At 64.0% G+C, this 110,336-nt stretch carries 116 protein-coding genes, 4 pseudogenes and 4 riboswitches (1 of these 124 running past the window's edge); of the genes and pseudogenes, 82 read left to right on the forward strand and 38 right to left on the reverse strand.

Features of this window, described 5'->3' with window-relative positions; all coding sequences use genetic code 11:
* The 32 genes and pseudogenes from AAHM40_RS06045 to AAHM40_RS06200 all read left to right on the forward strand — a co-directional run.
* The coding region (locus AAHM40_RS06045) for an EF-Tu C-terminal domain-related protein (RefSeq protein WP_033985347.1) at positions 1-244 on the forward strand (244 nt) is incomplete at its 5' end.
* Positions 245-401: 157 nt separating this feature from the next.
* A complete protein-coding gene (gene rpsJ / locus AAHM40_RS06050; protein ID WP_003243886.1) occupies positions 402-713 on the forward strand; it encodes a 30S ribosomal protein S10 in 312 nt (103 codons plus the stop codon).
* Positions 714-797: 84 nt separating this feature from the next.
* Complete coding sequence (gene rplC, locus AAHM40_RS06055; RefSeq protein WP_028629289.1) at positions 798-1,433, forward strand: 50S ribosomal protein L3; 636 nt, start codon at positions 798-800, stop codon at positions 1,431-1,433.
* A gap of 14 nt (positions 1,434-1,447) precedes the next feature.
* A complete protein-coding gene (rplD, locus tag AAHM40_RS06060) occupies positions 1,448-2,050 on the forward strand; it encodes a 50S ribosomal protein L4 (RefSeq protein WP_342243861.1) in 603 nt (200 codons plus the stop codon).
* Positions 2,047-2,346 carry a 50S ribosomal protein L23 gene (gene rplW / locus AAHM40_RS06065; protein WP_028629287.1) on the forward strand — a complete coding sequence of 100 codons (300 nt, stop codon included), beginning with the start codon at positions 2,047-2,049 and terminating at the stop codon, positions 2,344-2,346. The genes rplD and rplW overlap by 4 nt, the downstream gene beginning before the upstream one ends.
* 11 nt (positions 2,347-2,357) lie before the next feature.
* The gene (rplB, locus tag AAHM40_RS06070) at positions 2,358-3,179 is read left to right on the forward strand and encodes a 50S ribosomal protein L2 (protein ID WP_016490534.1); all 822 of its coding nucleotides are present in this window, start codon (positions 2,358-2,360) and stop codon (positions 3,177-3,179) included.
* 14 nt (positions 3,180-3,193) lie between these two features.
* Complete coding sequence (rpsS, locus tag AAHM40_RS06075; RefSeq protein ID WP_016490535.1) at positions 3,194-3,469, forward strand: 30S ribosomal protein S19; 276 nt, start codon at positions 3,194-3,196, stop codon at positions 3,467-3,469.
* A gap of 13 nt (positions 3,470-3,482) precedes the next feature.
* Positions 3,483-3,815, forward strand: a complete 333-nt coding sequence (rplV, locus tag AAHM40_RS06080) for a 50S ribosomal protein L22 (protein WP_007161246.1) — start codon at positions 3,483-3,485, stop codon at positions 3,813-3,815.
* A 13-nt stretch (positions 3,816-3,828) separates the two neighbouring features.
* Positions 3,829-4,515 carry a 30S ribosomal protein S3 gene (gene rpsC / locus AAHM40_RS06085; protein ID WP_028629286.1) on the forward strand — a complete coding sequence of 229 codons (687 nt, stop codon included), beginning with the start codon at positions 3,829-3,831 and terminating at the stop codon, positions 4,513-4,515.
* A 12-nt stretch (positions 4,516-4,527) separates the two neighbouring features.
* Positions 4,528-4,941 carry a 50S ribosomal protein L16 gene (gene rplP, locus AAHM40_RS06090; protein ID WP_016490537.1) on the forward strand — a complete coding sequence of 138 codons (414 nt, stop codon included), beginning with the start codon at positions 4,528-4,530 and terminating at the stop codon, positions 4,939-4,941.
* Positions 4,941-5,132, forward strand: a complete 192-nt coding sequence (gene rpmC, locus AAHM40_RS06095; RefSeq protein ID WP_016490538.1) for a 50S ribosomal protein L29 — start codon at positions 4,941-4,943, stop codon at positions 5,130-5,132. Before rplP ends, rpmC begins: the two co-directional genes overlap by 1 nt.
* A gap of 2 nt (positions 5,133-5,134) precedes the next feature.
* The gene (rpsQ, locus tag AAHM40_RS06100; protein ID WP_021219597.1) at positions 5,135-5,401 is read left to right on the forward strand and encodes a 30S ribosomal protein S17; all 267 of its coding nucleotides are present in this window, start codon (positions 5,135-5,137) and stop codon (positions 5,399-5,401) included.
* 22 nt (positions 5,402-5,423) lie between these two features.
* Positions 5,424-5,792, forward strand: coding sequence for a 50S ribosomal protein L14 (gene rplN / locus AAHM40_RS06105; protein WP_003448734.1), 369 nt, complete (start codon positions 5,424-5,426; stop codon positions 5,790-5,792).
* Positions 5,793-5,804: 12 nt separating this feature from the next.
* Positions 5,805-6,119 (forward strand): 50S ribosomal protein L24, encoded by a 315-nt coding sequence (gene rplX / locus AAHM40_RS06110; protein ID WP_028629285.1) that lies wholly within the window; start codon positions 5,805-5,807, stop codon positions 6,117-6,119.
* Between the two features lie 20 nt (positions 6,120-6,139).
* Positions 6,140-6,679 (forward strand): 50S ribosomal protein L5, encoded by a 540-nt coding sequence (gene rplE, locus AAHM40_RS06115; RefSeq protein WP_028629284.1) that lies wholly within the window; start codon positions 6,140-6,142, stop codon positions 6,677-6,679.
* A gap of 13 nt (positions 6,680-6,692) precedes the next feature.
* Positions 6,693-6,998: a 30S ribosomal protein S14 gene (rpsN, locus tag AAHM40_RS06120; RefSeq protein WP_028629283.1), complete on the forward strand. Its 306-nt coding sequence runs from the start codon at positions 6,693-6,695 to the stop codon at positions 6,996-6,998.
* Positions 6,999-7,190: 192 nt separating this feature from the next.
* The gene (gene rpsH, locus AAHM40_RS06125; RefSeq protein WP_028629282.1) at positions 7,191-7,583 is read left to right on the forward strand and encodes a 30S ribosomal protein S8; all 393 of its coding nucleotides are present in this window, start codon (positions 7,191-7,193) and stop codon (positions 7,581-7,583) included.
* A 14-nt stretch (positions 7,584-7,597) separates the two neighbouring features.
* Positions 7,598-8,131, forward strand: coding sequence for a 50S ribosomal protein L6 (gene rplF, locus AAHM40_RS06130; protein WP_028629281.1), 534 nt, complete (start codon positions 7,598-7,600; stop codon positions 8,129-8,131).
* A gap of 10 nt (positions 8,132-8,141) precedes the next feature.
* A complete protein-coding gene (gene rplR / locus AAHM40_RS06135; protein ID WP_028629280.1) occupies positions 8,142-8,492 on the forward strand; it encodes a 50S ribosomal protein L18 in 351 nt (116 codons plus the stop codon).
* A 3-nt stretch (positions 8,493-8,495) separates the two neighbouring features.
* Entirely contained in the window at positions 8,496-8,996 is a 501-nt protein-coding gene (rpsE, locus tag AAHM40_RS06140) for a 30S ribosomal protein S5 (protein WP_028629279.1), read from the forward strand.
* A 2-nt stretch (positions 8,997-8,998) separates the two neighbouring features.
* Positions 8,999-9,175: a 50S ribosomal protein L30 gene (gene rpmD / locus AAHM40_RS06145; protein WP_016490545.1), complete on the forward strand. Its 177-nt coding sequence runs from the start codon at positions 8,999-9,001 to the stop codon at positions 9,173-9,175.
* Between the two features lie 3 nt (positions 9,176-9,178).
* On the forward strand, positions 9,179-9,613 hold the full coding sequence (gene rplO, locus AAHM40_RS06150) for a 50S ribosomal protein L15 (protein WP_151131578.1): 435 nt from the start codon (positions 9,179-9,181) through the stop codon (positions 9,611-9,613).
* Positions 9,614-10,942, forward strand: a complete 1,329-nt coding sequence (secY, locus tag AAHM40_RS06155) for a preprotein translocase subunit SecY (RefSeq protein WP_280283622.1) — start codon at positions 9,614-9,616, stop codon at positions 10,940-10,942.
* Between the two features lie 30 nt (positions 10,943-10,972).
* Positions 10,973-11,089 carry a 50S ribosomal protein L36 gene (rpmJ, locus tag AAHM40_RS06160; RefSeq protein WP_003093693.1) on the forward strand — a complete coding sequence of 39 codons (117 nt, stop codon included), beginning with the start codon at positions 10,973-10,975 and terminating at the stop codon, positions 11,087-11,089.
* A gap of 132 nt (positions 11,090-11,221) precedes the next feature.
* Positions 11,222-11,578, forward strand: coding sequence for a 30S ribosomal protein S13 (rpsM, locus tag AAHM40_RS06165; protein ID WP_028629276.1), 357 nt, complete (start codon positions 11,222-11,224; stop codon positions 11,576-11,578).
* Between the two features lie 30 nt (positions 11,579-11,608).
* Complete coding sequence (rpsK, locus tag AAHM40_RS06170) at positions 11,609-11,998, forward strand: 30S ribosomal protein S11 (RefSeq protein WP_003093689.1); 390 nt, start codon at positions 11,609-11,611, stop codon at positions 11,996-11,998.
* Positions 11,999-12,014: 16 nt separating this feature from the next.
* Positions 12,015-12,635 (forward strand): 30S ribosomal protein S4, encoded by a 621-nt coding sequence (gene rpsD / locus AAHM40_RS06175; protein ID WP_028629275.1) that lies wholly within the window; start codon positions 12,015-12,017, stop codon positions 12,633-12,635.
* Positions 12,636-12,657: 22 nt separating this feature from the next.
* Positions 12,658-13,659 carry a DNA-directed RNA polymerase subunit alpha gene (locus AAHM40_RS06180; RefSeq protein ID WP_069081981.1) on the forward strand — a complete coding sequence of 334 codons (1,002 nt, stop codon included), beginning with the start codon at positions 12,658-12,660 and terminating at the stop codon, positions 13,657-13,659.
* 44 nt (positions 13,660-13,703) lie between these two features.
* A complete protein-coding gene (gene rplQ / locus AAHM40_RS06185; RefSeq protein WP_342243862.1) occupies positions 13,704-14,093 on the forward strand; it encodes a 50S ribosomal protein L17 in 390 nt (129 codons plus the stop codon).
* A gap of 174 nt (positions 14,094-14,267) precedes the next feature.
* Positions 14,268-14,405, forward strand: a complete 138-nt coding sequence (locus tag AAHM40_RS06190; protein ID WP_342243863.1) for a catalase — start codon at positions 14,268-14,270, stop codon at positions 14,403-14,405.
* A 19-nt stretch (positions 14,406-14,424) separates the two neighbouring features.
* Positions 14,425-15,373, forward strand: a pseudogene (locus AAHM40_RS06195) (catalase); the annotation flags it as partial.
* Positions 15,374-15,709 carry a catalase-related domain-containing protein gene (locus AAHM40_RS06200; protein WP_342243975.1) on the forward strand — a complete coding sequence of 112 codons (336 nt, stop codon included), beginning with the start codon at positions 15,374-15,376 and terminating at the stop codon, positions 15,707-15,709.
* A 68-nt stretch (positions 15,710-15,777) separates the two neighbouring features.
* On the opposite strand, the gene uvrA is transcribed toward AAHM40_RS06200, so the two are convergent.
* The gene (uvrA, locus tag AAHM40_RS06205; RefSeq protein ID WP_342243864.1) at positions 15,778-18,612 is read right to left on the reverse strand and encodes an excinuclease ABC subunit UvrA; all 2,835 of its coding nucleotides are present in this window, start codon (positions 18,610-18,612) and stop codon (positions 15,778-15,780) included.
* Between the two features lie 208 nt (positions 18,613-18,820).
* Between uvrA and AAHM40_RS06210 the strand changes: the two genes are divergently transcribed.
* Together AAHM40_RS06210 and AAHM40_RS06215 are read left to right on the forward strand one after the other, a co-directional pair.
* A complete protein-coding gene (locus AAHM40_RS06210; RefSeq protein ID WP_342243865.1) occupies positions 18,821-20,215 on the forward strand; it encodes an MFS transporter in 1,395 nt (464 codons plus the stop codon).
* Positions 20,216-20,224: 9 nt separating this feature from the next.
* Complete coding sequence (locus tag AAHM40_RS06215) at positions 20,225-20,710, forward strand: single-stranded DNA-binding protein (RefSeq protein ID WP_044872677.1); 486 nt, start codon at positions 20,225-20,227, stop codon at positions 20,708-20,710.
* A gap of 214 nt (positions 20,711-20,924) precedes the next feature.
* Here the strand turns inward: AAHM40_RS06215 and AAHM40_RS06220 are convergent, their stop codons facing one another.
* Positions 20,925-22,964 (reverse strand): acyltransferase family protein, encoded by a 2,040-nt coding sequence (locus AAHM40_RS06220; RefSeq protein ID WP_342243866.1) that lies wholly within the window; start codon positions 22,962-22,964, stop codon positions 20,925-20,927.
* A 504-nt stretch (positions 22,965-23,468) separates the two neighbouring features.
* Between AAHM40_RS06220 and AAHM40_RS06225 the strand changes: the two genes are divergently transcribed.
* From AAHM40_RS06225 to AAHM40_RS06255, 7 genes are all read left to right on the forward strand, one after another.
* Entirely contained in the window at positions 23,469-24,218 is a 750-nt protein-coding gene (locus tag AAHM40_RS06225; RefSeq protein WP_342243867.1) for a FadR/GntR family transcriptional regulator, read from the forward strand.
* Between the two features lie 528 nt (positions 24,219-24,746).
* Positions 24,747-25,658: a 5-dehydro-4-deoxyglucarate dehydratase gene (kdgD, locus tag AAHM40_RS06230; protein WP_028629252.1), complete on the forward strand. Its 912-nt coding sequence runs from the start codon at positions 24,747-24,749 to the stop codon at positions 25,656-25,658.
* A gap of 21 nt (positions 25,659-25,679) precedes the next feature.
* Complete coding sequence (locus AAHM40_RS06235; RefSeq protein WP_342243868.1) at positions 25,680-27,122, forward strand: aldehyde dehydrogenase family protein; 1,443 nt, start codon at positions 25,680-25,682, stop codon at positions 27,120-27,122.
* 395 nt (positions 27,123-27,517) lie between these two features.
* Positions 27,518-28,894, forward strand: coding sequence for an MFS transporter (locus AAHM40_RS06240; RefSeq protein WP_342243869.1), 1,377 nt, complete (start codon positions 27,518-27,520; stop codon positions 28,892-28,894).
* An 18-nt stretch (positions 28,895-28,912) separates the two neighbouring features.
* Entirely contained in the window at positions 28,913-30,259 is a 1,347-nt protein-coding gene (gudD, locus tag AAHM40_RS06245; protein ID WP_342243870.1) for a glucarate dehydratase, read from the forward strand.
* A gap of 189 nt (positions 30,260-30,448) precedes the next feature.
* Complete coding sequence (garD, locus tag AAHM40_RS06250) at positions 30,449-32,005, forward strand: galactarate dehydratase (RefSeq protein WP_342243871.1); 1,557 nt, start codon at positions 30,449-30,451, stop codon at positions 32,003-32,005.
* Between the two features lie 28 nt (positions 32,006-32,033).
* Positions 32,034-32,972 carry a 2-hydroxyacid dehydrogenase gene (locus AAHM40_RS06255; RefSeq protein ID WP_342243872.1) on the forward strand — a complete coding sequence of 313 codons (939 nt, stop codon included), beginning with the start codon at positions 32,034-32,036 and terminating at the stop codon, positions 32,970-32,972.
* 279 nt (positions 32,973-33,251) lie between these two features.
* Here AAHM40_RS06255 and AAHM40_RS06260 read toward each other — a convergent pair.
* The 7 genes and pseudogenes from AAHM40_RS06260 to cobG all read right to left on the reverse strand — a co-directional run.
* Positions 33,252-33,344, reverse strand: a pseudogene (locus tag AAHM40_RS06260) (OprD family outer membrane porin); the annotation flags it as partial.
* Between the two features lie 22 nt (positions 33,345-33,366).
* Positions 33,367-33,585 (reverse strand): annotated as a pseudogene (locus tag AAHM40_RS06265) (STN domain-containing protein); the annotation flags it as partial.
* A gap of 225 nt (positions 33,586-33,810) precedes the next feature.
* Positions 33,811-34,149, reverse strand: a pseudogene (locus AAHM40_RS06270) (peptide ABC transporter substrate-binding protein); the annotation flags it as partial.
* 117 nt (positions 34,150-34,266) lie between these two features.
* Positions 34,267-35,922 carry a precorrin-3B C(17)-methyltransferase gene (cobJ, locus tag AAHM40_RS06275; RefSeq protein ID WP_342243873.1) on the reverse strand — a complete coding sequence of 552 codons (1,656 nt, stop codon included), beginning with the start codon at positions 35,920-35,922 and terminating at the stop codon, positions 34,267-34,269.
* Positions 35,922-36,671, reverse strand: coding sequence for a precorrin-2 C(20)-methyltransferase (locus AAHM40_RS06280; RefSeq protein WP_342243874.1), 750 nt, complete (start codon positions 36,669-36,671; stop codon positions 35,922-35,924). Before AAHM40_RS06280 ends, cobJ begins: the two co-directional genes overlap by 1 nt.
* On the reverse strand, positions 36,668-37,294 hold the full coding sequence (locus tag AAHM40_RS06285) for a precorrin-8X methylmutase (protein ID WP_342243875.1): 627 nt from the start codon (positions 37,292-37,294) through the stop codon (positions 36,668-36,670). The genes AAHM40_RS06280 and AAHM40_RS06285 overlap by 4 nt, the downstream gene beginning before the upstream one ends.
* The gene (gene cobG / locus AAHM40_RS06290; RefSeq protein ID WP_342243876.1) at positions 37,291-38,607 is read right to left on the reverse strand and encodes a precorrin-3B synthase; all 1,317 of its coding nucleotides are present in this window, start codon (positions 38,605-38,607) and stop codon (positions 37,291-37,293) included. Before cobG ends, AAHM40_RS06285 begins: the two co-directional genes overlap by 4 nt.
* 87 nt (positions 38,608-38,694) lie before the next feature.
* Positions 38,695-38,889, reverse strand: a riboswitch (cobalamin riboswitch).
* 80 nt (positions 38,890-38,969) lie between these two features.
* Here cobG and cbiE point away from each other — a divergent pair.
* From cbiE to AAHM40_RS06310, 4 genes are read left to right on the forward strand one after another with little or no spacing between them, the layout of a single operon-like run.
* On the forward strand, positions 38,970-40,169 hold the full coding sequence (gene cbiE, locus AAHM40_RS06295) for a precorrin-6y C5,15-methyltransferase (decarboxylating) subunit CbiE (RefSeq protein ID WP_342243877.1): 1,200 nt from the start codon (positions 38,970-38,972) through the stop codon (positions 40,167-40,169).
* Between the two features lie 38 nt (positions 40,170-40,207).
* Positions 40,208-41,305, forward strand: a complete 1,098-nt coding sequence (locus AAHM40_RS06300; RefSeq protein ID WP_342243878.1) for a cobalt-precorrin-5B (C(1))-methyltransferase — start codon at positions 40,208-40,210, stop codon at positions 41,303-41,305.
* Positions 41,302-42,033, forward strand: a complete 732-nt coding sequence (locus tag AAHM40_RS06305; RefSeq protein WP_342243879.1) for a cobalt-precorrin-6A reductase — start codon at positions 41,302-41,304, stop codon at positions 42,031-42,033. Before AAHM40_RS06300 ends, AAHM40_RS06305 begins: the two co-directional genes overlap by 4 nt.
* Entirely contained in the window at positions 42,030-42,737 is a 708-nt protein-coding gene (locus tag AAHM40_RS06310; RefSeq protein WP_342243880.1) for a (2Fe-2S) ferredoxin domain-containing protein, read from the forward strand. Before AAHM40_RS06305 ends, AAHM40_RS06310 begins: the two co-directional genes overlap by 4 nt.
* 104 nt (positions 42,738-42,841) lie before the next feature.
* On the opposite strand, the gene AAHM40_RS06315 is transcribed toward AAHM40_RS06310, so the two are convergent.
* Positions 42,842-43,516 (reverse strand): vWA domain-containing protein, encoded by a 675-nt coding sequence (locus tag AAHM40_RS06315; protein ID WP_342243976.1) that lies wholly within the window; start codon positions 43,514-43,516, stop codon positions 42,842-42,844.
* On the reverse strand, positions 43,498-44,499 hold the full coding sequence (locus AAHM40_RS06320) for an ATP-binding protein (protein ID WP_342243881.1): 1,002 nt from the start codon (positions 44,497-44,499) through the stop codon (positions 43,498-43,500). Before AAHM40_RS06320 ends, AAHM40_RS06315 begins: the two co-directional genes overlap by 19 nt.
* 516 nt (positions 44,500-45,015) lie before the next feature.
* Between AAHM40_RS06320 and AAHM40_RS06325 the strand changes: the two genes are divergently transcribed.
* A complete protein-coding gene (locus AAHM40_RS06325) occupies positions 45,016-46,107 on the forward strand; it encodes a 3-deoxy-7-phosphoheptulonate synthase (RefSeq protein ID WP_342243882.1) in 1,092 nt (363 codons plus the stop codon).
* A 124-nt stretch (positions 46,108-46,231) separates the two neighbouring features.
* On the opposite strand, the gene cobN is transcribed toward AAHM40_RS06325, so the two are convergent.
* Positions 46,232-49,966 carry a cobaltochelatase subunit CobN gene (gene cobN, locus AAHM40_RS06330; protein WP_342243883.1) on the reverse strand — a complete coding sequence of 1,245 codons (3,735 nt, stop codon included), beginning with the start codon at positions 49,964-49,966 and terminating at the stop codon, positions 46,232-46,234.
* Positions 49,967-50,081: 115 nt separating this feature from the next.
* Positions 50,082-51,134, reverse strand: a complete 1,053-nt coding sequence (cobW, locus tag AAHM40_RS06335) for a cobalamin biosynthesis protein CobW (protein ID WP_342243884.1) — start codon at positions 51,132-51,134, stop codon at positions 50,082-50,084.
* Positions 51,135-51,226: 92 nt separating this feature from the next.
* Positions 51,227-51,419: riboswitch (cobalamin riboswitch) on the reverse strand.
* Positions 51,420-51,477: 58 nt separating this feature from the next.
* A riboswitch (cobalamin riboswitch) is annotated at positions 51,478-51,694 on the forward strand.
* 98 nt (positions 51,695-51,792) lie between these two features.
* On the opposite strand from cobW, the gene AAHM40_RS06340 reads away from it, so the two are divergent.
* The 6 genes from AAHM40_RS06340 (at position 51,793) to AAHM40_RS06365 (ending at position 55,787) form a co-directional block, all read left to right on the forward strand.
* Positions 51,793-51,984, forward strand: coding sequence for a CbtB domain-containing protein (locus AAHM40_RS06340; protein WP_342243977.1), 192 nt, complete (start codon positions 51,793-51,795; stop codon positions 51,982-51,984).
* Between the two features lie 11 nt (positions 51,985-51,995).
* Positions 51,996-52,709: a CbtA family protein gene (locus tag AAHM40_RS06345; RefSeq protein ID WP_342243885.1), complete on the forward strand. Its 714-nt coding sequence runs from the start codon at positions 51,996-51,998 to the stop codon at positions 52,707-52,709.
* A complete protein-coding gene (locus AAHM40_RS06350; protein ID WP_342243886.1) occupies positions 52,673-53,107 on the forward strand; it encodes a cobalamin biosynthesis protein in 435 nt (144 codons plus the stop codon). The genes AAHM40_RS06345 and AAHM40_RS06350 overlap by 37 nt, the downstream gene beginning before the upstream one ends.
* 5 nt (positions 53,108-53,112) lie before the next feature.
* A complete protein-coding gene (gene cobM / locus AAHM40_RS06355; protein ID WP_342243887.1) occupies positions 53,113-53,883 on the forward strand; it encodes a precorrin-4 C(11)-methyltransferase in 771 nt (256 codons plus the stop codon).
* Between the two features lie 97 nt (positions 53,884-53,980).
* A complete protein-coding gene (locus AAHM40_RS06360) occupies positions 53,981-54,865 on the forward strand; it encodes a sugar nucleotide-binding protein (protein ID WP_342243888.1) in 885 nt (294 codons plus the stop codon).
* A complete protein-coding gene (locus AAHM40_RS06365) occupies positions 54,858-55,787 on the forward strand; it encodes an NAD-dependent epimerase/dehydratase family protein (RefSeq protein ID WP_342243889.1) in 930 nt (309 codons plus the stop codon). Before AAHM40_RS06360 ends, AAHM40_RS06365 begins: the two co-directional genes overlap by 8 nt.
* Positions 55,788-55,880: 93 nt before the next feature.
* On the opposite strand, the gene AAHM40_RS06370 is transcribed toward AAHM40_RS06365, so the two are convergent.
* The 5 genes from AAHM40_RS06370 to AAHM40_RS06390 form a co-directional block, all read right to left on the reverse strand.
* On the reverse strand, positions 55,881-56,552 hold the full coding sequence (locus AAHM40_RS06370) for an OmpW/AlkL family protein (RefSeq protein WP_342243890.1): 672 nt from the start codon (positions 56,550-56,552) through the stop codon (positions 55,881-55,883).
* Between the two features lie 140 nt (positions 56,553-56,692).
* Entirely contained in the window at positions 56,693-57,211 is a 519-nt protein-coding gene (locus AAHM40_RS06375; protein ID WP_342243891.1) for a DUF3299 domain-containing protein, read from the reverse strand.
* 7 nt (positions 57,212-57,218) lie between these two features.
* On the reverse strand, positions 57,219-58,481 hold the full coding sequence (locus tag AAHM40_RS06380) for an ABC transporter permease (protein WP_342243892.1): 1,263 nt from the start codon (positions 58,479-58,481) through the stop codon (positions 57,219-57,221).
* Between the two features lies 1 nt (position 58,482).
* A complete protein-coding gene (locus tag AAHM40_RS06385) occupies positions 58,483-59,190 on the reverse strand; it encodes an ABC transporter ATP-binding protein (RefSeq protein ID WP_342243893.1) in 708 nt (235 codons plus the stop codon).
* Between the two features lie 46 nt (positions 59,191-59,236).
* Positions 59,237-59,797 (reverse strand): DUF2796 domain-containing protein, encoded by a 561-nt coding sequence (locus AAHM40_RS06390; RefSeq protein ID WP_342243894.1) that lies wholly within the window; start codon positions 59,795-59,797, stop codon positions 59,237-59,239.
* Positions 59,798-59,901: 104 nt separating this feature from the next.
* Here AAHM40_RS06390 and AAHM40_RS06395 point away from each other — a divergent pair, with 104 nt between their 5' ends.
* Positions 59,902-60,249 carry a hypothetical protein gene (locus AAHM40_RS06395; protein WP_342243895.1) on the forward strand — a complete coding sequence of 116 codons (348 nt, stop codon included), beginning with the start codon at positions 59,902-59,904 and terminating at the stop codon, positions 60,247-60,249.
* Positions 60,250-60,301: 52 nt separating this feature from the next.
* On the opposite strand, the gene trxA is transcribed toward AAHM40_RS06395, so the two are convergent.
* From trxA to AAHM40_RS06410, 3 genes are all read right to left on the reverse strand, one after another.
* Positions 60,302-61,171, reverse strand: a complete 870-nt coding sequence (trxA, locus tag AAHM40_RS06400; RefSeq protein WP_342243896.1) for a thioredoxin — start codon at positions 61,169-61,171, stop codon at positions 60,302-60,304.
* Between the two features lie 139 nt (positions 61,172-61,310).
* A complete protein-coding gene (locus AAHM40_RS06405; protein ID WP_342243897.1) occupies positions 61,311-61,964 on the reverse strand; it encodes a class I SAM-dependent methyltransferase in 654 nt (217 codons plus the stop codon).
* Positions 61,961-62,386, reverse strand: coding sequence for a YbaY family lipoprotein (locus AAHM40_RS06410; RefSeq protein WP_342243898.1), 426 nt, complete (start codon positions 62,384-62,386; stop codon positions 61,961-61,963). The genes AAHM40_RS06405 and AAHM40_RS06410 overlap by 4 nt, the downstream gene beginning before the upstream one ends.
* 113 nt (positions 62,387-62,499) lie before the next feature.
* On the opposite strand from AAHM40_RS06410, the gene nrdR reads away from it, so the two are divergent.
* The 13 genes from nrdR to AAHM40_RS06475 all read left to right on the forward strand — a co-directional run bounded on the left by nrdR (position 62,500) and on the right by AAHM40_RS06475 (position 72,180).
* Positions 62,500-62,964 carry a transcriptional regulator NrdR gene (gene nrdR / locus AAHM40_RS06415; protein ID WP_028629209.1) on the forward strand — a complete coding sequence of 155 codons (465 nt, stop codon included), beginning with the start codon at positions 62,500-62,502 and terminating at the stop codon, positions 62,962-62,964.
* Positions 62,964-64,070: a bifunctional diaminohydroxyphosphoribosylaminopyrimidine deaminase/5-amino-6-(5-phosphoribosylamino)uracil reductase RibD gene (gene ribD, locus AAHM40_RS06420; RefSeq protein WP_342243899.1), complete on the forward strand. Its 1,107-nt coding sequence runs from the start codon at positions 62,964-62,966 to the stop codon at positions 64,068-64,070. Before nrdR ends, ribD begins: the two co-directional genes overlap by 1 nt.
* Positions 64,071-64,160: 90 nt before the next feature.
* Positions 64,161-64,307, forward strand: a riboswitch (FMN riboswitch).
* A gap of 219 nt (positions 64,308-64,526) precedes the next feature.
* Positions 64,527-65,189 (forward strand): riboflavin synthase, encoded by a 663-nt coding sequence (locus AAHM40_RS06425; RefSeq protein ID WP_274801819.1) that lies wholly within the window; start codon positions 64,527-64,529, stop codon positions 65,187-65,189.
* 17 nt (positions 65,190-65,206) lie between these two features.
* Positions 65,207-66,301 carry a bifunctional 3,4-dihydroxy-2-butanone-4-phosphate synthase/GTP cyclohydrolase II gene (gene ribBA / locus AAHM40_RS06430; protein ID WP_028629206.1) on the forward strand — a complete coding sequence of 365 codons (1,095 nt, stop codon included), beginning with the start codon at positions 65,207-65,209 and terminating at the stop codon, positions 66,299-66,301.
* Positions 66,302-66,362: 61 nt separating this feature from the next.
* Positions 66,363-66,839, forward strand: a complete 477-nt coding sequence (gene ribH, locus AAHM40_RS06435) for a 6,7-dimethyl-8-ribityllumazine synthase (RefSeq protein WP_028629205.1) — start codon at positions 66,363-66,365, stop codon at positions 66,837-66,839.
* Positions 66,836-67,309, forward strand: a complete 474-nt coding sequence (gene nusB / locus AAHM40_RS06440) for a transcription antitermination factor NusB (RefSeq protein ID WP_028629204.1) — start codon at positions 66,836-66,838, stop codon at positions 67,307-67,309. Before ribH ends, nusB begins: the two co-directional genes overlap by 4 nt.
* A gap of 13 nt (positions 67,310-67,322) precedes the next feature.
* The gene (gene thiL, locus AAHM40_RS06445; protein WP_342243900.1) at positions 67,323-68,291 is read left to right on the forward strand and encodes a thiamine-phosphate kinase; all 969 of its coding nucleotides are present in this window, start codon (positions 67,323-67,325) and stop codon (positions 68,289-68,291) included.
* Positions 68,284-68,784, forward strand: coding sequence for a phosphatidylglycerophosphatase A family protein (locus AAHM40_RS06450; RefSeq protein ID WP_342243901.1), 501 nt, complete (start codon positions 68,284-68,286; stop codon positions 68,782-68,784). Before thiL ends, AAHM40_RS06450 begins: the two co-directional genes overlap by 8 nt.
* 46 nt (positions 68,785-68,830) lie before the next feature.
* Positions 68,831-69,586, forward strand: coding sequence for a substrate-binding periplasmic protein (locus AAHM40_RS06455; RefSeq protein ID WP_342243902.1), 756 nt, complete (start codon positions 68,831-68,833; stop codon positions 69,584-69,586).
* The gene (locus AAHM40_RS06460; RefSeq protein ID WP_342243903.1) at positions 69,573-70,244 is read left to right on the forward strand and encodes a retropepsin-like aspartic protease family protein; all 672 of its coding nucleotides are present in this window, start codon (positions 69,573-69,575) and stop codon (positions 70,242-70,244) included. Before AAHM40_RS06455 ends, AAHM40_RS06460 begins: the two co-directional genes overlap by 14 nt.
* A 108-nt stretch (positions 70,245-70,352) precedes the next feature.
* A complete protein-coding gene (gene ribA / locus AAHM40_RS06465) occupies positions 70,353-70,967 on the forward strand; it encodes a GTP cyclohydrolase II (RefSeq protein ID WP_342243904.1) in 615 nt (204 codons plus the stop codon).
* Positions 70,964-71,383 carry an MFS transporter gene (locus AAHM40_RS06470; protein WP_342243905.1) on the forward strand — a complete coding sequence of 140 codons (420 nt, stop codon included), beginning with the start codon at positions 70,964-70,966 and terminating at the stop codon, positions 71,381-71,383. The genes ribA and AAHM40_RS06470 overlap by 4 nt, the downstream gene beginning before the upstream one ends.
* A complete protein-coding gene (locus AAHM40_RS06475; protein WP_342243906.1) occupies positions 71,383-72,180 on the forward strand; it encodes a cobalamin-binding protein in 798 nt (265 codons plus the stop codon). The genes AAHM40_RS06470 and AAHM40_RS06475 overlap by 1 nt, the downstream gene beginning before the upstream one ends.
* 103 nt (positions 72,181-72,283) lie before the next feature.
* On the opposite strand, the gene dxs is transcribed toward AAHM40_RS06475, so the two are convergent.
* From dxs to AAHM40_RS06490, 3 genes are all read right to left on the reverse strand, one after another.
* Positions 72,284-74,179, reverse strand: coding sequence for a 1-deoxy-D-xylulose-5-phosphate synthase (gene dxs / locus AAHM40_RS06480; RefSeq protein ID WP_342243907.1), 1,896 nt, complete (start codon positions 74,177-74,179; stop codon positions 72,284-72,286).
* 103 nt (positions 74,180-74,282) lie between these two features.
* The gene (locus tag AAHM40_RS06485; protein WP_342243908.1) at positions 74,283-75,236 is read right to left on the reverse strand and encodes an alpha/beta fold hydrolase; all 954 of its coding nucleotides are present in this window, start codon (positions 75,234-75,236) and stop codon (positions 74,283-74,285) included.
* A gap of 16 nt (positions 75,237-75,252) precedes the next feature.
* Positions 75,253-78,522, reverse strand: coding sequence for an acetyl-CoA carboxylase family protein (locus AAHM40_RS06490; RefSeq protein ID WP_342243909.1), 3,270 nt, complete (start codon positions 78,520-78,522; stop codon positions 75,253-75,255).
* Between the two features lie 196 nt (positions 78,523-78,718).
* Between AAHM40_RS06490 and AAHM40_RS06495 the strand changes: the two genes are divergently transcribed.
* Positions 78,719-79,618 (forward strand): phosphatase PAP2 family protein, encoded by a 900-nt coding sequence (locus tag AAHM40_RS06495; RefSeq protein WP_342243910.1) that lies wholly within the window; start codon positions 78,719-78,721, stop codon positions 79,616-79,618.
* 38 nt (positions 79,619-79,656) lie between these two features.
* On the opposite strand, the gene ispA is transcribed toward AAHM40_RS06495, so the two are convergent.
* The 5 genes from ispA to AAHM40_RS06520 all read right to left on the reverse strand — a co-directional run bounded on the left by ispA (position 79,657) and on the right by AAHM40_RS06520 (position 84,215).
* Positions 79,657-80,544 carry a (2E,6E)-farnesyl diphosphate synthase gene (ispA, locus tag AAHM40_RS06500; RefSeq protein WP_342243911.1) on the reverse strand — a complete coding sequence of 296 codons (888 nt, stop codon included), beginning with the start codon at positions 80,542-80,544 and terminating at the stop codon, positions 79,657-79,659.
* Positions 80,541-80,783, reverse strand: coding sequence for an exodeoxyribonuclease VII small subunit (locus tag AAHM40_RS06505; protein ID WP_342243912.1), 243 nt, complete (start codon positions 80,781-80,783; stop codon positions 80,541-80,543). Before AAHM40_RS06505 ends, ispA begins: the two co-directional genes overlap by 4 nt.
* Positions 80,784-80,926: 143 nt before the next feature.
* The gene (locus AAHM40_RS06510; RefSeq protein ID WP_342243913.1) at positions 80,927-81,685 is read right to left on the reverse strand and encodes a sulfite exporter TauE/SafE family protein; all 759 of its coding nucleotides are present in this window, start codon (positions 81,683-81,685) and stop codon (positions 80,927-80,929) included.
* Between the two features lie 300 nt (positions 81,686-81,985).
* On the reverse strand, positions 81,986-82,420 hold the full coding sequence (locus AAHM40_RS06515) for a 3-isopropylmalate dehydratase (protein WP_280282772.1): 435 nt from the start codon (positions 82,418-82,420) through the stop codon (positions 81,986-81,988).
* A gap of 91 nt (positions 82,421-82,511) precedes the next feature.
* Positions 82,512-84,215 (reverse strand): sigma-54-dependent Fis family transcriptional regulator, encoded by a 1,704-nt coding sequence (locus AAHM40_RS06520; protein ID WP_342243914.1) that lies wholly within the window; start codon positions 84,213-84,215, stop codon positions 82,512-82,514.
* 370 nt (positions 84,216-84,585) lie between these two features.
* Between AAHM40_RS06520 and AAHM40_RS06525 the strand changes: the two genes are divergently transcribed.
* The 7 genes from AAHM40_RS06525 to AAHM40_RS06555 all read left to right on the forward strand — a co-directional run bounded on the left by AAHM40_RS06525 (position 84,586) and on the right by AAHM40_RS06555 (position 90,172).
* Positions 84,586-84,843 carry a phenol hydroxylase subunit gene (locus AAHM40_RS06525; RefSeq protein WP_342243915.1) on the forward strand — a complete coding sequence of 86 codons (258 nt, stop codon included), beginning with the start codon at positions 84,586-84,588 and terminating at the stop codon, positions 84,841-84,843.
* Positions 84,844-84,897: 54 nt separating this feature from the next.
* The gene (locus AAHM40_RS06530; protein WP_342243916.1) at positions 84,898-85,893 is read left to right on the forward strand and encodes an aromatic/alkene monooxygenase hydroxylase subunit beta; all 996 of its coding nucleotides are present in this window, start codon (positions 84,898-84,900) and stop codon (positions 85,891-85,893) included.
* Entirely contained in the window at positions 85,890-86,159 is a 270-nt protein-coding gene (locus AAHM40_RS06535) for an MmoB/DmpM family protein (protein ID WP_342243917.1), read from the forward strand. The genes AAHM40_RS06530 and AAHM40_RS06535 overlap by 4 nt, the downstream gene beginning before the upstream one ends.
* Positions 86,160-86,193: 34 nt before the next feature.
* Positions 86,194-87,720 carry an aromatic/alkene/methane monooxygenase hydroxylase/oxygenase subunit alpha gene (locus AAHM40_RS06540; protein WP_342243918.1) on the forward strand — a complete coding sequence of 509 codons (1,527 nt, stop codon included), beginning with the start codon at positions 86,194-86,196 and terminating at the stop codon, positions 87,718-87,720.
* Between the two features lie 57 nt (positions 87,721-87,777).
* Positions 87,778-88,137, forward strand: a complete 360-nt coding sequence (locus AAHM40_RS06545; RefSeq protein ID WP_342243919.1) for a phenol hydroxylase subunit P4 — start codon at positions 87,778-87,780, stop codon at positions 88,135-88,137.
* Between the two features lie 10 nt (positions 88,138-88,147).
* On the forward strand, positions 88,148-89,209 hold the full coding sequence (locus tag AAHM40_RS06550) for an NADH:ubiquinone reductase (Na(+)-transporting) subunit F (RefSeq protein ID WP_342243920.1): 1,062 nt from the start codon (positions 88,148-88,150) through the stop codon (positions 89,207-89,209).
* Between the two features lie 75 nt (positions 89,210-89,284).
* Positions 89,285-90,172, forward strand: coding sequence for a SphA family protein (locus AAHM40_RS06555; RefSeq protein WP_342243921.1), 888 nt, complete (start codon positions 89,285-89,287; stop codon positions 90,170-90,172).
* Between the two features lie 218 nt (positions 90,173-90,390).
* On the opposite strand, the gene AAHM40_RS06560 is transcribed toward AAHM40_RS06555, so the two are convergent.
* The 4 genes from AAHM40_RS06560 to AAHM40_RS06575 form a co-directional block, all read right to left on the reverse strand.
* Positions 90,391-91,329: a class I SAM-dependent methyltransferase gene (locus tag AAHM40_RS06560; RefSeq protein ID WP_342243922.1), complete on the reverse strand. Its 939-nt coding sequence runs from the start codon at positions 91,327-91,329 to the stop codon at positions 90,391-90,393.
* A 313-nt stretch (positions 91,330-91,642) separates the two neighbouring features.
* Positions 91,643-92,170 carry an inorganic diphosphatase gene (gene ppa / locus AAHM40_RS06565; RefSeq protein WP_137820946.1) on the reverse strand — a complete coding sequence of 176 codons (528 nt, stop codon included), beginning with the start codon at positions 92,168-92,170 and terminating at the stop codon, positions 91,643-91,645.
* 78 nt (positions 92,171-92,248) lie between these two features.
* A complete protein-coding gene (locus tag AAHM40_RS06570; RefSeq protein WP_280284377.1) occupies positions 92,249-93,067 on the reverse strand; it encodes a M90 family metallopeptidase in 819 nt (272 codons plus the stop codon).
* Positions 93,068-93,077: 10 nt separating this feature from the next.
* The gene (locus tag AAHM40_RS06575) at positions 93,078-93,737 is read right to left on the reverse strand and encodes a DedA family protein (protein ID WP_342243923.1); all 660 of its coding nucleotides are present in this window, start codon (positions 93,735-93,737) and stop codon (positions 93,078-93,080) included.
* A 152-nt stretch (positions 93,738-93,889) separates the two neighbouring features.
* Here AAHM40_RS06575 and AAHM40_RS06580 point away from each other — a divergent pair, with 152 nt between their 5' ends.
* Complete coding sequence (locus AAHM40_RS06580) at positions 93,890-95,476, forward strand: protein kinase (protein WP_342243924.1); 1,587 nt, start codon at positions 93,890-93,892, stop codon at positions 95,474-95,476.
* A 41-nt stretch (positions 95,477-95,517) separates the two neighbouring features.
* On the opposite strand, the gene AAHM40_RS06585 is transcribed toward AAHM40_RS06580, so the two are convergent.
* From AAHM40_RS06585 to eat, 4 genes are all read right to left on the reverse strand, one after another.
* Positions 95,518-95,976, reverse strand: a complete 459-nt coding sequence (locus AAHM40_RS06585; protein ID WP_342243925.1) for a GNAT family N-acetyltransferase — start codon at positions 95,974-95,976, stop codon at positions 95,518-95,520.
* A 147-nt stretch (positions 95,977-96,123) separates the two neighbouring features.
* Positions 96,124-96,957, reverse strand: a complete 834-nt coding sequence (gene eutC / locus AAHM40_RS06590; protein ID WP_342243926.1) for an ethanolamine ammonia-lyase subunit EutC — start codon at positions 96,955-96,957, stop codon at positions 96,124-96,126.
* Positions 96,958-96,973: 16 nt separating this feature from the next.
* Positions 96,974-98,368 (reverse strand): ethanolamine ammonia-lyase subunit EutB, encoded by a 1,395-nt coding sequence (locus AAHM40_RS06595; protein WP_342243927.1) that lies wholly within the window; start codon positions 98,366-98,368, stop codon positions 96,974-96,976.
* A 132-nt stretch (positions 98,369-98,500) separates the two neighbouring features.
* Positions 98,501-99,868 carry an ethanolamine permease gene (eat, locus tag AAHM40_RS06600; protein WP_342243928.1) on the reverse strand — a complete coding sequence of 456 codons (1,368 nt, stop codon included), beginning with the start codon at positions 99,866-99,868 and terminating at the stop codon, positions 98,501-98,503.
* 296 nt (positions 99,869-100,164) lie between these two features.
* Between eat and qhpR the strand changes: the two genes are divergently transcribed.
* A complete protein-coding gene (qhpR, locus tag AAHM40_RS06605) occupies positions 100,165-101,217 on the forward strand; it encodes an AraC-like transcriptional regulator QhpR (protein ID WP_342243929.1) in 1,053 nt (350 codons plus the stop codon).
* A 239-nt stretch (positions 101,218-101,456) separates the two neighbouring features.
* Here qhpR and exaC read toward each other — a convergent pair whose 3' ends face one another.
* Positions 101,457-102,977 carry an acetaldehyde dehydrogenase ExaC gene (gene exaC, locus AAHM40_RS06610; protein ID WP_342243930.1) on the reverse strand — a complete coding sequence of 507 codons (1,521 nt, stop codon included), beginning with the start codon at positions 102,975-102,977 and terminating at the stop codon, positions 101,457-101,459.
* Between the two features lie 317 nt (positions 102,978-103,294).
* Here exaC and AAHM40_RS06615 point away from each other — a divergent pair, with 317 nt between their 5' ends.
* The 6 genes from AAHM40_RS06615 to AAHM40_RS06640 all read left to right on the forward strand — a co-directional run.
* Entirely contained in the window at positions 103,295-105,196 is a 1,902-nt protein-coding gene (locus tag AAHM40_RS06615; protein ID WP_342243931.1) for a sigma-54-dependent Fis family transcriptional regulator, read from the forward strand.
* Positions 105,197-105,583: 387 nt separating this feature from the next.
* Positions 105,584-106,090 (forward strand): flavin reductase family protein, encoded by a 507-nt coding sequence (locus AAHM40_RS06620; RefSeq protein WP_342243932.1) that lies wholly within the window; start codon positions 105,584-105,586, stop codon positions 106,088-106,090.
* A 9-nt stretch (positions 106,091-106,099) separates the two neighbouring features.
* Positions 106,100-107,776 (forward strand): FAD-binding protein, encoded by a 1,677-nt coding sequence (locus tag AAHM40_RS06625; RefSeq protein WP_342243933.1) that lies wholly within the window; start codon positions 106,100-106,102, stop codon positions 107,774-107,776.
* Positions 107,773-108,531, forward strand: coding sequence for a glucose 1-dehydrogenase (locus tag AAHM40_RS06630; protein ID WP_342243934.1), 759 nt, complete (start codon positions 107,773-107,775; stop codon positions 108,529-108,531). Before AAHM40_RS06625 ends, AAHM40_RS06630 begins: the two co-directional genes overlap by 4 nt.
* A gap of 13 nt (positions 108,532-108,544) precedes the next feature.
* Complete coding sequence (locus AAHM40_RS06635; RefSeq protein ID WP_342243935.1) at positions 108,545-109,603, forward strand: ferredoxin--NADP reductase; 1,059 nt, start codon at positions 108,545-108,547, stop codon at positions 109,601-109,603.
* Positions 109,604-109,914: 311 nt separating this feature from the next.
* A protein-coding gene (locus tag AAHM40_RS06640) for an SDR family NAD(P)-dependent oxidoreductase (protein WP_342243936.1) crosses the window boundary here: on the forward strand, positions 109,915-110,336 show its 5' portion. It continues 352 nt past the right edge of the window; the window shows 422 of its 774 coding nt (coding positions 1-422); the start codon lies at positions 109,915-109,917; its stop codon lies off the right edge, out of view.

Below are 110,336 nucleotides of genomic sequence, written 5' to 3' on the forward strand. Positions count from 1 at the left end.
GGAAGAAGGTGGTCGTCACACCCCGTTCTTCAAGGGCTACCGTCCGCAGTTCTACTTCCGTACCACTGACGTGACCGGTAACTGCGAACTGCCGGAAGGCGTAGAGATGGTAATGCCGGGCGACAACATCAAGATGGTTGTCACCCTGATCGCTCCGATCGCCATGGAAGACGGCCTGCGCTTCGCGATCCGCGAAGGCGGTCGTACCGTAGGCGCCGGTGTTGTGGCCAAGATCATCGAGTAATCGACGATCTCCGCCTCAAAAGGAAGGGCCCCTCGGGGCCCTTTTCTTTTGGTTGGTCAAAAGTTGACACCCTCCCAGCGCATCCGTACAATCACGCCTCCTTTTAACGGGCGTAGTCCGTCCGTTGGGGATAGCAGAGATAGAGTCTGAGGTCAAAATGCAAAACCAACAAATCCGTATTCGGTTGAAGGCTTTTGACCATCGCCTGATCGATCAATCCACCCAGGAAATCGTGGAAACCGCGAAACGTACTGGTGCTCAGGTGCGTGGTCCTATTCCTCTGCCTACTCGCAAAGAGCGGTACACCGTTCTGATCTCCCCGCACGTCAACAAAGACGCGCGTGATCAGTACGAAATTCGTACCCACAAGCGTGTTCTGGACATTGTCCAGCCGACGGATAAAACCGTCGATGCGCTGATGAAGCTCGACCTTGCGGCAGGCGTGGAAGTGCAGATCAGCCTCGGCTAATAACCCTCGGGTTTTAGTCGTGTAACGCTCTGAAATGGGCGGCCATAGCGGGTGAAAGCCCCGTACACTCATGAGGTTTACAACATGACTATTGGTGTAGTCGGTCGTAAGTGCGGCATGACCCGCATTTTCACCGAAGAAGGTGTCTCCATTCCGGTTACGGTCATTGAGATCGAGCCGAATCGTGTGACCCAGTTCAAATCCGAAGAGAGCGATGGCTATCGCGCCGTGCAGGTTACTGTCGGTGAGCGTCGTGCCTCTCGTGTGACCAAGGCGCAAGCCGGTCACTTCGCCAAGGCGAGCGTAGCTGCTGGTCGCGGTGTCTGGGAATTCCGCCTTGAAGAAGGTGAGTACCAGGCTGGCGATCAACTGACTGCTGAGCTTTTCCAGGCTGGCCAGCTGGTAGATGTTACCGGTCAGTCCAAAGGTAAAGGCTATGCCGGTACCATCAAGCGCTGGAATTTCCGTGGTCAAGACAATACCCACGGTAACTCCGTTTCCCACCGCGCCCCGGGTTCTATTGGCCAGTGCCAGACTCCTGGTCGTGTCTTCAAGGGCAAGAAGATGTCCGGTCACCTCGGTGCCGAGCGTGTGACTGTTCAGTCCCTGGAAGTTGTGCGTGTCGATGCAGAACGCAATCTGCTGCTGGTTAAGGGTGCCGTTCCTGGCGCTACCGGCGGTGATGTGGTTGTGCGTCCGGCAGCCAAGGCTCGCGGTTAAGAGGGGAAGCTGAGATGCAACTGAATGTAAATGGCGCTCAGGCTATCGAAGTCTCCGAGCGTACTTTTGGCGGTGAGTTCAACGAAACCCTGGTTCACCAGGCCGTTGTTGCCTACATGGCCGGTGGCCGTCAGGGCACTCGCGCGCAGAAGACCCGCTCCGAAGTTTCCGGTGGCGGTAAAAAGCCGTGGCGTCAGAAGGGCACTGGTCGTGCTCGTGCTGGTACCATTCGCAGCCCCATCTGGCGCTCCGGTGGCACTACCTTTGCTGCCAAGCCTCAGGATCACTCCCAGAAGCTCAACAAGAAGATGTACCGCGCTGCTCTGCGCTCCATCCTCGCTGAGCTGGTTCGTCAGGACCGTCTGATCGTGGTTGAGGACTTTGCTGTTGAGGCCCCGAAAACCAAGGCTCTGCTGGGCAAGCTGAATGGTCTGGGTCTGACCGACGTGCTGATCGTTTCCGAAGCCGTTGATCAGAATCTGTACCTGGCGGCTCGCAACCTGCCGCACGTTGATGTTCGTGACGTTCAGGGTTCCGATCCGGTCAGCCTGATCGCCTACGACAAGGTGCTTATCACCGTGTCCGCCGTGAAGAAATTCGAGGAGCTGCTGGCATGAACCAGGAACGCGTATTCAAGGTGCTGGTTGGCCCGCACGTCTCCGAGAAGGCCACCATGCTGGCAGACAGCAAGGGCCAGTTCGTTTTCAAGGTTGCCACCGATGCAACCAAGCTGGAAATCAAGAAGGCCGTTGAAAGCCTGTTCAGCGTGAAAGTCGCTCGTGTCACCACCCTTAATGTGAAGGGCAAGACCAAGCGTACCGTTCGTGGTCTGGGCAAGCGTAACGACTGGAAGAAGGCGTACATCGCTCTTCAGCCGGGCCAAGATCTCGATTTCGCCAGCAGCGCTGAGTAAAGGGGTGCATCATGGCAATCGTTAAATGCAAGCCGACCTCCGCTGGCCGCCGTTTCGTGGTCAAGGTGGTCAACCAGGAGCTGCACAAAGGCGCTCCGTACGCACCGCTGGTCGAGAAAAAATCGAAGTCCGGTGGTCGTAACAACAACGGCCGCATCACCACTCGCCATATTGGTGGTGGTCACAAGCAGCACTACCGTCTGGTCGACTTCCGTCGCAACAAGGATGGCATTCCTGCCACCGTTGAGCGTATTGAATACGATCCGAACCGTACTGCTCACATCGCTCTGCTGAAGTACGCCGATGGCGAGCGTCGCTACATCATCGCACCGAAAGGTGTGAGTGCTGGTGACCAGTTGATCTCCGGCGTCAATGCACCGATCAAGGCCGGTAACACCCTGCCGCTGCGCAATATTCCGGTTGGTAGCACCGTTCACGGTATCGAACTCAAGCCCGGCAAAGGCGCGCAAATCGCTCGTTCCGCTGGTGCTTCCGTTCAGCTGGTTGCTCGTGAAGGCGCCTACGTAACCCTGCGTCTGCGCTCCGGCGAAATGCGTAAAGTCCTGGCTGAGTGCCGTGCGACCCTGGGCGAAGTCTCGAACTCCGAGCACAGCCTGCGTTCGCTGGGTAAAGCTGGTGCCAAACGCTGGCGTGGTGTTCGCCCGACCGTTCGCGGCGTGGCGATGAACCCGGTAGACCACCCGCATGGTGGTGGTGAAGGTCGTACCTCTGGTGGCCGTCATCCGGTGTCTCCGTGGGGCTTCCCGACCAAGGGTGCGAAGACCCGCGCGAACAAGCGCACCGACAACATGATCGTCCGTCGCCGTAAATAACTGAGGATACGACAGTGCCGCGTTCTCTGAAAAAAGGTCCTTTTATCGATCTTCACCTACTGAAGAAGATCGAAGTGGCGGTGGAAAAGAACGATCGCAAGCCGGTGAAAACCTGGTCGCGTCGTTCCATCGTACTGCCGCAAATGGTCGGCCTGACCATTGCTGTTCATAACGGTCGTCAACACGTCCCGGTTCTCGTGAACGAGGACATGGTCGGCCACAAACTCGGCGAGTTCGCTGCTACCCGCACCTATCGCGGTCATGCTGCAGACAAGAAAGCCAAGCGTTAAGGGGTAAGGAACGATGGAAGTAGCCGCTAAGCTGTCGGGCGCTCGAATCTCCGCCCAGAAAGCCCGCTTGGTCGCCGACCAGATCCGCGGGAAGAAGGTGGGCGAAGCGCTCAACCTGTTGACTTTCAGCAGCAAGAAAGCCGCTGAAATCATGAAGAAAGTGCTGGAGTCGGCCGTGGCCAACGCTGAGCACAACGAAGGCGCAGACGTGGATGACCTGAAGGTTTCCACCGTTTTCGTCAACGAAGGGCGTTCGCTGAAGCGCATCATGCCGCGTGCCAAAGGCCGTGCTGATCGCATCGTCAAGCGGTCTTGCCATATCACTGTCAAGGTTGCGGACAAGTAACGGAGTCGATCAGATGGGTCAGAAAGTACATCCCACTGGCATTCGCCTGGGTATCGTCAAGGAGCACACCTCCGTTTGGTATGCAGATAAGCGCACTTATGCCGATTATCTGTTTGCTGACCTGAAGGTGCGCGAGTACCTCCAAGACAAACTAAAAAGCGCGTCCGTAAGCCGTATCGATATTCATCGTCCGGCTCAAACCGCACGCATCACCATCCACACCGCTCGTCCCGGCATCGTGATCGGCAAGAAAGGTGAAGATGTTGAGAAGCTGCGTCAGGACCTGACCAAGCAAATGGGTGTGCCTGTGCACATCAACATCGAAGAGATCCGCAAGCCGGAGCTCGACGGTATGCTGGTTGCGCAGAGCGTAGCTCAGCAGCTGGAGCGTCGTGTGATGTTCCGTCGCGCCATGAAGCGCGCTGTACAGAACGCCATGCGTATTGGTGCCAAGGGCATCAAGATTCAGGTGAGTGGTCGTCTCGGTGGTGCTGAAATCGCCCGTACCGAGTGGTATCGCGAAGGTCGTGTGCCTCTGCACACCCTGCGCGCCGACATCGACTACGCAACCTATGAAGCGCACACCACCTACGGTGTGATCGGTGTGAAGGTTTGGATCTTCAAGGGTGAGGTCATTGGTGGCCGCCAGGAAGAGCTGAAGCCGGTAGCGCCCGCTCCTCGTAAAAAAGCTGCTAAGTAAGGGGTACGCCAAATGCTGCAACCAAAGCGTACGAAGTTCCGCAAGCAGATGACCGGCCACAACCGTGGTCTGGCTCAGCGCGGTAGCAAGGTCAGCTTCGGCGAGTTCGCGCTGAAGGCTACTGGCCGTGGTCGTCTCACTGCCCGCCAGATCGAGGCTGCACGTCGTGCCCTCACCCGTCACGTGAAGCGTGGCGGCAAGATCTGGATCCGTGTGTTCCCGGATAAACCCGTTACCAAGAAGCCCCTCGAAGTTCGTATGGGTAAAGGTAAGGGTGGCGTCGAGTACTGGGTAGCCCAGATTCAACCGGGCAAGGTCCTGTACGAGATCGAGGGTGTTTCCGAAGAGCTGGCGCGTGAGGCATTCGCCCTGGCTGCTGCAAAGCTGCCGCTCGCCACCTCCTTTGTTAAGCGGACGGTGATGTGATGAAAGCGAATGAACTTCGTGAAAAATCCGTACAGCAGCTGAACGAGCAACTGCTCGGCCTGCTGCGCGACCAGTTCAATCTGCGCATGCAGAAAGCAACTGGCCAGTTGGGGCAGTCTCACCTGCTCTCGCAAGTGAAGCGCGACATCGCTCGCGTGAAAACTGTGCTCAACCAGCAAGCAGGTAAGTAATCATGGCTGAAGCTCAGAAAACCGTCCGTACGCTGACCGGCCGCGTCGTCAGCGACAAGATGGACAAGACCATCACCGTTCTGATCGAGCGCCGCGTAAAGCACCCGATCTACGGTAAATACGTGAAGCGTTCGACCAAGCTGCACGCCCACGACGAAACCAACCAGTGCCGCATCGGCGACAAGGTCACCATTCGTGAGACCCGTCCGCTGGCCAAGACCAAGTCCTGGGCCCTGGTGGAAGTCGTCGAACGTGCCGTGGAAGTCTAAGGACTAAGGGTCGGAGAAAGATATGATTCAGACTCAATCCATGCTCGACGTCGCTGACAACAGCGGTGCTCGTCGCGTTATGTGCATCAAGGTCCTTGGTGGTTCGCACCGTCGCTACGCCGGCATCGGCGACATCATCAAAGTGACCGTGAAGGAAGCGATTCCGCGTGGCAAGGTGAAGAAAGGCCAGGTAATGACCGCTGTTGTGGTTCGTACCAAGCATGGCGTTCGTCGCCCTGACGGCTCGATCATCCGCTTCGACGGCAACGCCGCCGTCCTGCTGAACAACAAGCAGGAGCCGATCGGCACCCGTATCTTCGGGCCCGTGACCCGTGAACTGCGTTCCGAGAAGTTCATGAAGATCGTCTCGCTCGCCCCCGAAGTGCTGTAAGGAGAAGCCGTCATGCAAAAGATTCGTCGTGACGACGAGATCATCGTCATCGCCGGCAAGGACAAGGGCAAGCGTGGCAAGGTGCTGAAGGTTCTCGCCGACAGCCGTGTGCTGGTCAGCGGTGTAAACCTGATCAAGCGCCACACCAAGCCTAACCCCATGGCCGGTGTCCAGGGCGGTATCGTCGAGCGAGAGGCGCCGCTGCACCTCTCCAACGTGGCCATCTTCAATGGCGAAACCAACAAGGCTGATCGCGTTGGTTTCAAGGTTGAAGACGGTAAGAAAATTCGTGTCTTCAAGTCGACCCAAAAACCGGTTGATGCTTGAGAACTGCTAGGTAGATAACCATGGCACGACTGAAAGAGATTTACCGGAAAGAAATCGCGCCGAAGCTGAAGGAACAACTTCAGCTTGCGAACGTGATGGAAATTCCGCGCATCACCAAGATCACTTTGAACATGGGTCTGGGCGAAGCCATCGGTGACAAGAAAATCATCGAGAACGCTGTAGCTGACCTGGAAAAGATCACTGGCCAGAAGGCCGTCGTGACCTACGCCCGTAAGTCCATTGCAGGCTTCAAGGTTCGTGAAGGTTGGCCGATCGGCGTCAAGGTAACCCTTCGCCGTGATCGCATGTACGAGTTCCTGGACCGTCTGCTGTCCATCTCCCTGCCGCGCGTGCGTGACTTCCGCGGCCTGAATGCCAAGTCCTTCGACGGTCGTGGCAACTACAGCATGGGTGTGAAAGAGCAGATCATCTTCCCGGAAATCGATTACGACAAAATCGATGCGCTGCGCGGTCTGGACATCACCCTGACCACCACCGCCCGTACGGATGAAGAAGGTCGTGCCCTGCTGCGCGCCTTCAACTTCCCGTTCCGCAACTGATTGGAGTAGGAATATGGCCAAACAGAGCATGAAAAACCGCGAGCTGAAGCGTCAGCAAACGGTTGCTAAGTACGCCAAGAAGCGCGCTGAGCTGAAAGCTACCATTGCCAACCCGAACTCCACTCCGGAAGCTCGTTGGGAAGCCCAGGTAGCGCTGCAGAAGCAGCCCCGTGACGCCAGTGCCTCGCGTCTGCGCAACCGCTGCCGCATCACCGGTCGTCCGCACGGCGTTTACCGCAAGTTCGGCCTCGGCCGTAACAAGCTGCGTGAAGCTGCTATGCGCGGTGATGTGCCCGGCCTGGTGAAAGCCAGCTGGTAATGATCGTCGGTTAGGTCGGCTTAGGTCGGCCAAAACCAGGTCATGAGAATCAAGCCCCTTTTGGGGCTTGATTCGTTTCTGGAGTGTCTCTAGAATGTCCGGCTCGCCCGAGCCTGGCATCAGTCCGTCCAGTGTTCGCGTGTGGACTCTAGCCGAAAGGCTATTACTTTTTGTATCAGGAGCATCTAGCCCATGAGTATGCAGGACCCGTTAGCGGACATGCTAACTCGTATCCGTAATGCCCAGATGGCTGAAAAGTCTGTCGTAAGCATGCCGTCCTCCAAGCTGAAGGTGGCAGTGGCCAACGTTCTGAAGAGCGAAGGTTACATCACGGGATACCAAGTCAGCAGCGACCTCAAGCCGTTGCTGTCCATCGAGCTGAAGTACTTCGAAGGCCGTCCGGTCATTGAAGAGCTGAAGCGCGTAAGTCGTCCTGGCCTGCGCCAGTACAAGTCCGTCGATCAGCTGCCGAAAGTACGTGGCGGCCTGGGCGTATCGATCGTTTCCACCAACAAGGGTGTGATGACTGATCGTGCTGCTCGCGCTGCTGGTGTTGGTGGCGAAGTGCTTTGCACTGTGTTCTAAGGGGGGTTGAAAGCATGTCTCGCGTTGCTAAGAACCCCGTCAAGCTGCCCGCTGGCGTTGAAGTCAAGATCGCCGGTCAGCAGCTCTCGGTGAAGGGTGCCAAGGGCGCTCTCGAACTGAAAGTGCATCCGTCTGTGGAAGTCCTGGAGGAATCCGGTGAGCTGCGTTTCGCTGCTCGCAACGGTGACCAGCAGAATCGCGCCATGGCCGGCACCACCCGTGCGTTGGTTAACAATATGGTGATCGGCGTCAGCCAAGGCTTCGAGCGCAAGCTCCAGCTGGTCGGCGTTGGTTACAAAGCTCAGGCCAAAGGTCAAACGCTGTCCCTGGCTCTCGGCTTCTCGCATCCGGTGGACTATGAGCTGCCGCAAGGCATTACCGCCGAAACCCCCAGCCAGACCGATATCCTGATCAAGGGCATCGACAAGCAGCTGGTCGGTCAAGTGGCCGCTGAGATCCGCGACTTCCGTCCGCCGGAGCCTTACAAAGGCAAGGGTGTACGTTACGCCGACGAAGTCGTCCGTCGTAAAGAAGCTAAGAAGAAGTAGGGCATAGCAAATGAGCGAAAAGAAAGAAACTCGTCTGCGTCGCGCTCGCAAGGCACGCCTGAAAATGCGCGAGCTGGTTGCCGTACGCCTTTGCGTGTACCGCTCTTCCCAGCACATCTACGCCCAGGTCATTTCGGCCGACGGCGCCACGGTCCTGGCCAGCGCCTCGACCCTGGACAAAGAACTGCGTGACGGCGCCACTGGCAACGTCGACGCGGCCAAGAAGGTTGGTCAGCTGGTTGCCGAGCGCGCGAAAGCCGCTGGCGTCACTCAGGTGGCATTCGATCGTTCTGGCTTCAAGTACCACGGCCGCGTCAAGGCGCTGGCTGATGCTGCTCGTGAAGGCGGGCTGGAGTTCTAAGTTATGGCAAATAACGAGCAAAAGCGCGACGAAGGCTACATCGAGAAGCTGGTTCAAGTTAACCGCGTTGCCAAGACCGTAAAAGGTGGTCGTATCTTCACCTTCACCGCGTTGACCGTGGTCGGTGACGGTAAAGGTCGTGTTGGCTTCGGTCGCGGCAAATCCCGCGAAGTGCCGGCCGCCATCCAGAAAGCGATGGAAGCTGCTCGCCGCAACATGATCCAGGTTGATCTGAACGGCACCACGCTGCAGTACCCGATCAAGTCTGCCCATGGCGCTTCCAAGGTGTTCATGCAGCCGGCTTCCGAAGGTACCGGTATCATCGCCGGCGGCGCCATGCGTGCTGTTCTGGAAGTGGCCGGTGTGCAGAACGTTCTGGCCAAGTGCTACGGCTCCACCAATCCGGTGAACGTGGTTTACGCCACCTTCAAGGGTCTGAAGAACATGCAGTCCCCTGAGTCCGTTGCGGCCAAGCGTGGTAAGAGCGTCGAGGAGATTCTCTAATCATGGCAACTGTTAAAGTGACGCTGATCAAGAGCGTTAACGGCCGTCTGGCTAACCACAAGGCTTGCGTCAAGGGTCTCGGCCTGCGTCGCATTGGTCACACCGTAGAAGTTCAGGACACTCCTGAGAATCGCGGGATGATCAACAAGGCTTACTACCTTCTGCGTGTCGAGGGTTAATCCATGAAACTGAACGATCTGCGTTCCGCGCCGGGTGCCCGTCGCGAAAAGCACCGTCCGGGCCGTGGCATCGGTAGCGGTTTGGGTAAGACTGGTGGCCGCGGTCACAAAGGTCAGACCTCTCGCTCCGGTGGCACCATTGCTCCGGGCTTTGAAGGCGGTCAGCAGCCGCTGCACCGTCGTCTGCCGAAGTTTGGCTTCGTTTCCCTGAAAGCCATGGATCGCGCAGAAGTGCGTACTTCCGAGCTGGCCAAGGTCGAGGGCGATGTCATCACTCTGCAGGCGCTGAAGGATGCCAACGTGATTAACCAGAACGTACAGCGTGTGAAAGTCATGCTGTCCGGCGACGTTACTCGCGCGGTCACCCTGAAAGGTATCGCTGCCACCAAGGGTGCGCGTGCGGCTATCGAAGCAGCTGGCGGTAAGTTCGAGGACTAAATGGCTAAGCAAGGTGCTCTCTCCGCGCTCAGCAATGGCGGGTTGTCCGAGCTCTGGGCTCGACTGCGTTTCCTGTTCCTGGCGATCATCGTCTACCGGATCGGTGCGCACATTCCAGTGCCCGGTATCAACCCTGACCGGCTGGCCGAGCTGTTCCGGCAGAACGAGGGGACCATTCTTAGCCTGTTCAACATGTTTTCCGGCGGCGCGCTGGAGCGCATGAGTATTTTTGCACTGGGGATCATGCCGTACATCTCGGCGTCGATCATCATGCAGCTCATGACCGCGATCAGTCCGCAGCTGGAGCAGTTGAAGAAGGAAGGTGAAGCTGGCCGTCGCAAGATCAGCCAGTACACCCGCTACGGCACTGTAGTCCTGGCGCTGGTCCAAGCCATCGGCATGTCCGTTGGCCTGGCCAGTCAGGGCGTCGCTTTCTCGACTGATTTCGGCTTCTACTTCGTGGCTGTCACCACCTTCGTGGCTGGTGCGATGTTCATGATGTGGCTTGGCGAGCAGATCACTGAGCGCGGTGTTGGCAACGGTATCTCGATGCTGATTTTTGCTGGCATCGTGGCCGGTCTGCCGAGCGCAGTCGGGCAGTCTTTCGAGTCTGCACGTCAGGGTGATATCAACATTTTTGCCCTGGTTGCGATCGGTTTGCTGGCAGTAGCGATCATTGGTTTCGTGGTGTTCATTGAGCGTGGTCAGCGTCGCATTGCGGTGCACTACGCGAAGCGCCAGCAAGGCCGCAAGGTTTTCGCTGCGCAGACCAGCCACCTGCCGCTGAAGGTGAACATGGCCGGCGTCATTCCGGCTATCTTCGCCAGCAGCATCCTGCTTTTCCCGGCCTCGCTGGGAGCCTGGTTCGGTCAGTCTGAAAGCATGGGCTGGCTGCAAGACCTCTCGCAGGCGATCGCTCCTGGTCAGCCGTTGAACATTTTGCTGTTTAGTGCAGGGATTGTTTTCTTCTGCTTCTTCTACACAGCACTGATGTTCAATCCGAAAGACGTGGCGGAGAACCTGAAGAAGTCCGGTGCCTTTATTCCGGGCATCCGTCCGGGTGAGCAGTCGGCGCGCTATATCGATGGCGTACTGACCCGCTTGACCATGTTCGGTGCTCTGTACATGACGGCCGTTTGCCTGCTGCCCCAATTCCTGGTGGTTGCAGCTAATGTACCGTTCTACCTTGGCGGGACCTCGTTGCTGATCGTTGTTGTGGTTGTGATGGACTTTATGGCCCAAGTACAATCCCACCTCGTTTCGCACCAGTACGAATCCCTGATGAAGAAAGCCAACCTGAAGGGCTACGGCAGCGGAATGCTCCGCTGACCCGGTTCCGTAAGGTTCTAGGAGTTACTGATGAAAGTTCGTGCATCGGTGAAAAAGCTGTGCCGCAACTGCAAGATCATCCGCCGCGACGGTATCGTTCGCGTGATCTGCAGCGCGGAACCGCGTCACAAGCAGCGCCAAGGCTGAGTGTGATTCACGCGTTATGAGCCCGGCAGCTAGTGCGCTGCCGGGTTGATTATTTGTTTTTACAGCGCTAATATCTCGCGCCCTTTTCTTGGCTTCCGGGGCGTAGGTAGCTGTCAACTGGAGTTTCACTGAATGGCCCGTATTGCAGGCGTCAACATTCCAGATAACAAGCACACTGTTATCTCGCTGACCTACATCTACGGTGTTGGTCGCACCACTGCGCAGAACATCTGCGCTGTCACCGGCGTTAACCCGGCGGCAAAGATCAAGGATCTCTCTGACGAGCAGATCGAACAGCTGCGTGGCGAAGTCGCGAAGCTCACCACTGAAGGTGATCTGCGTCGCGAAATCAACATGAACATCAAGCGTCTGATGGATCTGGGCTGCTACCGCGGTCTGCGTCATCGTCGCGGTCTGCCTGTTCATGGCCAGCGCACCAAGACCAACGCGCGTACCCGTAAGGGCCCGCGTAAGCCGATCCGCAAGTAATTGCGCCCGCGAATCGACAGGAATTAAGTCATGGCTAAGCCTGCTGCTCGTCCTCGTAAAAAAGTCAAAAAGACAGTGGTGGATGGGATCGCCCATATCCACGCTTCTTTCAACAACACCATCGTGACCATTACCGACCGTCAGGGTAACGCCCTGTCCTGGGCTACCTCCGGTGGTTCCGGTTTCCGCGGTTCCCGTAAGAGCACCCCGTTCGCTGCGCAAGTTGCAGCAGAGCGCGCTGGTCAAGCTGCTCTGGAATACGGCCTGAAGAACCTCGACGTGAACGTCAAGGGCCCGGGTCCGGGTCGCGAATCCGCTGTGCGTGCTCTGAACGCCTGCGGCTACAAGATCGCCAGCATCACCGACGTGACGCCTATCCCGCATAACGGGTGCCGTCCGCCGAAGAAGCGTCGCGTGTAATAGGAGACAGTGAGAAATGGCTCGTTACATTGGTCCCAAGTGCAAACTGTCCCGTCGTGAAGGTACCGACCTCTTCCTGAAGAGTGGTGCTCGCGCGCTCGAATCCAAGTGCAACATCGAATCCGCTCCCGGTCAGCATGGCGCCCGTCGTGGTCGTCTGTCCGACTACGGCACCCAACTGCGTGAAAAGCAGAAAGTGCGCCGTATCTACGGTGTCCTGGAGCGTCAGTTCGGTAACTACTACAAAGAAGCTGCTGCCCGTAAAGGCGCTACCGGCGAGAACCTGCTGCAACTCCTCGAGTGCCGTCTGGACAACGTCGTGTATCGCATGGGCTTCGGCGCTACTCGTTCCGAGTCCCGTCAGCTGGTTTCCCACAAGGCCATCAGCGTAAACGGTCAGACCGTGAACGTTCCGTCCTACCAGGTCAAAGCTGGTGACGTGGTTGCCGTTCGCGAGAAGTCGAAGAACCAACTGCGTATCGTCCAAGCCCTCGAACTGTGCGGCCAGCGCGGCCGTGTGGAGTGGGTTGAGGTCGACGCAGAGAAGAAGTCCGGTGTGTTCAAGAGCGTGCCGGCTCGCAGCGATCTGTCCGCCGACATCAACGAAAACCTGATTGTCGAGCTCTACTCCAAGTAAGGGCTAGAAAATAGGTGCATCCATGCAGAGTTCGGTAAATGAGTTCCTGACCCCCCGCCACATTGATGTGCAGGTGGTCAGTCCGACCCGCGCCAAGATCACGCTCGAGCCTCTCGAGCGTGGTTTCGGCCATACCCTGGGCAACGCGCTGCGTCGCATCCTGTTGTCCTCCATGCCTGGCTGTGCAGTAGTCGAGGCCGAAATCGACGGCGTACTCCATGAGTACAGCGCCATCGAGGGTGTTCAGGAAGATGTCATCGAGATCCTTCTGAACCTCAAAGGTCTGGCTATCAAGCTGCACGGCCGCGACGAAGTAACGCTGAGCCTTTCGAAGAAAGGCTCGGGCGTGGTCACTGCTGCCGATATTCAGCTGGATCATGATGTCGAAATCGTCAACGGCGACCACGTGATCGCCAACCTGGCGGATAACGGCGTCCTGAACATGAAGCTTAAGGTGTCTCGCGGTCGTGGCTATGAGCCTGCCGACGCGCGCCAGAGCGACGAAGACGAGAGCCGCAGCATTGGTCGTCTGCAGCTCGACGCCTCGTTCAGCCCCGTCCGCCGTGTTGCCTACGTGGTTGAAAACGCCCGTGTGGAGCAGCGCACCAACCTGGACAAGCTGGTCATCGATCTGGAAACCAACGGCACCCTGGACCCTGAAGAGGCCATCCGTCGTGCCGCGACCATCCTGCAACACCAACTGGCTGCGTTCGTCGACCTCAAGGGCGACAGCGAGCCGGTAGTGGTCGAGCAGGAAGACGAGATCGATCCGATCCTGCTTCGTCCGGTTGATGACCTCGAGCTGACCGTACGTTCGGCCAACTGCCTGAAGGCGGAGAACATCTACTACATCGGCGACCTGATTCAGCGCACCGAAGTAGAGCTGTTGAAGACTCCGAACCTGGGCAAGAAGTCCCTGACCGAGATCAAGGACGTCCTGGCCTCCCGTGGTCTGTCCCTCGGCATGCGCCTCGACAACTGGCCGCCGGCAAGTCTCAAGAAGGACGACAAGGCGACTGCCTGATCGTCGTAATCACCGAACGTAGAAGTTTGGTAAGGAATTGAACCATGCGTCATCGTAAAAGTGGCCGTCACCTCAGCCGCACCAGCGCACACCGCAAGGCCATGTTCCAGAACATGGCGGTGTCGCTGTTCGAGCACGAACTGATCAAAACCACCCTGCCCAAAGCCAAGGAGCTGCGCCGCGTTGCCGAGCCGCTGATCACCCTGGCCAAGGAAGACAGCGTTGCCAACCGTCGTCTGGCTTTCGACCGTACTCGTTCGAAAGCTATCGTTGGCAAACTGTTCAACGATCTGGGCAAGCGCTACGCCAACCGTCAGGGCGGCTACCTGCGCATCCTCAAGTGCGGTTTCCGCGCTGGCGACAATGCTCCCATGGCTTACGTCGAGCTGGTTGACCGTCCGGTCGCTGGTGAAGCCGAAGCTGCTGCCGAGTAAGTCGGTCGTTGCATGAAAAACCGGGCTCAGTGCCCGGTTTTTTTATGCCTGAACAGTTAGGTGTTTTCTATCGAATCTCTTTCTTTAATAAATTCAACGATTCATTTGGCTGAATTGAAACTCCTTCTTGTCCGGTTGACCCGGTATCAGAAGAGCCCAAGATGGAGATGTAACATGAGCCAGAAGCCTACCCTCACTACGACTGCCGGCAGCCCGGTTGGCGATAATCAGAATTCCCTCAGCGCCGGTTCGCGCGGCCCGTTGTTACTGCAGGACTACCACCTGGTCGAGAAGCTGGCCCACCAACCGTGAGCGCATCCCGCAGCGTGTCGTGCACGCCAAGGGCTGGGGCGCCTATGGCACTCTGACTATCACCAGCGACATCACCCGATACAGCAAGGCTTCGGTTTTCTCCGAGGTCGGAAAGAAAACCCAAGTGCTCGCGCTTCTCAACCGTAGCCGGTGAGCCTGGCGCTGCAGACGCCGAGCACGACGTGCGAGGGTTCGCCCTGAAGTTCTACACGGAGCATGGGAACTGGGACGTTGTCGGGAACAACACGCCCGTGTTCTTCGTCCGCGATCCACTGAAGTTCCCTGATTTCATCGATACCCAGAAGCGCCATCCAAATACCAACCTGCGCTCCAACAGTGCGGCTTGGGATTTCTGGTCGCTGTCGCCGGAGAGCCTGCACCAGGTGACCATCCTGATGCCCGATCGTGGTCTGCCTACCGATGTGCGTCACATTAATGGCTACGGTTCGCATACCTACAGCTTCATCAATGCTGCCAACGAGCGCTTCTGGGTCAAGTTTCACTTCAAGACCCTGCAGGGTCACAAGCACTGGACGCACGCCGAGGCTGTGGACGTGGTCGGCCGTAGCCGCGAGACCACCCAGGAAGATATGTTCTACAGCATTGAGAACGGTGAATTCCCGAAATGGCGCTTCTGCGTTCAGGTCATCACCGAGGAGCAGGCGCGGCACGCCCGCTAAAACCCCTTCGACCTGACCAAGGTCTGGCCGCACGGTGAATTCCCGTTGATCGACGTCGGTATCCTAGAGTTGAATCGCAACCCGGATAGCTACTTCGCCGAGATCGAGCAGGCCGCGTTTTCGCCGTCGAACCTGGTCCCCGGCATCGTGCACTCGCCGGACAAGATGCTCCAGGCTCGTGTATTCAGCTATGCCGATGCGCACCGCTACCGCTTGGGCACTCACTATGAGGCGCTGCCGGTGAATGCGCCGAAGTGCCCGGTGCACCACTACCACAAGGACGGCGCAATGCGCTTCTTCGCCAACAACCCCAAGCCGGATGCCTACTACGAGCCGAATTCCTTCGGTGGTCCAGCTCAGTCGGCGTTGTACGCCGAGCCGCCGCTGGCTATCGACGGCGCTGCCGATCGCTATGACCATCGCGAAGGCAACGACGACTACAGCCAGCCCTGCGCGTTGTTCCTGCTGTTCGACGAAGGCCAGAAGCAGCGGCTGTGCGGCAACATCGCCGGGTCCATGGCTGGGGTTCCGCAGTTCATCATTGACCGTCAGTTAGCGCACTTCGATAAGGTGCACCCGGACTACGGCAACGGTGTGCGTGCCGCGCTGGAAGCTGCCAGATAACTCGCAGCTTCCTGTAAAGAAAAGGCCGGGCAGCAATGCCCGGCCTTTTCTCTTATGCGTCATATGGATCAGGCGCGATCGCGCTCCAGAAGAGGCTTGAGGAATCGCCCGGTGTGCGATTGAGGCATATCCGCGACTTCCTCTGGGGTACCGGTGGCAATGATCTGGCCACCCTTGGAGCCGCCTTCCGGGCCCAAGTCCACTAGCCAGTCCGCAGTCTTGATTACGTCCAGATTGTGTTCGATGACCACTACTGTGTTGCCGTGATCGCGCAGGCGGTGCAGTACGTCCAGCAACTGCTGGATGTCCGCGAAGTGGAGACCCGTTGTGGGCTCGTCGAGAATGTACAGCGTCTTGCCGGTATCACGCTTGGAGAGCTCGCGGGACAGCTTCACTCGCTGTGCCTCGCCGCCCGAGAGGGTCGTCGCCGACTGCCCCAGGCGGATGTAGGACAGGCCCACGTCCATCAAGGTCTGCAGTTTGCGGGCGATGGCGGGAACCGCGTCGAAGAACTCGCGAGCTTCTTCGATGGTCATCTCCAGCACTTCGTGGATGCTCTTGCCCTTGTAGCGGATCTCCAGGGTCTCGCGGTTGTAGCGCTTGCCCTTGCAGACGTCGCAGGGGACGTAGATGTCTGGCAGGAAGTGCATCTCCACCTTGATCACGCCGTCGCCCTGGCAGGCTTCGCAGCGGCCGCCCTTTACGTTGAAGGAGAAGCGCCCCGGGCCATAGCCGCGGGAGCGGGACTCCGGTACACCGGCAAACAGTTCACGGATCGGTGTGAACAGTCCGGTGTAGGTCGCGGGGTTAGAACGCGGCGTGCGACCAATGGGGCTCTGATCGATGTCCACCACCTTGTCGAGGTGCTGCAGGCCGTCGAAGCTCTCGTGGGTCGAGGCCTCCAGCGAGGTAGCGCCATTCAGCGCGGTGGCGGTGATGGGGAACAGGGTGTTGTTGATCAGCGTCGACTTGCCGGAGCCGGATACGCCGGTGACGCAGGTCAGCAGGCCCACAGGGATCTCCAGATTCACCTGCTGCAGATTGTTTCCGCTGGCGCCCTTCAACTTGAGGGACTTCTTCTTGTCCCGAGGCGTCCTCTTGGCCGGCACTTCGATCTTCACCCGGCCGGACAGGTACTTGCCGGTGAGCGAATCGGGATGGGCCATCACTTCGTCCGGTGTGCCTTCGGCGACGATCTGTCCGCCGTGTACGCCGGCCCCCGGACCAATGTCCACTACATAGTCGGCCAGGCGGATCGCGTCTTCGTCGTGTTCGACCACGATCACCGTGTTGCCCAGGTTGCGCAGGTGAGTGAGGGTGGCCAGCAGGCGCTCATTGTCCCGTTGGTGAAGGCCAATGGAAGGTTCGTCGAGGATGTACATCACCCCCACCAGGCCGGCGCCGATCTGGCTGGCCAGGCGGATACGCTGGGCTTCACCGCCTGAGAGGGTGTCGGCGCTGCGGTCCAGGGTCAGGTAGTCGAGGCCGACGTTGACCAGGAATTGCAGGCGCTCGCGGATTTCCTTGAGAATTTTCTCGGCGATCTCGCCGCGCCGACCGGTCAGGCTCAATCCGCCGAAGTAGTCCGCGGCATCGCCCACCGGCAGGCTGGTAACCGCCGGCAGGGTTTTGTCGCCTACCCACACATGGCGCGCCTCGCGGCGCAGGCGGGTACCACGACAGTCGGGGCAGGGCTGGGTGCTGAGGAACTTTGCCAGCTCTTCGCGCACGGTGGCCGATTCGGTTTCGCGGTAGCGGCGCTCCAGGTTGGGGATGATCCCCTCGAAGGGATGGGAACGCTTGACGATGTCGCCACGGTCATTGAGGTAGCGGAAGTCCACATCCTCGCGGCCGCTGCCGAAGAGGATCGCTTTCTGGTGTTCGGCGGAGAGTTCGTCGAAGGGCTTCTCCAGGCTGAACCCATAGTGCGAGGCCAGGGAGCCGAGCATCTGGAAGTAGTAGACGTTGCGACGGTCCCAGCCGCGAATGGCGCCTTCGGCGAGGGTCAGCTCGCCGTTGACCAGGCGCTTGGCGTCGAAGAACTGCTTCACCCCGAGGCCGTCGCAGGTGGGGCAGGCGCCGGCCGGGTTGTTGAAGGAGAACAGCTTGGGCTCGAGCTCGCTGATCGAGTGCCCGCAATGGGGGCAGGCGAAGCGCGCAGAGAAAATGATCTCATCGCCTACTTCATCATCCATGGGCGCCACCAGGGCGATGCCGTCTGCCAGGTTAATGGCCGTCTCGAAGGATTCCGCCAGGCGCTGCTGCAGGTCTTCACGGACCTTGAAGCGGTCCACCACCACATCGATGGAATGCTTCTTCTGCTTGTCCAGCTTGGGTAGCTCATCCAGCTCATAGAGTCGGCCGTTCACCCGAGCACGGACGAAGCCCTGGGCGCGCAGCTCTTCGAACACCGCCAGGTGCTCGCCCTTGCGCTCGCGGATCACCGGTGCCAGCAGCATCAGCTTGCGGCCTTCCGGCAGGGCCAGGACCTGGTCGACCATCTGGCTGACGGTCTGTGCTTCCAGCGGCACGTCGTGGTCCGGGCAGCGTGGCGTGCCGACGCGGGCATAAAGCAGGCGCAGGTAGTCGTAGATTTCGGTAATGGTTCCGACGGTGGAACGGGGGTTGTGGGAGGTGGATTTCTGCTCGATGGAGATGGCCGGAGAGAGACCTTCGATGGTGTCTACATCGGGCTTTTCCATCATCGACAGGAACTGTCGGGCGTATGCCGACAAGGACTCCACATAACGGCGCTGGCCTTCGGCATAGAGCGTGTCGAAAGCCAGCGACGACTTGCCGGAGCCGGACAGGCCGGTAATCACGATCAGCTTGTCGCGGGGCAGGGTGAGGTCGACGTTCTTCAGGTTATGGGTACGTGCCCCACGGATCAGGATCTTGTCCACAACGGCCTCACTTGGCGGTCGGAAACCGCCGATTATACGGCCCGCCAAGGGAGCGCGGCAAAGCGTCACAAGCGTGTCGCAATCCGCGGGGACTGCTAGAATGCGCGGCATTTTTCGGGCTCCGGCGGCAGCCGGGCACCCAGGACCGGGTGGTCAGCCAGGCAGGGGTGCATGACGCAGGCCCCGATCGTTATTCCCTGAGGCACCTATGCACGATTCCCACTCTGAACGTATGAGCGGCAGCGAAACGCGCGCGGCCAGCGGCCTGGCCCTGGTGTTCGCCTTCCGCATGCTCGGCATGTTCATGGTATTGCCGGTGCTGGCCACCTACGGTCAGGACCTCGCCGGCGCCACTCCGGCCCTGATCGGCCTGGCCATCGGTGCCTACGGCCTGACCCAGGCAGTGCTGCAGATACCCTTCGGCGTTATTTCCGACCGTATCGGTCGCCTGCCGGTGATCTATATCGGTCTGCTGATCTTCGCCGCCGGCGCCGTCGTGGCAGCCAATGCCGACTCCATCTGGGGTGTGATCGCCGGACGTGTACTGCAGGGGGCTGGCGCCATCTCCGCGGCGGTCATGGCGCTGCTCTCCGACCTCACCCGCGAACAGCACCGCACCAAAGCGATGGCCATGATCGGCATGAGCATCGGCGTGTCCTTCGCCGTTGCCATGGTGGTCGGTCCGCTGCTGACACGCGCTTTTGGCCTGTCCGGGTTGTTCTGGGCCACGGCCATCATGGCGCTGTTCGGGATCGTGATTGTTGCCACCATGGTTCCGCGTGCCGCGCACCCGTTGCAGCACCGCGAATCCGGCGTGGCGGGCCAGGCATTGCTGCCCACCCTGAAGCATCCTGACCTGCTGCGGCTTGACTTCGGCATCCTCGCTCTGCACGCCATCCTGATGGCCAGCTTCGTTGCCCTGCCGCTGGCGCTGGTTGAAAAGGCCGGCCTGCCCAGGGACGAACACTGGTGGGTCTACCTCACTGCGTTGCTTGTGGGCTTCTTCGGCATGGTGCCTTTCATCATCTATGGCGAGAAGAAGCGCCAGATGAAGAACGTCCTGGTCGGTGCGGTCGCCGTGCTCTGCGCCTGCGAGCTGTTCTTCTGGCAGTTCGGTAACAGCCTGCGCGCCCTGGTCTTTGGCGCCATCGTCTTCTTCACCGCCTTCAACCTGCTGGAAGCGTCGCTGCCGTCGCTGATCAGCAAGGTCGCCCCGGCCGGCGGCAAGGGCACCGCGATGGGCGTCTATTCGACCAGCCAGTTCCTTGGCGCGGCGATCGGCGGCATCCTCGGTGGCTGGTTGTTCCAACATGGCGGGCTGTCGACGGTGTTCGTCGGCTGTGCGGTGGTCTGTGCGATTTGGCTGGCCATTGCTGTTACTATGCGTGAACCTCCGTACGTGACCAGCCTGCGCCTGCCGCTCAGTGCAGCGGCCGTGGCCGATACCGGGCTGGTTGCGCGTTTGCTGGCTCTGCCCGGAGTGGCAGATGCCGTCGTGGTGGCCGAAGAGGCGGCCATTTACATCAAAGTGGATTCTGAAAAACTGGACCGCACGTCCCTGGAGCGCCTGATCGAATCGGCCCCGGAACGTGCTGAAGCCTAGGAGAACGTCATGGCCCGTGGGGTTAACAAAGTCATTCTGGTTGGTAACGTCGGTGGTGATCCGGAAACCCGCTACTTGCCCAACGGCAACGCGGTGACCAACGTCACCCTGGCCACCAGCGAGTCCTGGAAGGACAAGCAGACCGGCCAGCAGCAGGAGCGTACCGAGTGGCACCGCGTGGTGTTCTTCGGCCGTCTCGCCGAGATCGCCGGTGAGTACCTGCGCAAGGGCTCGCAAGTCTACGTCGAAGGTTCCCTGCGCACCCGCGAGTGGGAAAAGGACGGCGTGAAGCGTTACACCACCGAGATCGTGGTCGACATCAACGGCCAGATGCAGTTGCTCGGCGGCCGTCCCGGCAGCGAAGGCGACGCCCCGCGTGCTCCGCGCCCGCAGCGCGAGCCGCAGCAGTCCGCCCCGCAGCAGCGCCCGGCTCCGCAGCCCGCTGCCCAGCCGGCGCCGGACTACGACAGCTTCGACGACGACATCCCGTTCTGACCCTACCCGGGATTTTTTCCTGAGGTTTAGGCTGAAACCCCCGCACTGCGGGGGTTTCGCGTTTCTGCGCACTCAAACCCGTGCTCCGATGATCAGTACCTGGCAACGGTAACTCGGCCGGGCGATCTGTGCAGGGCTGCAGCCAGGTCCTGTGTGCGATGCGTGAATGGGGTATGAGTGTTCAGGAAAGGGCATTGCCCCCATTGATATGACGCTATGAGCCATTGTTCGGAGCGGGAGGCCTTCGTGCCATGTCTTCCGATGGCGGTGCATTCGATGTGAACACCTGCCTGAACATGGGTGTTAACAGCTTGTTGCCATACTCACTCAGGTGGTCATCATCGTAATAAAGTGGACGGCCGTTCTTGCTTCCCTGGCAGCGCCCTTCACTACAGAGGTAGGGTAAAGGGTCCAGGATCTTGACGTCACAGCGCCGGGCAGCCTCGTCTTGAGCACTCCACACAAAGGCGTGCCTTTTGTGATACTCGTCAATGGAGATCGAAACCTCCTCGGGCTTGCCAAATAGCAAAGAGCGAGAAATTGTTTTTGGTACGTTGACCATCATTTCCGGGAATGGGCGCACCAGGTATACAGGGCGTTCCTTTGCAATGCTGCAAGCGGTTTCTATAAGTCGTTCCTTGAATTCGTCAAGATACTCCTTGGTTGGCGTGTCATGGATCTTAGAGAAATAGGCTAGTAGCTTGTTTGTGCGTCGATCGGGGTTGTGGTCGCCAAAGGCGTAGGCCGAAGTCCTGTTTACGATGATAAGTGGGATGTTTTTGCTGTATTTCCTTAGGTTTGAAATCGCCCATTCATTGAAGCCGTGGCAGTCTTCACGGCTGTCGGTGTCCTGGGGGATGATATGAATGCCACTTATTGTTGGGCAGCTGACATAGCTCCAGTCTACGATGCCTTCGTCTTCGTTATACAAGGCCGCCTGAACCGAGGTTGTTATCGCATCCGCATGGCTATCACCCATGACGATGGCCCTTACATGCTTTCCTCCATAGATGCACGATCTTGATTCGACTCCGCCTTTGGTAAGGCATTGATCGCGCCGTGGCTTTACGTTAAGCGATTCGTTTGCTGCGGTTTCAATATTGTTCTGGATGCGACTTTCAAGGTTTTGATAGCGAACGCCGACGGCAATGCATCCGGTTGCAATCACGGATGCTCCAAGTATTGCGATGTTGTTCTTCAGGACGAAGTTGCTTGACCATTTTCGAGTTGGATTTTCAATCCAGTGATAAGAAAGTTCGCCTAGCGCGACGCTGATTAATAATCCGGCTGCGATCCAGTGGCTTTCGTGTTGAACCCCTGCGTAAGTGAAGAGGACCACCACTGGCCAGTGCCATAGATAAATCGAGTAGGAACTGTTGCCCAGCCTTTGGGTGATAACGTTGGTCGTGAATGGCGAGTTACGACGGCTGGCTGCCAGTGTCAGCATTGCACCTATCGCGGGTAACGCAGCATATCCACCGGGCCAGGCGGTTTCTGCATCAAATAGCTCGATGGAGAGTACGATCATGGCCAGGCCAGTGAGTTCCATTGCTTGGGCTTGTCGTGCATGGAAGGTACGTTGACGGGTAACCCACCAGACCATTCCACCGGCCAGCATTTCCCAGGCTCGAGCGGGAAGTAAATAAAAGGCCGCTCCTTGGGCGTGATGCGTGAGATAGATAGAGTATGCGAATGAAATTCCCCCGACACCGAGCATGGCCCACTTGACCCATTGCTTGCCGAATAGGCGCCAGATGATCACTATCGCCAATGGCAGAAGAATATAAAACTGCCATTCGACCGACAGGGACCATGTATGCAGTAGCCATTTGTCATGGGATTCCGAATCAAAATAACCTGATTCACTCCAGAACTTTATATTGGACAGGAAGACAATGGCGGTTGCCGCGTGAGTTCCGAGCTTCCGGTAATCAACCGTCGGAAGCCAAAACCAACCCAGGATCAACAGGGTAATGCAAAGGACCAGCAGGGCAGGAATGATTCGGTTGGCGCGCGCAATGTAGAATTTCCAAATGGAGAAGCTCTGTTTGTCCATGCCGGAAATGATGATCTGCGTCATCAGGAAGCCGGAGATCACAAAGAATACGTCGACGCCAATGAAGCCGCCGGAGAATCCCGGAACGTCGAAGTGGTATAGCAGCACGGCAATTACAGCCCAAGCCCGTAGTCCATTGATATCATTGCGAAATGATTTTTGGGCGGGAATTGGCGAAGTAGTTGGCGTTAAGGGCATGGCAGGTCAAATTTCCTGACAACCAGGTTTAACTGTTGGCCGCGGGTGGCCGATGATTTGTTACTTCAGCCTAGCGCCTATGCGCATGATTTCTTGCTTTATAAGATGTCGTTTGTCGTCTGTAGCTGGTCGTCTGTCGCTCAGCGAGCGACTGCTCAAGGACAGCCAGGTGGGAGTGAACCGATGAATCAGGCATTGGGAGTACGGCCCTGACCTTCTTGGTCGAGGCCTGGTGGCAATGGAGTTCTCGCAAACCCTGAAACCGGCTCGATCAGTACCGGTAAACCCAGAAGCGGCCTCCGGCGGTGCCTTTCCCCTTGCCCGGCGAGGGGATTCCGGTCGCTCATTCGAAGTCGAACGTCAAGGTAGCCCTGGTATCGAAGGGCAGCGCTCAGGGTCCGTCCTTTCACTTCTGGTGGCGACTAGAGATCCTGAGGATGAGTGTCATCGTACAACTCGGTGGGCTATGATGGTCGCTCAGTTCTAGCCGGATCGACCTTCACGATGGACAACCCAAGCCCCCAGCAACGCCCGCGGCGCAAGCACCGCAGCCTGGCGCAGGAGCTGGTGACCGAGCTCTCCCAGCAGATCCAGAATGGTGTGATCAAGCGAGGTGAGAAGCTGCCCACCGAGTCGGCCATCATGGAAGCGCAGGGTGTCAGCCGCACTGTGGTGCGCGAGGCCATTTCACGGCTGCAGGCGGCCGGCCTGGTGGAAACCCGCCACGGCATCGGCACCTTCGTGCTGGATATCCCGAGCCCCAGTGGCTTCCGCATCGACCCGGCGACCATCGTCACTCTGCGCGATGTCATGGCCATTCTCGAGCTGCGCATCAGCCTGGAGGTGGAGTCCGCCGGGCTGGCTGCACAGCGCCGCAGTCCTGAGCAGCTGACCGCCATGCGCGAAGCGCTGGACACCTTCCTCAGCGCAGCCCATGGCACCGATGCGGTGGCCTCGGATTTCCAGTTCCACCTGCAGATCGCCCTGGCCACCGGCAACCGCTACTTCACCGACATCATGACCCACCTGGGCACCAGCATCATTCCGCGCACCCGGCTCAACTCGGCGCGTATCGCCCATGACGATCGGGAGCATTACCTCGCTCGCCTGAGCCGTGAGCACGAGGATATCTATGAGGCCATTGCCCGCCAGGACAGCGACGCGGCCCGGGCAGCCATGCGCCTGCACCTGACCAACAGCCGCGAGCGTCTGCGCCAGGCCCACGAAGAGGCCGAGAAGGCCCGCCACGGCTGAGGCCGGCCCGTACGGGACAAGGGCCGCATCATGCGGCCCTTGTTGTTTGTGCGCTTGGCCGATGATCCCTTCCCGAGTTCGGTGGTGGGCTGAAGCCCGCCCTACGCGGAGCGCCGCCCGGCCCACCCTGCGATTCCCGTTCGTGAGTCCGACGGTCGCGGCGGAGGAGGGCGAATCGCTTTTTCTCATTCCCCCGGTTGTCGATTTCGAGTCTATGTTATATGTTGTCGTACAACTAATTGGATTGTTTCAGCGCACTGCTGGAGCCGCCTGGTCGCAGGACCAGGCACGCAAGGCAGGTTTCTTGCCGCCCTCGAATCCTCTGATGGCGGCCGTTTTAGGGGTTAAGTCCTGATATAGAGCCTTTCCATGGACTGGAAGGATGCCGGCCAACGCCGCGCCTGGAAAGCGGGCGAAGAGCGAACAGAGGGATGAGTGGGGGTTGGCAATCTTTTTAGTTGTACGATAACGTATCTCTCAGGCCGAATTGCCGGCTCCACTCAAACCGCTTCGCAGGGTGCTCGAATAATGAATCCACAAGAACTCAAGTCCATCCTCTCCTCCGGCCTGCTGTCCTTTCCCGTTACGGACTTCGACGCTGCCGGCAACTTCCGCGCCGACACCTATGCCCGTCGCCTGGAATGGCTGGCGCCTTACGGTGCTTCGGCGCTCTTCGCCGCGGGCGGTACCGGTGAGTTCTTCTCCCTTGCGCCGGACGAGTACTCCGCCGTCATCAAGACTGCCGTCGACACCTGCGCCGGCAGCGTGCCGATCCTCGCCGGTGTTGGCGGTCCCACCCGTCAGGCTATCCAGTACGCCCAGGAAGCCGAGCGCCTTGGTGCCAAGGGCCTGCTGCTGTTGCCGCATTACCTGACCGAAGCGAGTCAGGAAGGCGTGGCCGCCCATGTCGAGCAGGTCTGCAAGTCGGTGAACATCGGCGTGGTGGTCTATAACCGCAACGTCTGCCGCCTGACTCCGGCGCTGCTGGAACAACTGGCCGAGCGCTGCCCGAACCTGATTGGCTACAAGGACGGCCTGGGCGACATTGAACTGATGGTCGCCATCCGCCGTCGTCTCGGTGACCGCTTCAGCTACCTGGGCGGCCTGCCTACCGCCGAGGTTTATGCAGCCGCCTACAAGGCACTTGGCGTGCCGGTGTATTCCTCTGCGGTGTTCAACTTCATCCCGAAGACCGCGATGGACTTCTACAACGCCATCGCCCGTGACGACCACGAAACCGTCGGCAAGCTGATCGACGACTTCTTCCTGCCCTACCTGGAAATCCGCAACCGCCGCGCGGGCTATGCCGTCAGCATCGTGAAAGCCGGCGCGCGAATCGCCGGTTATGACGCCGGTCCGGTCCGCGCACCGCTGACCGACTTGCTGCCCGACGAGTACGAGCGTCTCGCCGCGCTGATCGACGCCCAGGGCGCGCAGTAATCCGCAACCAGGAGAAGGCTCGTGACTGAGAAACGCTTCGACAATTACATAGGTGGGGAGTGGGTGGCTGGCAGCGGCTACTCGCGCAACATCAACCCCTCCGACCTCTCCGACTGCCTGGGCGAGTACGCCCAGGCTGACGCCGCCCAGGTGGCCCAGGCCATCGAAGCCGCCCGCGCGGCGTTCCCGGCCTGGTCCGTTTCCGGCATCCAGGCCCGCGCCGACGCGCTTGACAAGGTGGGCAGCGAGATCCTCGCCCGCCGCGAAGAGCTGGGCACCCTGCTGGCGCGGGAAGAGGGCAAGACCCTGCCCGAAGCCATTGGCGAGGTCAGCCGCGCCGGCAACATCTTCAAGTTCTTCGCTGGTGAGTGCCTGCGCCTGTCCGGCGAAGTCGTGCCCTCGGTACGGCCCGGTGTCTCGGTGGAGGTCACCCGCGAACCCCTGGGTGTGATCGGCCTGATCACGCCCTGGAACTTCCCCATCGCCATTCCGGCCTGGAAGATCGCCCCGGCGCTGGCTTACGGCAACTGCGTGGTCTTCAAGCCCGCCGACCTGGTGCCGGGCAGTGCCTGGGCGCTGGCCGAAATCATCTCCCGCGCCGGTTTCCCCGCTGGCGTGTTCAACCTGGTGATGGGCAGTGGCCGCGTAGTCGGTGAGGCGATGGTCAATGACGCACGCGTCGACGGCATCAGCTTTACCGGTTCCGTCGGCGTCGGCCGCAGCATCGCTGCCGCCTGCGTCGCTCGCGGTGCCAAGGTCCAGTTGGAGATGGGCGGCAAGAACCCGCAGGTAATCCTCGATGACGCCGACCTCAAGACCGCCGTCGAGCTCGCCGTGCAGAGTGCTTTCTACTCCACAGGCCAGCGCTGCACCGCCAGCAGCCGCCTGATCGTCACCGCCGGTATCCACGACCGTTTCGTCGAGGCGATGGCCGAGCGCATGCGTGCCATCCGCGTGGGCCACGCTCTGCAGACCGGCATCGATGTCGGCCCTGTGGTGTCCCAGGCGCAACTGGAACAGGACCTGCGCTACATCGACATCGGCCGCGACGAAGGCGCGCGCCTGGTGGCCGGTGGCGAGCGCGTGCGCTGCGACACCGAGGGCTACTTCATGGCGCCTGCACTGTTCGCCGATAGCGAGGCGGGCATGCGCATCAGCCGCGAGGAAATCTTCGGCCCGGTGGCCAACGTCATCCGCGTCGCCAGCTTTGATGAGGCGCTGGCGCTGGCCAACGATACCGAGTTCGGCCTGTCCGCCGGTATCGCCACCACCTCGCTCAAGCACGCCAACCACTTCAAGCGTCACGCCCAGGCCGGAATGGTCATGGTCAACCTGCCCACTGCCGGGGTGGATTACCACGTGCCGTTTGGTGGTCGCAAAGGTTCGTCCTACGGCCCGCGCGAACAAGGTCGCTACGCCCAGGAGTTCTACACCACGGTGAAGACCACCTACATCGGGAGCTGATCCGACGCGTCAGAAAAACGTGGGGCAGGGCCTGCCCCGCGCTTCAACAGGGACTACCGGTACAACAACAAGCACAGGTAGGAAATGCTCGTGAAGATCGAACGAGTCAGAGTCACACCCATCGCCTTGCGCGATGCATCGCTGTCACGTGCCCGTAGCGGTCGCTTTCAGGGCGCGTCCACCCTCCACGTCCTCCTGGCCGGGTGTCACGAGCTGTCACCTTCCATCGAGAGCCGAAGTCGGAATGACGCACGGCAGATGCGCAAGTACGACCCGGCCCGGACAATCCACAAACCGAGGTTCTGAACCCCACCCGCTGCTTGCGGAATGCACTACGACACTCGCGCGAAGATCCGCGTGAGTTCTTCGACAAGAACAATTCAGAGAGAAGAACCATGGGCGAAGCACTCAAACAATCCCGTGTGCGTTACCTGATCCTGTTCATGCTGTTCCTGGTGACCACGATCAATTACGCCGACCGCGCCACCATCTCCATTGCCGGCTCCGCCATCCAGAAGGAGCTCGGCATCGACGCCGTCATGCTCGGCTACATCTTCTCCGCCTTTGGCTGGGCCTACGTGCTCGGCCAGATCCCGGGCGGATGGCTGCTGGACCGCTTCGGCTCCAAGCGTGTCTACGCCTTCAGCATCTTCACCTGGTCGCTGTTCACCCTCTTGCAGGGCTTCGTCGACATGGTGCCGATCGCTTGGTCGGTGGCGACCCTGTTCATGCTGCGCTTTTTGGTGGGCTTCGCCGAGGCGCCGTCCTTCCCGGGCAACGCGCGCATCGTCGCCGCCTGGTTCCCCACCGCCGAGCGCGGCACGGCGTCCGCCATCTTCAATTCCGCGCAGTACTTCGCCACAGTACTTTTCGCCCCGCTGATGGGCTGGATCGTCCACAGCCTGGGCTGGGAACACGTCTTCATCGTCATGGGCACCATCGGCATCCTGTTCTCCGGGGTCTGGCTGAAGTTCATCTACAACCCCAAGGAACACCCGCTGGCCAACCAGGCGGAGATCGACCACATCGCCGCCAACGGCGCCCTGGTGGACATGGACCAGAACCGCAAGCTGCCGGGCAACGGGCCGAAGTGGGAGCACATCAAGCAACTGGTCAGCAACCGCATGATGGCCGGCATCTACCTGGGCCAGTTCTGCATCAACGCGCTCACCTACTTCTTCCTTACCTGGTTCCCGGTGTACCTGGTGCAGGAGCGCGGCATGACCATTCTCAAGGCCGGCATCATCGCCTCCTTGCCGGCCATCTGCGGCTTCATCGGCGGCGTGCTTGGCGGTGTGCTGTCCGACTGGATGCTGCGCCGTGGCCATTCCCTCAGTGTGGCGCGCAAGACTCCGATCGTCTGCGGCATGCTGCTGTCGATGAGCATGATCCTCTGCAACTACGTGGACGCTGACTGGATGGTGGTGGGCTTCATGGCCCTGGCCTTCTTCGGCAAAGGCATCGGGGCCCTCGGCTGGGCGGTGATGTCGGACACTTCACCCAAGCAGATCGCCGGCCTGTCCGGTGGCATCTTCAACACCTGCGGCAACCTGTCTTCGATCACCACCCCCATCGTCATCGGCTACATCATCGCCGCCACCGGCTCCTTCAAGTGGGCCCTGGTGTTCGTTGGCGTCAACGCCTTCATCGCCGCGTTCAGCTACCTGTTCATCGTCGGCGAGATCAAGCGTGTCGAACTCAAGGGCGAAAAGCCTGAAGCCGGCGCCACGGCGACCGCTCCCGAGACAACCGCCGCCAGCCCGGCCCGTTAACCCGAGAAGGACAGCAAGATGACTCAGCACCAACTGCCCAGCAGCACCCCGCGCATCACCGAGCTCACCGTCGTGCCGGTGGCCGGTCAGGACAGCATGCTGCTCAACCTCAGCGGCGCCCACGCTCCGTACTTCACCCGCAACGTGGTGATTCTCAAGGACAACGCCGGCCATGTAGGCGTGGGCGAGGTTCCCGGCGGAGAAGCCATTCGCCAGACCCTGGAGGATGCCCGCGCGTTGCTTGTGGGCCAGTCCATCGGCAACTACCAACGCCTGCTCAACCAGGTGCGCCAGGCATTCGCCGACCGCGACTCCGGTGGCCGTGGCCTGCAAACCTTCGATCTGCGCATCGCCATCCATGCCGTCACGGCCCTGGAGGCGGCCTTGCTCGACCTGCTCGGCCAGCACCTGGAAGTGCCGGTGGCCGCCCTGCTCGGCGAAGGCCAGCAGCGCGACGAAGTGGAAATGCTCGGCTACCTGTTCTATGTCGGCGACCGCAACAAGACCGAGCTCGACTACCGCAGCGAAGTGGACGCCGATGACGCCTGGTTCCGCCTGCGCAACGAAGAGGCGCTGACCCCTGAAACGGTCGTGCGCCTGGCCGAGGCGGCCCATGCCCGCTACGGCTTCAACGACTTCAAGCTCAAGGGCGGCGTCCTGCGCGGCGAAGAGGAAATCGAGGCGGTCACCGCACTGGCCGAACGCTTCCCCGAGGCTCGCATCACCCTCGACCCCAATGGCGCCTGGTCCCTGAAGGACGCCATCAGGCTGTGCCGCGACCAGCACCGTGTGCTGGCCTACGCAGAAGACCCCTGCGGTGCCGAGAACGGCTACTCCGGCCGCGAGGTGATGACCGAGTTCCGCCGCGCCACTGGCCTGCCCACCGCCACCAATATGATCGCCACCGATTGGCGCCAGATGGGCCACGCCATCTCCCTGCAATCGGTGGACATCCCCCTGGCCGACCCGCACTTCTGGACCATGCAAGGCTCGGTGCGCGTCGCGCAGATGTGCAACGACTGGGGCCTGACCTGGGGCTCCCATTCCAACAACCACTTCGACATCTCCCTGGCGATGTTCACCCACGTCGCCGCGGCGGCGCCGGGCAAGATCACCGCCATCGATACCCACTGGATCTGGCAGGACGGCCAGCGCCTGACCAGGGAGCCGCTGCGTATCAAAGGCGGCAAGGTGGCGGTGCCGCAGAAGCCGGGCCTGGGTATCGAATTGGATATGGACGAACTGGCCAAGGCCCACGCGCTGTACAAGTCCAAGGGCCTGGGCGCTCGCGACGACGCCATCGCCATGCAGTACCTGGTGCCGAACTGGTCCTTCAACAACAAGCGTCCCTGCCTGGTGCGTTGAAGCAGACTCGTAGGGTGGACATCGCTCTTCATGTCCACCATTGGCGGGTGATCCCACCTCCGATGGTGGATCGGTGAAGCGTGATCCACCCGGTTAGACGTGCGGACAACAGAACAACAACAGAGTCAGTGCCGTAGGGTGGGCTTCAGCCCACCGTCGATGCCTGAACTCAGAACAACGGAGTCAGCCATGCAGTTGATCCAACACCAGGACTCGCCTCGCCACGTGCGCCTGCACCCGGACGACAACGTCGCCATCGTGGTCAACGAACAGGGCGTCGCCGAAGGCGGCCAGTTTCCCGATGGCCTGGTCACCTGTGAATCCATTCCCCAGAGCCACAAGGTCACCCTGGTGGACATTCCTGCTGGCGGCGCCGTGCTGCGTTACGGCACCGTCATTGGCCATGCCTTGACGCCCATTCCCCGCGGCAGCTGGGTACGCGAGGAACTGCTGAGCATTCCCGAAGCGCCGGGGTTGGAAAACCTGCCCATGGCCACTGCCGTGCCTGCGCCCATGGCGGAGCTTCCCGGCTACACCTTCGAAGGGTTCCGCAATCCGGACGGCAGTGTCGGCACGCGCAATATCCTTGGTGTGACCACCACGGTGCAGTGCGTAACCGGCGTGCTGGATCACTGCGTCGACCGCGTGCGCAAGGAAGTCCTGCCGAAATACCCCAATGTCGATGACGTGGTCGCACTGACCCACAGCTACGGCTGCGGCGTGGCGATCAATGCACCGGATGCGGTGATCCCGATCCGCACCCTGCACAACATCGCACGCAATCCCAACCTTGGCGGCCAGGCGCTGGTGATCGGACTTGGCTGCGAGAAGCTGCAGGCCGAACACCTGATGCCGGGCGATGAGCTCACCGCCGGCCAGGACGAGGAAGCCTGGCTGTTCCGCCTGCAGGATTCCGCCAGCGGCTTCGCCGGCATGGTCGAGCAGATCATGGGCATGATCGAGGACCGCCTGAAGGTCCTCGACCAGCGCCGGCGGGAAACCTGCCCAGCGTCCGAGCTGGTGCTGGGCATGCAGTGTGGCGGCAGCGATGCCTTCTCCGGCGTCACCGCCAACCCCGCCCTGGGTGTGGCCGCTGACCTGCTGGTGCGCGCCGGCGCCACCGTGATGTTTTCGGAAAACACCGAAGTGCGAGACGGCATCCACCTGCTCACCCCGCGCGCCGCGACCCCCGAAGTGGCCCAGGCGCTGGTGCGCGAGATGGACTGGTACGACCGCTACCTGGCCCGAGGCATGGCCGACCGCAGCGCCAACACCACGCCCGGCAACAAGAAGGGCGGGCTGAACAACATCGTCGAAAAGGCCATGGGCTCCATCGCCAAGTCCGGCAACAGCGCCATCGCTGGCGTTGTCGCTCCCGGCGAGCGCGTGCGCGGCAAGGGCCTGCAGTATTGCGCGACCCCGGCCAGCGACTTCGTCTGCGGCACCCTGCAACTGGCCGCCGGCATGAACCTGCATGTATTCACCACCGGACGCGGCACGCCCTACGGCCTGTCCATGGTGCCGGTGATCAAGGTCTCCACGCGCACCCAACTGGCTGAGCGCTGGCCCGACCTGATCGACGTTGACGCCGGACGCATCACCAGCGGACGCATCACACTGGATGAGATGGGCTGGGAGCTGTTCCGCTACTACCTGGACGTGGCCAGCGGTCGTGAGCACACCTGGGCGGAGAAGCACCGGCTGCACAACGACCTGACCCTGTTCAACCCCGCGCCGGTGACCTGAGTTACCGGCGTCGCATCGGAGATTCCGGATGGAGCCCAAGATCCTCCACGTCGGCCCGCTGACCGAGCGCTTCAACCAGCGCCTGGCCAATGAGCATGACGTTGTGCCGCTGTGGCAGCAGGGCGATGCCTTGGCCTTTCTCGATGCGCACGGCACCGCGTTCGAGGTGGTGGTCACCTCGGCGCGTTTCGGCTGCTCCGCCGCCATGCTCGAGCGACTGCCCAAGGTGCGCGCCATCTGCAGTTTCGGTGTCGGCTACGACGCCATCGCCATCGATGCGGCGCGCCAGCGTGGCATCCAGGTCAGCTCCACGCCGGACGTGCTCAACGACTGCGTGGCCGACCTGGCCATGGGCTTGCTGATCGACTGCGCGCGGCATATCAGTGCGGCGGATCGTTTCGTGCGTGCCGGTCTTTGGCCGGCTGGCAACTTCCCCCTGGCGAGCAAGGTCAGCGGCAAGCGGTTGGGCATCGTCGGCCTCGGCCGCATCGGCAAGGATGTCGCGCGCCGAGCGGGGGGCTTCGACATGCTGGTGCGCTACCACAACCGCCGACCGGACGCTGACGCCCCCTACGGTTTCGAGCCGGACCTGCAGGCGCTGGCCCGCTGGGCGGACTTCCTGGTGCTGACCTGCCCCGGGGGCGCTGCCACACATCATCTGATCTCTGCCGCGGTGCTGGAGGCCCTGGGGCCGGAGGGCATTCTCATCAACGTTGCCCGGGGTTCGGTGGTGGACGAGCCGGCGCTTGTTGCCGCCCTGGCCGAAGGCCGTCTGGGCGGTGCCGGGCTGGATGTGTTCGAGTCCGAGCCCCATGTACCCGAGGCACTTTTCGCACTGGACAACGTGGTGCTGGCGCCGCATGTCGGCAGCGGCAGCCGTGATACCCGCTTGCAGATGGAAGAACTGGTGTTCGCCAACCTGCGGGCATTCCTCGACAAGGGCGAGGTGCTGACCCCGGTGGTCTGAACTCGCCCGCTCCCCATAGCGGTGGTCGCGTCGGGCGGCCCCACTATGCGGCCCCGGCCACAAGCCGGACGCCGTTTCCTCCCACGAAATTGAGCTGCAGATTCGCAGTGATGGCGCACCACGAGTGCGCCGATTTTTTCGTCTCCCCAGGTTTTTGTCGGTCAGGTAGAGGAACGAAACCCAGCGATCTCGGGTTTCGTATTGTCCTGTGGGCCCAGCCGCCCTCACCCCAGCCCTCTCCCTGAGGGAGAGGGGGCGATCCGAGTCAGTGCGGATAACTCAGAGAATCGACAGGGGATAGTTGATGATCAGGCGGTTCTCGTCGAACTCGTTGTTGCTGAAGTCGCGGCGAATGCTCGCGGTGCGCCACTGATGTAGCGGTTCATCAGCGTCAGGCCGGCACGTCGCGCAGCACGAAGCTGCCGCCGCCGAGGTTCTCTGCCTGCAGCGAGGTTCCGTCGAGCAATTGCGCCAGGCCGGCTTGCGCCGAGTAGGTGCCATTCAGGCCCTGGGTACTGAGGCCGCGGGTTTGCGCCGGAGTGGCGGAGAGGTTGATGCCGGCTTCGCGGGCGAAGCGGTTCAGCGCCTCATCCAGGGCCCCAGCGGGAATGGCGCAGCTTGAATTCATTCCCTTTGCCATGGCAGGCGGAAAAACCCGCCAGAAAATTCAAAGGTCAATCCTGTAGGGGCGATTTCAATCGCCAAGGGCGGCGCAGTTGCCCCCAAAGGACCTCGACGGGAAGGCCGTCGGCCGCATGGCGAATGAATTGCCTCGGTCTGCATTGCGTATTGTAAGCAGCCGCATTGCCCCTACACAGTGAGTTCTTCGCCAGAACGCTCAGGCCCTGGCCTCCACCGTCACCCACCAACGGGTGCGGTAGTGCAGTTGTACCGGCAGGGTGCGTGGAAGCAGGGCCAGCAGTTTGTCGGTGTCGTCCAGGCGGAACACGCCGGAGAGACGCAGGTCATGGATGCTTTCGGCGCAGGCCAGGTGGCCATGGCGATAGCGCGAGACTTCGGCGAGGAAGTCTGCAAGGCGCATGTCGCGGGTGACGATCAGCCCGTCGACCCAGGCCCCGGCCTCGAAGTCCAGTTGTTGCACCGGGCGGATGCCCTCCCGGGTCAGATCGAAGCTCTGGCCTGCCTCGACTGCTGGGGCTTTTACAACTGCGCCGTGTGCCGGGGCGGCACCACTGTCGGAATGGTTCGCGGGGGAATCGCTGATGGGTTTCGCGAGCGAAGCGAAACCCATCGGGCGGCGTCGATGGGTTTCGCAGGGAGATAACGCAGCCGCTCAGCGATACCAGCGCGGCGTGTACACCCAATCCTCGCCATTGCCCTTCGGCACACGCCGGGTCAGCGAGGAGCCGATGATCACCAGGGTGCGCATGTCGACCTGCTCCGGGGTCAGCTCGCCGAGGCTGGTGAGGGTGAGCTTCTCGGCCGGGCGACCGATGTCGCGACCCAGTACTACCACCGTTTCCGGCCGGCGATGTCGGGAGACGATTTCCAGCGCGCGGCCCAGTTGCCAAGGGCGCGCCCTGGAGATGGGGTTGTAGAAGGCCATGGCCAGGTCGGCGGCGGCGGCGTGGTCGAGACGGTGCTCGATCACTTCCCAGGGCTTGAGGTTGTCCGACAGCGACAGCAAGCAGAAGTCATGGCCCAGGGGCGCTCCCGCCTTGGCGGCAGTGGCCAGCGCCGCGGAGACGCCGGGGAACACCTGCAACTGGACCTGCAACCACTGCGGATCGCGGGATTCGTCCAGGGCCTCCAGCACGGCGGCGGCCATGGCGAAGACGCCCGGGTCACCGGACGACACCACCACCACGCGGCGACCGCTGGCCGCCAGCTCGAAGGCATGGCGGGCCCGCTGCAGTTCTTCGCGGTTGTCGGTGCAGTGCGCCACCTGATCGGGGCGCAATGGGCCGGCCATGCGGATGTAGGTCTCGTAGCCCAGCAGGTCCTCGGCCTCGTCCAGCGCCTGGCGTGCGGCCGGCACCATGAACTCGGCGGCGCCCGGGCCAAGGCCGACCACAGTCAGGCGCCCGCGCGGCTTGCCGATCAGGGCCGGGTCCAGCGGCTCATCAGCCCGATAGAGACGAATGCCGTGAACGTGCAGGTGCAGGGGCGGCAGGGCGGTTTTTTCGATAATGAAGCGCAGCGGCACGCCTAGCTCGGTGGCGGTCGCTGCCAATACGGTGTCAGTCATGCGCTCGCGATCTGCCAGCAGGCAGGCCAGGGACAGCGGCGCCAGGCCTGCATCCATCAGGGCCTGGCGCACGATATCGGCATTTGCCTCGCCATCGATTCGCGCTACCGCCACGCGGGGGTGGATCAGCAGTTCGTGGCGCTCGGGTGGACGTGCTTCGGCGGTGATGTGGATAACCCGTTGCGCCTCATCCGCCAGGGGCAGGCGGACTTCATCGAGCCACGGCGCATCGCCCTGCACGCGCACGGCTTCGCCGCCCAGCAGGTCGGAGACGAAGCGCTTGCCCTGTTCGATGTCGGCCAGGGCGTAGCCCGCTGGCGGGTCCAGCAGGCAGGCGCCGAAACGCAACTCGCCGCTGGTGGTGATGGCCGGCGCCACGTCCAGCGTGGCGGCGATCTCCCGCGCCATGCGGTTGACTCCACCCAGCCCGCCGAGCAGCGGCACCACCGCGCTGCCGTTTTCGGCGACTGCCAGTACCGGCGGCTCGGCGCCTTTGCTCGCCAGCAGTGGCGCCAGGGTGCGGATGACGATGCCAGCGGCGCACAGGGCGATGATCGGCGTATCGCTGCTGTACAGCCCACGCAGGGTGTCGCCGAACTCGGCATAGCCTTCGTCCGCGCCTTCGACGCGGCCATTCAGGCCAAGCACGCGTGCCTGTGGATAAAGTGCCTGGATGCGTCGAGCCGTTGGCAGGCCGCCGTTGCCGAGCAGGATGATGGCCGGGGCGTTGTGCTGCTCCATCAACCTCTCCACTTCTGACCGGGAATGACGATCATCGAGAAGTAGGGCGACGCCATGGGGTCCACCTCATCCAGCGGCACGATGCGCTGGTTGGCCATGGTGGCGCGCTCCACGTAATGGGCACGGCTGGCGATGCCGAGGTCCTGGAGGACACGGCGCACCTTGTCGAAGTTGCGCCCGAGCTTCATCACCACGGCGGCTTCGGCATCGCGCAGGCGGACCTTCAGTTCATCTTCCGGCAGCACGCCGGAGAGCACCGAGAGGCTCTGGTTGCGGTACACCAGGGGCAGGCCGAGCACCGCCGCGCTGCCCAGCATGGAGCAGACGCCGGGCACCACTTCCACCTCGTAGCGCTCGGCCAGGCGATCGTGCAGGTACATGTAGGAGCCGTAGAAGAAGGGGTCGCCTTCGCAGATCACCGCCACGTCGCGGCCGGCGTCCAGGTGCCGGGCTACCTGCTCGGCGGCGGTGTCGTAGAAGTCGCTGATCACCGTCTCGTAGGACAGCGGCGGTTCCAGTTTTTCGGTGGTCACCGGATACACCAGCGGCATGCGCTGCTGGGTTTCGGTCAAATGCTGTTCGATGATGCCGAAGGCGTTGCCGCCCTGGCCCTGGTTGGCCTTTGCCTTGGCCACGAAATAGCCCACCACCGGCGCCGATTGCAGCAGGCGCAGCGCCTTGAGCGTGATCAGTTCCGGGTCGCCGGGGCCTACTCCGAGGCCGATCAGCCGTCCTTTGCCGGTCATCATTCCACCTCCGTGGCCAGGGCGTTGACCGCCGCTGCCGCCATGGCGCTTCCACCGCGGCGGCCCCGCACGATTACATAGGGCACACCACGGCTGTCGGCGGCGAGCATGTCCTTGGACTCCGCCGCGCCGACGAAGCCCACCGGGAAGCCGAGGATCAGCGCCGGTTTCGGTGCACCTGCGTCGAGCATCTCCAGCAGGTAGAAGAGCGCGGTGGGGGCATTGCCGATCACCACCACGCTGCCTTCCAGGTGTTCGCGCCAGCGCTCAAGCGCCACTGCCGAGCGGGTGTTGCCCAACTCGCGCGCCAGCTCTGGTACGCCCGGGTCGTTGAGGGTGCAGATGACCGGGTTGTCCGCCGGCAGGCGGGCGCGGGTGATGCCCTCGGCCACCATGCGCGCATCGCAGAGGATCGGCGCGCCATTGGCAATGGCCGCGCGCCCGGCCGCTCCGGCACCGAGGGAGAAACGCAGGTCTTCCACCACGTCGACCATGCCGCACGCGTGGATTACCCGCACTGCGAGCTTTTCCAGGTCGGCGGGGATTCCGGCGAGGTTGGCTTCGGCGCGGATGATGGAAAAGGAGTTGCGATAGATCTCCTGACCATCGCGGATGTACTCGATCATGGGGTGGAACTCCAGGTGTCAGGAGGGGAGGCCAGGCGTTCGCCGGCGTCCTGAAGGCTGATGTCGCGCGCCAGCAATCGGCCGAAGCCGGTACCGCCGCGCTGATAGAGGTCATAGCGGCCCGGGGCCTTGGCCAGCAGGGTGAAGGGCGCCACATGGGCGGCGGCGCAGGAGCGCGGGCAGCCGCTGAGATGAACCACCGCGTCTGGCGGCAGCAGCGGCGCCAGAGCCAGAGCATCGGCCTTGGTATCGGCCAGGCCTTTGGCGCAACCGGCGGAGCCGGTGCAGGCGATCAGTCGCGCCAGGGGCGCACTCGCATCGGTGGCCATACCGAGCTTTTGCATCGCTCGCAGGGCCGCCTCGGGATCACGGGCGTTGGGCAGCAGCACCGATTGCCAGGGCGTCAGGCGCAGGCTGCCATCGCCCAGGTTGTCGGCGAGATCGGCCAGTGCTTTGAGTTGCGCTGCAGTCAGGCGGCCGAGCGCGGGCGCACCCCCCACGTGGAGGCCATCGCGAATACCGAGATGGGCGAAGGGCTGTGGGGCGGCGCGGCGCCAGTCGCCGGCCGGCAGCAGCGGTACGTCCAGCCGCTGTTGCAGGCGCAACAACAAGTCGCCCTCCGGGTGTTCGGCTAGCAGGTGGCGCATGCGTGTCTGCTCGGGCCGGGCCAGTTCGAGGAACAGTTCCAGCACGGCTTCCACCAGCGCTGGAACCTGATCGCGCGGCACGGCAGCCAGGGCGGGGGCGTCGTCGGCGGCTCGTGGTGGGCAGCCGGCGAGCCCGAAGGCGAACAACGCGTGTTTACTGTCACCCATGGCCGACAGCCAGAGATCGTGGGGATGCTCCAGCATCGCCATGGATTCGCCGCCATCGAGCAACAGGGCGAACTTGGGCGAGAGGGCATGGAAGTGCGCCTTGTCCTGCAGCAGGGCGAGGATTTGCCCGGCAAGCGGCGCGCTATCCATAAGGGCGGAGGCATCCAGGCCGGCCAGCGGGCTGACCATCAGATTGCGCACATCGTCGGCGCCGGGGGAGCCTGCGCCCAGGCCGGCGGCCAGGAGGGCGTCGATCAGCGCCTGCTCGGTGCCGGGCTTCACACCACGAATCTGCAGATTGGAACGGTTGGTGGCCTCGATCACGCCCCCGGCGTGGGCACTCGCGGCCGTCGCGATGGCGCGGGCCTGAACCGAGCTCAGGCGCCCGCAGGGCAGCTTGATCCGGCAGATCCCGCCGTCCTTCGCCTGGACGATACGCAGCAGCCCCGGGCAGGCCGAGGGGCGTATGGATAGCGATGTGGGCCGGGCGTGCTTCACTCAGGTCACCATGGTTGGCGTCGCGGCGACCCGGGCCCCTGAGTCAGGGACAACGTTGCACCGATACACCCCGCTCGATGCGACCACACGCGACTGGTTCCACCGGCAGGTCTCCTGGCTGGCAGGTCATCATCCATTGCGGCCTTCCCGAACGGGGTTCAGTGGCCTGAAATGCATGGACTCGCTGCTTACAGTTGCGGGGGCAGCCACGGCTCGACCGTGTTCCCTCTTAGGCTGGGACTCGTCAGGTGAGCGCCAGCGACCGATGAAGGGCGCTATTATGCCCGCTTTGCCCGGACCTATGAAAAGGCTGCCTGTCGGGAGCCGATCAGCCGTGGCGTTTTCGGAATCGAGGACAGCGAATGCAGCCCTGGCTGACGGTAGTGGGAATAGGTGAGGACGGCTACGCGGGCCTCGGCAAGGCCGCGCGCCGTGCGTTGCTGGGCGCCGCCGAAGTGGTCGGCGGCCCGCGCCAGCTTGACCTGTTGCCGCACTGCATCCGCGCGCGCCGCAGCCCCTGGCCCAGCCCTTTTTCCCTGGCACCGGTACTGGAGCAGCGCGGCACGCCGATCTGCGTGCTGGCCAGCGGCGACCCCATGCTGTTCGGTGTCGGCGCCAGCCTGGCGCGGCAGGTGGCTGCGGAGGAGATGCGGGTGATCCCGGCACCATCGTCCTACTCGCTGGCCGCCGCGCGGCTGGGCTGGCCGTTGCAGGACGTGACCTTGCTCTCGGTCGTCGCCCGTCCCCTGGCTGCGTTGAATGCTCACCTGTACGACGGCGCCCGCCTGCTGGTGCTGAGCAATGACGGCAGCAGCCCGGCGGCCATCGCCGCGTTGTTGACTGAGCGTGGTTTTGGCCCGAGTCGGCTCAGCGTGCTGGAGCACCTGGGGGGCGAACGTGAACGACGCATCGACGGCATCGCCGGCGACTGGTCCCTCACCCAGGCTGCCGCGCTCAATCTGCTGGCGGTCGAAGTCCACCCCGACGAAGGCACTCGCTCGCTGCCGCTGACCACAGGCCTGCCCGACGACGCCTATTGCCACGACGGCCAGCTCACCAAGCGTGATGTCCGCGCCGTCACCCTGGCGCGGCTGGCACCGCGGCCGGGTGAGCTGCTCTGGGATGTCGGCGCCGGTTGTGGCTCCATCGGCATCGAGTGGATGCGCGCGCACCCGGGTTGTCGTGCCATTGCCGTCGAAGCCAACGCAGGCCGCCAGGCACATATCCGCCACAACCGCGATGCCCTTGGCGTGCCCGGCCTGCAACTGGTCGCCGGTCAGGCCCCGATGGCACTGGAGGGCTTGTCTGCGCCGGATGCCATTTTCATCGGCGGCGGTGTCACCGAGCCCGGCGTGCTTGACGCTTGCTGGAGCCAGCTCAAGCCCGGCGGCCGCCTGGTCGCCAACGCCGTGACCCTGCAGAGCGAAGCCATGCTGGTAGCCTTTCGCGAGCTGCACGGCGGCGAACTCACCCGCATCGCCATCGCCCAGGCACAGCCGCTGGGCGGCTTCGATACCTGGCGTTCGGCGTTGCCGATTACCTTGCTTGAAGTGACAAAGTGATCCCTAGGTAAACCCCTTGAGCGGACCCGCCATTCTCCATGCGTGACGAAACCCCCGAACAACCCGGCCCCCTGCGCAGTGGCTACACCACTGGCAGTTGCGCCACGGCCACCAGCCTGGCGGCGGCGCGCCTGCTTTTGGGCGGCGTGGCGGCGGATGCGGTGGAGATCGTCCTGCCCAAGGGCCAGCAGGTGCTGATGCGCCTGGAGTTCTGCCGCTTGATCGAGGGTGGCGCCGAGGCAGGCACCCTGAAGGACGCTGGCGACGACCCGGACGTGACCCATGGTGCCCTGATCTACGCCCAGGTGCGCCTGGCTACCGAGCCGGGGGTGCGCTTCCACGCCGGCCCCGGCGTCGGCACCGTCACCAAACCCGGCCTGACGCTGGCCGTAGGCGAGCCGGCGATCAATCCGGTGCCCCGGCAGATGATGATTGAGCACCTCACTCGACTCGCTTGCGACCACGGTTTTGCCGGCGGCTTCGAAGTGACCCTCTGCGTCGAGGGCGGCGAGGCACTGGCGCTGAAAACCATGAACCCGCGCCTGGGTATTCTCGGCGGCCTTTCCATCCTGGGCACCACCGGCATCGTCCGGCCGTTCTCCTGTTCGGCCTATATCGCATCGATCCATCAGGGCATCGATGTCGCTCGCGCCAATGGCTTCACCCACCTGGCGGCCTGCACCGGCAACGCCAGCGAAGACACCATGCGCCGTCGCTACCACATGAACGACACCGCGCTGATCGAGATGGGCGACTTTGCCGGTGCCGTGCTCAAGCACCTGCGCAAGGCACCCGTGGAAAAACTCAGCCTGTGCGGCGGTTTCGGCAAGATCAGCAAACTCGCCGCCGGCCATATGGACCTGCACAGCCGCAACTCCAGCATCGATCTGCCGCTGTTGGCGCAGTGGGCCGCCGAACTGGGCGCAAGCGCCGAATTGCAGGCGGCCATGTGCGGTGCCAATACCAGCCAGCTGGCGCTGGTCATGGCCCATGACGCCGGCATTCCCCTGGGCAATGCGGTCTGCGCCCGCGCCCTGGCCTTCGCCCGCAAGACGGTGCCGGCCAGCGTGGCGCTGGAAGTCTTCGCCATCGATCGCCAGGGCAATATCGTCGGCGAGGCTGTGGAGCAACGATGAAACGCATCCTTCTGCTGGGCGGCGTCAGCGAAGCCCTGGCGCTGGCGCGCCGCCTCGGCACCGAGCATGTCTACAGCCTCAAGGGCCTCGGCAAGGTGCCGAATGACCTGGCCTGTCAGGTGCGCGTTGGCGGCTTCGGCGGCGCCGAGGGGCTGGCGCGCTTCATCGCGGAGGAGGGCATCGATCTGCTGGTCGATGCCACCCATCCCTATGCTGCACAGATGAGCCGGAACGCCGCAGCGGCGGCCGAACTGGCGGGCATTTCCTGCTGGGCCCTGCGTCGCGCCGGTTGGCAGGCGGGCCCGGATGACGACTGGCAAGAGGTGGTCGATTGGGACGAGCTGATCGAAGCCCTGAAGCGTTTCCGTCGCCCCTTCTTCACCCTCGGCCGCGAACCCTTGGAGCACCTGCACGAGATCCCGGCGCAGCAGTACTGGACAGTGCGCTGCCTGCAGGGGGAAGCGGCGGGTGAACGCTTTGAGGTGATTGGCGCTCGTGGCCCCTTCGATCTGGACGGCGAGCGTGAGTTGTTCGCGCGGCTGCACTGCGATGTGCTGATCAGCAAGAACAGCGGCAGCCAGTCCACCGAACCCAAGCTGCAAGTGGCCCGCGAGCTGGGGCTGCCGGTACTGATCCTCAAGCGCCCGGAGCTGCCGCCCGTGGCCCGTGAATTCGATTCCGTCGAAGGCCTCTGGCAGGCCCTCGCCATCCATCTGGAAACCCCATGACCGCAACACCTTACGCCCGCGTGCTGTTCGCCGGGCCGGACCTTGCCGAAGGCTCTTTCGCCGAACTCTTCCGCCGCCAGCTCGTTGCCTTGCGTGGCGAGGCGGCGCTGGCCGATATAGTCGACACCAGCGGCGGTCACGACCTCCTCTGGCAGCAAGTGCAGGCAAGCGAGCGTCCGCTTTTGGTGATCGATCTCGATCCGCAATCTTCCGCGCAGCATCTGGATTGGCTGCGCAGCGAACTGAGCGGGTTGCAAGCGCCCGAGCAGCTCTTCGCCGCCAGCCTGCTGGGCCAGTACGACGCCGACCCGGCCGGCGCCGCCTGCGCCCTGGTCGAGCGCACCGAACTGCATCTGGCCTGTGTCGATGTACCGCAACTGCCGGAGCACCACTCCTGGTCCTGCATCCCGCCCCACGCCCGCCGCCTGCTGCTGTGCAACGGTCCCCGCTGCACCCGTCGCGGCGCCCTGCCGCTGTGGAAAAGCCTGCGCGAACAACTCAAAGCCGCCGGCAAGCTGGAGTGCGCAGGCGGGGTGCACATCACCCGCACCCAATGCCAGTTTCCTTGCGATGAAGGGCCGACCGCGAGCCTGTATCCAGAGGGGGAGTGGTACCGGATTCGTACCGCCGAAGAGGTCGTGAGGCTGGTGCAGGAGCGTATCGTCGAAGGGCGGCAGGTGCCGGAGTTGTTGATGAAACCGTAGCGGGGGTCGGGCGCGCCCATTCAGCGTAGCGATAGCCGTCGAACGCGGATCGCGTGGTTGGAATGCTTCGTAGGATGGCGTAGAGCGAAGCGAAACCCATCGGATCACAGCTCGGCGATCAGCCGATACTCTGCCCCCAGTTCCTCCGCCAGCTTCTGCGCGCGTCCCAGCCGGATCGGTCCGCCCTCGATATCCACCAGCAGTGCCGAGCATTCCAGCGGGTGCAGCGCCGGCCAGTCCTTCAAACGCCCATCGGTGAGAATTAGCATCCGCTGCGCCTCGGCCGGCTTCTGCCGTTGTCGCCGCGCCAGCCAGTGGGCGGATTGCTGCAAGGCTTCGATCAGCGGCGTGCCGCCACCGGCGCCGAGTTCGGCGAGCCAATGGTGCAGGGCGGGGGAGGCCTTGCTGCCTTGCCAGAGCCACCGCGGCTGGCGGCCGGTGGCGTGGAGCACGGCGAGGCGGGCGCGCTGGCGGTAGGCATTTTCGAAGAGCCCGGCCAGCAGCCCCTTGGCCTGGGACAGCGCGCCATGGCGGCGGGTAGAGGCGGAGGCGTCGACGATCACCAGCCAGAGCTGCTCGGGGTACTGGCTGCGTGGCGCGCGGACGAGATCGGCGGCCTTGCGCGGGCGGCCGCGCAGAAGGGTCGGCAGCCATTGGATGGCGCCCTCTATTCCCGCGTGGCGAGCGCCGCTGCGACCGTTGCCGAGCGTGCCGGGTCTGGGTCGGGCACCCGCCCCTGTGACCGTGCGCGGGCGGATGCTCAGGGCTTTTTTGGCCAGCGCGGCGGGTCGCGCCGTTCTCCGATGGGGACGGCTTGTGCGGGCAATTCGCCCCACTGGCCTTCGCCACCGGACGCCTGCGTACGCGACTGGGCGGGCGGCGACTGCGGAGGCTGTGTGGCGGGCGGCGGGGTGTGAGTGCGACGGTGGGCGAGGGCGAAGTGCTCGACGGCGTCGATATCCGCAGCCTCGATGCGATCAGCGCCGCGCCACGCCGCGTGGGCGCGGGCGGCACGCAGCCAGACCAGATCCGCGCGCAGGCCGTCGACACCGGCGGCGAAGCAGCGTTGGGCGATTTCATCCAGGGCAGCATCGTCCAGTGGGATGGTCGCCAGGCGGGCGCGGGCGTCCCGGCAGCGTTGGGCGAGGGCCTGTTGCGCGCCATTCCATTGGGCGGTGAAGCCTTGCGGATCGGCGTCGAAGGCGAGTCGACGGCGGACGATCTCGGCGCGCTCGGCCGGCTGCGGCTGGCCGCTCTGCAGCACCTTGAGGCCGAAGCGGTCCAGCAGTTGCGGGCGCAGTTCGCCTTCCTCGGGGTTCATGGTGCCGATCAGCACGAAACGGGCGGGGTGGCGATGGGAAATGCCGTCGCGTTCTACCTGGTTCACACCACTGGCGGCCACATCCAGAAGCAGGTCCACCAGGTGGTCGGGCAGCAGGTTCACTTCGTCCACATAGAGCACGCCGCCGTGGGCCTTGGCCAGCACGCCGGGAGAGAACTGAGCGCGACCTTCGCCGAGGGCGGCGTCCAGGTCCAGGGTGCCAACGATGCGCTCCTCGCTGGCGCCCAGTGGCAAGGTGACGAAGAGGGCTTCCGGTAGCAGGTCGGCGATGCCCCGGGCCAGGGTGGACTTGGCCATGCCACGCGGTCCTTCGATCAGCACGCCGCCGATGGCAGGGTCGATGGCGGCGAGGTAGAGCGCCAGCTTCAGTTCATCGGAACCGACGACTGCGCTCAGGGGAAAGTGGGGAAGGTCGGACATGGCGGGTTCCTGAAAACGCATGGCGGGCATGTTAGCGAAAGCCCGAGCGCGCCGATAGAAATCAGTGATTGAACGCCGTGCGGCGATGCAGTAGGTTAGCCAGCATTCGCTTTGGAGATTGTCATGCCGCACCTCGCTTCCACTTCGCTCATCGCTTCCCCGGCTCGCGCCGTGGCGGGTGTGCGTGTGGCCGCTGCGGCCAGCTATTTCTATGGGTATTGGTTTAGCCACGGGCTGACCTGATACCCATCAGGCGGCCCACTCCAGCAGGGTCGCCGCCAAAGCTCCACGAAACCCCCGGTCGGCAACCCGACCGGGGGTTTTTGTTTTCCGGCCCACAAGGCCAAACACATGAAATTCGAGGATCGCACCATGATCAGCTACCGCACCTACCCGACCTATTACCGCAACTCCAACTGGCGATTTAGCCGCTCCCGCACCGTACAGACACCTTTGAATCGAACACCCAGATAGCGCCGCGCGCGGATCGAGCCGCGCCGGCTGAGGACGCCAGTCATGAACTCTTCGGTTTCCGTTCTGCCCACCGCTGTACAGCCGCTCCACGCCATGGCGCTTGAGGCTGCCCTGCCCACGTCGCGCAGCACCCAGCCGCTGCCCACTCCCGCCGAACTACGCCAGCGCCTGCCGCTGAGCCATGCGCTCGCCCGCCAGATCAACGCCCAGCGCGAGGCCGTGCGTGCCGTGCTGGATGGCGAAGATTCGCGCCTGCTGGTGGTGGTTGGCCCCTGCTCCATCCACGATGCGGATTCCGCCCTCGACTACGCCCGCCGCCTGGCCGCCCTGGCGCCGGAAGTCAGCGACCAGCTGCTGCTGGTGATGCGCGCCTACGTCGAGAAGCCGCGTACCACCGTGGGCTGGAAGGGCCTGGTCTACGATCCACACCTGGACGGCAGTGGCGACATGGCGGAAGGCCTGGCCCTGAGCCGCCGACTGATGCTGGAGATGGTCGAGCTGGGCCTGCCGGTCGCGACTGAGCTGCTGCAGCCGCTGGTCGCCGGCTACCTGGACGACCTGCTGAGCTGGGCCGCTATCGGCGCGCGCACCAGCGAGTCGCAGATCCACCGCGAGATGGTCAGCGGCTTGGACCTGCCCGTGGGCTTCAAGAACGGAACCGATGGCAGCCTCGGCATCGCCACCGACGCCATGCGCTCGGCCGCCCATGCCCACCAGCACTTCGGCATTGATGAGCTGGGGCGACCGGCGCTGGTGCAGACGGCAGGCAATGCGGATACCCATCTGGTGCTGCGTGGTGGTCACCAGGGGCCCAACTATGACGCGGCCAGCGTGCAGGCCGCCCGTGCCGGCCTGGAGAAACTCGGCATTGCGCCGCGCATCCTGGTCGATTGCAGCCACGCCAACAGTGGCAAGGACCCGCTGCGCCAGCCGGCCGTGTTGCAGGACGTGATCGACCAGCGCCTGGCAAGCCAGGACGCCCTGCGCGGGGTGATGATCGAGAGCCACCTGTTCGATGGCGCGCAATCGTTGTCCTGTGACCTGCGCTACGGGGTTTCCATCACCGATGGCTGCCTGGGGTGGGCAGGGACGGAGGCGATCCTGCGGGAGGCGGCGGCGCGTTTGAGGGGGTGACTCGCGCCGATGGCGGAGTGCCAAGGCTGAATCACTTGCACGGACAGCACCCTCTCCCCTTGGGAGAGGGTTGGGGTGAGGGCAGCATCATGCCGCTCGGTACATGAGGGACACCCCGTTCCCCTCAATGCTCCTCGATATCCAGCAACAGGTTCTCGATGGCCTCACGGTACCCGCCGGGGTTCTCCCACAGCCCACGCTGCTGGGCCTCCACCAGGCGCTCGGCGATGTCGCGCAAGGCTTCGGGGTTGTGCTGGTGGATGAATTCGCGGGTGTCCGCGTCCAGCAGGTAGGCGTCGGCCAGTAGTTGGTACTGGTGGTCGTCGATCAACTCGCTGGTTGCGTCGAAGGCAAACAGGTAGTCAACCGTTGCCGCCAGTTCGAAGGCGCCCTTGTAGCCGTGGCGCTTCATGCCGGCGATCCACTTCGGGTTGGCGGCACGGGAGCGGACCACGCGAGCCAGTTCTTCCTTCAGCGAGCGGATACGCGGCAGGTCCGGCTGGCTGTGGTCGCCGTGGTAGCTGGCCACTTTCTCGCCACGCAGGGTTTCGGCGGCGGCGAGCATGCCGCCCTGGAACTGGTAGTAATCGTTGGAGTCGAGTATGTCGTGCTCGCGGTTGTCCTGGTTCTGTAGCACGGCTTGCAGCCGCTGTAGCCGCTGGGCGAAGCGTTCCCTGGCCGGGGTGCCGGCATCCTGGGCGCCGTAGGCATAGCCGCCCCAGTTGAGGTAGACCTCAGCCAGCTCGGCGCGGTCCTGCCACTGGCGTTCCTCGATGACGCCCTGCACCCCTGCGCCGTAGGCGCCGGGTTGGGCACCAAACACGCGCCAACCAGCTTGTAGGCGCGCATCCTCGGCGGGCAGGCCCTCGTCGGTGAGGCGTTCGCTTTCTGTTTTCACTCGCGCCGCCAACGGGTTCATATCCTCCGGCTCATCGAGTTCGGCCACGGCCTGCACAGCAGCGTCGAACAGGCGGATGAGGTTGGCGAAGGCATCGCGGAAGAAGCCCGATACGCGCAAGGTCACGTCCACTCGCGGGCGGTCGAGCAGGGACAGCGGCAGGATTTCGAAGTCTTCCACCCGCTGGCTGCCGGCCTGCCACACCGGGCGTACGCCCATCAGCGCCAGTGCCTGGGCGATGTCATCGCCGCCGGTGCGCATGGTGGCGGTGCCCCAGACGGAAATGCCGAGCTGGCGCAGGTGGTCGCCATGGTCCTGCAGGTGGCGTTCCAGCAGCAGGCTGGCGGACTGGAAGCCCAGTCGCCAGGCCGTGGGCGTGGGCAGGTTGCGCACGTCCACGGTGAAGAAGTTGCGCCCGGTAGGCAGCACGTCGAGGCGTCCGCGGCTGGGGGCGCCACTGGGGCCGGGCGGGACGAAGCGACCTTCCAGCGCCGCCAGGACGCCGCCGATCTCGGCATCGCCACAGGCGTCCAGGGTGGGGGCGATGACGGCGCGCAGGTTGTGGATAACCGCATCGCTTGCCGGGCCAATGGAACCGAAGTCAGTGGTTTGGATCAGGCCCAGGGCCAGCAGCTCAAGACGCTCGCGCGTGTCGCCATTGCTGCGCCAGGGCTCATTGCTCACTGCGTCCAGCAATGCTGGGCGGGGGCCTTCCCAGGGTTCGGCCCAATTGAGGTCGAGCGGGTCGCGGCCCAGTTGCAGGTCGCCGGCCAGGGCGCGCAGCAGGCTGGCGTTGGCGCCCTTGCCGTCGCCACGGGGGATGCGCACCAGGGACAGCAGCGTGTCGTCGCGCAAGCGTCCTGCGGGAGATTCGCCGAACACATGGAGGCCGTCGCGGATCTGCGATTCCTTGAGGTCGCAGAGGTAGGCGTCCAGTTGCGGCAACCAGCTCTCCGGGTCGTCGCTGATGACCAGGTTCAGTTCGCGATCCAGCGCCGTCGCCTTCACCAGTTCGAGGATTTCCCCGCGCAGCTGCACGGCGCGGCGCGGGTCGAGCAGGGAGGCGTCGTAGTACTCGTCGGCCAGGCGTTCCAGGTCGCGCAGCGGGCCGTAGTTCTCGGCGCGGGTCAGCGGCGGCATCAGGTGGCCGATGATCACCGCCTGGGCGCGGCGCTTGGCCTGGGCGCCTTCGCCGGGGTCGTTGACGATGAAGGGGTAGAGGTTCGGCAGCGGCCCCATTGCCGCGTCCGGCCAGCATTCGGCGGACAGGCCGACGCCTTTGCCCGGCAGCCATTCCAGGTTGCCGTGCTTGCCGACGTGGATCAGCGCATCAGCGGCGAACACGTTGCGTAGCCAGAAATAGAAGGCGAGGTAGCCGTGGGGCGGCACCAGGTCGGCATCGTGGTAGATGGCCGCTGGGTCGAGTTGGTAGCCGCGCGCCGGTTGGATGCCGACGAAAACGAGGCCGAAGCGCAGGCCGGCCACCATCATGCGACCGCTGCGGAACATTGGGTCCTGCTGCGGCTCCCCCCAGCGTTCGATGACTGCGCGTTGGTTGATCTCTGGCAGGCGGGCGAAGCAGGCGAGGTAGTCGGAAAGGGCCAGGCTCTGGGCGCAGGGGCGCGCATCGAGGCTGTCCAGGTCGTTGCTGACACCGCCGAGCAGACTGTGGATAAGTGCAGTGCCGCTCTCCGGCAGTCCGGCCAGCGGGTAGCCTTCGGCCTCCAGAGCGCGAAGGATGTTGAGCGCGGCGGCCGGGGTATCCAGACCCACACCGTTGCCGATGCGGCCGTCGCGGGTAGGGTAGTTGGCGAGGATCAGCGCCACGCGCTTGTCGGCATTGGCCTTGCGCGCCAGCGTGCACCAGCGTCGTCCCAGTTCAGCGACGAAGTCCATGCGTTCCCGTTGCGGCAGGTAGCAGACCACGTCGCTCTGGCTGCGCTCGCTGCGCCAGGCCAGGCCCTTGAAGCTGATGGGGCGGGTGATGATGCGGCCGTCCAGCTCCGGCAGGGCAATGTGCATGGCCAGGTCGCGCGGACCCAGGCCTTGTGGGTTGTCGCGCCAGAGCGGTTCGTTGTCCAGCGAACAGATGGCTTGCAGCACCGGAATGTCGCGGCGGAACGGGCGCAGGCTGGGGGCGTCCGGGTTCGACTGGGCGAAGCCGGTGGTGTTGATGATCAGCCCGGCACCCGCGGCGTCCAGCCAGTTTTCCACAGCCGCCAGGCACTCCGCTTCCTTGAGGCTGGCGACGGCGATGGGCAGGGGATTCAGCCCCTGGGCGGCGAGGCGCTCGCAGAAAACGTCGATAAAGGCCGTGTTCGCGGCCTGCAAATGGGTGCGATAGAAGAGCAGTGCGGCGACCGGCTGATCGGAGCGCCAGCCGGCTTGCCAGTCTTCCAGCCGCGCCGGGCGTAGGCGCGGGTGGTAGAGGGCGACACGGGGCAGGGCCTGAGGCTCGTTCCAGGGATAATCACGGTCGAACCAGCGGTTGGCCAGGCAGTTGAACAACTGCCGGGCATTGTCCAGGCCGCCCTGGCGCAAGTACTGCCAGAGGCGCTCGGCGTCATTCGCCGGAACCGTGCACAGGTTGGCCAGCTCCGGGTCGGGACGGTCGTCGCCCGGCACCAGGATCAGCTTCGCACCCCGCTCGGCCAGGGCCACCAGTTGCTCGATGCCGTAGCGCCAGTAACCCACGCCGCCATGAACAGAGATCAGGATGACCTTGGCATGCTGCAGCACCTCGTCGACGTAGAGGTCCACCGAGGCGTGGTTCTGCAACTGCATGGGGTTGGCCAGGCGCAGGCTCGGGTAGTCGTCGGGCAATTCGCGGGCGGCTTCGGCCAATAGCGCCAGGTGCGAGTCGCCGCTGCAGAGGATCACCAGTTCGGCGGGCGTCTGGGCGAGGTGGGCGATGCCGTCGTCTGGGACGAAGCCGCCGGGTTGGGTACGCAGGAGGTGCATGATTCTTACCCCCTCTCCCTTTGGGAGAGGGTTGGGGTGAGGGATAGTCCCAGTGCGCGGAGGTAGCCCTCACCCCCGGCCCCTCTCCCGGAGGGAGAGGGGAGTTGAATGCGTTTCATGCGAGAGCCGTGCGCAGCTCATTGGCGATGGCCGCCCGATCCAGCTCCTGACCGATCACCACCAGACGAGTGCTGCGAGTTTCGTCGGTCAGCCACTTGCGGTCGAAGTGCTTGTCGAAACGCTTGCCGACGCCCTGGATCAGCAGACGCATGGGTTTGCCGGGGATTGCGGCGAAGCCCTTGATGCGCAGGATGTCGTGGCGCTCCACCAGTTGGCCGAGGGCATTGATCAGGGCGGCTTCTTCCACTTCTGGCAGGTCGACGTGGAAGGAGTCGAACTCGTCGTGGTCGTGGTCTTCGTGACCTTCGTGGTCATGGTGAGTGAGGCGGCTGTCGATGTGCAGTTCCGCCTCGGCATTCAGGCCCAGCAGCACGCTGAGTGGCAGCTTGCCGGCGCTGGCTTCGACGATCTTCACCGCAGGTGGCAGTTCCTCGGCCACCTCGGCGCGCACGGCGGCCAGGGCTTTGGCGTCGAGCAGGTCGGCCTTGTTGAGGATCACCAGGTCGGCGCTGGCCAACTGGTCTTCGAACAGTTCATGCAGGGGCGACTCGTGGTCGAGGTTCGGGTCCTGCTTGCGCTGCTCGTCCACCTGCTCGGGGTGGGCGGCGAAGGTGCCGGCGGCCACGGCCGGGCTGTCGACTACGGTGATGACGGCGTCGACGGTGCAGGCGTTGCGGATTTCCGGCCACTGGAAGGCTTGTACCAGAGGCTTGGGCAGGGCGAGGCCGGAGGTTTCGATGAGGATCTGGTCAAGGTCGCCGCGGCGCGCTACCAATTCGCGCATAACCGGGAAGAACTCTTCCTGCACGGTGCAGCAGAGGCAGCCGTTGGCCAACTCGAAGACGCGGCCCATGGCCTCTTCCTCGGTGCAGCCGATGGAGCATTGCTTGAGGATTTCGCCGTCGATGCCCAGCTCGCCGAACTCGTTGACGATCACCGCAATACGGCGGCCTTCGGCGTTGTCCAGCATGTGGCGGAGCAGGGTGGTCTTACCGGCGCCGAGGAAGCCGGTAACGATGGTGACGGGGAGTTTGGCCAGGGTTTTCATGCGCGCCTCTGCGTGGTCGGTCGGCGGGCATGACGAACGCAGCGGGGCTCGCCCCGCGCAACGGATTCGCCACCGGATCACCCCGCCCGGTTGTCTGGAATTTCGTCGAGGCAGGTCTCCTGGCTCCCGACCCTGCGCTTAGCGCGGCACCTTCGCCTTCCCGCTTGCGCAGTGGCGTTTCGAAAGGCCTGGGGGCGTTCACAGTTGCGGGGGCAGCCGTGGCCTTGACCACGTTCCCTCTTAGCTCCGGCGTACAACCGGAGAACCTCGAAAGGGCGAAGGCTACGCAGCGCCTGGGCGACGGTCAATCACGGCAGTTGACGCTTGGTCGGACTCGTGATGTTCTAGCACGGTTTTTTCAGGTGCCTTGCGTCGCCGTACGCGAGGTGAAACGGGAAGTCGGTGCGTCCATTTTCGGACTAGTCCGACGCTGCCCCCGCAACGGTAAGCGATCGTAGGGTTAAGTACGCCACTGTGCCGACACGGCATGGGAAGGCATGCCCGTCCAGCCACAGGCTGGCGTCGTGAGCCCGGAGACCGGCCTGATCAGCTTTTTGGCAACCCGCGGTGGGCGGGCGCAAGCCGGAAATCTGGGTGCACTTGCGCCCGCTTCCCTCGCGCGCGTCCCTCTGCCGGTATCGTTAGCAACGCAGAGGGAATCTCCATGTCCAGCCGCACCCTGTCTCATTCCGCCGCTTCCTCCTCGACCCTGGCCCAGCGCCTTGTGCTGGCCATCGGTGCCAGTCTGATCGGCCTGTCCCTGGTGTATTTCGCCGGCTTCTCGCATATCGAGGCCGTGCACAACGCCGCTCACGACACTCGCCACAATGCCGCCTTCCCCTGCCATTGAGTGATTCCCGGATGATCAAGCGCATTGCCCAGACTGCCGGTTTTGCTGGTCTGATCGCAGCCCTGGTGCTGACTCTGTTGCAGAGCCTGTGGGTTACCCCGCTGATTCTCCAGGCGGAAACCTATGAAAGCGCCGAGCCTGCGGTTGTAGAACAGGCCCACGAACATGAACATGGCGCCGCCGCCGTTGCCCACACCCACGAGCACAGCGCCGAAGCCTGGGCGCCGGAAGATGGCTGGCAGCGCACGTTGTCTACTGGAGGCAGCAACCTGGTGGTCGCAGTCGGTTTCGCCTTGATTCTTGCCGGGCTTTTCAGCCTGCGTGGCCCGACCCGTGCCTGGCAGGGCCTGCTCTGGGGGCTGGGTGGTTTCGCCACTTTCGCCCTGGCACCGTCCCTTGGCTTGCCGCCGGAACTGCCGGGCACAGCCGCCGCTGATCTGGCCGATCGTCAGACCTGGTGGGTCGGCACCGCTGCTTCCACTGCCGTGGGCCTTGCGCTCATTGCCTTCGGCCGCCATTGGGCTCTGCGCGTACTGGGCGTCGTACTGCTGGTGATCCCCCATGTAGTAGGTGCGCCGCAGCCCGAAGTCCATTCCAGCCTGGCACCGGAAGCGCTGGAACATGAGTTCATCGCTGCTTCCCTGATCACCAATGCGGCGTTCTGGGCTGTGCTGGGCTGGGCCGCGGCGTGGCTTTACCAGCGCCACGCTTCGCCGTCTGCTTGAAGCTGGTCGCTGGGCTGGGCTGCCGACGCGGCTGCCAGACGGACGAATTGCAAGGCCTGCTGATGCAGTGCCTTGCCGAGGCCGGCGCTTCACTCGATGATCTGGCCGCGCTGGCCAGCAGTGAGGCGAAGGCCGCGGAGCCGGGGCTGATCGCCCTGTCCGAGCGGTTGCGGCTGCCGCTGTACTTCCTGCCTGTGGATATCCTTGCTGCGGAGGACATGCGCCTGAGTCAGCCGTCTGAGCGTGTCCGGGAGGTCATCGGCAGTGCAGGTGTGGCGGAAGCCGCCGCCCTGGTCCAGATCGAAGCCCTGTTCGGCGGTCGCGCCGCCCTGCTCATCGACAAACGCCGCAGCGCTGGTGCTACTTGCGCCCTGGCCTGCATCCAGCACGAGGCTTGACGGCCATGACGGTCTATTTCATCGGCGCCGGCCCCGGCGATCCAGAACTCATTACCGTGAAGGGCCAGCGCCTGATCCGCTCCTGCCCGGTGATTCTCTACGCCGGTTCGCTGGTGCCCGAAGCGGTGCTGGCAGGGCACAGCGCGGAGTTGGTGGTAAACACCGCCGAACTGCATCTGGATGAGATCGTCACGCTGCTGGCCGCAGCCCATGCGAGGGGCCAGGACGTGGCGCGGGTGCATTCGGGTGACCCATCGCTCTACGGCGCCATCGGCGAGCAGATTCGCCATCTGCGCGAACGGGACATCCCCTTCGAGGTGGTGCCGGGGGTAACGGCTACCGCCGCCTGCGCCGCGCTGCTGGGTTGCGAGCTGACCCTGCCGGAGGTTTCCCAGACCCTGATCCTCACCCGTTACGCCAGCAAGACGCGCATGCCTGAAGGGGAAGAACTGGGCGATCTGGCCCGTCACCGCGCGACCATGGCCATTCACCTGGGCGTGAGTCAGCTTGCGAAAATAATCGAAGAACTGCTGCCGCACTACGGCGCCGACTGCCCCATCGCCGTGATCCATCGCGCCAGCTGGCCGGACCAGGAGCAGGTCACCGGTACCCTGGGGGACATCCTGCCCAAGGTGGCGGCACGGGATTTCCGCCGCACGGCGCTGATCCTGGTGGGCGAGGTACTGGCCGCCGATGGCTTTGCCGATTCCTCCCTTTATCGTGCCGATCACACCCATCTCTATCGTCCAGGCAAGACGCAGCCGCCACGCGGCTAGTGACGTACGCCGGTGAAACCCGCAGAATGCGGCTCTTATGCGGCGGGCAATTGGCCCGCACACTCTCTCTAACCGGCTTTAAGCGACCTTTTTCTCTATGCGAATGCGCTTGATGCTGTTGGGTGGCGGCAATTCACTCGGACAGGCGCTGATTCGCCTGGGCGCCGAGGAAGACATAGGTTTTCTCGCTCCGCGTCCGCCTGAACAGGGCTGGGACGCCGCCAGCCTGACCCAGCTGCTCGATGACACCCGGCCTGACGCCGTGGTCAACCTCGCCTACTACTTCGACTGGTTCCAGGCCGACGAAGTCAGTGGCGTCCGCCTGGCAGCCCAGGAGCGGGGCGTGGAACGTCTGGCCGAACTCTGCCAGCACCACAGCATCGTCCTGCTGCAGCCCTCCAGCTACCGGGTATTCGACGGCTCCCGCGCCACAGCCTACAGCGAGAAGGATGAAACCGTCCCGCTCAGTGAGCGCGGTCAGGCCATCTGGCGCATGGAGCAGAGTGTCCGCGCCGTCTGTCCCAAACATGTGCTGCTGCGTTTCGGCTGGTTGCTGGACGACAGCCGCGAGGGTTCCCTGGGGCGTTTCCTCAGTCGTGCGGAGCGGGCCGAAGAAATTTGCCTGGCCGACGACCGCCGCGGTAACCCCACACCGGTCGACGATGCTGCGCGGGTGTTGCTGGCCGTGATCAAACAGCTGGACTGCGCCGCGCCGCTCTGGGGCACCTATCACTACGGTGGCCACGAAGCGACCACGCCCCTGGCGCTGGGCCAGGCCCTGCTCAGTGAGGCCCGTAACCTGCATCCGCTGACGGTGCAGGACATTACGCCCCAGGCCCACGCCGCCCGTCCCGATGCGGCGGACGAGCCGCAGAACGCAGTGCTGGCCTGCAAGAAAATCCTCCATACCTTCGGCATCAAGCCGCGCGCCTGGCGTGCTGCACTGCCGACCCTGCTGGACCGTTACTACCGCCATGGCTGATTCCCCCATCCTCATTACCGGCGGCGCCGGTTTCATCGGCTCGCACCTGGCCGATGCGCTGCTCGCCAAGGGGCAGGCCGTGCGCGTGCTGGACAATCTCTCCACCGGAAGACGTTCCAACCTGGCACTGGAAAACCCGAAGCTGGAGCTGATCGAGGGCGATGTGGCCGACGCGGCCCTGTTGACTCGCGCCATGGCTGGCTGCAAGGCAGTGGCACATCTGGCGGCGGTGGCGTCGGTGCAAGCCTCGGTGGACGATCCGGTGGCGACGCACCGGAGCAATTTCATCGGCACCCTGAATGTCTGCGAGGCCATGCGTGAGCACGGCGTCAAGCGGGTGATCTTCGCGTCCAGCGCGGCGGTCTATGGCCAGAACGGTGAAGGCACTGCGATTGATGAGGACACGCCCAAGGCTCCGTTGACACCCTACGCGGTGGACAAGTTGGCCAGTGAGCAGTACCTGGATTTCTATCGCCGCCAGCATGGGCTGGAACCGGCGGTGTTCCGCTTCTTCAATATCTTCGGTCCGCGCCAGGACCCATCCTCGCCCTATTCCGGGGTGATCAGCATCTTCACCGAGCGCGCTCTGGCCGGGCTGCCGATCACCGTGTTCGGCGATGGCGAGCAGACCCGCGACTTTGTCTATGTCGGCGATCTGGTGCAGGTGCTGGTGCAGGCCCTGGAAGCGGAGTGGCTGGAGGTCGGGCCGGTAAACGTCGGTCTCAATCAGGCCACCAGTCTCAAGCAACTGCTGGCCGCGATCGGCGACGTACTGGGTGGCTTGCCGCCGGTGACCCACGCCGAATCGCGCGCCGGGGATATCCGTCATTCGCGGGCCAACACTGCCCGCCTGCTGTTGCGCTATGACTTCCCGCAACCCACCCCGCTCAAGCTGGGCGTAGCGCGGCTGTTGGGGCGCTGATCCCACCTGGTCTTGCAGTGTCCCTGTAGTTCCCCAACACATGAAAAGGCGCCCGAAGGCGCCTTTTTACTGGGTGGTTGCCAGGGGAGTGGCTTAGAACTTGTAGCCGACGCCCACCATGTAAACCCACGGGTCCACGTCCACATCGACCTTGACTTTGCCCGCGCCGGCCAGGTCGGTTGTGGCCTGGGTGTCGATATCGATGTACCAGACGGCAGCGTTCAGCAGGATGTTGTCAGTCAGCATGTAGTCCATGCCGACCTGAGCAGCCAGGCCCCAGGAGTCGTCCAGGTCCAGGTTGCTGAAGCCCTGGCTCTTGCGCTGGCTGGTCAGGCTTTCATCGAAGAACAGGGTGTAGTTGAGACCGGCGCCGACATAGGGCTGGAAGGCGGAGTTCGGGTCCATCGGGTAGTACTGGAGGCTGAGGGTCGGCGGCAGGTGCTTGATGTCGGCCAGCTTGCCATCCAGGGCGCCGAGGCCCTTCACACCTACTTCGTGCTGGAACGGGGTAGCGGCAAGCAGTTCCAGGCCGACATGATCGGTGAGCATGTAGGTGCCGGTCAGGCCCAGTTGGGTGTCGCTGTCCAGGGTGGCTTTGGTGCCACCGACCTTGCCCCCGGCGATCGACAGGGCGGAGCTGTCTTCGTTCGGGTCTACGGTGGCGGCGCCGGCGCGAATGATCACATCGCCGGCCTTGTGGGCCTGGGCCAGGGGCGACGCGATGGCGAGGGCGAGCAGGGAGGCGGTGAGAAGATGCTTGCGCATGGAAGACTCCAGTTGGTTCTAAGTGTGTTTGGCTGGAGCCAGTTTCAGTAATTAGCAAGCTTTGTATCTTGATCCAGAGCAATATCACCGAGGGTCGATACGAAGAGGCCCGATTTGACCGGGCCTTCATGCATTGGAGGTCAGTTGCTGGGGGATTCGTACGGGTAGATCTTGCTCGCATCCATCTGGTAGCCGGCTTCGGCCAGCTCGCTGCTGCTGGCTTTCACTCGCAACGGGCCTTCGATCCAGAAGGGCTGGTAGAGCGCGTCCATCAGTACACCGAGTTCGCTCGTCACATGGACGATCTGGTTCGACGGCGGTGGCGGCACATGGATGCAGGCACCGAAGTAAGGCACCAGGAGGAACTCGGTGACGCGGCCTTCCTCGGTCACATCCAACGGGACGATGTAGCCCGGCAGCTTCACGTCCTGACCCTCCAGCTCCTTGACCACCGGGGCCGCCGGCGATTGCTGGCTGGCGGCAGGGCCGGCCTCGGCGTTGAGGGCATCGGACAGTTGCGAGAGGTCGTGTATGGGCGCTGGCGGCGCGGGTGGCGGAGCGCCTTCGGGGATCATCTCCGCCCAGGTGAGTTCGCGCACCTCGCCGGCCCAGAGCGGGGAAGAAAGGGTCAGCAACAGGGCCAGCAGGATGCGCGTCATGGAACTCTCACAAGCGAATGGACAGACCGTCGGCCAGCGACTGCCGATAGGCACGCCAGGCTGGCACCACGCCCATCAACAGGGCGGCGGCCAGAATAGCGCCGAGCAGCGTCCACTCATAGGGGCTTGGTAGAGCGAGCGGCAGGTAGAGCCCGTAATTGGCCTGCACGTAGCCCTGGCTGAGGCCGATGCCCAGATACAGCAGGCCCACGCCCAGCACCGCGCCGGCCGCGGCCAGGGTAAAGGCTTCCAGTACCAGCAGACTGCCAATGTGCCAGGGCCGCGCGCCCACCGAGCGCAGGATGGCCATTTCCCGGCGGCGTTCGTTGAGGCTGGTGAGGATGGCGGTGAGCATGCCGATCAGGCCGGTAAGCACCACGAACAGCGAGACGACGAAGAGCGCCTTCTCCGCCGTACCCATCAGGCTCCAGAGCTCCTGCAGGGCCACGCCGGGCAGGATCGCCAGCAGCGGTTCGCCACGGTACTCGTTGATCTGCCGTTGCAAGGCGAAGGTGGCGATCTTGCTGTTCAGGCCAAGCATGAAGGCTGTGATGGCCTTGGGCTGAAGGTCCATGGCTCGCGCCTGATCGGCATTGACCTTGCCGGCGCCGCGCGCGGGTACGCCGTTTTGCCAGTCGACATGCAGCGCTTCCATGCCCGCCAGGGAAATGTGCAAGGTGCGATCAACCGGAGTCCCGGTGCGGGCGAGGATGCCAACCACGGTGAAGGGCTTGTCGTCATGTTGCACCAGGCTGACGGTGCTGACGCCATGGGCGAGTACCAGCTTGTTTCCCAGTTTGTAGTGCAGGGCGTCGGCCACCTCGGCACCCAGGACCACGTCGAACATATCGGCGAAGGGCTTGCCCTCGGCCAACTGAAGCGGCCGGCCACGTCCATAGTGGTAATGCTCGAAGTAGGCGGCGCTGGTACCCATCACCCGGTAGCCACGGTGGGAGTCGCCGAGGGAGATGGGGATGGCCCACTTCACCCGTTTGTCCTGGCTGATGGCTTCGAAACTGTCCCAGCGGATGTTGTTGGTGGCGTTGCCGATGCGGAACACGGAATAGAGCAGCAGGTTCACCGAGCCGGAGCGGGCGCCGACGATCAGGTCGGTGCCGCTGATGGTGCTGGCGAAGCTGGCGCGGGCTTCGGTGCGCACGCGCTCCACGGCCAGCAGCAGGCAGACCGATAGGGCGATGGCGAAAACCGTCAGCAGCGCCGTGAAACGGCGGTTGGAGAGACTGGCCAGGGCCAGGCGCAGCAGATACATCTCAGTTCTCCTCGATGCGCGCGGCGTGGTTCAGGTCCGCCAGCGACAGGCTGCGATCGAATAGCGGCGCCAGGCTCTGGTCATGGCTGACGAACAACAGGCTGGCGCCTGCTTCAGTGCATTCGGCGAACAGCAGCTTGAGAAAAGCTTCGCGGGCGTCCGCGTCCAGGGCCGAGGTGGGTTCGTCGGCGATCACCAGCTCCGGTTGGCCGATCAGGGCACGGGCGGCGGCGACGCGTTGTTGCTGGCCGATGGAGAGGGCGTCGGCGCGGCGTTGCAGCAACTCCTCCTTCAGACCGAGGTGGCGCAGCAGGGTGGCGGCGGCGGCATCGACGCTGCCGTGGCGCTGACGGGCACGCTCGGCGCGCAGGCGCGAAAAGCGGCAGGGCAGTTCGACGTTCTCCCGCACCGAGAGGAAGGGCAACAGGTTGAACTGCTGGAAGATGTAGCCCGTGTGGTCCACGCGAAAGTGGTCGCGGGCGCTCGCGGATAGCTTCGCCAGATCCTGGTCGAGCAAGCGGATGCTGCCGCGACCGGGCTTCTGCACGCCACCGAGCAGTCCGAGCAAGGTGGTCTTGCCGCTGCCGCTGGGGCCCTTGAGGAAGAGGCTTTCACCCCGTTGCAGGCGGAACTCGGGAACATCCAGCAGTTCCGGGTGGCCGGGCCAGGCAAAGCCCAGCCCCTGGAGTTCGATCAGTGTCTGGCTCATGGGAAAACGACCGGGTTGCCCCGGTCGGTTCAGGAGAAGTTAGAAGTTAGAAATTCAGGCTGGTGCTGGACTTGGAGAGTTCCGCGCCTTGCTGGCCGTTCGGACCGATCAGTTGTACCTGAATTTTCTCGGTGACGGGGAAGCGCTTGAACAGCTCTGCAAGGTTCAGGGACTTCAGCGCGTCGGGGGTGGAGCACTCGAGTTGGTAGTGGGCGTGCACTTCGCTGTGTTCGTGTTCATGGCCCTTGGCGTGCCCATCATGATGCTCATCTTGGCCGAAGAGCGGGCTCTCGAGCTCCTGCGAGACGACCTTGCAACCGGCTGCGGCCGGAAGGGCGAAGAGCGCCAGGGGCTTGTCCAGCTCGGCGCGGACGGCGGCGACCTTGGCCTTGTCCGCGTCGCTTCTGGCTGCGTGCTCGAAGCCGACCAGATTCATTGCAGGGCTTTCCAGCTCCAGCTCCAGGGTCTTGCCGTCCAGCGCGGCGTTCAATCGCGCCACGCCGTGCTCGTGGGCGCTGAGGCTTCCGTGCTCATGGTCGTGCTCATGAGCCTGGACGGCGGCCAGGGGCAGCAGGGCGAAAGGCAGGGCAAGCAGCAAGCGGCGCATGGAGGTTCTCCGGGAGGGGGGAAATTTGCGTTACGTTATAACAAATGTAGGCAGCCCGCCAGCGCCGTGGGAGCATTGCGCATTCGCTTCTGAAGGAGTTGGACATGCTGCGTATACGTGGACAGATCGGTGACTGGCCGGTGGACCTGACCGTGGAAATGGATGCCGAAGACTGGGACCAGTTGGCCAGCCGCCTGTCGCCCGAGGTGGTGGTCCAGGCTCCTATGGCGGCGAAGGCTTCGAGCGGCCCGCACAATGACGCCCTCTGGGATACCGCCCAGCAGCTGCTGCGCGAAGCCGGGCAGATGGACGGCCCGCGTCTTCTGGCCGAACTGCAGGCCCTGGCCGGCGGCATGGCGGCCGGCAAGCGCCTGCTGGTGCGCCTGCGCCATAGCGAGCAGGTGCATGTGGACGCGGGGGAGGATGCGCCCGTTTATATCTGGAGGGGCTGATGAAGGAGGCCGGGACGCTGTCCCGGAGGCCCGAAGGGTTGCCGGCTGCGGATCAGTAGATCGCGTTGTAGAGCTTGCGGCGGTAGGTGGTGACCAGCGGGTGGTCGTTGCCCAGCAGGTCGAACACTTGCAGCAACGTCTTGTGGGGCAAGCCTTCGCAATAGCTGCGGTTGCGCACGAAGAGCTTGAGCAGGCTGTCCAGCGCCGGCTCGTACTGCTGGCGGGAGAGCTGCTGGATCGCTAACTGGTAGACCGCCTCGTCGTCGCCGGCATCTTGCGCCAGGCGTGATTTGAGGTCGGCCACTTCCGGCAGGTCGGCGGCCTGGCGGAGGAAGGTCAGCTGGGCACGGGCGCCGGCCAGGGCCTGCTTATGTTCGTCGCTCTTCACCGCGTTGAGCACGGTTTCCGCTTCGCCCAGTTCGCCGCGTTCGGCGAGGCAGCGGGCATAGAGGATCAGGCCGGCGGCATTGGTGTTGTCGTCGGTGAGCAACTGCTTCAGCAGGTTCTCGGCTTCGCTGATGCGGCCTTCGCTGAATGCGGCCTGGGCAGCGTCCAGCAGGTTGCCTTGGGGCGTAGCCGGCAGCTGTACGTGGGGTTCGAGCATGGCGCGGATAGCCGACTCCGGCTGGGCGCCGGCGAAGCCGTCCACCGGCTGGCCGTCCTTGAACAGCACCACGGTCGGCAGGCTGCGGATGCCGAAGCGCATCACGATGTCCTGCTCGATATCGCAATTGACCTTGGCCAGCAGCAGTTCGCCCTGGTAAGACTCGGTGACCTGCGCCAACAGCGGCATCAGGGCTTTGCAGGGCGCGCACCAGTCAGCCCAGAAGTCCACCAGCACGGGCTTGTGGAAGGAGTTCTGGATCACCGCCTGGTCGAAGTCGGCGCCGGTAGTGTCGAAGATGTAGGGAATGTCGCTCATCTGGGTTCTCGAAAGCGCGAAAGGATGGGCGAATCATAAGGCCGCCGACGGGGGTATGAATATGCCTGCACGAGCTCGGCACTTCCCCGGCACTCGGTCTGTTCGCCCCTACAGGAAAAGCGCCCCGCAGCACGGAGACTTACCGAATCGCGTGATACAGGCTCACATTGCGGAATTCCGCTGGCTCGGCCAGGTCTGGCCAGGTGCAGGCGTCCAGAATGGCGAGGCGCGTGTAGAGCGGGTGCTGGAAGTCGCGGACCCGTGAGTCGGCCACCAGGGCCTGGCGGCCACGCGTGAGGAAGTGGTCGAGCAGGGGCAGGTTGGCGCGGTCGTAGAGCACGTCGGCGACGATGATCAGGTCGAAGCGGTCTTCTTCCTGAAAAAAGTCCGCCGAGTAGCTCAGCTCTACTCCGTTGAGCGCGGCGTTGGCGCGACAGGCTTCCAGGGCCAGCGGGTCGAGATCGCAGGCGACCACTTCGGCGGCGCCGGCCTTGGCAGCGGCAATGGCGGCAACGCCCGAGCCTGCGCCGAAATCCAGCACGCGCTTGCCAGCCACCCAGTCGGGTTTCTCGGCCAGCCAGCGTGCCAGGGCCAGGCCGCTGGCCCAGCAGAAGCACCAGTAAGGTGGTTCTTCGAGGATGCGCCGAGTTTCTTCGGGACTGAAGGCGCGGTCCATGTTGTTGGCGTCGATGAGCCAGAGCTTGAGATCGGTGCCGGGCAGGGTTTCCGCACCGAGGCTGGCGTCGCCCAGCAATTGGGTCAGCGCCTGCTGCAGCGACTTCGGGGCGTTCATGGTGCCGGCACCATCTGCAGAGGGCCGAGGGATTGGCTTTCAGGCTGCAGGATGAGGCGCGGATGCATCTTGAGGATCAACTGTCCGGACAGACTGGCACGGCCGCGCAGTTCCACGCGCTCACCACGGGGAAAGGATTCCGGGTTGAACAGCAGGCGGAAGGGCAGGGGGCCGCCATTGCCATTCAACACCAGGCTGCCGAGCAGGCGTCGCGGCCGGTCGCGGGAATCGATCGACATCAGTGCCAGTTCCACCTCGCTGCCGGCGGGCGGCGCCTGTAACACACCGCTGAGTTCGCGCATGTGGGCTGGCGTGGTCTCCACCTTGGGCTGCGGCGCCGGAGTGGACAGTTCCGGGGCGGGTTCTTCACTGGCACATGCCGCTAGCAGGGTGGCCAGGAGTAGGGGAAGGAGTGGACGCATCTGGGCTTCCTGATCTGAATGCGCGGGCCTTATAGCGCAAAGCCGTCGGCTTGTCTTGCCCCGGGGATGCGCTACCATGGACCCCCTTTTCTACCGATGCCCCCACGAACGCCATGCACTGTCCCTTCTGCGGCGCACACGACACCAAGGTCATTGATTCACGGCTGGTAGCCGAGGGCGACCAGGTGCGCCGTCGCCGCGAGTGCCTGAACTGTGAGGAACGTTTCACCACCTTCGAGACTGCCGAACTGGTGATGCCCCGTCTCATCAAGCAGGACGGCAGCCGCCAGCCTTTCGACGAAGACAAGCTGCGAGCCGGCATGCAGCGCGCGCTGGAAAAGCGTCCAGTAAGCGTAGAGCGTCTGGAGGCAGCCATCGCCCATATCAAGCACAAACTGCGCGCCACCGGCGAACGCGAGGTGAAGTCGCGGGTGCTGGGTGAACTGGTGATGCTTGAACTGCAGAAACTCGACGAAGTTGCCTATATCCGCTTCGCCTCGGTCTATCGCCGCTTCCAGGATCTCAACGAGTTCCGCGAGGAAATCGAGCGCTTGGCCCGCGAGCCGTCGAAAGAGTGATGGCCGGTAACGATCAGGCCTATATGGCCCGCGCCCTGGAGCTGGCGCGCAAAGGCATCTACTCCACCCATCCCAACCCGCGCGTCGGCTGCGTCATCGTTCGCGATGGCCAGATCGTCGGCGAAGGCTGGCACGTCCGTGCCGGCGAACCCCACGCCGAAGTCCACGCCTTGCGCCAGGCTGGCGAGCTGGCCCGCGGCGCGACCGCGTATGTCACCCTCGAACCCTGCAGTCACCACGGCCGCACGCCGCCCTGCGCCGATGCGCTGGTAGCTGCCGGAGTCGGGCGCGTGGTGGCGGCCATGCAGGACCCCAATCCCCAGGTGGCCGGCCGTGGTTTGAAACGCTTGGCGGACGCCGGCATCGCGGTCAGCAGCGGTGTACTGGAAACCGAGGCACGGGCATTGAATGCCGGCTTCATCAAGCGCATGGAACAGGGCCTGCCGTTCGTGCGGGTGAAGCTCGCCATGAGCCTGGACGGCCGCACCGCCATGGCCAGTGGCGAAAGCCAGTGGATCACTGGCCCGGCCGCTCGTTCGGCCGTGCAGCGCCTACGCGCCAGCGCCAGTGTGGTGCTGACCGGAGCGGATACTGTGCTTACCGACGCTGCGCGTCTTACCGTGCGTGCCGAAGAGTTGGGCCTCGACCCTGAGCTCACTGCCTTGGCCGTCAGCCGCCCGCCGCTGCGGGTGCTGGTGGATGGGCGTTTGCGGGTGCCGCTGTCGGCGCCCTTTTTTCAGGCGGGTCCGGCGCTGGTGGCCACCGCCGGCGATGTCCTCGAAGTCAGTCCTGGCCACGAACTTCTGGCCCTGCCCGGCGCCGATGGCCATGTCGACCTGCGCCGGTTGCTGAAAGAGCTGGCCAACCGTGGCGTCAACGACGTTCTGGTGGAGGCCGGTCCGCGCCTGGCCGGGGCCTTTGCCCGTGCCGGGCTGGTGGATGAGTACCAGATATTCATCGCCGCCAAGTTCCTCGGCTCCAGCGCCCGCCCGTTGCTGGACTGGCCGTTGGCGCGGATGGCCGAAGCCCAGGAGCTGAACATCGTCGAAATGCGCGCCGTGGGCGACGACTGGCGAGTCATCGCGGTTCCCCGTCCCGCTGCCTGATTTCGCACGCGCCAGCATGGCCAAGACAGCCGATGCAAGTTCGCCACGACTGTGATAAAACGCCTGCCAGCCAGTTTCATTGACTGGCTGAAACGTTCTCAGGGCGGGGTGCAAGTCCCCACCGGCGGTAATTGCGCTGAATGTGCATAGCCCGCGAGCGCCTGCCACTGGCAGGGTCAGCAGACCCGGTGTGATTCCGGGGCCGACGGTAATAGTCCGGATGAAGAGAGGACGGGATAGCCTGCCTGGGCTGGGGTACGTTCGTGCCTGCGCCCGCCAGATCCCTTTCGATCCGATACGCCCTGTTTTTCACGAAACAGGAGTTCCATCGATGTCACATGCAACAGTCCATATCCTTCCGGCGCCGGCGGATCGTCCGCGCGCGGGTGAGGGGCGGGCGCCTATAATGCGTCTTTCGCCGGTTTTCACCGGCCCGCTGCAAGTTCTGGAGGCCCAATGTTCACCGGCATAATCGAAGCCATCGGCACCATCCGTGCGATCACACCCAAAGGCGGCGACGTCCGCGTCCTGGTGGAAACCGGCAAGCTGGATCTCGGTGACGTGAAGCTCGGCGACAGCATTGCGGTCAACGGCGTCTGCCTCACCGCCGTGGAGCTGCCGGGCAATGGCTTCTGGGCCGATGTCAGCCGCGAGACCCTGGCCCGCACCGCCTTCGACGACCTGAAACCCGGTAGCCCGGTCAACCTGGAGAAGGCCCTGACCCCCACCAGCCGCCTCGGTGGCCACCTGGTCAGCGGCCATGTCGACGGTATCGGCGAAGTCGTGGCGCGGGAAGACAACGCCCGCGCCGTGCAATTCCGCATCCGTGCACCGCGCGACCTGGCCAAGTACATTGCCCTCAAGGGTTCGATCACCGTCGACGGCACCAGCCTGACGGTGAATTCGGTTAACGGCGCGGAGTTCGAGCTGACCATCGTCCCGCACACCCTGGCCGAGACCATCATGGTCGACTACCGACCGGGGCGCCGCGTCAACCTGGAGGTCGACCTGCTGGCCCGCTACCTGGAACGCCTGCTGCTGGGCGACAAGGCAGCCGAGCCGCAGTCCTCCGGCCTGACCGAAAGCTTCCTCGCCGAACACGGCTACCTCAAACACTGAATTCATAAGGAGGGCCCATGGCTCTCAACAGCATCGACGAACTGATCGAAGACATCCGCCAGGGCAAGATGGTCATCCTCATGGATGACGAGGATCGCGAGAACGAAGGCGACCTGATCATGGCCTCCGAGTGCGTGCAGGCCGAACACATCAACTTCATGGCCCGGTTCGCCCGTGGCCTGATCTGCATGCCGATGACCCGCGAACGCTGCGAGCTGCTGAAGCTGCCGCTGATGGCACCGCGCAACGGTTCCGGCTTCGGCACCAAGTTCACCGTCTCCATCGAGGCCGCTGAAGGCGTCACCACCGGCATCTCCGCCGCCGACCGTGCGCGCACCGTGCAGGTGGCGGCCGCCAAGGGCGCCAAGGCCGACGACATCGTCAGCCCCGGTCACATCTTCCCGCTCATGGCCCAGCCGGGCGGCGTGCTGGCGCGTGCCGGCCACACCGAAGCGGCCTGTGACCTGTCGCGCATGGCTGGCTTTGAGCCGAGCGGCGTGATCTGCGAAATCATGAATGACGACGGCACCATGTCCCGTCGCCCCGAACTCGAGGCCTTCGCCGCCGAGCACGGGATCAAGATCGGCACCATCGCCGACCTCATCCACTACCGCCTGATCCACGAGCGCACCGTCGAGCGCATCGCCGAGCAGCCGCTGGACAGCGAGCTGGGTCATTTCAACCTGGTGACCTACCGCGACTCCGTGGAAGGCGACGTGCACATGGCGCTGACCCTGGGCAAGATCTGCCCGGAAGAGCCGACCCTGGTGCGGGTGCACAACATGGACCCGCTACGCGATCTGTTCATGGTCAACCAGGCTGGCCGCTGGAGCCTGCGCGCCGCGATGAAGGAAGTGGCTGCCGCCGGCAGCGGCGTCGTGCTGCTGCTCGGCACCCCGCTCACCGGTCCGCAGTTGCTGGCCCATCTCGAGCGCCAAATGGGCGCCGAAACCAAGGTCACCAACCCGACCACTTACAGCACCGTGGGTGCCGGCTCGCAGATACTCCGCGACCTCGGGGTGCGCAAGATGCGCCTGATGAGCTCGCCGATGAAGTTCAACGCGATATCCGGCTTCGACCTGGAAGTTGTAGAATACCTGCCCGCTGAATGACCCGTAGGGCTCTGGCCATCAAGGCCGGGGCCCTCGCTCTTTAATTGACGAGATCTCGCCCATGTCCCTGAAGACCATCGAAGGTACCTTCATCGCCCCCAAAGGCCGCTATGCCCTGGTGGTCGGCCGTTTCAACAGTTTCGTCGTGGAAAGCCTGGTGAGCGGCGCCGTAGACGCGCTGGTACGCCATGGCGTCAGCGAAGACGACATCACCCTCATTCGCGCGCCCGGTGCATTCGAGATCCCGCTGGTGGCCCAGAAGGTCGCCCAGCAAGGCGAGTACTCCGCCATCATCGCCCTCGGCGCGGTCATTCGTGGCGGCACCCCGCACTTCGAATACGTCGCCGGCGAATGCACCAAGGGCCTGGCCCAGGTCTCCATGGAATTCGGCGTACCGGTCGCCTTCGGTGTGCTGACCGTCGACTCCATCGAGCAGGCTATCGAACGCTCCGGCACCAAGGCCGGCAACAAGGGTGCTGAAGCCGCTCTGTCCGCCCTGGAAATGGTCAGCCTGTTGGCTGCCCTGGAGGCCAAGTGAGCAACGCAGACGGTTCGGCGCCCAAGGCACCGAAAGGTAAGATCGCAGCCCGTCGCCAGGCCCGCAGCCTGGCGATGCAGGCGCTCTACTCCTGGCACATTGCGGGTCAGCCGCTCAACGAAATCGAGGCGCAATTCCGCGTCGACAACGATTTCAGCACGGTAGACGGCGCCTACTTCCACGAGATTCTCCACGGCGTACCGCGCCAGAAGACCGAGATCGATGCGGCCTTCCTGCCCTGCCTGGACCGTGCCCTCGAGGAAGTGGACCCGGTTGAGCTGGCGATCCTGCGCCTGTCCACCTACGAGCTGATGAACCGCGTGGATGTGCCGTACCGCGTGGTGATCAACGAAGGTATCGAGCTGGCCAAGGTGTTCGGCGCAACCGACGGGCACAAGTTCGTCAACGGCGTGCTGGACAAGCTGGCGCCGCGCCTGCGCGCCGCCGAAGTCCGCGGCGGCAAGCGCTGATTGCAGCCGTCGCGTGGGTGAGTTCGAGCTGATCCGCCGTTTCTTCGCCTCTGCCGCTTGCGCGGCCGGAGGCGAAGGTATTGCCCTTGGCATCGGTGATGACTGTGCGCTGCTGCAACTGCCGCCTGGCGAGCAGCTGGCGATTTCCACCGACACACTGGTGGCCGGCGTGCACTTTCCGCAAGGTGCCGACCCCTTCCTTCTTGGTCAGCGCGCCCTGGCGGTTTCCGCCAGTGACCTGGCGGCCATGGGCGCCGCGCCCGTGGCCTTCACCCTCGCCCTGACCCTGCCCGACGCCCGTGCCGACTGGCTGGACGGCTTCGCCCGCGGCCTCTGCGCCATGGCGCGGGACTGCCGGCTCGGCCTGGTTGGCGGCGATACCACGCGCGGCCCGCTGAGCCTGACCCTGACCGTGTTCGGCCGCCTGCCCGCTGGCCAGGCGCTGACCCGTTCCGGCGCGCGCCCCGGCGACCTGCTCTGCGTCGGCGGCAGCCTGGGCGATGGCGCCGGCGCCCTGCCGCTGGTGCTGGGCGAGCGGCAGGACGACGGCCCCGACGCGCACTACCTGCTGCAACGCTATTGGGCGCCGCAACCGCAGCTGGCCCTGGGCGAGGCCCTGCGCGGCCGCGCTACGTCGGCGCTGGATATCTCCGATGGCCTCCTGGCCGATTGCGGCCATATCGCCAGGGCCTCTGGTGTGGCGCTGCTGGTGGAGGCCGCACGGTTGCCGCTGTCGCCGGCCCTCGAAGGGCTCTTTCCCAGGGATTTCGCGCTCAATTGTGCGCTGGCCGGTGGCGATGACTACCGCCTGGTCTTTACCCTGCCCGCCAGCGAGCTGGCAGCCATCCAGGCCGGCTGGCCGGAGGTGGCGGTCGTCGGCCGGGTCGAGGCGGGGCAGGGCGTGCATCTACTGGACAAGGCCGGCGCCGAACTGCAACCGCCGGCGCTGGGCTATCAACATTTCGGGAGTCAAGGTGACTGATCACGAGTCGGCCACGCCGCAACCCATCCCCCATTCGGTGTGGAGCAATCCCTGGCACTTCATCGCCTTCGGCTTCGGCTCGGGTACCTTGCCCAAGGCCCCGGGCACCTGGGGTTCGCTGGTAGCGCTGCCCTTCATTCCGCTCTGGCAGATGCTGCCGGACTGGGGTTACTGGTTGATGCTGGGGCTGACCATGCTGTTCGGCTTCTGGCTGTGCGGCAAGGTCGCCCACGATCTGCGCGTGCATGACCATGAAGGCATCGTCTGGGACGAGATGGTCGGCATGTGGATCACCCTCTGGCTGGTGCCCGAGGGCTGGCAATGGTTACTGCTGGGTTTCGTGGTGTTCCGTGTGATGGACATCCTCAAACCCTGGCCAATCCGCTGGATCGACCGCCATGTCCACGGTGGCGTGGGGATCATGCTCGACGATGTGCTGGCCGGGGTCTTCGCCTGGCTGGCGATGCAGCTCATCATCTGGGGTCTGGCCTAGTCTTGGTAGGACCTGCGACGAGGATGGGCGGGTGGAGGGCAGTGTGATGCGGAGCTGGATACTGAAGGTCCTGATCGGTTGCCTGTTGCTGCCCACAGCCTGGGCCGAGCCGTTCCCGGCCAACGAAATCCATCTCGCCAGCGAAGTCTGGCCCGAGCACACCGAGGCCAACGGCACGGGGCTCGGCTGGGACATCCTGCGTCGTGTCTATGAACCCGAAGGTATCCAACTGAAAATCCACTCCATGCCCTATACCCGCTCCATCGGCCTGGTGCAGCGCGGCGAGGCGGATGCCTGGGTCGGCTCCTACCGCAACGAGGTCAAGGACGCCTGGTACCCGCGCTGGCACTATGATGCCGACCAGGTCAGCGCGCTCTCGCTGAAGTCCACTCCGATCCCCACCCTGGCCACCCTCGGGCAGTACCGCCTGGCCTGGATTCGAGGCTACGACTACCAGGACTACCTGCCGAACCTGAAGCACTTCAAGGAGATCCAGCGGCGTAGCGGCATCCTCTCGATGCTCGAGCTGGGTCATGTGGATTTCTACATCGACGCCCGCACCGAGGTGGATGATGTGCTGGAAAGCGCTACCGACAGCGGCCGCTTTCGGATCACCCCGCTGGTGCGCCTGCCGCTCTACCTGGGGTTCGCCAACACAGCGCGCGGCCGTCATCTGGCGGATGTCTTCGACCGACGCATGAGCGCCCTGGTCGCCAGCGGCGAGCTGAAACCGTTGTTCAAACGCTGGAAGCAGCCTTACTCCTTTGACAAGGAACTGGAGAAACCCCATGTCGCGCCCTGATTTGCGATTCGTCACCGTCCTGCTGGCATTCGTTCCGGTACTCGCGGTCGCTACCCAGGTGCAAGTTGTCGGCCTCTTCCCTGGAGCTGCGGTGCTCAATGTCGACGGCCAGCGCAAGCTGGTGAAAGTGGGGCAAACGGGCCCTGGTGGCGTCCAGGTAATCAGTGCCGACAGCAAGGGTGCTGTGCTGCGCGTCGACGGCGTCGAGCGCAGCTACGGCCTTTCCCGCGAGTACAACCAGGCCGGCAGTTCCGCCCCGACCGGCACTCCGGCCGCGCCGCAGAAGGCCCAGCTGAGCATCGCCCGTGGCAACAATGGGCATTATCAGGTGGCTGGTTCCATCGAGGGTCATCCGGTGCAGTTCCTGGTGGACACCGGCGCCACCAGCGTCGCCATGAACGAGAACCAGGCCCGTCGCCTGGGTATCGACTACCGGGTGAAGGGCTTGCCGATGAAGGCCAGCACCGCCGGCGGTACGGTCAATGCCTGGCGGGTGAAGTTCGACAGCATCAAGGTCGGCAGGCTCGAAGTGCTGGGCGTGGAAGGTGCGGTGATCGAGGGCGAGGCGCCGGTGGAAGTGCTGCTGGGCATGAGTTTCCTCAACCGCGTGCGCTGGCGCGAAGAGCAGGGCGTTCTTCTGCTGGAGTCGAAATTCTAAGGGCGCTTCCTTCGAGCCATTCGATACGTATCCCCAACTATTCAATCTGACCTGCCGGTTAATGCTGCTGTTACAATGCCGGCCTTGCTCATTTCCAGGAGTTCTACGGTGTCTGTCGTTTTCGTCGCCGCCTCCCAACTGCCCACTCCTTTCGGCGTGTTCACCATGCACGGCTTTCTCGATGAGGCCAGTGGTAAGGAACACGTTGCTCTGACCTTGGGCGATGTGGCCAGCGGCGAACCCGTTCTGGGCCGCCTGCACTCCGAGTGCCTCACCGGTGACGCCCTGTTCAGCCTGCGTTGCGACTGTGGCTTCCAGCTTGAAGCGGCCCTGAGTGCCATTGCCGAAGCCGGCTGCGGCGTGCTGCTGTACCTGCGTCAGGAAGGTCGTGGCATCGGCTTGCTGAACAAGATCCGCGCCTATGAACTGCAAGACGGCGGCGCCGATACCGTTGAGGCCAACGAACGCTTGGGCTTCGGTGCCGATCAGCGTGATTATGCGATGTGCCAGCCGATGCTGGAGCACCTGGGCGTCAGCGCTATCAAGCTGATGACCAACAACCCGCGCAAGGTCAAGGCGCTGGAGAGCTACGGCCTTAATGTGGCCGAGCGCGTGCCGCTGCAGACAGGCCTGAACAAGCACAACCGCAAGTACCTGGCCACCAAGGCCGGCAAGCTCGGGCACATGCTCGGCAACCTGCATCAGGCGGAAGCCGAGTCGTGACCCGCAAGGACGTCCGTCGCCGGCTCGCCCTGGCCTGGTGGCGCCAGCTGGGCTACACCCTGGTGCCGCTGTGCGTCATGAGTTACCTGTTTGGCGACGGCGAGCCGGTGCTGCCGGTGCTGCAAATGCCGCTGTTCATCGCAGCGCTGGCGTCCATGTTCCTCAGCCTGCCGTTGTTTTCCGCGTACAAACGCGCGCTGGTTGCGACCGAAGCCGCCCTTGGCCGAGCCGAAGAGCCGGGCGCCTGGCAAGAGCTGGCTCACCATCGTGGCAAGGCCTTTCTCGCCGCCGGCTTGCCAGCCTGGATCGCCGCCCTGGCGGTGCTGGTCGGCCTCAACGCGGTGGCGCTGATCCTCCTTGCTTTGAGCAGCCTGGTGCTGCTCTACCTCTACCGTATTCCCCGCCAGCTCGGCTGATGCGCCGGCTGCTCACCTTCCTGCTGTTGTGCCTGGCCCTACCTGCCACGGCACAGCTGCGGGTGGTCAGCCTGGCGCCTTCCCTCACGGAAACTATGCTCGATCTCGGCGCCGGCGACCTGCTGGTGGGTGTGCTTGACGGCGGAGATCGTCCAGCAGCCCTCGCGGGCTTGCCATCGGTGGGGCGTTACGGGCAGCTGCAGGCGGAAAGCCTGCTCAGCCTCAAGCCTGATCTGGTGCTGCTGTGGCCCGACAGCGTCGGCGCCTCCGGGCGCGAACAGCTGAAAAGGCTCTCGATTCCCCAGTTGGTGGTGGAACCCCGGGATCTGGAGCAACTGGCGCAATCGTTCATCGAGATCGGCGAGCGAATCGGCCGAGCCGACCAGGGCCGCCAGTTGGCCGCGCGCTTCAAAACAAGCCTGGCGAAACTGCGCCAGCGCTATCACCGTGATGCGCCGCTGAAGGTCTTCTACCAGGTGTGGGACAAGCCGCTCTACACCCTGGGCGGCAAGCAGATCGTCAGCGATGCCCTGAAGGTCTGCGGTGCGCGAAATGTCTTCGCCGACCTCCCGCTGCCGGCGCCCCAGGTGGGCGTCGAGGCTGTCCTGCAGCGCGATCCGACAGTGATCCTGGTGAGCGAGCCAAGCCAGGCCGGCGACTGGAAAGCCTGGCCGCAATTGGCGGCAGTGAGGACGGGGCAGGTCTGGCCGGTGCCCGACCGAGGGCTGGAGCGGCCGAGTTTCCAGATGCTGGGGGCGACCGAGAAGCTTTGCCGCCTGCTGGCGACTGCAAGGTAGATACACAGGGAGATGATGGGGTTTCGTACCTCTACCCATCCTACTGATTCGCCCTTGCGCTGGGCGTGCCTTTGTAGGATGGGTAGAGCGACGCTTTGAGGGCTCAGACGCCCAGCAGCGCCAGCCGCTTGCGCACCGATGCCTCGATACCGGCAGCGTCAAGCCCGCATTCGGCGAGCATTTCCGCCGGCTTGGCGTGTTCAACGTAGTAGTCCGGCAGGCCCAGGTGCAACACCGGCCTGAGCAGGTTTTCGCGAGCGAGGAACTCGCTGACGGCGGCGCCAGCGCCACCCATCACGCTGTTTTCTTCGATGGTCACCAGCAGCTCATGACTGCCGGCCAGATCGCGGACCAGCGCCTCGTCCAGGGGTTTGACAAAACGCATGTCGACCACGGTGGCGTCCAGGTTTTCCGCCACTTGCAGGGCTTCGGCCAGTTGCACGCCGAATACCAGCATCGCCACGTTCGAACCCGTGCGACGTACCACGCCCTTGCCGATTTCTACCGGCGCCAGGGTCGGGTCGATCGCGGCGTTCGGACCGCTACCGCGCGGGTAGCGCACGGCTGCCGGGCCTTCGAAGTGGTAGCCGGTGGTCAGCAGCAGACGCAGTTCGTTCTCGTCGCTCGGCGTCATCACCAGCATGCCGGGGATGCAGCGCAGGTAGGAGAGATCGAAGCTGCCGGCGTGGGTCGGACCGTCTTCGCCCACCAGGCCGGCACGATCGATGGCGAACAGCACATCGAGGTTCTGCACGGCTACGTCGTGAATCAGCTGGTCGTAGCCGCGCTGGAGGAAGGTGGAATAGATCGCCACCACTGGTTTGGCGCCGTCGCAGGCCATGCCGGCCGCCAGGGTCACGGCGTGCTGCTCGGCGATGGCAACGTCGAAGTAACGATCCGGGAAGCGCTCGCTGAAGGCCACCAGGTCGGAGCCTTCCTTCATTGCCGGGGTGATGCCCACCAGGCGCGGGTCCTGCCCGGCCATGTCGCACAGCCACTGGCCGAACACGCTGGAGTATTTCGGCCCGGAAGGCTTCTTCGGCGCGGCCGGGGGCTTGATCGGCTCCAGCTTGGTGATCGCGTGGTAGCCGATGGGATCGACTTCCGCCGGCGCGAAACCCTTGCCCTTCTTCGTCACCACATGGAGGAACTGCGGGCCCTTGAGGTCGCGCATGTTGCGCAGGGTGGCAACCAGGGTGGGCAGGTCGTGGCCGTCGATGGGGCCGATGTAGTTCCAGCCCAGCTCCTCGAACAGCGTGCCGGGAACCAGCATGCCTTTGGCGTATTCCTCGGTGCGACGGGCGATTTCCCAGGCGCCGGGCAGGCGCGAGAGAACCTTCTTGCTGCCTTCGCGCATGCTGGCGTAGGTGCGGCTGGAGAGGATCTTCGCCAGGTAGTTCGACAGGCCACCGACATTGTGCGAAATCGACATGTCGTTGTCGTTGAGGATCACCAGCATGTCGGCCTGCACGTCCGACGCGTGGTTGAGCGCCTCGAAGGCCATGCCGGCGGTCAGCGCGCCGTCGCCGATCACGGCGATCGACTTGCGGTTGGAACCCTGCATGCGGGCGGCGATGGCCATGCCCAGGGCGGCGCTGATGGAGGTGCTGGAGTGGCCGACGCCGAAGGTGTCGTACTCGCTTTCCACGCGACGCGGGAAGGCGGCGATACCGTCCTTCTGGCGCAGGGTGCCCATCTGCTCGCGGCGCCCGGTGAGGATCTTGTGCGGATAGGCCTGGTGGCCCACGTCCCAGACCAGCCGGTCGTCGGGTGTGTCATAGACGTAGTGCAGGGCGATGGTCAGCTCCACCACACCCAGGCCAGCACCGAAGTGACCGCCGGTCTTACCGACGGTATAGAGCAGGTACTGGCGCAGTTCGTCGGCCAGGGTTTCCAGCTCCGCCTCGCCAAGCCGGCGCAATTGATCCGGCGTCGCCGCGCGGTCGAGCAGGGGCGTGACGGGGCGTTCGCGGGGAATCTCGTGGAACGTCGTGGGCATCAGGCGAATCGTTATAGGTAAAAAAAGATGGGCAAGTTTACCTGATGCGCTCGTCAGTGCCCAAACGTGCTGTCAGTCAGTTCGTAGCACCTTGTGTGATTGATTACGCCGGGTAATGCCGCGCCAGGAAATCCAGCAACCGCTCATTAACCGCGGCCGGGCTCTCGTTCTGCAGCCAGTGGCCGCAATCGGGCAACCGATGCTGTTCCAGGCGTGGCACCAGATCGGCCATGCGCTTGAGCGTATAGGCCTCCAGTCGGGCCACCGGGTCATGGTCGCCGACCATGAACAGCGTGGGTTGCTCGACCTGCCGGCCGGCGAGGTGCTCGGTCTGCTGCCAGTTACGGGTGAAGTTGCGGTACCAATTCAGTGGCCCACGGAAACCGTGTTCGGCCAGGGTGCGCTGGTAGACGGCGAATTCGTCGGCGTCGCACCAACCGGGTAGCGCCGGTGACGCGTCGAGGCCGTCCAGCAGCTGGGCATCGGCGGGTTTGTCGCGCAGCAGGGCGTCACCCAGGTCACTGAGCAGCAGGCGCAGGCTGCGGTCCAGGTCGGCGTCCAGTTCGGCTTCGGCCACCCCCGGTTCCTGGAAGTAGAGGATGTAGTTGAAGCGCCCGGCGTTGGCCTCGCGCATGATTTCGATGGCCGGCCGCTTCGGGCGACCGCCGAAGGGCACCGAAAGGGCGCCCACGGCGCGAATGCGCTGTGGCTCCAGCAGGGCCAGGTGCCAGGCCACGGGGGCGCCCCAGTCATGGCCGACCACGCAGGCGTCTTCCTGCCCAAGGCTGTCCATGGCGGCCTGGATGTCGGCGCAGAGGGTCAGCAAGGCATAGTCCTCGACGGCCACGGGGGCGCTGCTCTGACCGTAGCCGCGCATTTCCGGCACCAGGACGCGGTAGCCGGATGCGACCAGCGGTCCGATCTGCTGGCGCCAGGAGTACCAGCACTCGGGAAACCCATGCAGCAGCCAGACGGGACGGCCATCGCTCGGGCCGGCCATGTAGAGGCTCAGGGTGATGCCGTTGAGCTGCAGCAGGCGGTGTTCGAGAGGGGGCATGACGGGCTCCGGTGGGTTACCAGGTATCGACGAAGGGGCGTTTCTTGCCGTCGCGCCTGGCCGGTCGACCCGCAGCGGTCAGGCCTCGTAGCAACCAGGCGCGGGTTTCTTCTGGATCGATCACGGCGTCGATCTCGAGGAAGCTCCCCATGTTGATCGCCTTACCGTTCTGGTAGGCCTTGGCCACCATCTTGTCGAACAGCTTCTGGCGCTCGGCCGGGTCGTCCACGGCAGCCAGCTCCTTGGCATAGCCCAGGCGCACCGCGCCCTCCAGGCCCATGGCGCCGAATTCGCCGCTGGGCCAGGCGATGGTGAACAGCGGCGAATGGAAGCTGCCTGCCGCCATGGCCTGGGCGCCCAGGCCGTAGCCCTTGCGCAGCACCACGGTGAAGAAGGGGACCGAGAGGCTGGCGGCGGCAACGAACATCCGCGAGACATGGCGCACCGTGGCCTGCTTTTCCGACTCCGGCCCCACCATGAAACCGGGGGTGTCGCAAAGCGAGAGCATGGGGATGTCGAAGGCATCGCAGAGCTGCATGAAGCGCGCAGCCTTGTCGCCGGCCTGGGCGTCGATGGCGCCGCCCAGGTGCATGGGATTGTTGGCCAGCAGGCCGAAGGCCTTGCCTTCGATGCGGATGAAGGCGGTGATCAGCCCCGGTGCGAACTGACGGCGCAGCTCCAGCACCGAGTGCTGGTCGGCCAGGGTTTCGATCAGCGTGCGGATGTCGTAGACCCGCAGGCGGTTCTCCGGGATGGCGTGACGCAGCAGGCGCTGGTCGGCGCACTGCCAATCGGTGAGGTCGCCCTGGAAGTAGGACAGGTAGTTTTGCGCCACCCGCACCGCCTCGGTTTCATCGTCCACCAGCACGTCGATCACGCCGTTGGGGCCCTGGACGCTGGTGGGGCCGACTGCTTCCGGGGCGAAACTGCCCAGGCCGCCGCCCTCGATCATCGCCGGGCCGGCCATGCCGATACTGGCGTTCTTCGTCGCGATGATCACGTCGCAGCAGCCGAGCAGCGCGGCGTTGCCGGCGAAGCAACGACCGGAAACCACCCCCACCAGCGGCACCAGTCCGGAGAGCCGCGCCATGCCGACGAAGGTGTGGCAGTCCAGCCCGGCTACGCCGACGAAATCCGAGTCTCCCGGCCGACCACCGCCGCCCTCGGCGAACAACACCAGCGGCAGGCGCCACTGCTCGGCGAGCCCCAGCATGCGGTCGGTCTTCTTGTGGTTCATCACGCCCTGGGTGCCGGCGAACACGGTGTAGTCGTAGGCGATGGACATGCAGCGTGCGGCGTCGCTGCCGAATTGAGCAGCGTTGACCGTGCCGATTCCGGCTACCAGCCCATCGGCCGGGCTCTGCTCGATCAGCTCATCCAGGGTACGACGCCGGCGCTGGGCGGCCAGGGCCAGGGCGCCGTACTCGATGAAGCTGCCGTCATCCAGCAGCGCATCGAGATTCTCACGGGTGGTGCGCTGGCCGGTCTTGCGGCGCTTGGCCACCGCCTGCGGGCGGCGCTCATCGCGGGTGATGGCGTGGCGTTCGAGCACTTCGGCGAGGTCAGCGCGGATATGCTCGAGGTCATGGCTTTCTTCCGACTGTGCGGTGTCGCCGTTCACCTCGGCCGGTTCCAGGAAAAGCAACGGCGCGCCTTCGAACAGGCTGCCACCGGGCGTCACGGCCAACGCGCGAACGATACCGCCTTGGGTCGCCTTGACCACGAACTCCATTTTCATCGCTTCCAGCACGGCCACCGGCTGGCCGGCGGCGACGGCATCGCCGACCTGCACGTCCAGGCTGACTAGCACACCCTGGCTGGGGGCATTCAGCGGCACGCACCCGGTCGGTGCCTCGATCTGGCCGCCAGGGTAGCCGCCTGCGTTAGTCGCAGCACTGATGAACAGGTGTGGGTGGGCTTCCTGCTGCGGCGCCAGGAGTTGGCCAATCTCTCGCTCGATGAAGCGGGTATCCACGCCACGTGCCAGTTCCGGGCGGCGCAGCAGGTTCTGCAGGAAGTGGATATTGCTCGCCACGCCTTCCAGGCGGAACTCGCAGAGCGCGCGATAGGCACGGCGCAGGGCTCCGGGCAGGTCATCACCCTGGGCGATCAGCTTGGCCAGCAGTGAGTCGTAACTCGGGCTGGTGGGGTAACCGGCATAGCCGTAGCCGTCGACTCGGATACCCGGACCACTGGGCGGTTCGTAGACGCTGATCAGGCCGCCGGCGGGGCGGGCGCTGCCGTCGCTCTGCATGCTTTCCAGGTTGATCCGCAACTGCACGGCGAATCCGCGCGCAGGCACGGGCTCCACCAGGCCCAGGTCGGCCAGGCGGGCGCCGGCGGCGAGGCGGAGTTGTGTCTGGACCAGGTCGATGCCGGTGACCGCTTCGGTGATGCAATGCTCCACTTGCACGCGCGGGTTGGCTTCCATGAACACGAACTCGCCGCGTTCGCGGTCCACCAGAAACTCGAAGGTGCCGATGCCGCGATAGGCAACGGCGGCGGCCAGGGTCAGCGCGGCGTCCAGAATGCGCTGGCGCAGGCTTGCATCCAGGTCGGGTGCCGGGGCGATCTCGATCACCTTCTGGTGGCGCCGTTGCAGGCTGCAATCGCGTTCCCAGAGGTGTATCACCCGTTCGCCATCCCCCAGCACCTGAACCTCGATATGGCGGGCGTTCTCGATCATCCGCTCGACGTACAGCTCGCCGTTGCCGAACGCTGCGCGGGCCTCGGACTGGCAGCGCTCGAAGGCTTGTTCCAGATCGGCTGCGTCGCGTACCGCACGCATGCCGCGCCCGCCCCCACCGGCCAGCGCCTTGAGCATGATGGGGCCACTTTCCAGCAGGGCTCGGGCTTCCTCGAGGGTGGTGGCCTGGTTGCTGCCGGCGGCCAGGGGCAGGCCGCAGCGGGCCGCCAGCTCACGGGCGCGGGCCTTGTCGCCGAATAGCGCCAGGGCCTCGGCCGAAGGGCCGACGAAGCGAATGCCAGCCGCCTCGCACTGGCGTGCGAAGTCGGCGTTTTCGCTGAGGAATCCGTAACCGGGATGCACCGCGTCGCAGCCGTGCTGGCCAGCGATTTCGACCAGTTGCGCAGCGTCCAGGTAGGCCGCGGCGCCCCGACCCATCAGGGGGACCGCGAGGTCGGCCTTGCGCCGGTGCAGAGACAGGCCGTCGTCCTCGGCGTACACCGCGACGCTGCGAATACCCAGTTCGGCGGCGGCGCGGGCGATGCGAATGGCAATCTCGCCACGGTTGGCGATCAACAGAGACTGGATGGCAGTGTTCACGGCGAGGGTCCTTGGCATGCGTTCGATGGATCTTAGGCACTGGCCGCCCACCGCCGCAGCCAACTGTGTCGTGACGAATACCCGCCACTCATGGCGGTTGATGATCCGGTGACATGGATTGTCCGAATCGGCCCTTGTCGCCGCCCCGTGCGCTGAAGTATCTGTGGCGCCCTCATCTCTTCCACAAGGACCGTCCATGAACGAACTGCTGCACAGCCTGGACTGGGTGCTGCCCCTGCGCAGTGATGCGCTGACGCCGGTAATGCGCTTCTTCACCCTGCTGGGCTACGAGAAGTTCATCCTCTTCTTCCTGCCGCTGGGGTACTGGGCTTGGAACCGTGGCGTATTTCTGCGCCTGCTGGTGCTGGTTGCCGTTACAGCGCTGCTCAATGCCTGGCTCAAGGACTACTGGCAGGACCCGCGCCCGGACATCGCCCTGCGCATGGACCATGAGGTGGGCGACAGCTTCGGGCTGCCCAGCGGACATGCGCAGATAGCCGTGGTCATCTGGTTCTGGCTGGCCTTCGAGCTGCGCCGCGCCTGGGCCTGGGTAGTCAGCGGCATGGTGGTGACAGGGATCATCTTCAGCCGTCTCTACCTCGGCGCCCACGATGTGGAAGACGTGGTGGGCGGCTCGCTGCTGGGTATCGCCACGCTGCTGCTATTTGCCCACGTGCGGCACTGGAGCTGGTGGCGCGAGGCCCACGGGCTCTGGCATCTGGGGTTGATCCTGCTGGCGTTCCTGGCAGCTTGGCTGACCTGGCCGGGCGCGGCGCCAAGCTACGTACCCCTGCTGGCGGGGCTGATGCTCGGGGTGCTGTTCGGCTATCGCCAACTGGTGTTTTCCGCCGAAGTCGCGACCTGGCGCCGTCTGCTGGCCGCCGCCATTGGCGCGGGGATGTTCATCCTGTTGCAGAAGGTGCTGAAGCCGGCAGGCGCAGCGTGGCCGCTGGACCCGCAACTCTGGCAGGGGCTGCGTGGGTTGGTCATGGGCCTGTTCGTGGCGGCGGCGATGCCGTGGCTGCTGCTGCGGTTAGGGCTGCTGCAGATCGTCGCTGAGCCGCAGCCAGAAGCGCTTGCCGGCGAAGCAACCTAGGGACCTAGGCGGAAACTGGGACGCGAAGCGGTGCAGTATCAGCTACGCCGCTCGACGATATAGCGTGCCAGGGCGCGCAGCGGTTCGGCCGATTCCCCGAGGTTGGCGATGGCGAGCAGGGCCTGATCGCGCAGTTTCAGCGCGTAGGCCTTGGCTTCGTCCAAGCCGAGCAGGGAGGGGTAGGTGGGCTTGTCGTGGGCCTGGTCCTTGCCCTGGGTCTTGCCCAGGGTCGCGGTATCGCTCTCCACATCGAGGATGTCGTCCTGCACCTGGAAGGCCAGGCCAATGGCGCGGGCGTAGATCCGCAGTGCGGCCAGGGCGGCCGGGTCGGCACGGCCGCTGGCCAGGGCGCCGAGGCGCACGCTGGCTTCGATCAGGGCGCCGGTCTTGTGCCGGTGCATGGTTTCCAGCGCGGTCTGATCAAGCTTGATGCCCACCGAGCCGAGGTCGATGGCCTGGCCGCCGACCATCCCGGCGGGGCCCGCGGCGTGGCCGAGGCTGGCGATCATCGCCAGGCGGGTTTCGGCATCGTGGGGGTTGCGCTGGGCATCGGCCAGCACCTCGAAGGCCAGCGCCTGCAGAGCGTCGCCGGCGAGGATGGCACTGGCTTCGTCGAAGGCGATATGGGTGGTGGGCTGGCCACGACGCAGGTCGTCATCGTCCATGGCCGGCAGGTCGTCGTGGACCAGCGAATAGGCGTGGATCAACTCCACGGCACAGGCTGCGCCATCGGCACGGGCAACGTCGCCCCCCAATGCTTCGCAGGCGGCGTAGACCAGCAGTGGGCGAACCCGCTTGCCACCGTTCACTACGCTGTAGCGCATGGCCTGGTAGAGGCGTTCAAGCGGCGCGAGCGGGGCGATGAACAACGCGTCGAGGGCAGCATCCACCCGCTGCTGGCAGTGCGCCTGGTAGCTGGAAATCATGCCTGCTCGTCCGTGTCGAAGGGCGCCTCTTCCAACTGGCCGTCGCGTTCCAGCAGGATCTGCACTTTCTGCTCTGCCTGATTCAGCGCGGCCTGGCACTCACGGGTCAGGCGGATGCCCTGCTCGAAGGCGCTGAGGGAGTCCTCCAGCGACAGTTCGCCACTCTCCAGGCGTTCCACCAGCGACTGCAGATCGGCGAGGGACTGTTCGAAATCGGGGGAGGCTTTCTTGCGGGCCATGATGCTGTCTCGCGGAGGTCAAATCGGTCGCGACACTAGCAGAGCCGCCCCACGTGGGCAAATGAAGGGGGCGGATGGTTGCTGTGTAAAGAAGGTTCCAGGCGGGGCAGCCTATAACAATTGGCAACCCCGCTTTACCGGTCTCAGGTGGTGACGAAGTAATAGGCGGTCATCCCCGTCCCCACCGCGATCACCAGCCACCGCAGCCAGCGACTCGGCAGGCGTCGGGCCAGGGCGCCGCCGGCATAGCCGCCGCAGCTGGCTGCCGCGAGAAGCACCGCCAGTTCACTCCAGCTCACCCGGCCAGCGACGACGAAGGTGACCACCGCCACGCTATAGATGGTGCTCGACAGCAGGTTCTTCAGGGCATTGGCGCGCAGCAGGGGATGGCCTTCGATGGAGAAAGCGGCCAGTTGCAGGATGCCCATGCCGGCACCGAAGTAGCCGCCGTAAATGGCGACCAGCGTATGGCTCAAGTTGCTGCCCAATCCATGCGGCGGAGGGCTGCTGGCCTCGCGCTGGCGGTTGATCAACGTGCTCAGCCAGGGGCTGGCAGCGAACAGCATCGTGGCGACCAGCAGCAGCCAGGGGATCAGGCGGCGAAAGGCCTCGTCGCCACCCGCAAGCAACAGCAAACCGCCGCCCAGGCCTCCGAGCAGGGACAGCAGCACCAGCGGGACTACGTAGCGTCCCAGAGGGCGCAGCTGATCGCGTGCAGCCCAACTGGCAGCCAGGCTGGCGGGCCATAGGGCTACTGCGTTGGTGGCGTTGGCGGTTACCGGCGGCAGCCCGGTGGCGAGCAGGGCGGGGAAGGAGAAGAAGGTACCGCCGCCAGCAAGGGCGTTCATGCCCCCGGCGGCGAAGCCGGCGAGCAGCAGCAGGAAAACGTCGTGGAGGCTCATGGTCGGGCGCGCAAAAGCCCGCAGGTTACCCTCGGGAATGGGCGGTCGCAAAGACCTCGCGAACGGTAGACCACCCATTTGCATGCCGACCAGTGAGCCGAATCGCCGCCTGAATGGGAACGCGTCGCTCGCCAGTAGCAGTATGCTTTCATCAACTCGTATGGGGCGGGGGCGGTAAAGCGCAGGGAAGCCCACTCCACAGGCCTTTCCAGGCAGTATCCGCGAAAGGTGACAAGGCAAAGAACCACGCGTTAGCGTCAGGCCGGAACCGGGCTCAGCAGTACCTGGTTCCGGCCTCTTTCATTGTGCCTTCGGGTCGTCCGCCAGCAGGGCAAACCCTTCGCGGTTATCGCTGACGATACGGAATTGCTCGCTCTGGCCGGGCTCCACATGCGCAGCCTTTTCGCGGCGCAGGCGGCCCATGGAGCAGAGGGTGTCGTCCGTCTCGTCGATGCCGATGCCGACGATGCGGTCGCCCGGCGGCACCTGGAAGCTTGCAACCTCCCCGATGCCGATGCGTGCCGCCAACTGACGGTCCACGTGCACGGCGATGTAGCAGCCGCTACCCAGTCCCCCCATGTCGCGGTTGACTACGATCTGGCCGCCGCCTTCCACCGGCTCCTGGAACGCCAGCAGGCGATCGGCGGGTACGTGCGTGATTTGCGTCGGGTCGGTTCGATAGGACGAGCAGCCGGCGAGCAGAAGCAGAGAGACAGCAACACAGGTCAGACGCATGGAGCCCTCCTTGGGCGGAGCGAACATCGGGCAATGCTGGAACTCTAGTGGAAGCACCGGGCTTTGCCATGGAAAAGCCCGGGTGAGTGCCTCAGTGCCGGCCGGCGGAATCTTCTGCTGGCAGCTTTTTCAACCGATAGGCCAGGGCGGGGCGGGTCATGCCCAGCAGGCGTGCGGCTTCCGAGACGTTCTGCTGACTGCGCTTCATCGCTCCTTGCATCAACGCTTCTTCCACCGCGTCCAGGCTGAGGCCGCTGTCGATCAGGCGCTCCACCCAGTCAGGCTCGGCGCTGGCCGTGCGGACTACCAGCTCGCCTTCACTGGACAGGCCGATGCTGTCGGCCTCATGCGAGAGATGCGGGAACAGCGCGTCGGCGCTGATACTCTGGTTGGCGTCGGTGATGATTACGCCGCGCTCGATCAGGTTCTCCAGCTCGCGGATGTTGCCCGGCCAGTCGTAGCGCAGGCAGGCTTCCAGTGCGCGGTCGGAAAGCCCGAGGGTGGTCTTGCCGTAGCTGGTGTGAAGGCGCGACAGGAAATGCTCCACCAGCAGTGGAATGTCTTCCCGGCGTTCCCGTAACGAGGGGATGAACACCGGGTAGACGTTGAGCCGGTAGTAAAGGTCGGCGCGAAAGCGCCCCGCCTTTACCGCCTGGGCAAGGTCTTCATGGGTGGCGGCCACCACTCGGACGTCCACTTTGCGGGTTTGCGAGTCGCCGACCCGCTCCAGTTCTTCTTCCTGCAGCACCCGCAGCAGGCTGGCCTGGGCGCGAGGCGTGAGCTCCACCACTTCGTCGAGGAATAGCGTGCCGCCGTTGGCGCGCTCGAAGCGGCCCATGCGCGACTGCTGGGCGCCGGTGTAGGCGCCGCGCTCCACGCCGAACAGCTCGGCTTCGATCAGGTCCGGTGGAATGGCCGCGCAGTTCAGCGCCACGAAAGGCCCGCCAGCCCGCTCGCTGCGCAGGTGCAGGCTGCGCGCCATGACCTCCTTGCCCACCCCGGTCTCACCCAATAGCAGCACCGAGGCCTTGCCCGGCGCGGCTTTGTCGATCAGGGTGCAGGCCTTGCGGTAGAGCGGTGCCTGGCCAATGCCGTAAAACTGTCCAGCGTCGTGCTGCAGGCGCTGGCGCATGTTCGCCACCTGCACTTGCAGGGCCTGGAGTTCGTCGATGATGGGGTCGCTCTGGAAGTAACGGAGAAACTCTTCGGCGTCCTCCCATTCCTCCACTGGTTTGCCGATGATGCGGCAGCGTGAGTCGCCGCAGCCGCGGCAGCTGACCTCCTTGTAGAGCACCTGGCGACCGAGGAAGAAGGACGAATAGCTGATGGCATAGCCGAGCAAGGTCCAGCACACCGGCTGGTCGGCGTGCAGCCCTTCAGCCTGGCAATTTTCCACCTCGTAGGAGTTCTGCCATTCGAGGTCGGCATAGAACTGGCCGTTCTCGATGTCGATGTTCATCTCCAGTGGATGGACCTTGACCATGCCCTTGAGCGAATGCAACTGCGGACCGGTGAGGAACATCTCCACGGCGTCGGCATCCGGACGGAGCTTTCGCGCCAGTTCGGCATCCTTCAGGCCGGACTGGTAACCCAGGCGCAGGAACAGCCCCTTGGCCCGCTCGACGCCGAGCATCTCGATCAATTCGCGACGGAAAGACCCCATGGCCGAGGCCTGTAGCAGGAGCATGCGCTGCTCGTCGAGCCAGATCTTGCCCTCGTTACCGAGGAAGTGAACCTGATCGGTCAGGTCCTTCAGGGTCGGGCTGTGCTCCGACGCCTTGTAGTCAACTTTCATCGTGTTGCACCCCAGATTGTTCTTGTACGGGGAGGTCGGCGAACCACTGCTCAGGCAGACGGTTGCAAGGGTTCGACCGGGCGGCCGGAAGACGCAAGGAAGGGCCGCTCTCTTTTTTCTAAGCGGCCTGAAAGCCGGTGAAAAGTCAATCGCAGCTGTCGATTGGCGATTTGCTCAAAGCGTTCTCGGACGTTGAGCAAATGGTGAAAGCCCCCGGGCCCGACAACGACTCGCAGCGCCCGATGTCCTGGTCTCTTCGCCAAGGAAAGCCCAATAAAAACAATGTCTTGAAAAGAGAATTGGCTGCCCTTGCGAACGCTGGCACAGCCGTTGCTCTACCCCTGGCAACCCGCCCATGGAGTTGCCTTGCATGAGCCAGCCACAGACTCGCTTCGATCAACTGCCGCGTTACGTCCGGGTGCGCAGCGAGCCCGACGCCACCTTCGTCGAGTTCGACTTCGCCATCGGCTATCCCGACCTCTTCGTCGAGCTGGTTCTGCCGCGCGCGGCCTTCGCCAGCTTCTGCGAGCAGAACCGGGTTCAGCACATGGATGCGCAGATGGCCGAAGCCATCGACGCCGACATGGAGAAGTGGCGCTACGGCGAGAGCCGCGATCAGGCCGACTGATGGCCTGACCACGACGCGTCGACTCCCCACAACAACAAGTACAGGACGCCCTGCATGAGCATCGAGATCAAGACGGCAACGGCCGAGCCGATCCGCCAGACCTTCAGCCACACCCGCCGGCGTTTCGGCGACAAGCCTGCCAGCCGCTACCAGGAGGCCAGCTTCGATATCGAGGCCGTCACCAACTTCCATTACCGCCCGCTCTGGCAGCCGGACAAGTTGCTCAACGACCCCACCCGCACCGCCGTCCGCATGGCCGACTGGTACAGCGTCAGCGACCCGCGCCAGTTCTACTACGGCGCCTATGTGCAGACCCGCGCCAGGATGCAGGAGAACGCCGAGCACGATTACGCCTTCTGCGAGAAGCGCAACCTGTTGGCCGGGCTGGATACCGTCAGCTGCGAACAGATCACCCGCCTGCTGTTGCCCCTGCGCCATGCGGAGCTCGGCGCCAACATGAACAACAGCGGCATCGCCGCCGACGGTTTCGGCACCAGCCTGACCCAACTGCACATGTTCCACGCCATGGACCGACTCGGCATTGCCCAGTACCTGTCGCGCATCGGCCTGATGCTCGATGACGGCGGCACCGACCTGCTCGCCGAGGCCAAGCAGCAGTGGCTGCAAGACCCGGCCTGGCAGGGCCTGCGTCGCTACGTGGAAGACACGCTGGTGGTGCGTGACTGGTTCGAGCTGACTCTGGCGCAGAACCTGGTCAGCGACGGCCTGCTGTACCCGCTGCTGTTCCACAAGTTCGATGAGCAGCTCTGCGCCCGGGGCGCCGGCCAGGTGGGGATGCTCACCGAATTCATGCGCCTCTGGTTCGCCGAGACCCAACGCTGGGTCGATGCCCTGGTGAAAACAGTCGCCAGCGAAAGCATTGATAACCGTCAGCTTGTCGAGGGCTGGGTCGCCCAGTGGCAGGCCAGTGCCCTGGACGCCCTGGCGCCGCTAGCCGAAATCGGTCCTGGTGCCGCCGCCCTCGAAATCGTGGCCGGCGAGTTCGCCGTCCGCCTGAAGAAACTCGGCCTTGCAGGAGCCGCGCAATGACTTCCCTCGTCTATATCGCCTTCCAGGACAACGACAACGCTCGCTACATAGTCGAGGCCATCGTCCAGGACAACCCCCACGCCGAGATCCAGCACCAGCCGGCCATGATCCGCATCCAGGCCGAAGGGCGCCTGGAAATCCACCGCGCTACGGTCGAGGAAAAGCTTGGTCGCGAGTGGGACGTGCAGGAAATGCTGATCGACGTCATCACCCTCGGCGGCAACGTCGAGGAAGACGAAGACCTCTTCGCCCTGCACTGGAACTGACCCGCGCACAACGACAAGAATCGGGAGAGCCGCCATGGCTGCCAAACGCCTGAACCAGAAAGACAAGTACCGCTGCCTGACCCGCGACCTGGCCTGGGAGCCGAGCTACCAGAGCAAGGAAGACATCTACCCCTACGAGCGTTTCGAGGGCATCAAGATCACCGATTGGGACAAGTGGGAGGACCCCTTCCGCCTGACCATGGACGCCTACTGGAAATACCAGGCCGAGAAGGAGAAGAAGCTCTACGCCATCTTCGATGCCTTCTCCCAGAACAATGGCCACACCAACCTCTCCGACGCGCGCTACGTCAACGCGCTGAAACTCTTCCTCAGCGGTGTGACACCGCTGGAGTACCAGGCCTACCAGGGCTTCGCCCGTGTCGGCCGGCACTTCGGCGGGGCCGGGGCGCGGGTTGCCTGCCAGATGCAGGCGATCGACGAACTGCGCCACGTACAGACCCAGATCCACGCCATGAGCCACTACAACAAGCACTTCAACGGCCTGCATGACTTTGCCCACATGCATGACCGGGTGTGGTTCCTCTCGGTGCCCAAGTCCTTCTTCGAAGACGCGCGGACCGCCGGGCCGTTCGAGTTCCTCACGGCCATCTCGTTCTCGTTCGAGTACGTGCTGACCAACCTGCTGTTCGTGCCCTTCATGTCCGGTGCGGCCTACAACGGCGACATGGCCACCGTGACATTCGGCTTCTCGGCGCAGTCCGACGAGGCGCGGCACATGACGCTCGGCCTGGAGGTGATCAAGTTCCTGTTGGAGCAGCACGAAGACAACGTGCCGATCATCCAGCGCTGGATCGACAAGTGGTTCTGGCGCGGATACCGCCTGCTGACGCTGGTGGGGATGATGATGGACTACATGCTGCCGAACAAAGTCATGTCCTGGGCCGAGGCCTGGGAGGTGTACTACGAGCAGGCCGGCGGCGCGCTGTTCAAGGACCTGGAGCGCTACGGCATCCGTCCGCCCAAGTACGTCGAGCAGACCACCATCGGCAAGGAACACATCAGCCACCAGGCCTGGTCGATCTTCTACCAGTACAGCCAGGCCACCAACTTCCACACCTGGATACCCACGGACGAAGAGCTGGACTGGCTCTCGGCCAAGTACCCGGACACCTTCGACCGCATCTACCGCCCGCGTTACGAGCACTGGCGCGAGATGCAGGCGCGTGGCGAGCGCTTCTATAACAACACGTTGCCGATGCTCTGCCAGGTCTGCCAGATCCCGCTGGGCTTCACCGAGCCGGACGCGGACACCACCCTCAGCCACCGCAGCGTGGTGCATGGCGGCGAGCGCTTCCATTTCTGCTCCGATGGTTGCTGCGACATCTTCCAGTACGAGCCGGACAAGTACATCCAGGCCTGGCTGCCGGTGCACCAGATTCTCCAGGGCAACTGCGGCGGCGCCGATGTCGAGGCGGTGGTGCGCGACTACTACAACATCGCCTTTGGCCAGGACAACTTCGACTATCAGGATTCACCCGAGCACCAGCGCTGGCGCGAGTGGCAGGGCGACAAGCCCGCCGACCTCGCCAAGACCGGCTGAGCCCCGTGGCGGGTGCTGTGCACCCGCCTTCCACCCCATTACAAGAAGGACAGCGTCATGCCCGTGACTGCCATCGGCGCCTATGCGGCGCAATCCCTGGACCGCCAGGAAAACTTCAACGGCCTGCAACTGGTGTACCTCTGCTGGGAACGCCACCTGATGTTCTGCGCCCCTTTCACCCTGCCGCTGCCGCCGGACATGCCCTTCGGTGACTTCATCGAGAACGTGGTCAAGCCGGCCATTGCACCGCACCCCGATGCCGCGAAGGTGGATTTCAAAAAAGCCCTCTGGCGCCTGGACGATGCTGACCTCCAGCCCGACCTGACGGCGGGGCTGGCCAGCAACGGCATTGGCCACAAGAGCCTGCTGCACCTTTTCACCCCTGGCCTGGATGGCCTCAACGGCAGCTTCAACTGAGGAGGTCGCCATGAGTTACCAGGTCACCATCGAACCTACCGGCGAGCAGATCGAAGTGGAGGAGGGCCAGACCATCCTCCAGGCGGCCTTGCGCCAGGGCGTCTGGCTGCCCTTCGCCTGCGGCCATGGCACGTGCGCCACCTGCAAGCTGCAAGTGCTGGAAGGGGAGGTGGACGTCGGTGCCGCCTCGCCCTTCGCTCTGATGGACATGGAGCGTGACGAGGGCAAAGTGCTGGCCTGTTGCGCCATCCCGCAGAGTGACCTGGTGATCGAGGCCGACATCGATGTCGATCCGGACTTCGCCGGGCACACCGTGCAGGACTTCCACGCGACGGTGGTCGCCCTGGACGACCTCTCGCCCACCATCAAGGGTCTGCGCCTGAAGCTGGACCGTCCCATGGACTTCCAGGCCGGGCAGTACATCAACCTGCAGATACCCGGCATCGAAGGCACCCGCGCCTTTTCCCTGGCCAACCCGCCGAGTCGCGCTGACGAAGTGGAGCTGCACGTGCGCCTGGTGGACGGTGGACAGGCTACCGGTTTCATCCACCGCGAATTGAAGGTGGGGGACGCGCTGGAGGTTTCCGGCCCCTATGGCCAGTTCTTCGTGCGCGGCTCGCAAGCCGGCGACCTGATCTTCATCGCTGGCGGCTCGGGGCTGTCCAGCCCGCAGTCGATGATTCTCGACCTGCTGGAGCAGGGGGACACGCGGCGCATGGTGCTGTTCCAGGGCGCTCGCAATCGCGCCGAGCTCTACAACCGCGAGCTCTTCGAGCGCCTGGCCGAAGAGCACGAGAACTTCACCTACGTGCCGTCCCTCAGCCAGGCGGCGGAAGACACTGAGTGGACCGGCTTCCGCGGCTACGTACATGACGCGGCGAAGCAACACTTCGACGGTCGCTTCACCGGCAACAAGGCCTATCTCTGCGGGCCGCCGCCGATGATCGACGCCGCCATCACTGCCCTGATGCAGGGCCGGCTGTTCGAGCGCGACATCTTCATGGAGCGCTTCCTGACCGCTGCCGATGGCGCCGGCGAGAGCACCCGTTCAGCCCTGTTCAAGCGCATCTGACTCCGCTTCATCCGCCGCTCCGTGCCGCGCGTACGGACGGCGGCTCACGCCCATAAAAACAACAAGGTACTGCTGATGAGCGCCAAACTGCGTGTCCTTTCCTGCTGCATCCTCGCCACCCTCGGCCATGTCGCCCATGCCACCGAAGGCGGCGGCTCCACCTACCCCGTGGGTGCCGAGAACTACATGTCCGGCGCCATGCCGCCACCGGGCTTTTACGGGCAGGTGTTCTCCACTCATTACGAAGCCGACACCCTGCGCGGCAACGACGGCCGCAGCCTGCCCGTGGACTTCCGCGTGCGTGCCAACGTCGTAGCGCCGCGCCTGATATGGGTGAGCGAGCAGCAGCTGTTCGGCGGCAACCTGGCCTTCGCCGCGCTGTTTCCATTCGTCGACCTCAAAGTCGAAGTGAACGGCCAGTCCCAGCACAAGAAGGGACTGGGCGACATCATCTTCGGCCCGGCCCTGGGCTTTCATCACAGCGACAAGCTGCACAGCATCTTCGCCCTGGACTTCATCGCCCCCTCGGGTGAATACGACCGCGGCGACCTGGCCAACATCGGGCGTAACTACTGGACCGTCGAGCCGGTATGGGCGATCTCGTACGTTGACCCCGCTGGCCTTAATGCCAGCGTGAAACTGATGTACGACTTCAACCGGGAAAACCCCGCCACCGACTACCGCTCCGGCCAGGAATTCCACTTCGACTATGCCGTCGGCTGGGGCCTGGGTAATGGCTGGGTGTTGGGCGTGGGCGGCTACTACTACCGCCAGACCACCGACGACCGCCAGGACGGCGAGCGCATCGACGACAACAAAGGCCGCGCCTTCTCCATCGGCCCGTCGATCATGTACAGCAACAAGGACGGCTGGTTCCTCACCGCCAAATGGGAGCAGGAAAGCCAGGTGCGCAACCGCGCGGAAGGCGATGCCTATTGGCTGAAGCTGACGGTGCCGTTCTAGCGTTCCTATTCACGTGGGCAGGCCTGCGGCCTGCTTGGCGAATGCATTCGCCCCTACAGGTTGAACGTTCCGTGGCACGGACAGCCCCCTCTCCCTCCGGGAGAGGGTTGGGGTGAGGCTCCCCCATTCGGTATTGGGCCACGTGCCATGGCAGGACTGCGTCCTGCTTCGCGAATGATTTCGCTCCTACAGGAACGGCAAACCCCTGGCGGCGCGGTTTACCCCCTCTGAAACACCAACGCCTTCAACCCCGCATCCGCATCGATATCCTCGAACTCCGGCGGATTCTCCAGCCGCTCCGCAAACCGCAACTCTGGCGCTTCGGCCTGCATGCCCTGGATGAGGAAATCCGGACCAATAGCCGGATCGTTCACGCAAGCCAGCACCACCCCGTTCTCGGTCAGTAACTCCGGCAGGCGGCGCAAGATCTTCTGATAATCGCGGGTCAGGGCGAAGCTCCCTTTCTGGAAGGACGGCGGATCGATGATCACCAGGTCATAAGGGCCGAGCTTCTTCACCTTGCCCCAGGACTTGAACAATTCGTGGCCAAGGAAACTCACACGGCTGAGGTCATGGCCATTCAGCCGATGGTTTTCCCGGCCTCGGCTCAAGGCCGAGCTGGCCATGTCCAGGTTCACTACGTGCTCCGCACCACCCTCGATGGCCGCCACCGAGAAGCCACAGGTGTAGGCGAACAGATTGAGCACCCGCTTGCCCTGGGCATTGGCCCGGACCCAGTCGCGGCCGTAGCGCATGTCGAGGAACAGGCCGTTGTTCTGCTTCTTTCCCAGGTCCAGCTTGAAGCGCAGGCCGCCTTCGCTGACCACGCACTCATCCACCGCCTTGCCCCAGAGCAACTCCACGGTGCTTTCCAGCAGGTAGCGGTGCTGCAGCAGCAGTGTGCAAGCGCCACTGCGCTGCCACGCTGGCGATTCGGTGAGGCGCAGCAACATGGCCCTCAGCGCAGCAAGTTCGTCTTCACCCACCTCGCGAAACAACGACACCAGCATCACGCCCTGCAGCCAGTCGACCGTCACTTGCTCCAACCCCGCCCACCGCCGTCCGCGGCCGTGGAAGACACGGCGGATCTCGTCCGGCAGATGCTCCAGGGCGGCGATCAGTTGCTGTTCGAGGGTGGCGATGGCGTCGTGGTTCATGGCGGGAGTTCACGGAAAACGGGGCGGCATTCTAACCCGAGCATTCTGGAGGAATGCCGTGGTGTGGCAAGCGGCCATTGGCCGGTATTCGCGCATGCAAGGAAGCGAGGCTGTGATGGAAACTCCCGAAGGGCGACGCGCCCCGACCAGACGCCGCATTAAAGGTCTGTTGCTGCTTACGGCCTGGAATCGGCTTGCAGCCCCCAAGGCTGGTGTGGGTCAGAGTCACGATGATGGACGAATACTCGAAACCAGCGCCCTCCAGGCAATAAAAAAGCCGGCTTGTGGCCGGCTTTTCATGAGAGGTCAGGGCTTACTTTTGGTAAGCCGCAACCGCTTTAGTGATTTCGGCGCGGGCAGCGTCAGCGTTGCCCCAGCCTTCTACTTTCACCCACTTGCCTTTTTCGAGGTCCTTGTAGTTCTCGAAGAAGTGCTTGATCTGCTCCAGCAGCAGGGCCGGCAGGTCGGTGTATTCCTTCACGTCCTTGTAGAGGACGCTCAGTTTGTCGTGGGGTACGGCGATCAGTTTGGCGTCGCCACCGGCTTCGTCGGTCATGTGCAGGACGCCGACCGGACGGGCGCGGATCACGGCGCCCGGAGCAACCGGGTAGGGGGTGACGACCAGCACGTCCAGGGGATCGCCGTCGTCAGCCAGGGTGTTCGGGATGTAGCCGTAGTTGGCCGGATAGAACATCGGGGTGGCCATGAAACGGTCGACGAACAGGCAGTCGCTGTCTTTGTCGATTTCGTATTTGATCGGCGCGTGGTTGGCCGGAATCTCGATCGCGACGTAGATGTCGTTCGGCAGGTCTTTACCGGCCGGGATCTTGCTGTAGCTCATGGTCAACTCCCTGGGGGTGGGCCAAAAAAGTGGGCGCGATTATAGGCATATTCCCAGGCCGATGCCACGCCGTTCTACTTATCCATTGGTCGCGTCGCGATAGTCCGGATGGCCGTCTTGCAACCGTTTCAAGCGGCTCAACGGGTCCTGGCGGTAGAAGGCCTGGAGCTGGCGGTAGACGGCCGGAAAGGCCTGGTCGAGGAGGTCTGGGGCGGTGAAGAAGTACTCGCTGGTGACGGCGAAGAATTCTGCCGGGTCTTCGGCTGCATACGGGTCGATCGGCGTTTCGGCGTCGGGGTCGCGGTCGAGTTGGGCGTTCAATGCGTCGTAGGCGGTCTGCATGGCCAGGGACCAGTCGGATTGGCGCATGTCGCGATGCAGTGGCGGCAGGCCGTTGGGGCTGCCATTGAGCATGTCGAGCTTGTGCGCCAGCTCGTGGATCACCAGGTTGTAGCCATCCCAGCCGCCGCTGGCCTGTACGCCGGGCCAGGCGAGGATGACTGGGCCGAACTGCCAGGATTCGCCGCTGCGTTCGTCCTCGTATTCGTGCTCAACGCCGGCCGCGTCGCGGTGGCGCTGGGGGCTGACGAAGTCGTCGGGGTAGAGCACCAGCTCGTGGAAGCCCTGGTACCAGTTGAGGTCCGGCAGGTGCAGCAGGGGCAGTTGGGCCAAGGCGGCGAGGGTCAGGCGGTCTTCGTGGGAGAGTTGTACGCCGGGCAGGGTGCTGATGTGCTTCTCGTGCAAGAAGAGCACGCTGCGTTCGCGCAGGCGCTGGTCTTCGGCATCGCCCAGGCCGTCGAGGATCGGCAGGCGCTGGCGCACGGTCGTCCACTGCTGCGGGGCGACCGGGTTACGGCTCAGGATGCGCCGACGGCGCCAGCTGCGATAGGACCACATGGTGCGCAGGTCAGCTCGATTGCCTGGCGCTCTTGCCGGCGGGGCGAAAGTGGCCCCGGGCGAAGCCGATCAGCATCGGCAGCAGGGACAGGCCGATGATGAAGACGATCATCAGCGACAGGTTCTGCTTGATGAAGGGCACGTTGCCGAAGAAGAAGCCGAGGGTCACCAGGCCGCCCACCCAGAGGAGGGTGCCCAGTACGCTGAAGGCGAGGAAGCGCGGATAGGGCATGCGGCCCACGCCGGCGACGAAGGGCGCGAAGGTCCGCACGATGGGCAGGAAGCGCGCCAGGGTCACCGTCTTGCCGCCGTGGCGATCATAGAAGTCATGGGTGCGCTGCAGGTAGTCGCGGCGGAAGATCTTCGAGTCCGGGTTGCTGAACAGCCGCTCTCCCGCGGTGCGTCCGATCAGGTAGTTGGTGCTGTCGCCACTGATGGCCGCGATCATCAGCAAGCCGCCGAGCAGCCAAGGGTCCATGCCGCCGGTGGCGCACACGGCGCCTGCGATGAAGAGCAGGGAGTCGCCGGGTAGGAAGGGCATTACCACCAGGCCCGTCTCACAGAAGATGACCAGGAACAGGATGGCGTAGATCCAGGTTCCGTAGTTGGTGACCAGCAGGTTGAGGTATTGGTCCAGGTGGAGAATGAGGTCGATCGGGTTGAAATCCATGAGACGCCTTGTGAAGGACTGCGGCGGGTTAGGGCAGTGATTGACACATTATAGGGGGAAGTCCCTTGGCCACGATGAGCTGTTAGCCGAATGGTGAACGGCATAAAGGCTGCAACTGTTTCGATTGTTTTCCCGGATCAGGATGCCTGCCGATGCCTTTGCAGCTATTGGAACACCCCGCCGTGAGTCTGGCCCAGGGGCACGGTCTGGACCTGCCAAACCAAGCGGCCCGCGCCCGTGCGACTTGGGTCGCTGGGCGCCAGGGGCGTCCGCCGCTGTTGTTGGTGGCCCTGCTCTGGGGACGTTCGTGCACCGGTGTGGTGCAGTTACTTGGCCAATACCTCGACGCCTTGTTCGCCGACTATGCGTGCACCCCCGAGGGGTGGAGCGAGACGCAGGCGGCTCGGCAGGTGCTGGCGGCGCTCAACCTCCAGCTCTTTCGTCGGCGCCAGGCCGGTGAGCGAGTCCCGGAATTGAGTGCCGGCCTGCTGCTGGTGCAGGATGGCGAGGCGCATTTTCTGCAAGCAGGGGCGGTCGGCCTGGTGCACTTTCGGGGCGATCTGACTCAGGGCCTGGTCGGGCGGGATAACCCCTTGGGGGATCAGGCGGAGCTGGCGGTGATTCAACACAGTCTGCCGCTGACGCCGAATCAGCCCCTGCTGCTGGCTCCCCAGCCGCTGTTGGACGTTGCCGATCTGCGCGCCTTGGGTGAAGCCTGCAACAGCTTGCAACCCGGCCATCTGGGAAACCTTCTGGAGCCTCTTCTCAGTGCCCCTGGCGCTGCGGCTCTGGTCCTGCCGGGTGAGCCGCACAGCCTGCCGCCCGTGGCGTCGAGCACTCAGTGGCCTCGATTGGAAACTGCCGCGCCCGGGATGGAGGTGGATGGCTGGACCTTGCTCGCACACTGCGACTATGGCCCGCCAGGACGTCTGTTTCGCGCAGAGGAGGAAGGTCGCGAAGCGTTGCTCTGGTTGGCTGACGAGGATGCCGACGAAGCCTTCTGGCAGCGCGAGTGGGTGCTGCGTCGCAGTCCGGTGGCGACCTTGCCTCAGGTGCTGTCGCCGCGTCAGGGGCGCCAGCATGCCTTCCTGCTGTTCGCCCTGCCGCCGGCCGGCGCGCAGAGTCTGGCGCGCCGGCGAGAGGGCCGCACGCCCCTGGATGCGAAATCCACCCTGGCCATTGTGGTGCAGCTGATCGAGGCGGTTCGCTCGCTACAGCGTCGCGGCATGCAGGGGCTCTGGCTGAATCCCCGGCAAATACTGCTGGATGAACACGGCCGGTTGCTGCTGTTGCCGGAGTTTGCCGCCATCCTTCCTGGGGTCGCCCGGCAACCCGCACCGCCGCAGGCCGTGCCTCTGGCACCGGAGCTGCGCCATGGTCGCGCCCTGGACGGCAGCGCTGACCAGTTCGCCCTGGCGGCGCTGGTGTATTGGCTGCTCAGTGGACAATGGCCAGAGGCGACTCGACCCGAAGGGGGACAGGCCAGCCGCTATGTGCCCCTGGCGGGCCGTGTGCGAGGGGTTCCCGCCGGTTGGGATGGTGTGCTGGCCAAGGCTCTGGCGCCGCAGCCACGGGCACGCTTCGAGGCGTTGTCGGAGTTCCAGTTGGCCCTGGAACGTCTGCTGGATCAGTCGCTCAGGCACAAATCTGCGCCCCGGTTCAACCGAACGCGGCGCGTGGCGCTGGCCGTGCTGGTCGTGCTCCCGGTATTGCTGGGGCTCTGGATGGGGCTGGGCTAGCGGGGAAGAGCCCGGCTCGTTGGCCGGGCTCGTACAGCGGTTCAGTCGCTGTTGATTGGCAGGATGTAGTTCTTGAACTCGGCGTCTTCGTGGAATCCGATGGACTCGTACACCTTGTGCGCCACCTCGTTGCTCACGCTGGTGGACACGCGCATGCGCACGGCGTTGGTTTCTCGCGCCATCTTCTTCGCGGTCTGCAGCAGGCGGTCGGCCACCAGTTGGCGGCGGGCGTCTTCGGCGACGTAGATGTCGTTGAGGATCCACACGCGCTTCAGCGACAACGAGGAGAAGCTCGGGTAGAGCTGGCAAAAGCCCAGCAGACGAGTGTCGTCGTCATCCGGAAAGGCCAGATAGATCACCGATTCCTTGCGGCTCAGGCGTTTCTCCAGGAACTTTCTCGAGGACTCCGGGAAGGGCAGCTCACCATAGAACTCACGGTACTTCACGAACAGCGGAGAAAGCAGGTCCAGGTGCTCCAGGGTGGCTTGGACGATGCGCATGATGGGCCTCGGTATCTGTGGATGGACGTGATTGGCGATGCAGATGCTGTGCCAGCCAAGGGTGTCGATGCTGCACCAGAAATTGTGGAAAGCGCAATCCAAGCAAGCGTTTGACTGGTAGATCCGCGCCCCTGGGGAGGCGCGGGTTCAGTGGTGGTCGGTGGCCAGCAGGAAGTTGCCGGCCAGGGTGCGGTCCGGCTCGCCGGAAAGGCTGGGTACTTCAGCCTCGTCCTTCAGGTTGACCCCGGATAGCTGGCGGCGGCAGGCCTCGCGCATCAGGTAGAGCAGGCGGTGGGCGGCCATGCCATAGCTGAGGCCCTCCAGGCGCACGTTGGAGATGCAGTTGCGGTAGGCATCGGTCAGGCCGACCCGTGGTGCCCAGGTGAAGTACAGGCCGAGGCTGTCCGGTGAGCTGAGACCGGGGCGCTCGCCGATGAGGATCACCACCATCTTCGCCCTCAGCAGTTCGCCCACTTCATCGGCCACCGCCACCCGGCCCTGCTGTACGAGGACGACGGGCGAGAGCGACCAGCCTTCGGCCGAGGCCTGTTCCTCCATGCGTTCGAGGAAGGGCAGGCTGTGGCGTTGTACGGCCAGGGCGGAGAGACCGTCGGCCACCACCACGGCCAGGTCGTAGCCTCCGGGGTTGGCCTGGGCCTGCTGCAGCAGTTTTTCCCGCGAGGCGGCATCCAGGCGCCGGCCAAGGTCCGGGCGCTGCAGGTAGGTGTCGCGGTCCGCCGCGGCGCTGTGCAGCAGGAGCGTCTCGCGGCCACGTTCGGCCAACGAAGCGGCAAGTCCTGCATGGTCGAACGGCAGGTGCACGGCGTCCCGCGCCTGGGCGTGGGCGTACTGGAAGTTCAGCTGGGCATGGGTGGGCAGGCTGATGCCGGCGCGTCCCAGGGCGATGCGCGCCGGGGTCAGGCGGCGCAGTTCTTCCCAGGGGTTGGCGGTGTGGCCGGAGGTGGGGCGTGGAGTCTTCATCCGTCTCTCCTCGGGTTCAGGCCAGTCGTGCGATGGCCTGGCGGAAGGCCGGCGGAAGCTGGTCGCCGAGCACGACCCGGCCGTCGTTCTGCACCAGGATACCCATGCGCTCCAGCCAGAGCTCGAACTCTGGCGCTGGTTTCAGGCCCAGGCTCTGGCGGGCGTAGAGCGCGTCATGGAAGGAGGTGGTCTGGTAGTTGAGCATCACGTCGTCTGAGCCGGGGATGCCCATGATGAAGTTGATACCGGCCACGCCAAGCAGGGTCAGCAGGGTGTCCATGTCGTCCTGGTCGGCTTCGGCGTGGTTGGTGTAGCAGATGTCGCAGCCCATGGGCACGCCGAGCAGCTTGGCGCAGAAGTGGTCTTCCAGGCCGGCGCGGATGATCTGCTTGCCGTTGTAGAGGTACTCCGGGCCGATGAACCCGACCACCGTATTCACCAGGAAGGGGTTGAAGTGCCGGGCCACGGCGTAGGCGCGGGTTTCGCAGGTTTGCTGGTCGACACCGTGGTGGGCGTTGGCCGAGAGCGCGCTGCCCTGGCCAGTCTCGAAGTACATGAGGTTGTTGCCCAGGGTGCCGCGCTTCTGCGACAGGCCGGCCTCGTAGCCTTCCTGAAGGATTTTCAGACTGATGCCGAAACTGGCGTTGGCCGCTTCCGTGCCGGCGATGGACTGGAACACCAGGTCCAGCGGCACGCCGCGCTCGATGGCGGCGATGGAGGTGGTGACGTGGGTCAGCACGCAGGCCTGGGTGGGAATCTCGTATCGCTGGATGATGGCGTCGAGCATTTCCAGCATCGCGCAGATCGAAGAAATACTGTCGGTGGCCGGGTTGATGCCGAGCATGGCATCCCCGTTACCGTAGAGCAGTCCATCGAGGATGCTCGCGGCAATGCCGGCGGGCTCGTCCGTGGGATGGTTGGGCTGCAGGCGGGTAGAGAGCCGGCCGCGCAGGCCCATGGTGTTGCGGAAGCGGGTGATGACGCGGATTTTCTGCGCCACCAGCACCAGGTCCTGCACGCGCATGATCTTCGATACGGCAGCGGCCATTTCCGGCGTCAGGCCCTTGGCCAGGGCGCGCAGGCTGGCTTCGTCGGTGTGTTCGCTGAGCAGCCAGTCACGGAAGCCGCCCACGGTCAGGTGGCTGACCGGGTCGAAGGCCGCACGGTCGTGGCTGTCGATGATCAGGCGGGTGACTTCGTCTTCTTCGTAGGGAATCAGCGCCTCGTCGAGGAAATGCTTGAGGGGGATATCTGCCAGGGCCATCTGCGCGGCGACACGTTCGCCATCGCTGGCGGCGGCGACCCCGGCCAGGTAGTCGCCGGAGCGCGCCGGGCTGGCCTTGGCCATCACCTCCTTGAGGCTGTCGAAACGCCAGGTCTCGCCGCCGACGCTGTGGGAAAAACTGGCCATCTGTGCCTCCGTCCTTCTGGTGAACGTGGATCGGCGATCAGGTTAGCCCGGATGCAATCCGGGGAATTCAACGTTCCCGGATTTCATCCGGGATACGAACACCCCACCGCCTGGCGGTGGGGTGGGGAGGCCTCAGGCCCCGTTCAGCAGGGCATCGGCCGGTGCGCTGGCGCGATGATGCGCGGTGAGCTGGAAGTAGATGTACCCGACAATCATGAAGGCAAGAAAGATGCCGCCGATCAGCGTATTGAACCAGGCCATCGCCAACAGGCAAACCACCGCCAGCACCAGGGCAATCGCCGGCACCACCGGGTAGCCCGGGGCGCGGAAGGTGCGCTCCAGGTGCGGCTCGGTTCTGCGCAGTTTGAACAGGCTGAGCATGCTGATGATGTACATGACGATAGCGCCGAACACGCTCATGGTGATCATCGCTGCGGTCAGGGTCATGCCCTGCAGGTTTACCAGGCCGTCGCTGTAAATGGCGGCGATGCCGATCACGCCGCCGGCGAGGATGGCGCGATGAGGCGTCTGGAAGCGCGACAGCTTGGCCAGGCCGCGCGGCAGGTAGCCAGCGCGGGCCAGCGCGAAGAACTGCCGCGAGTAGCCGAGGATGATGCCGTGGAAGCTGGCCACCAGGCCGAACAGGCCGATCCACACCAGCATGTGCATCCAGGTGGAGTCATTGCCTACCACCGCCTTCATGGCCTGCGGCAGCGGATCGTTGATGTTCGACAGCTCGCGCCAGTCACCCACGCCGCCAGCCATGATCATCACGCCGATGGCGAGGAACACCAGGGTCAGGATGCCGGCGATATAAGCGCGCGGGATGGTGCGTTTCGGGTCCTTGGCTTCCTCCGCCGCCATGGCCGCGCCCTCGATGGCGAGGAAGAACCAGATGGCAAAGGGGATGGCGGCGAAGATGCCGGAGATGGCATGGCTGCCGAACTCATTGGTGCCCGCCCAGCCGTTGACCACGAAGTTGCTGAAGCTGAAGCCCGGTGCGACGACGCCCATGAACACCAGCAGCTCAGCCACGGCCAGCACGGTGACCACCAGTTCGAAGGTGGCGGCGATGCTGACACCGAGGATGTTCAGGGTCATGAAGATGAGGTACGCCCCAACTGCAGCGTGCTTCGGGTCGAGCTCGGGGTACTGCACGTTGAGGTAGGCGCCGATGGCCATGGCGATGGCCGGCGGGGCGAAGACGAACTCGATCAGTGTGGCGATGCCCGCGATCAATCCACCTTTCTCGCCGAACGCGCGGCGGCTGTAGGCAAAGGGACCGCCCGCGTGGGGAATGGCGGTGGTCAGCTCGGTGAAACTGAAGATGAAGCAGGTGTACATGGTGGCCACCAGCAGCGCGGTGATCAGGAACCCGAGGGTGCCCGCCGCGCCCCAGCCATAGCTCCAGCCGAAGTATTCGCCGGAGATCACCAGGCCGACGGCGATGCCCCAGAGGTGCAAGGTGCCGAGCGTTGGTTTTAGTTGTGTTGTGCTCATTGGGACTCCTCGCCCCAGGGGGCGGTGTTGGTGGATGACCTGACGCGATCTTATCCAGCGACCCTGCCCAGGACTTGACCGTGGAAGGCCGTGTGCCGCCTGTGCGGTCAAGTCGTGCAGCACTGTTACCCATCGCCCCACGGGGCGTGCCCCGGCACGGGGCAATCGCGTAAGTGATGCCCGCAAATGGCCCGTAAAGGCCGCGCTGGAGGGCCTGTATTGGCCATGGCTGGAACCTTGGGCAAGGGCATGGGTTTTGCTTGTTTGTCCGTTCAAAAAAGAATCGGTGGACCGCGATGAATCCATCCCTGTTTTCCAGTGCCAGCCTGCAGGCACCCGCCGCGAGCAACGTCGGTGTGCTTTCGGCTGCCGCCAGCGGTCTCGACCGCTTCATCACCGGGCAGGGCGGTGATCTGGACCGTATCTTCGGCCGTGCCGGCATCGACCCCGAGCAACTGTTGCACCCGACCCTCAGCCTGGCGCTGACCAATTATTGCCAGGTGCTGGAAGTGGCTGCGCGACAGTCCGGCTGCGACAACTTCGGGCTGCGTTATGGCCAGCAGTTCCAGCCCCGCGACCTGGGGCTGCTGGGCTATGTCGGGCTGTTCTCGAACACCCTGGAAGAGGCGCTGAAGAACTTTGCCGCGGCTTTTCCCTATCACCAGCACAGCACCCTGATCCGCCTGGTGGATTGCGGCGAGTGCTATCGCTTCGATTACCAGGTGCGCCATGGCGCGATCCTCGATCGCCGCCAGGATGCCGAGCTGACCATGGGCATGGCGCTCAACCTGGTCCGCCATGCACTGGGCCGCGACTGGGCACCGCGCGCCGTGGCTTTCGAGCATGCCCGGCCGGAGGGCTGGCAGGAACACAGCCAGGCATTCGGTGCACCGGTGCAGTTCGGCCGGCCCTGCAACTTCCTGCTGGTGCCCAAGGGTGATGTGCAGGGCAAGCTCATGCCCGAGCGCGATCCCAACCTGCTGTTCCTGTTCCAGGATGTGATCCGCAGGCTGGGTGAGCAGGGCGTGGGGCCGAACCTGCTGGAGGAGGCGGGTACCCAGATTCGACTGGCGCTGGCGCTGGGAGAGCCTTGTCTGGAACAGATCGCAGAGCGCCTCGAACTGACTCCGGCGGGCTTGCAGCGGCGTCTGCGCGAAGAGGGGCTGAGCTTCAGTCAACTGGTGGAACAGACCCGTCGCGAGCTGGCGCTGCATTACCTGCGTCAACGTCAGCGGCCGATCTCCGAGCTGGCGCCTTTGCTCGGTTACTCTGAAACCAGCGCATTCTCCCGTGCCTTCCGCCGCTGGTTCGGTGTGAGCCCAAGGCAGTGGCGGGGGGAAGAATGCTAAAGGTGCTCGCTCTTTTTGTAGGGGCGATTTCAATCGCTATGTCTGCGTTGTAGGAGCTGGCTTGCCAGCGAAACGCCGCCATTCGCTGGCAAGCCATCTCTTACGGGCAATGCGGCTGCCTGCAACACGTGATGCAGACATAGCCAATGAATTCGCCCCGACAGGAATAGTGCCCGGAATGTGGGAGCAGCCATAAAAAAACGCGGCCGAGGCCGCGTTTTTTCATGGGGTGCCGGGGATCAGAAGAAGCCCAGCGGGTTGATGTCGTAGCTCACCAGCAGGTTCTTGGTCTGCTGGTAGTGGTCGAGCATCATCTTGTGGGTTTCACGGCCGACGCCGGACTTCTTGTAGCCACCGAACGCGGCGTGGGCCGGGTACAGGTGGTAGCAGTTGGTCCATACACGGCCGGCCTTGATGCCGCGGCCCATGCGGTAGGCGCGGTTGATGTCGCGGGTCCAGAGGCCGGCGCCCAGGCCGAACTCGGTGTCGTTGGCAATCGCCAAGGCTTCGGCTTCGTCCTTGAAGGTGGTGACACCCACCACCGGGCCGAAGATTTCTTCCTGGAACACACGCATCTTGTTGTTGCCTTTCAGCAGCGTCGGCTGGATGTAGTAGCCGGTGGACAGGTTGCCTTCCAGCTTCTCCACGGCACCGCCGGTGAGCACTTCAGCGCCTTCCTGCTGGGCGATGTCGAGGTAGGAGAGGATCTTCTCGAACTGCTGCTGGGACGCTTGGGCGCCAACCATGGTGTCGGTGTCCAGCGGGTCGCCGCGCTTGATGGCGTTGACCTTCTTCATCACCTCGGCCATGAACGCCGGGTAGATGGACTCCTGCACCAGGGCGCGGGACGGGCAGGTGCAGACTTCGCCCTGGTTGAAGAAGGCCAGTACCAGACCTTCGGCCGCCTTCTCGATGAAGGCCGGTTCGGCCTGCATGATGTCTTCGAAGTAGATGTTCGGGCTCTTGCCGCCCAGCTCTACGGTGGACGGAATGATGTTCTCCGCCGCGCACTTGAGGATGTGCGAACCCACCGGGGTGGAGCCGGTGAAGGCGATCTTGGCGATGCGTTTGCTGGTGGCCAGGGCTTCGCCCGCTTCCTTGCCGAAGCCTTGCACCACGTTGAGCACGCCGGCCGGCAGCAGGTCGCCGATGAGTTCCATCAGTACGGAAATGCCCAGCGGCGTCTGCTCGGCAGGTTTGAGCACCACGCAGTTGCCGGCGGCCAGTGCTGGGGCCAGTTTCCAGGCGGCCATCAGCAGCGGGAAGTTCCAGGGGATGATCTGCCCGACCACGCCCAGCGGCTCGTGGATGTGATAGGCAACGGTATTTTCGTTGATCTCGGCGGCGCCGCCTTCCTGGGCGCGGATGCAGCCGGCGAAGTAGCGGAAGTGGTCGACGGCGAGCGGGATGTCGGCGTTCAGGGTTTCACGGACCGGCTTGCCGTTGTCCCAGGTCTCGGTCACGGCCAGGACTTCCAGGTTCTGCTCGATGCGGTCGGCGATCTTCAGCAGGACGTTCGAGCGGTCTTGCACTGACGTGCGACCCCAGGCATCGGCGGCAGCGTGGGCGGCGTCCAGGGCTTTTTCGATGTCTTCGGCAGTGGAACGAGGGAATTCGGCGATCGGCTGGCCATTCACCGGCGAGGTATTGGTGAAGTACTGGCCTTTGACCGGGGCGACGAACTCGCCACCGATGAAGTTGCCGTAGCGGGACTTGAAGGAAACGACAGCGCCGGGGGTACCGGGTTGGGCGTAACGCATGGTGTTTCTCCTGTCTCTTGTTGTAGTGGCTAAGACGCGGTTGGCGTTTGTCTCTACTGGAGCAAGGGCTGGGCCAGAGTGCTGGAAGTGCCACTCCAGAGCGGTTTGTGTGTGGGTCGATGCAGGCGCGAAGACGCGGATGTGGCAGGACCGGTACAACTGAGAGTGACACTTTGTCACGCATCTGGCACAGCAGGTGACCAACGGGTCAGGGGGCCATTGCAATGGCTTCTACGCTGGGGGATGCTGCGTCGACGCGGGTGCCGTTCCACGGCCAGGGCTGCCTCCCGGGAAGCTCGCACTGGAGAAGAACAACAATGCAGAATCCTCTCAGTCGTCACGCCCAACAGGTGATGACCTTGGCACAGGGGAAGGCGCAGGCCAGCGGGCCGGCCGCCGACCCTTCGATTGCTCGCTCCTGGCTGCGCTGCCTGGAGGACTATCACCTCGACCCGGCGCAGCCGGTCGCGCCCACAGTGCTTGAGCACGGGCGCATGCTGGAGTGCCGCGAGCGCATGCAGCAGGTGCTGGAGGTGGCCAATGGCGAGATGAACAACCTCTACCGGCAGCTCTCTGGTGCCGGCCATGCGGTGCTGCTCACCGATGCCCGCGGGGTGATCCTCAACTGCGTCACCGCCCATGCCGAACGGCCCAGCTTCGAGCGCGCCGGGCTCTGGCTCGGCGCCGACTGGAGTGAAGCCAGCGAAGGCACCAACGGCATCGGCACCTGCGTAGTGGAACGCCAGGCGCTGACCATCCACCAGGACGAGCATTTCCGCAGCCGCCATACCGGCCTCACCTGTTCCGCCAGCCCGGTGTTCGACCCCCAGGGCGACCTGATGGCGGTACTCGATGTGTCATCCGCGCGACACGATGTCTCGCGCCAGAGCCAGTTCCACACCATGGCGCTGGTCAACCTCTCGGCGAAGATGATCGAGAGCTGCTATTTCCTGCGCCGCTTCGAAGGCGAATGGTTGCTGCGCTTCCACCTTCAGGCAGAGTACGTCGGCCTGTTCAGCGAAGGCCTGCTGGCCTTCGATGGGGCAGGGCGGATCAGTGCGGTGAACCAGAGCGCGATCAACCTGCTGGGTTCCCCGCGCGAGCGCCTGATCGGCCAGTCCGTAGAAGCCTTCTTCGATTGCCGTCTCGACGACCTGCTCGGCCGCGCTACACCGCAGCCAGCCACAAGTTGGCCGCTGCGTGCGCGCAACGGCCGTGCCCTGTTCGCCGCCCTGCGTGGCCAGCCGCGCAGTGTTCCGCAACCCGTTTCACTGGAGCAGCCAAAGACGGCGCGGCCGGGCATCTGCCTGGGCGATGCGGCGCTGCAGAACGACTTCCGCCGTGCATTGCGCGTTTACGAGCGCGATGTGCCGCTGCTGATCAATGGCGAAACCGGTTCCGGCAAGGAGGCCTTCGCCCGAGCCCTTCACCAGGCCAGCTCTCGTGCCGAACGACCCTTTGTGGCGCTGAACTGTGCGGCCATCCCGGAAACCCTGATCGAGAGTGAGCTGTTCGGCTATCGCGGCGGCAGTTTCACCGGCGCGCGCAAGGAAGGCATGCGCGGCAAGCTGCAGCAGGCCGATGGCGGCACCCTGTTCCTCGACGAGATCGGCGACATGCCGCTGGCCCTGCAGACCCGTCTGCTGCGGGTGCTGGAAGAGCGCTTGGTGGTGCCCATCGGCGGCGAACCTCAGGCCGTAGATGTGCGCATCATCAGCGCCACCCACCGCGAGCTGGAGGCACGGGTGCAGAGTGGCAGTTTCCGCGAAGACCTGTTCTATCGCCTCAATGGCCTGGTTCTCGACCTGCCGCCCCTGCGTGAACGCAGCGACAAGCCGGAACTGCTGCATTACCTGCTGGCGGAAGAGGCGCGCGGCATGCGCGTCGTGCTCACTGATGACGCACGTCAGACCCTGCTCGACTACCACTGGCCGGGCAACGTGCGGCAGATGCGCAATGTGCTGCGTACCCTGGCGGCGCTTTGCGAGGACGGCATCATCCGCCAGGGCGATTTGCCTCGCGAGGTGGTGCATGCCGCAGTGGCGCCGACGACGCCAGAGCCTGTGGCCAACCCGCTAGACGACGCTGAGCGCACCGCCTTGCTCAATGCCCTGGACAGCCAGCGCTGGCACATGACCCGCACCGCCGAACAGCTCGGCATCAGCCGCAACACCCTCTATCGCAAGCTGCGCAAGCACGCCATCGCGACGCGGGGGTAGGACGGGGCGAAGCTACGTCTCCCGTGAAGGGGCGAATTCATTGGCTATGTCTGCGTTACGTGTTGTAGGCAGCCGCAGTGCCCGTAGGAGCTGGCTTGCCAGCGAATGGCGGCGTTTCGCTGGAAAGCCAGCTCCTACAAGGCTCTTGGCCGGATGGGAAATCTCTTGCAGCAGCTAACGCAGACATAGCCAATTCATTCGCCAAGCAGGCCGAAGGTCTGCCTCGCGAGGCCTCATGGGGGCAGCTGTGCTGCCCTTGGCGAATGAATTGGCCCCTACAGGAAAAGCCGCTTCGCACGGCAATCCGACTAGTCCCCTCGGACGATGTTGCCCGGCCGGGGCTGGCGAAAAATCGGCAGCACTTGAGCACAACAAGAGGGCAGTGCGATGAGCCAGGCCGATCTGAAAGCCGCGATGCTCCAGGCGATGCGTCGTCTGGCCAAGTCCGTGACCATCATCACCACCAGCAACGGCCAGGAGCGCTTCGCGATGTCTGCCACGGCGGTGGATTCGCTTTCCACCGAGCCGCCGTCGCTGCTGATCTGCGTGAACCAGAGCGCGTCGCTGCACGGGGTGCTGGATGCCGGTGCGGACTTCTGCGTGAACATCCTCGGGCTGGAGCAGGAGGAGCTGTCGCACCTGTGCAGCGGCCCGGTGAAGGGCGAGGCGCGTTTCCAGCGGGGCGACTGGCGCAGCAGCGAAGGCGGCATTCCGTACCTGGGCGACGCCCAGTCGGCGATTCTCTGCCGGCAGGACGGCAAGTTCAGCTACGGCACCCACAGCATCTTCATCGGCCGGATTGTGGCGATCCACAACAGCGTGGAGATCAGCCCGCTGGTCTACCTCGACGGCGCCTACACCACCACTGCACCGGCCTTGGCCGCTGCTTGCTGAGGACGCCGCATGACCGTGATGGAGCAGAGCCCGGAAGTCCCGTTGCAGGTGGTTGACGCTGCGCAGCTCAATTGGGATGACAGTGCCGACCTGCTGGTGGTCGGTTTTGGCGGTGCTGGTGTCTGCGCTGCTCTGGAGGCGCGCGGCCAGGGAGCTTCTGTGTTGGCGTTGGATCGCTTCGCTGGCGGTGGTGCGACGGCGCGCAGCGGTGGCGTGGTCTATGCCGGCGGTGGAACTCCGCAACAGGCCGAGGCGGGGGTCAACGACTCGTCCGAGGCGATGTTCGATTACCTGTGTCAGGAAGTGGGCGACGCGGTGTCCGCCGAGACGCTACAGGACTTTTGCGAGCGCAGTAGAGACAACCTGGCCTGGCTGGAGCGGCAAGGCGCCGGCTTCCAGGGCAGCGTGCCGCCGATGAAAACCTCCTACCCGAGCGATCAGTACTTCCTCTATTACTCCGGCAACGAAGCCGTTCCGAGCTATGCCGCCACGGCCCGGCCTGCACCGCGTGGCCACCGTGCCCTGGGCTCCGGGATGTCCGGTTACAACCTGTACGCACCGCTCAAGGCCAGTGCCCTGCGCCAGGGAGTGCGTCTGCGCACTCAGTGCGAGGTACGTCGCCTGGTGCTGGATGGCACCGGTCGAGTTATCGGTGTCGAGGCCTGGGAGATTCCAGCGGGCAGCCGCGCCGCGCGACGCCATGCCCGGCTGGCGCGCTGGACCGACGCCTTGCATCCCTATGCACCGGCCCTGGCTGAACGCCTGCGGCGCAAGGTGCGTGGGCTTGAACTGGCCCATGCGGAGCGCCGGCTGATCCGCGCCCATCACGGCGTACTGCTCAGTGCCGGCGGATTCGTGTTCAACCGCGCCATGCTCACCGCCCATGCGCCGCGCTATCTCGGTGGGTTGCCACTGGGTACCAGCGGCTGCAACGGCAGCGGCATGCGTTTGGGTCACAGCGCAGGCGGTACGCTGCAGCGTATGGAAAAAGTCAGCGCCTGGCGCTTTATCAATCCTCCCCTGGCCTGGGCCAAGGGGGTGATCGTCAACGGCGCCGGGTATCGCTACTGCAACGAAGAGGTCTATGGCGCCAAGCTCGGCCACGCCATGGTGGAAGAACAGGGTGGCCGCGCGATCCTGATCATCAATCGTGCGTTGTTCCGCGAGGCGTTCGCGCAGATCGGCCCAGGCAAGGTCTGGTCTTTCCAGCGCCTGCCGGCTCTGCTCAACCTGCTGTTCAATGCCAAGCGCGGCAACAGCGTCGGCCAGTTGGCCGCACGGATCGGTCTGCCCCGCGAAGCCCTGGAGCAGACGCTGGCGGACTACGGTGATGCCGCTCGTGGCCTGCGCGAGGATGCCTTGGGCAAGTCGCGCGGTTTTCTCGCGTCGCTGGACGAGGGGCCTTGGTATGCCCTGGACCTGTCCTTCACCAGCACGCTCTATCCCTGTCCGGTGATCACCCTGGGCGGCCTTGCTGTTTGCGAGCGCAGCGGCCAGGTGCTGGACCGCGACGGTCAGGCGGTCCCTGGCCTGTTCAGTGCCGGCCGCAACGCGGTTGGCGTTGCTTCCAACTTCTACGTATCCGGTCTGTCCCTCGCTGACTGCGTTTACTCGGGGCGCCGTGTTGGCGCTCACGTGGCCGGTCTGGTTCGGGCGGCCGAAGCTTTCCAAGGAGAACAACAATGAAACGAGTTGAAGGCAAAGTCTGCATTGTCACCGGCGCTGCCAGCGGGGCTGGGCGCGAGGACGCACTGCTGTTGGCCAGTGAAGGGGCGAAGGTGGTGCTCACCGACCTCAATGATGAGGCCGGTCGCCAGGTCGCCGCTGAGATTGGCGAGAACGCACTGTTTATCCGCCAGGATATTTCCAGCGAAGCCGACTGGCAGAACGTCATCAGGCTCACCCTGGAAACTTTTGGCCGTCTCGATGTGCTGGTGAACAACGCCGGCATTCTGGCCGTGGCCAGCATCGAAGACACCAGCCTGGAGCTCTGGCAAAAGATCCAGCGGATCAACAGCGACGGCTATTTCCTCGGCTGCAAGCACGCCATCGCGGCGATGAAAGACAGCGGCGGCGGCTCCATCATCAATATGTCCTCGGTGGCGGCGCTGGGCGGAATGCCGGCCTTCTGCGCCTACTCCGCCTCCAAAGGGGCCGTGGCAGCGCTGACCCGCTCGGTGGCGCTGCACTGCAAGGAGCAGGGTTACCGCATCCGCTGTAACAGCGTGCACCCGGACGGTATCAACACGCCCATGACCCAGCCCCTCACCGGTCTTCAGGACGTGCCGCAGGACGTGCTGGACCAGAACCCGAAGAATCGTATGTGCGCCCCACGCGACATTGCCAACCTGGTGCTCTTCCTGGCGTCGGATGAGTCGCGGTTCATCAATGGCAGTGAACTGCGCATCGACAACGCACAGACCGTCAGCGGCCTGCTGTAACGCGGAGATGGCCATGGGCAGCGCGCAGCCTCTCGTGATCGAACCCCAACACTCCGGCGCCTTCCACCTGGAAGTGGCGGAGGTCATCGCCGAAACTCACGACAGCCGTTCTTTGGTGCTGCGGATTCCCGCAGGGCTGGAAGAACGCTTCCGCTACAAGGCGGGGCAGTACCTCGGCTTTCGCGTGATGCTCGGTGGCAAGCGGCTGACGCGTTGCTATTCCATGTCCAGCTCGCCGGATTGTGATGCCTTGCCCAAGGTCACCATCAAGCGGGTGGACGGCGGCCGGGTGTCCAACTGGTTCAACGACCAGGTGCGCCCCGGCGACTTGCTGGAGGTGCTGCCGCCGGCCGGGCATTTCCACCTGCGCTCCGGCGAGCATGACCTGGTGCTGTTCGGCGGTGGTTCGGGGATCACTCCGGTGTTCTCCATTCTCAAGTCGGCACTGAAGACCACACGGCGTCGAATCAAGCTGGTGTACGCCAATCGCGACGAGGCTTCGGTGATCTTCCGCGACGAGCTGAAGGCGCTGGTCAAGGCCCACGTGGAGCAACTGGAAGTCGTGCATGTGCTGGACTCGGTGCAGGGCTTTCTCAGCGAAGGCGAGGTGCACCAACTGGTACGCGGCCATGCTGGCGCGGAGTTCTACATCTGCGGGCCGGGGCCGTTCATGGATACCGTGGAGCGCGCGTTGCTGGCGCGAGGAGAAGCGCGCGAGCGCATTCATGTCGAACGCTTCGTCTCACCGCCCGACCCGGATGCGCAGGCGGTCATGCCGGTACCCGCCAGCGCGGCGGTGGAGCAGCTTTTGGTGGAGCTGGATGGCCTGCTCAGCCCCGTGCCGGTTCAACCCGGTGAGACTCTGTTGCAGAGCATGCGCAATGCCGGCCTCGATGCGCCCTATTCCTGCGAAGAGGGTTTCTGCGGTGCCTGCATGTGCAAGGTGGAGGAGGGTGAGGTGGTGCTCTCCCGCAACGATATCCTCAGCCCCGCCGAACTGGCCGAAGGCTGGACCCTGGCGTGCCAGGGCCGCCCAGGCAGTGCGCGGCTGAAACTGAAGTTTCCGGGGTGACAGCCGGAGGCTGCCGCCCTCGCGGGTGGCATTGAGCGTGTATGTCTGTGCCTTTACGCCCGGCTTCGGCCGGGTTTTTTCTTTATGCGGCATTGGGTGGTTGGCTTGATGCCAATCCTGTTGGGTCTGAACCGGGAGCGTGGTCTTGTGGGGGGCGATTTCAATCGCCATGCGGACTGGAGGTTCGTCCCCACATTGATCCGTGTGAAGCCGACGTTGTGGGTGTAGTCCCAACGGACGATCATCCACCGGACCGGCTTCTGTAGACTTCGCTGAAAAAACCATTCCAAGAACAAGCAATGAGGTTTCCCATGGCACGTCTGTCTAGCAAGGTCGCGGTCATCACTGGCGCCGCATCGGGTATTGGTCTGGCTTGCGTCCGGCGCTTCGTTGCCGAGGGCGCGCAGGTAGTCGGACTGGACATGGGGGAGCCCCGTGCAGATGTTGCTGCGAGCCTGGAGGGATTGATCCCGGCACCACTGTTCATGGCCCTGGATGTACGTGACGAGGCGCGCGTGCAGGCCGTGATGGAAGAGGTGGTGCGCCGCTTCGGGCGTATCGATGCGCTGGTCAACGCCGCAGGGGTTGCCAGCCAGGGCAACATCACCAGCGCACCCACCAGTGAATGGCAGCGGGTGCTGGACATCAACCTGACCGGCAGCATGCTCACCAGCAAGTACGCCCTGGTGCCGATGCTGGCGCAAAAGAGCGGCTCCATCGTCAACGTTGGCTC

The sequence above is a fragment of the Pseudomonas sp. OTU5201 genome (assembly GCF_038440135.1).
Classification (GTDB): domain Bacteria; phylum Pseudomonadota; class Gammaproteobacteria; order Pseudomonadales; family Pseudomonadaceae; genus Metapseudomonas; species Metapseudomonas resinovorans.

Coding starts and splice junctions, on each gene's coding strand:
- rpsJ (WP_003243886.1), top strand. CDS start 402: ATGCAAAACCAACAAATCCGTATTCGGTTGAAGGCTTTTGACCATCGC.
- rplC (WP_028629289.1), top strand. CDS start 798: ATGACTATTGGTGTAGTCGGTCGTAAGTGCGGCATGACCCGCATTTTC.
- rplD (WP_342243861.1), top strand. CDS start 1,448: ATGCAACTGAATGTAAATGGCGCTCAGGCTATCGAAGTCTCCGAGCGT.
- rplW (WP_028629287.1), top strand. CDS start 2,047: ATGAACCAGGAACGCGTATTCAAGGTGCTGGTTGGCCCGCACGTCTCC.
- rplB (WP_016490534.1), top strand. CDS start 2,358: ATGGCAATCGTTAAATGCAAGCCGACCTCCGCTGGCCGCCGTTTCGTG.
- rplV (WP_007161246.1), top strand. CDS start 3,483: ATGGAAGTAGCCGCTAAGCTGTCGGGCGCTCGAATCTCCGCCCAGAAA.
- rpsC (WP_028629286.1), top strand. CDS start 3,829: ATGGGTCAGAAAGTACATCCCACTGGCATTCGCCTGGGTATCGTCAAG.
- rplP (WP_016490537.1), top strand. CDS start 4,528: ATGCTGCAACCAAAGCGTACGAAGTTCCGCAAGCAGATGACCGGCCAC.
- rpmC (WP_016490538.1), top strand. CDS start 4,941: ATGAAAGCGAATGAACTTCGTGAAAAATCCGTACAGCAGCTGAACGAG.
- rpsQ (WP_021219597.1), top strand. CDS start 5,135: ATGGCTGAAGCTCAGAAAACCGTCCGTACGCTGACCGGCCGCGTCGTC.
- rplN (WP_003448734.1), top strand. CDS start 5,424: ATGATTCAGACTCAATCCATGCTCGACGTCGCTGACAACAGCGGTGCT.
- rplX (WP_028629285.1), top strand. CDS start 5,805: ATGCAAAAGATTCGTCGTGACGACGAGATCATCGTCATCGCCGGCAAG.
- rplE (WP_028629284.1), top strand. CDS start 6,140: ATGGCACGACTGAAAGAGATTTACCGGAAAGAAATCGCGCCGAAGCTG.
- rpsN (WP_028629283.1), top strand. CDS start 6,693: ATGGCCAAACAGAGCATGAAAAACCGCGAGCTGAAGCGTCAGCAAACG.
- rpsH (WP_028629282.1), top strand. CDS start 7,191: ATGAGTATGCAGGACCCGTTAGCGGACATGCTAACTCGTATCCGTAAT.
- rplF (WP_028629281.1), top strand. CDS start 7,598: ATGTCTCGCGTTGCTAAGAACCCCGTCAAGCTGCCCGCTGGCGTTGAA.
- rplR (WP_028629280.1), top strand. CDS start 8,142: ATGAGCGAAAAGAAAGAAACTCGTCTGCGTCGCGCTCGCAAGGCACGC.
- rpsE (WP_028629279.1), top strand. CDS start 8,496: ATGGCAAATAACGAGCAAAAGCGCGACGAAGGCTACATCGAGAAGCTG.
- rpmD (WP_016490545.1), top strand. CDS start 8,999: ATGGCAACTGTTAAAGTGACGCTGATCAAGAGCGTTAACGGCCGTCTG.
- rplO (WP_151131578.1), top strand. CDS start 9,179: ATGAAACTGAACGATCTGCGTTCCGCGCCGGGTGCCCGTCGCGAAAAG.
- secY (WP_280283622.1), top strand. CDS start 9,614: ATGGCTAAGCAAGGTGCTCTCTCCGCGCTCAGCAATGGCGGGTTGTCC.
- rpmJ (WP_003093693.1), top strand. CDS start 10,973: ATGAAAGTTCGTGCATCGGTGAAAAAGCTGTGCCGCAACTGCAAGATC.
- rpsM (WP_028629276.1), top strand. CDS start 11,222: ATGGCCCGTATTGCAGGCGTCAACATTCCAGATAACAAGCACACTGTT.
- rpsK (WP_003093689.1), top strand. CDS start 11,609: ATGGCTAAGCCTGCTGCTCGTCCTCGTAAAAAAGTCAAAAAGACAGTG.
- rpsD (WP_028629275.1), top strand. CDS start 12,015: ATGGCTCGTTACATTGGTCCCAAGTGCAAACTGTCCCGTCGTGAAGGT.
- AAHM40_RS06180 (WP_069081981.1), top strand. CDS start 12,658: ATGCAGAGTTCGGTAAATGAGTTCCTGACCCCCCGCCACATTGATGTG.
- rplQ (WP_342243862.1), top strand. CDS start 13,704: ATGCGTCATCGTAAAAGTGGCCGTCACCTCAGCCGCACCAGCGCACAC.
- AAHM40_RS06190 (WP_342243863.1), top strand. CDS start 14,268: ATGAGCCAGAAGCCTACCCTCACTACGACTGCCGGCAGCCCGGTTGGC.
- AAHM40_RS06200 (WP_342243975.1), top strand. CDS start 15,374: ATGCGCTTCTTCGCCAACAACCCCAAGCCGGATGCCTACTACGAGCCG.
- AAHM40_RS06210 (WP_342243865.1), top strand. CDS start 18,821: ATGCACGATTCCCACTCTGAACGTATGAGCGGCAGCGAAACGCGCGCG.
- AAHM40_RS06215 (WP_044872677.1), top strand. CDS start 20,225: ATGGCCCGTGGGGTTAACAAAGTCATTCTGGTTGGTAACGTCGGTGGT.
- AAHM40_RS06220 (WP_342243866.1), bottom strand. CDS start 22,964: ATGCCCTTAACGCCAACTACTTCGCCAATTCCCGCCCAAAAATCATTT.
- AAHM40_RS06225 (WP_342243867.1), top strand. CDS start 23,469: ATGGACAACCCAAGCCCCCAGCAACGCCCGCGGCGCAAGCACCGCAGC.
- kdgD (WP_028629252.1), top strand. CDS start 24,747: ATGAATCCACAAGAACTCAAGTCCATCCTCTCCTCCGGCCTGCTGTCC.
- AAHM40_RS06240 (WP_342243869.1), top strand. CDS start 27,518: ATGGGCGAAGCACTCAAACAATCCCGTGTGCGTTACCTGATCCTGTTC.
- gudD (WP_342243870.1), top strand. CDS start 28,913: ATGACTCAGCACCAACTGCCCAGCAGCACCCCGCGCATCACCGAGCTC.
- garD (WP_342243871.1), top strand. CDS start 30,449: ATGCAGTTGATCCAACACCAGGACTCGCCTCGCCACGTGCGCCTGCAC.
- AAHM40_RS06255 (WP_342243872.1), top strand. CDS start 32,034: ATGGAGCCCAAGATCCTCCACGTCGGCCCGCTGACCGAGCGCTTCAAC.
- cobJ (WP_342243873.1), bottom strand. CDS start 35,922: ATGGAGCAGCACAACGCCCCGGCCATCATCCTGCTCGGCAACGGCGGC.
- AAHM40_RS06280 (WP_342243874.1), bottom strand. CDS start 36,671: ATGATGACCGGCAAAGGACGGCTGATCGGCCTCGGAGTAGGCCCCGGC.
- AAHM40_RS06285 (WP_342243875.1), bottom strand. CDS start 37,294: ATGATCGAGTACATCCGCGATGGTCAGGAGATCTATCGCAACTCCTTT.
- cbiE (WP_342243877.1), top strand. CDS start 38,970: ATGCAGCCCTGGCTGACGGTAGTGGGAATAGGTGAGGACGGCTACGCG.
- AAHM40_RS06300 (WP_342243878.1), top strand. CDS start 40,208: ATGCGTGACGAAACCCCCGAACAACCCGGCCCCCTGCGCAGTGGCTAC.
- AAHM40_RS06305 (WP_342243879.1), top strand. CDS start 41,302: ATGAAACGCATCCTTCTGCTGGGCGGCGTCAGCGAAGCCCTGGCGCTG.
- AAHM40_RS06310 (WP_342243880.1), top strand. CDS start 42,030: ATGACCGCAACACCTTACGCCCGCGTGCTGTTCGCCGGGCCGGACCTT.
- AAHM40_RS06320 (WP_342243881.1), bottom strand. CDS start 44,499: ATGTCCGACCTTCCCCACTTTCCCCTGAGCGCAGTCGTCGGTTCCGAT.
- AAHM40_RS06325 (WP_342243882.1), top strand. CDS start 45,016: ATGAACTCTTCGGTTTCCGTTCTGCCCACCGCTGTACAGCCGCTCCAC.
- cobN (WP_342243883.1), bottom strand. CDS start 49,966: ATGCACCTCCTGCGTACCCAACCCGGCGGCTTCGTCCCAGACGACGGC.
- cobW (WP_342243884.1), bottom strand. CDS start 51,134: ATGAAAACCCTGGCCAAACTCCCCGTCACCATCGTTACCGGCTTCCTC.
- AAHM40_RS06345 (WP_342243885.1), top strand. CDS start 51,996: ATGATCAAGCGCATTGCCCAGACTGCCGGTTTTGCTGGTCTGATCGCA.
- cobM (WP_342243887.1), top strand. CDS start 53,113: ATGACGGTCTATTTCATCGGCGCCGGCCCCGGCGATCCAGAACTCATT.
- AAHM40_RS06360 (WP_342243888.1), top strand. CDS start 53,981: ATGCGAATGCGCTTGATGCTGTTGGGTGGCGGCAATTCACTCGGACAG.
- AAHM40_RS06365 (WP_342243889.1), top strand. CDS start 54,858: ATGGCTGATTCCCCCATCCTCATTACCGGCGGCGCCGGTTTCATCGGC.
- AAHM40_RS06370 (WP_342243890.1), bottom strand. CDS start 56,552: ATGCGCAAGCATCTTCTCACCGCCTCCCTGCTCGCCCTCGCCATCGCG.
- AAHM40_RS06375 (WP_342243891.1), bottom strand. CDS start 57,211: ATGACGCGCATCCTGCTGGCCCTGTTGCTGACCCTTTCTTCCCCGCTC.
- AAHM40_RS06380 (WP_342243892.1), bottom strand. CDS start 58,481: ATGTATCTGCTGCGCCTGGCCCTGGCCAGTCTCTCCAACCGCCGTTTC.
- AAHM40_RS06385 (WP_342243893.1), bottom strand. CDS start 59,190: ATGAGCCAGACACTGATCGAACTCCAGGGGCTGGGCTTTGCCTGGCCC.
- AAHM40_RS06390 (WP_342243894.1), bottom strand. CDS start 59,797: ATGCGCCGCTTGCTGCTTGCCCTGCCTTTCGCCCTGCTGCCCCTGGCC.
- AAHM40_RS06395 (WP_342243895.1), top strand. CDS start 59,902: ATGCTGCGTATACGTGGACAGATCGGTGACTGGCCGGTGGACCTGACC.
- trxA (WP_342243896.1), bottom strand. CDS start 61,171: ATGAGCGACATTCCCTACATCTTCGACACTACCGGCGCCGACTTCGAC.
- AAHM40_RS06405 (WP_342243897.1), bottom strand. CDS start 61,964: ATGAACGCCCCGAAGTCGCTGCAGCAGGCGCTGACCCAATTGCTGGGC.
- AAHM40_RS06410 (WP_342243898.1), bottom strand. CDS start 62,386: ATGCGTCCACTCCTTCCCCTACTCCTGGCCACCCTGCTAGCGGCATGT.
- nrdR (WP_028629209.1), top strand. CDS start 62,500: ATGCACTGTCCCTTCTGCGGCGCACACGACACCAAGGTCATTGATTCA.
- ribD (WP_342243899.1), top strand. CDS start 62,964: ATGGCCGGTAACGATCAGGCCTATATGGCCCGCGCCCTGGAGCTGGCG.
- AAHM40_RS06425 (WP_274801819.1), top strand. CDS start 64,527: ATGTTCACCGGCATAATCGAAGCCATCGGCACCATCCGTGCGATCACA.
- ribBA (WP_028629206.1), top strand. CDS start 65,207: ATGGCTCTCAACAGCATCGACGAACTGATCGAAGACATCCGCCAGGGC.
- ribH (WP_028629205.1), top strand. CDS start 66,363: ATGTCCCTGAAGACCATCGAAGGTACCTTCATCGCCCCCAAAGGCCGC.
- AAHM40_RS06455 (WP_342243902.1), top strand. CDS start 68,831: ATGCGGAGCTGGATACTGAAGGTCCTGATCGGTTGCCTGTTGCTGCCC.
- AAHM40_RS06460 (WP_342243903.1), top strand. CDS start 69,573: ATGTCGCGCCCTGATTTGCGATTCGTCACCGTCCTGCTGGCATTCGTT.
- AAHM40_RS06475 (WP_342243906.1), top strand. CDS start 71,383: ATGCGCCGGCTGCTCACCTTCCTGCTGTTGTGCCTGGCCCTACCTGCC.
- dxs (WP_342243907.1), bottom strand. CDS start 74,179: ATGCCCACGACGTTCCACGAGATTCCCCGCGAACGCCCCGTCACGCCC.
- AAHM40_RS06485 (WP_342243908.1), bottom strand. CDS start 75,236: ATGCCCCCTCTCGAACACCGCCTGCTGCAGCTCAACGGCATCACCCTG.
- AAHM40_RS06495 (WP_342243910.1), top strand. CDS start 78,719: ATGAACGAACTGCTGCACAGCCTGGACTGGGTGCTGCCCCTGCGCAGT.
- ispA (WP_342243911.1), bottom strand. CDS start 80,544: ATGATTTCCAGCTACCAGGCGCACTGCCAGCAGCGGGTGGATGCTGCC.
- AAHM40_RS06505 (WP_342243912.1), bottom strand. CDS start 80,783: ATGGCCCGCAAGAAAGCCTCCCCCGATTTCGAACAGTCCCTCGCCGAT.
- AAHM40_RS06510 (WP_342243913.1), bottom strand. CDS start 81,685: ATGAGCCTCCACGACGTTTTCCTGCTGCTGCTCGCCGGCTTCGCCGCC.
- AAHM40_RS06515 (WP_280282772.1), bottom strand. CDS start 82,420: ATGCGTCTGACCTGTGTTGCTGTCTCTCTGCTTCTGCTCGCCGGCTGC.
- AAHM40_RS06520 (WP_342243914.1), bottom strand. CDS start 84,215: ATGAAAGTTGACTACAAGGCGTCGGAGCACAGCCCGACCCTGAAGGAC.
- AAHM40_RS06525 (WP_342243915.1), top strand. CDS start 84,586: ATGAGCCAGCCACAGACTCGCTTCGATCAACTGCCGCGTTACGTCCGG.
- AAHM40_RS06530 (WP_342243916.1), top strand. CDS start 84,898: ATGAGCATCGAGATCAAGACGGCAACGGCCGAGCCGATCCGCCAGACC.
- AAHM40_RS06535 (WP_342243917.1), top strand. CDS start 85,890: ATGACTTCCCTCGTCTATATCGCCTTCCAGGACAACGACAACGCTCGC.
- AAHM40_RS06540 (WP_342243918.1), top strand. CDS start 86,194: ATGGCTGCCAAACGCCTGAACCAGAAAGACAAGTACCGCTGCCTGACC.
- AAHM40_RS06545 (WP_342243919.1), top strand. CDS start 87,778: ATGCCCGTGACTGCCATCGGCGCCTATGCGGCGCAATCCCTGGACCGC.
- AAHM40_RS06550 (WP_342243920.1), top strand. CDS start 88,148: ATGAGTTACCAGGTCACCATCGAACCTACCGGCGAGCAGATCGAAGTG.
- AAHM40_RS06555 (WP_342243921.1), top strand. CDS start 89,285: ATGAGCGCCAAACTGCGTGTCCTTTCCTGCTGCATCCTCGCCACCCTC.
- AAHM40_RS06560 (WP_342243922.1), bottom strand. CDS start 91,329: ATGAACCACGACGCCATCGCCACCCTCGAACAGCAACTGATCGCCGCC.
- ppa (WP_137820946.1), bottom strand. CDS start 92,170: ATGAGCTACAGCAAGATCCCGGCCGGTAAAGACCTGCCGAACGACATC.
- AAHM40_RS06570 (WP_280284377.1), bottom strand. CDS start 93,067: ATGTGGTCCTATCGCAGCTGGCGCCGTCGGCGCATCCTGAGCCGTAAC.
- AAHM40_RS06575 (WP_342243923.1), bottom strand. CDS start 93,737: ATGGATTTCAACCCGATCGACCTCATTCTCCACCTGGACCAATACCTC.
- AAHM40_RS06580 (WP_342243924.1), top strand. CDS start 93,890: ATGCCTTTGCAGCTATTGGAACACCCCGCCGTGAGTCTGGCCCAGGGG.
- AAHM40_RS06585 (WP_342243925.1), bottom strand. CDS start 95,976: ATGCGCATCGTCCAAGCCACCCTGGAGCACCTGGACCTGCTTTCTCCG.
- eutC (WP_342243926.1), bottom strand. CDS start 96,957: ATGAAGACTCCACGCCCCACCTCCGGCCACACCGCCAACCCCTGGGAA.
- AAHM40_RS06595 (WP_342243927.1), bottom strand. CDS start 98,368: ATGGCCAGTTTTTCCCACAGCGTCGGCGGCGAGACCTGGCGTTTCGAC.
- eat (WP_342243928.1), bottom strand. CDS start 99,868: ATGAGCACAACACAACTAAAACCAACGCTCGGCACCTTGCACCTCTGG.
- qhpR (WP_342243929.1), top strand. CDS start 100,165: ATGAATCCATCCCTGTTTTCCAGTGCCAGCCTGCAGGCACCCGCCGCG.
- exaC (WP_342243930.1), bottom strand. CDS start 102,977: ATGCGTTACGCCCAACCCGGTACCCCCGGCGCTGTCGTTTCCTTCAAG.
- AAHM40_RS06615 (WP_342243931.1), top strand. CDS start 103,295: ATGCAGAATCCTCTCAGTCGTCACGCCCAACAGGTGATGACCTTGGCA.
- AAHM40_RS06620 (WP_342243932.1), top strand. CDS start 105,584: ATGAGCCAGGCCGATCTGAAAGCCGCGATGCTCCAGGCGATGCGTCGT.
- AAHM40_RS06625 (WP_342243933.1), top strand. CDS start 106,100: ATGACCGTGATGGAGCAGAGCCCGGAAGTCCCGTTGCAGGTGGTTGAC.
- AAHM40_RS06630 (WP_342243934.1), top strand. CDS start 107,773: ATGAAACGAGTTGAAGGCAAAGTCTGCATTGTCACCGGCGCTGCCAGC.
- AAHM40_RS06635 (WP_342243935.1), top strand. CDS start 108,545: ATGGGCAGCGCGCAGCCTCTCGTGATCGAACCCCAACACTCCGGCGCC.